Here is an 84833-nt window from a genome sequence, read left to right as displayed (position 1 = left end):
AAGCGTGGTCCTAAACTTCTGATTCCACAGGAGCAGGTCGGGATCAACATCCCGGTCACACGGCAATCCATGTATGTGCTTGGATAGAAAAGTACACTAAACTCTTTTTATGACTGTCTCAAAATAGCTGATTTATTCCGTATCAACCACAACGCAAATTACGCTTTTAATTTTGAACCAATGGGAGGATGGTTCTTGGATGGGTATTTCATTTGTCTCAGGAATCTTATTTCTTTCTGTGATAGATACTTCACGCCCAAAAATTTTGAGTTCTTCATTAATGATTTCCGAAAATCGTTTTGGCATGTGATTGTCTGTAATTGGATTGTCTGGCATGATTTACTCATTTGTTTGGACTGAATTTCAGTAAAGCTAAAAAGCCTCCGATAGGAGTCAAGATGCCGAATAATGTTATCCAGATGCTGAACTTGAAATACTGATATTTTCTGCGCGCAATCATTGAATTGGTTATTATTTGGTCTGCAAGTGCCACATCTATTTCACCCTCGCTATAGTTTTGGTAACCGGGATCAGTCTTAAGACGATCGATTAACTCGTTGGACTGAAAATTCAAGAGATGCCCAAAAAAGTAAACGTTGTCTTTTGCGTCAGTGAGTGCCTTTGAAGAAATCCATGAAATTTTTGTCTGTGGTAAGAATGATAGCAAACTGGAAACCAATGCTACGACGATACAAAAAAGCAGGAAGCCGAGATATATTTTCATAAGGAAACCCGCTTTATCCAGGTCAAAAGCGCCTTTAATAGCAAAAAATGACGCGCCGTTTAGAGTGATGACTGCGCCGTTCTTAGACTCTGCATGCTGCAACCACTTGTTGACGTTTTCCAGAATGGCTCTTAGTTCATCTCTTAGGTTTGCAACTGTTGACATTTAGCCCGTTTCTAAATTTTCAATGCACCATAAGGGCGCAATTTAATACATCGTGTGCTTCATGCGTTTCTTTAAACTCATCAGTTCCTGATTCTCTGCAATGAGTCACCAAAATTCAATGCGATTTTTATAGGCACGAATGGAGGAGATGCATCCAGATTATAAATACAATAGTAACATCAAATTCAAGAAGACTTTGGTAAGAAATCTTTACTGGAATTTGCTTTGACCTTCGAAGTTATGCTCAGTCAATCTTCAATGCCGTATGCAAATTCAATTTGCATCGTCCAAAAAGTTTCGCAGTTCTTAAAAATAGAAAGAAATTTCGGAATCATTTAACCTGTCATGTCCTTTTTCTTAAGAGATCGTGATAGTTTCTCGGTAAAGTCATCCGAAAGTAATATCATTTCGATTCGTGCGCCTTGAATATATTCCTTCAATGCTTCGTTGATAAGCGTCTGATAGCCCTGACCCCCACCGGCTTTTCCAGCCTTCTCACGAAAATAGTCAAGGATGGCCCCATCCAGTCGAATGGTTATCGGAAGCTTAACACCATCACCTTCAATGACAGCTCCACGAGTTCCCTTGGAAAAATCGTACTCTTTTCTCATATCGCTTGTTTTTTTTCGGCTGACTTTCTTCTTACTTTTCTTCATAGCTCCGCCTTTCCTTTGCTGTGGCTTTACGGGCACTGATGATTCGAATGATGTCGTCGCGATATGAGTAGACGGCAACTACGACGACTAGGTAGCGAGCGGTTCCCAGGATAACCCACCGTTCCTCGGTGTGGTCGGGGTCAGGTCTAACGATTGACCACTCATCGGAGAAGACTGGAATGACATCTTCGAAACTCAAACCGTGCTTTTCTTGATTCGCCTTGTTCTTGGAATCGTCCCAGGAAAATTGCATCGCTCCCCCGCTCTTGACATTTCAAGATTATAGTCATGTATGTACATTTGTAAATACATGGTTGATTGAAGATATTTAGTTCTAAAAAAAACAATGGGTTGTTATGATGAGGGTGGCGTTTGGCCTAAGCATTGGCAAAAGGATCAGTCCAGTAATGGCGGATTGAAGAAAGCGGGATGGGGTAAATGATTAGATTGTAGAGCGTAGAATGTTGATGAGACCATTCTGCTTAATGCTTCAGACATGCAGTGAAAAGAAGTCGTCAAAGAATGAAGACAAAGAGTTCCCAGCCCGCGAACGCGGGCTCAAAACAAGTCCATGTGACCGCGCAGCGGGCCCATGGCTATCCTGGGATTTATCTTAGCCAAAACGAAAAAACCCGCAGCCGATTTCTCGTACTGCGGGCTTTTCATGGTGGAGGTAAACGGGATCGAACCGATGACCTTCGCAATGCCATTGCGACGCTCTACCAACTGAGCTATACCCCCGATCTCTTTGCAAAAGATCGCCTCACATTGCTGTGAGGTAGACACGGTTTATGCTTGAAGGCGTTTTCCTTGTCAACGATTTTTCTCTCTGCTTGCCAGGCGGCGGCTGCTCTTTTACGATGACCCCTCTTGTAGAGCCCTCTGCGGAAGGAGAATCAGCCCCATGGAACACAGAGAAGAAAAGTTTAAGAATCTGCTGCTGCTTGGTAGCATACTGGCGGTACTAGGCATTGGTCTGTCGATCTATTCGCTCATGCATCATCTGGAGCTGAAACAAGCCGGCGCGACCAACTTCGCGTGTAACATCAATGACACGCTCAGCTGCGATGATATCGCCAACAGCAAGTACGCAGAGGATCCGTGGGCCAACCCGATGGGGGTTTATGGAATTGGCTATTTTCTCGGCCTTTTTGCTCTGCTTATGACGGCCCGCGTGAAAGCCAATCTGCGGCAGGATGCCCTGCAAGCCTACGCGGTCATGGTAGGCATTGGGGTGGTCACGTCGATTGTTCTGTTCGGCATCTCCGAATTTATCATCGGTAAAATCTGTCCGACCTGCATCGGCATATATGCGGTTACCCTGATGCAAGGCGCGGTGCTGTTCTTCAGCAGGGATGCCATTCCAAAACCCTGGAACATCAAAAGCATCAGCAACGGCGGCTGGTACGGAATTATTGCATTGGTGGCCACCATTGCCGTGTACCAGGTGGTGAAGCCTGCCTCGACCCGCAACTTCAAACCGGACAATCCTATGACCGATGCTGAAGTGAAAAAGCATATGGAAAAACTGGGTGCGAACCGCGAAGCCCCGATCCTGGCCTCCCTCGATCCAACACCTTCGCCCGCGATCAAGATTGATTTCACGGCTTACAGCGGACTGGGTGAAGACTATCGGAAAGGGTCCGATGACGCCAAAGTCAAAATCGTGGAATTCGCGGACTATCAGTGTCCCGCCTGTGCGACCGCTTCCAAGGCTATGAAAGCCCTCGCGGCCGACCTCGGTGACAAGGTGCTGATCGTGTTTAAGAACTTCCCACTCGATAGCACCTGCAATCCATCCGTTCAAACCAAGATGCATGCCTTTGCCTGTGAGGCGGCAATCATGACCCGTTGCGCGGGCCAGATCGGAAAATTCTGGGAGATGAACGAGAAGGTTTATGACAACTATCGGGATATCGATTCCACACGTTTGATAGCCTGGGCCAAGGATGTGGGTCTGAACGACGATCAAATCAAACAGTGCAAGGCTTCGCCTGATATCGTGAAAAAAATACAGGATGATGTGAAGCAGGCTAATGAAGCCGGGCTGAGCGGGACACCTACAATCTTTATCAACGGCCGGAAATACAACGGTGCGGTTGAGCCCGAGACGATGAAGCAGGTGGTTCAAGCTCTGCAGAACATCTGATTGGCAAGAAAGAAGACCAGTGATGAATATTACCTTTGAACATGACTACCAACAGAAAATTCTCAACATGCGTTTCGCCGAGCCGACGACGATCGGGAGCGACGCCGATGTGATGAACTGGCGGCAGACCTGGCTCAATGCTTTGAAGTCCTGGCATTCGCCTTACAAGGCTGTGATTGATGGGTCCCAGTTGCGGCTGGGACTCGATGCCAACGAGCCGGCAATCAAGGCTGCGTTGGGACGGATGGAAAAGGTTTTGTCCGGTTTCTTTCTGAAGAAGGCCGTGATCTGGGGCATCGAAAAGGATTTTGCCGACCTCATGCCCTTTGCTTATGCGGAAACAGAAGATGCCGCCTGGGAAGCCATCGGTCAACGCAAGACCCGTGGTCCTGCCGAACCCGTGGATTTTCGCAGCAGCATTCAGCTCCAGAATCATTTCCGTCAGCATGTGGTGGAACTGTCATTCTCGGCGGATGCTGTGCTCGATTCCAAGGAGAAACTGCAGGCCCTGCGCAGTAAACTCACCAACAATCTGATGCAGTGGCATTCGGCATGGAGCATGCTGATCGACTGTACACATCTGGAAATTTCTGCGGAACTGCATGCGGATTGGGAACTTATGGTGAAGTTTTTCCGCGGCTTTTTCCTCAAAGAAGTGCTGGGATACACACCCAAGCGCAAGGATTTGGCCTATCCCTTCCAGGTGTATCGAGCCCGACATAATGCCGCTGGCCGGTTGGAGGGCGAAGGCCTGTTTTCCGGGGAAGACGCGGATTGCAAGAGCCGGAAGAGTTAACTGTTCAACTTGACCAAGTTTTCACTAGCGGGGTATAAACAGGCTCCATGGAGCCCAAGGGGCCTACCCGCTGACACTTATTCAGGAGTCATGTCGTGCAACCCGTAGAACTTTATCCCATACAAAATTCACTCATCCTTCGCGCGCGCGGTGTGGAACTGTTGGTTCTCTCGAACCACGTCACCGAACTTAAAACTCGCAAGGACACCAAGGAATTTGCGGATTATTTTTTAAAGCGCGCGATGGTCAACCGCTCGGCGCGTAAACTGTTCGAAGCCTGGTTGCGGAAGGATACCACTCTGTGGCGCCGGATCTACCACTCGGTGATGCACGACTTTGAAGAGAACAAAGAAGAAAACGTGGAAGCCACAGCTGAGGCTGTAAAAGTTTGATCCCCCTGCGGGGGATGACGTGGTTCGTGGAAGCCACAGCCGAGGCTGAAAAAGCCTGATCCCTCGGGGTCACTCGATAAGTCCCCTCTTCAGGACCGGCAAAAACTGCCGATATACCTCTGAGGGGGTGACGGATGATCCGCAAGTTCCTGATCTGTGGTAAAAAGCAGATTTATATACAAAGTAAGAATATCGAGACCTATAACGAAATCGGCAAAGTCATTGAATTGGTTATGCCGGTTCGCGATTTTTGGGATCTGGAAAGTCTTATTAAAGATGTTAACTACCTTCTGGCCGCCGGGGAAGCCCAGGCCGAGGTTGCCACCTCCTATCGCAAGGTCCTTCGTCGATCGGCACGATACGCGGTGAGGGAAATGGATCGGACCTGGCTTTATGGAAATAAAAAAGAAACCTAGCCAACCAGCAGCTTTTCTGGACCGTGATGGGGTCCTGGTTCGCGATACAGGCTATGTCTACCGACTCGAAGATCTGGAAATTCTACCCGGTGTGACCGAAGGCCTGAAACTTCTCCACGACCATGGTTTCCTTCTCATCGTTATATCGAACCAGGCCGGCGTCGCGCGTGGTTATTACACCATCGATGATGTCGATCGCTTTCATGCCGCCATGCAGAAACGTTTGGAAGATGAGCTGGGTTTTCGCCTGGATGGCATCTATTACTGCCCGCACCATCCCATGGGTTCGGTGCTGCAATATGCAATGGAATGCAGCTGCCGCAAACCAGGAACCGCCTTGATTGAACAGGCCGGACGAGATTTCGCGATCGACTGGGATCGCAGCATTATGGTCGGTGATCGTGCCAGCGACGTCGAATGTGGTTTAAAAGCTGGTGTGATGGGAATACAGCTCGCCAGCGACCAGTATGAGGGGCATGCGAGCCCGCACGTGCAGGTGCGGGATCTTCTGGAAGCAGCACAGTGGACTCTGCAGAACATGCCGGCTTAATTGCCTGGTGGGCACTTAACCGCCCGTTTTATGATCTTTGTATTTCTTCAAGAGAATCTTAATACGTGGGCCGCAACGTTCGCCCTTGCAGCCACCTGAACCCGAGCCGACTTTATTATTAACGTCGGCCACCGTTTCACAGCCTGGCAGTCCGTCCAGGACCTTTCCCAGAGGAATTCCTTTGCAGATACAAACCACGCGTGTCATTTGCTTGATGCGTTCACGAGCCAATTCTTCAGGCGTCAGAGGACGCTCCGTTTCTTCGTTCAAAATAGGATCCTTGTCATCGGGCATTCCATCACTCCATCGGTCCCGTTCTTCCACATTAGCATAAAAGCCATAGGGTAAAGAACAGGCCACATAGGCAGCACCCGCGCGGTCAAGGCTCAAACTTTCAGATACAAGGCCTGAAGCCAGCTTAACCATCGTTCATCGAGTGCTGCGAAAATCCAGCCGCTCGCATTGCAGGCGGCATGCAGGGCCATGGCTGCTGTCAGCCGACCCGAGGCCACATACAGCCATTCGCAGCATAATCCTAATATCAAAGGGCCAATTGGTGTCGAGAGCTCATTCCAAACGCCAGATCCATGCGCCAGGGCAAAGACCAGGGCGGACGCATAAGCCCCCCAATAATCCCCGAGCTTGTGCCGAGCCAGTCCACCGATGCCCAAGCGAAAGACCAGCTCCTCGACGATCGGGATCCAAACCACAAAGGCCAGGAGTCGACCGTCCCAGGATCCGTCCATCGGGGGAGCGCCTGCGATCAGCCCGCGTGATAGCAGACTGGCCCCAACGCTGCCCACAAGAATCACAGCAGCCGGCAGAAAAGCCAGCATTCCCCAGCGTGGCGTCAGGCGAAGGCCAGCTCCAAAACGCCATATAAGCAGGGCCAACCCGCTATGAACCAGCGCTATCGTCAGCCAGCCGGGCGGCAGCTGCCGACTCAACCACGCATAGAAAATCGATAGCGCCCATCCAAGCAGCATCAGGAGGGTAAAATAAATCGCACGCATGGATAACGATAAGCTCATGCCGTTATTTTGCTGAGCAGGAAGTGCCTTTTCAAGGTTTCAATGATGGTCAGCACATCATTTTTCACCAGGTAGCCATTGGCGCCGGCTTTTTCACCCAGCTCCTTGGATCCGCTGTCACCGAGCGACGTATGGAGGAAGATGGGTATCCCGTCGAAATCGCGCTTTTTACGGACACGCGTGATAAAGGTAATCCCATCCATTTGCGGCATTTCCACATCCGTGATGATCGCATGCACGGGCCCGTTGGGACTGCCAGAGCTCATGGATTGCTCCAGCTTCTGCAGGGCCTCCTGGCCGTTTTTGGCCATGATCACCCGGTAGCCTTCATGGTGCAAGGCTCGCGAAACGTTCGTGAGGATGAGATTCGAATCATCCACCAGCAAAACGCCGGGAGCATTGCGATTCATATTGAGCAATTGATGCTGCTGGGCTTCGTGATCATAACCATGAGGCAGGCCCGGCAGGGCTTCCATGGAATGATGCCCATGCGCTTTGGATTCCAAACCGGCAATGATTTTTTCCAGGTCGAGAATAAACAGAAACTCAGAGTTCTCAATGAGCATCATGCCCGTGATCGAGGAATTGCTATCCGCCGATGGTGGCAGCACCTTATCCCAGGTCACGCGGCGAATACGATTGGTCGAATGCACGATAAAGCCAGCCCGCTTTTGGCTGAATTCCGTGACAATGATCTGCTGATCGCTCGAGATGGGGCTGCTGTAATCGCCCAGCACCATGCAAAGGTTCACAGCAGGAATGGGTATGCCTCGCAGTTCGAAAATACCGGCAATCCCAGGAACCGAGGACGACAGCGGATTGATCCTTGGCATATGCACGACTTCGCGGACTTTCACCACGTTCACGCCGTAGTTGCCTTTGATGACCCGGCCACCAGGCAGATTGCGCTGCAGTGAGAACTCGATCAGTTCAAAATAATTGCCGCCCACCTCGAAGTTATTATCGAGGTCTGAGAGATTGGCGGCTTTCATGCGGTTCAGCATCGTCGTCCCTTTGCGCTGCCCAAGCGATCGGCTGTTTTTACAATTCCTTGATATGGGAAACAAAAAACCCAGCCGTTGGGCTGGGTTATAAGTTAACTTAGGCTGATTTTCAGCGACCTAAAACTCAATCGAAAGCTGCGTTTTAAAGTATATTTCCAACTGCTTGCGCTGGACATCACTGAGCTTGCCAAACTGCAAACCCACTTCACCTTTGGAGTTGATCCAGGCAACCTTGGCCTTGATCTTGGATTCCGCCGCAGGCAGGGTCTTTTTCTTGCGCGCGGCAGCTTTGTCGTCCTCACCCTGGGCTGGCAATTCAATGGACATGGTCAGCTCCTGGGACTTTTTCACTTTCAGAGGGCCCTGGATTTTTACACAGGCGCCGCCCAAACTAATATTAAGAACCTTGCCATCCACCTTGGGAGCGCGTTTGCCACGACCGGCAGCTTTGCCGACCAATTGAGTTATGAAGCTCGCATTAAAACGGCGTTCCAGTCGATGTTTGCTGATCAGAAAGCGTTCTATTTTTTCCGAGAGTTCATCGAAGTTGATGGGCTTGGAAATCCAGGCGGAGGCGTCCTGATAAGCGAAGAGGTTGTCAACAACAGCCTGCTTTACGATGTCGCTGGGATAGGCGGTCATCAGGATCGGACCATCGTAAACCTTTCTCATGGCTTCCACCAAAGCAGGACCATCCACGTCCGGCAGATCGAAGTCCACCACGCAAAGATCAGGGCGCCGTGCGGTGAGGTAATCCAACGCCTCTTTACCTGTTGCCGCGACATCGACAACGGTTCCCATGATCTTGTCCTTGAAGACCTCAGATGTCATGACCAGGCTGGGCTTGCATGAATCAGCGATCAAAACGGTCGTCATGGAATAATCCCTTTCTGCGGTATGAATCTCGATGCAGTCTTCAGAGGCTCAGTGACTTCCGATTTCGAAGGGATGGACCATGCCTCTAGTTCCATTATAGCGAAGGTCACTGGGAAAATACTGCCCCTGCACATCTGTTAGAATCAAAGTGATCCCTAGATGCATTTCCTCTATCGGGAACGCTGGGATCCGAGGTCGAGACGGACTGGAAAACCCAAAAGGAACCGATCCTTACCTTTTGTTAATATGCGGCTGGGAGTTTTCATGCAAAGACTGGTCAAAGCCTGTTTGATACCCCTCCTGGGAGCGGTTTCACTGCCCCTGTTGGCGATCACTGACTTTCAACCTGTGACTTTGCCATTTACGCAAGATCTTAACACGTTTCGTGCAAGTCTTACGCTGCCGGTCACAGATCATGTACAAAAAATCACGATTCCGTCCAAGAAACTCAAAACGCGGGCCTACAATCCCAAGAAGGATCAGACGATCGAACCGATCAGTCTCACCGTTCCACGGTCCGAGACGGGTTTGAGTGAAATGGCCCGACGCCTGGCTAACAGTGATAAGAGTGAAGAGCTCCAGGATTTGCTGCTGGATCGCATTAAAAAGCAGGGTCCCACGACCAAGCCTACGGTGAAAGTTGAATTGGCGGCCGATGATTTCAAGCTCATCAACTTTCAAGCCCTGGGTCAGGAACTGTCGAAGGAGCATCATCAGGTCACGATCAAAGCCAAGGAACTCAGTGCCGAGAAAGACACCTGGAATGAGTTCCGCAATCAGCTGAGTTACCTCCTGCCGCGCGAGCAGCTGGCCCGCATTGGCAAGAAAATAAAGGCCGGGACTGATCTGCAGCTCGACGATGACCTCTTGCCCAGCTTTGCGAAAAAGATGACCGGAAAATTCATCATCTATCGCGGCCCCAACTGCTTTCACGCAGCCCTGGCTTTCTTTGATCAGCATCTGACCCGCGCACCCTCAGTGAACGTCAAGGAAGAGGAAGGCTATCATAAAGCCATGATCAACTATGACGAGCTCTGGCGTGTGATCAGCAGTGAATTCTATGAGGTGGATCCGCGTAACACCCCGCTTAAATACGGGGATCTTATGGTATTTTTCGGAGTGCCTCCGGAAACTCCCAAACATATCAACTTCAAGTGGATTCGCCACACCGCCATTTATCTGTTTGGGCCTTACACCTTTTCCAAGGGGTCCAAATCGCCCAATACGCCTTACTCTGTGAAAACATTGGAAGAAGAGTGGTCAACGTGGCGTTCCCTGACCCAGAATCTTGGCGTCAAGATCTACCGTCGACAGCTGAACGTGTCATCAGGACGATTGCCGGTCAAGCGCGACGACTGGATCTACTGAACCCGCCTTGCTTTTGAATGAAAAGTGTTTTCCTGCCTCGTCAGGAGTGGTAATAAAAGCCCCCTGCGCCCTTCCCTCGGCGTTGCGGATATCACTCCTCAATTAAAGATAAGCCATGACTGTAGCAAAAACTCATCGCTCGACAGCCAAGATTTTTCGCAGTGAACGCTGGAAGAACGACCATAGTAAACAATTTTTGACCAAACGCCCGGCTGCACCCGCTCAGGACGACTCCTGCTGCGGTACGCATAGCCCGGTTGATGGCAACTACGAAAACAGCCTCAACCTTAAATACCAGGCCGCTCTCCAGAAGTTCCGTGAACATGGGCTTTTGGAAGGTGCGAGCGTTATCAATCCTGTGGCCTCGCCTCGTTCCACAGGTTACCGCGCACACGCGAAACTCGCTGTACGCCATGCACGGGAAGCTGTGGTTAAACCCGCAGCCGAGGAACGCTTTGCCATCGGTTTGTTCGCTGCCAACTCCCATCAGGTGATTCACCTGAAGGATTGCCCGATGCACCGGGCGTCGATCAACCGTCTTTTGCCGGATCTGCAGGCTGAACTCGAAGCCTCGAACCTGCAGCCTTACTGTGAAGAAACGCACAGCGGGGATCTCCGTTATCTGGCCATTCGCGCCACGCATCTCACCGAAGAGCTGATGCTTACCTTTGTCACTCGTGAAGAGAAGGACAAGGTTGAGCTGAAAGCCATGGTTCTGCGTTTGCGGCAGAAGGGTCACTTGATCGTGGCCTCCTTTCAGAACATCAACCCCAGCCGCACCAATTCGATCTTCGGTTCCTTGACCAAGAAACTGGCCGGTGCTGACGGTTTGCGTGAATCCCTCTGCGGTTTAACCTTTGAAATTGGCCCGACCAGTTTCTTTCAGGTCAATCCATGGACGGCATCGCTGATCTATCGTCGCGTGGAACAGATTGCCGGCCATCGGCAGGGTGATGCCGTGGCTTGGGATCTTTACTGCGGCACGGGGCAGATTTCGCTGCTGCTGGCCCAGTCCGGCTACCGTACGCTTGGAATCGAGGAGAACCCTCAGGCCATTCGTGATGCGGAAGCCAACTGCGTGCGCAACGCGATTCCTGCCGATAAGCGTCCCGCGTATATCGCAGGTCGCGTGGAAGACCTCGACGGTCGTTTCCCAACCTGGGCCGATAAGCCCGAGCTGATCGTTGCCAATCCGTCGCGTCGTGGCCTGGCCCCGGCGGCCCGTGAGCTTGTCCTCAATGGATTGCACCAGCGTCCTGGCAGTCGTCTGGTTTATGTCTCCTGTGAAGCCGAAACATTGATCCGCGATCTGGTCGAGCTGACCAAAGCCGGCCATAAGCTGCTGCAGCTTGAGTGTTTTGACATGTTCCCGTACACCGAAAAACTGGAATGGCTCGCCGTTATCCAGTAAGCCCGCAAAATACCGGGGGAGCTGCCTCGACATGGGCTCCCGCCTGGGATATACAAGTGTTCAGCACCAACAAGATGGGCGAACACGCGATGACCTACGATAACTTCGTTCAACCAAATCCCGAGACATTGACCTACGGTCGCTACCTTCATGTTCATGAGCTTTTGGGGCTCCAGCAGGAGTTGTCGCAGCCGAAGGAACATGATGAATTGCTCTTTATCGTGATTCATCAGGTCTATGAGCTGTGGTTCAAGCAGATTCTGCATGAGCTGCAGCATTGCCAGGAAACTTTGGCCAGCAATAATATACTGCCGATGACCAAGGCGTTGCATCGGGTCACGACGATTCAAAAGGTCCTCCTCCAGCAGGTCGATATTCTCGAAACCATGACGCCAACCGAATTCAACCGGTTTCGCAAGAACCTGAATCCCGCCAGCGGTTTTCAATCCTATCAATTTCGGGAATTTGAATTCCGATTGGGCATGAAGAATCCGGCTCATCTGCGTTTCTTCGCTCATGATGCCGTGGCCTCGGTGCGGTTGGAAAAGGCCATGAACGAGCCCACGCTCTATGATCATTTCCTGCGTTACCTGCAAAGGCAGGGTTTTGCCGTGCCGAAGGATGTGATCGAACGCGATGTGACGCAAATTCACAACAGTCATCCTGAAATCGTCAAACTCTTCACCAGCATCTACCAGGATCCTGCCCAAAACTATCAACTGTACATGGTTCTGGAAGCGCTCGTCGATTTGGATGAACTTTTGGTACTATGGAGATACCGTCATGTGCAGATGGTGCGAAGGATGATCGGTGATCTCGGAGGAACCGGCGGTTCTCTCGGTGCCCGCTACCTGCAATCCACGCTTAATAAAAACGCCTTCCCGGACATCTGGGAGGTTCGCAATCACCTGGGGCAAAGCACGACGCCCTATGGTGGCCGTTGAAGCATCGTTCAAGGAGAATGCATGAGTCTGAATGAAGTCACGCTCAATTTGCCTAATTACCCCATGGAAGAGCTGTCGAAAATTCGTCAGCGTTTGATCAGTCAGAACAAAAAGGTTTACGATTTTGGAACCGGTGATCCCAAGATTCCAACCTGGGCACCGATCCGCGAGGCTGTGACGCAGAGCGTGACTCCGATCAGTCAGTATCCTGCCACCCGCGGTGGACCGGATTTGGTGGATTCCATCTGGGGCTACTGCAACCGTAACTTCGGTCTCAAGGCGGGCCAGGGCTTCGATATCATGGCGACCAATGGCAGCAAGGAAGCGATCTTCCACATCGCGCTGTGCCTCGTGGGACGCGCCGGTGGGAAAAGAATCATTGCCTATCCGGATCCTGGGTACCCGGTTTATCGCAGCTCGGCGCTTTATGCGGGCGGCATCCCTTATCCCATGCATTTGAAAGCCGAGAATGATTTTCAAATGGAACCATGGACTCTGCCCGAGGATGTCCAAAGCCAGATCGCAGCGCTCTGGATCAACTATCCGCATAATCCAACCGGCGCGATTTTGAAAAAAGGTCATCTGGAACGCATCATCGAGTGGTGTGAAAAGCGCGATGTCGTTCTTCTGGCCGATGACTGTTACATCGATATCTATGACCCCGCCTGGGACGCCAAGGGCCAGAAGCCTTTGACGCCGATCACGTATACCTCGAAAAATGTTTATTCGTTTATGAGCCTCTCCAAGCGTTCCGGTATGACGGGCTATCGCAGCGGTTTTCTCATCGGTGATGCGCGCTATATGCCTCTGATTGGAACAGCGCGGGCTAACTTTGGAGTAGGGACGCCCACCATGCTGCAGAAAGCAGCGGCCGTCGCATGGGCCGATGATAAGCACGTGGCCGAGCGCCGACAAATTTTTGCCAAGCGGATTGAGCTGGCTTTCCCTTATTTGAAAAAGCTTGGCATGATCGATCACAAACCGGAAGCGACCTTTTACCTTTGGTGCCGTGTTCCGGGTGGCCTTGATGATGTGGCCTTCTGTTTGAAACTGGCCGAGCAGGGGGTCATCACCAGTCCCTCGCAATGGTTGAGTGAAGGCATCAAAGGCTCCATGCGTTTTGCATTGGTGCCCGATGATCCGGATACGGTCGAAGCCATGGAGCTCGTCTCGCGTTTGGTCAAAAGCCTATAATCGGCATTTTCCCTTGAATCAGCCGCAGCCTCGCGGCTGGTTCGATACCTTCCTCCCGTGACCACCCTTACCTTTTTCATGATAAGCACCGATAGCGAATCAGGAATTTTTCCGCTCCTCGGCTGTGTTCATGAGGCAATATGTCGCGAATCGGAAAATTTGGGCTGGAAATCGTAGATGTCCTGGAAGTCCCAGGTCGTCCCTATCGCCTTGCGCGTGTGGTTCGTCCCGAAGATGGTCAAATCTTTCTGGTGAAAATCATTCCCGCTCGCCATGAAAGCGCGGCTCGTCTTCGCAGTGAATTCGCGCTGCTGCGTTCCCTCGCTCTGCCGCTCTTTCCCGAAGCTCATAGCTGGGAGCAGGACGCGGATGAGTGCTGGGCGATTTACGCCGGTCCAGCTGTTACGCCTCTGCCGCAGGTCCTGGCCCAATCCGAAAGCACAGTCGCGGCCCGTTTGGATTTAATTGTAAACCTGACAGAAGCACTCGTTGAACTCCACAAACGTGGCTATATCCTTTTGAATCTGAGTCCGTGGACCTGTCTCGTCCGCGATGATGATCGGAGTCTCATGTTCCTGGACGCCTGCCACATGCGCAGTCGATCACGGCGTGATCCTACACCACCGCTTCTGTTTGACCCTGATCCAGGGCATTGGCCTTACATGGCTCCTGAGCAGACCGGGACCAGCAATCAACCTGTTGATCAACGCAGTGATCTCTACGCCCTGGGACTGACCCTCTATCAGTTGTTCGGCGGTGAATTGACCATTGCTAATAAAAACCATGATGAATGCAGCCACTGGCATATGACGGTGATTCCGGATCAGCTGGCTGATCGCATCATGAATTTTTCGCCTTATATTTCGGCGATCGTCGCCAAACTTTGCAAAAAGCAACCCACGGAACGTTATCAAACATCCTGGGGTGTCCTGCAGGATTTAAGGGAAGCGCTGTCGTCGTCTCAAGCCAATCTCCCCGACCAGATGCTGTCGATCGGCACCCGTGACGTTCCTGACGAACTGCGCTTTCCTGATAAAATCTATGGTCGCGATGTGGAAACGGCCGAACTCGATGCCGTCTACCAGCGATTCGTTTCCGGTGAATCTGTTTCGCTGCTGATTGAAGGCCGCTCCGGTATTGGCAAGACCCGATTGCTCGGCCACCTGAGTGAGCTCAGTAAAGTCAGCGGCTGTCTTCTGGCCCGCGGTTCTTCCGGCCCGGACACCACAACCCGGCCCTTTGCCCCCATCATGGAAGCCGTCGACGAGTTGGTGCATCACCTTTTGCAAAAACCCCAGAGTGAAATGCTGGTCTGGCGGAAAAAAATATTTGATAGCGTCGGCGAAAACGTGGCGCTGATGATTCATCTCTGTCCGGATCTGGCCCTGGTGCTGGGACCGGCTGAGGACATTCCTGTTCTGCCGCCCAAAGAGGAAAAAATTCGCTTTGAAATGACGTTGCGAAATTTTGTGCGGGCATTCTGTCAACGTGAGCATCCCTTGATCCTGATCTTTGAACAGGGACAATGGCTCGACCCGGGCACGGTTGATATGCTCGATGCGATCCTGCGTGGGGACAAGGTTGAGCATCTCTTCCTGATCGTCACCTACGCGACCGATACCAAAAATATTCGCTGCCGTGTGGAACGCATTACGGAACTCCTGCAGCAGGCTTTCGTCCATCACGTGGTCATGCACCTGCATCCGCTATCCACCAATAGTATTTCGCGTCTTCTCGCCGAACTCTTTATGATGGACCAGGACCGCGTCGAAGACCTGGCCGCCATCATCTTCCAGAAGACCGGAGGGGTTCCTCTTTTCGTCCGCAACATGATTCAAGGTCTGGCGGAACAAGGAGCTCTTTCCTTCGATTATCGCCGTTTCTGTTACTTTTGGAATCTTTCCGTCGCCCAACAATGGAAAATCAACGACAGCATGGTCAACCACGTTCTTCTGCAGCTGCAAAAATTGCAGCCAGGAGACGTTGACCTGTTAGGCATGGCTGCATGCATTGGTCGTGAATTCCGTGTCAACGACCTTCAAGCAGTGGCTGGCCTTGATATTGAAGCCGTGCGCGCTTCACTCGGGCGGGCTTGTGAACGAGGACTTGTCTTTGTTGTGGATGATGAGAGCCGTGACAAAGGAGAAGACAAATCCGATCGGCTGATTATGGAAGGAACCCTGCGTTTTGCCCACGAAGCCATTCGCGAAGTCGCTTCCGGTGAACTCGCACCCGACGCCAAGCGCTCCGTCCACCGGGCCGTGGCGGAGCAGTTTATGCTGCACGTCGCCGAAGGTGGCCAGCAGGATCGACTCTTTGCCATTGTCGATCACTATAATCAAAGTATTGATCAAACTCAGCCCTGCGAGGATATTCGTCTCGCCGAGATGAACCTGGGTGCCGCACGCAAAGCGCGTGTTTCCGCCTCGTTCGCCCAGGCCCTATCCTATCTCCACGTTGCCGTCATTTATCTAGGCGACAAGCCCTGGACCAAGTACTATCGGCAGTGTCTTGCCATACACGAAGAGATGGCGATCGGCGCGTTTTTGAATCAGGACAAGGATCTGCTCCAGAGCATCGTGGACTCCGCGCTGCAGCATACTCATGATCCGATCGATACCATCGTCTTTCACGAAATGAAGATTGCCGAGATCATGAGTCGGGATCTGGAAGCCGCTTTGGATTATGCCGTGCCTGTTCTCAATATCCTCGGCTTGAAATTTCCCAAACGGCCTGGCATGGTCCGGGTCACCCTGATGCTGGTCCGAACTCTCTTCATGATGAAAACGACCAATTATCTGCGCCGTCTGGAAAATGTGGGTCATTCTCATGATACTCTGAGTTCAGCTGCCATTCGCATTGCCACGCGGGTCGGTTCCGCAGCTTATCTCGTGCGTCCGAATCTGATGCCGGTTCTGGCGACGAAGGGTTTTTCGCTTGGACTTAAACATGGTCATGTTCCGTCGATGCCGTTTGCTTATGCGGGCCTCGCGACCATCCTTCTGGCCGTCTTTGGCCAGTATCGCGAAGCTTTCCGTCTGGCGCGCTACGCCGAGGCTTTGGTAAGGCAGTTTGAAGACAAGCAGCAGCAGTGCCGCGTCGATCATATGCTGCATGCCCTAATCTATCCCTGGTCAGAATCCATGCGGCATTGCCTCACGGGATTACTCAAGGCCTTTCGCAATGGTGTGGAATATGGTGAATATGAATTCGCTATTCATGCCATCAACCTTTACTGCCACTATAGCTTCTATGCAGGTAGCTCGCTTCCAAAATTGGAAGAGGAAGTCATAGAATATCGCCGCATGGTGGGTGATCTGCATCATAACTATCTGAATGCCCATACAGATATGGCCCGTCAGACTATCATGAACCTGTGTCTGGATACGGGTGATACCACGGCCATGCTAGGACCGGTTTTTGATCATCGGAAGCATGTTGAGCTTCTGGCCCGTGCGCCCGACTTTGCCTTTTATTATGCGACCAACAGCGTAGTGCTCTGCACGCTCTATCACGATCTGCAGGAAGGCTTCCGTTTTGAAACCATGGCTCGTGATCATAAGGCTTTTGCCCTGGGTTCTTACGGGGTTTCCATCTATCGGTTCTACGGTGGTATCCTCCTGGCGCGCGCTGCTGCGACGGGCTTGAAATCACGCTGGAGCAGCCTCCTCAAGTTGAAGCAAACCGTCCGCGTTTTCAAACGATGGATGAAATATGTTCCGCAAAACCAGGGTCACCGGTATCACCTTCTGCAGGCCGAGCTTGAGCGCTTGCAGGGACGTCCTCTGGCTGCGCTCGCCTCCTATGCTCACTCCATTCGCGCGGCGGAAGAAGCCGGAGTGCAACAGGATTTAGGTCTGGCTTGTGAGCAGCTCGCAGGTCTTTTCCATAGCCTGGGTCTGCACACTCTCGCGCATGATTATCTGCGCAAGGCCCTGGAAGCCTATCAAAGATGGGGCGCCACGAAACTCGTGAGCCGCTTGAAGGAACATTATCGCAGCTGGCAACTGACGGAATCGCCGACCCATGGTTCCAAAGTTGCTGAGAATTCCTATGACCTCCAGTATCTGCAGCGGGTCCTTTCGGAAATGACCCGTGAGACAACCGACGTGCGATTGATTGCTAAAATCCTGGCCAGTTCCGTGCACCTGGCCGGGGCGGATTGCGGCCATTTCATTCTCAAGAGTTTTGATGACAATACCTATCGCGTGAAGCAGTCCTTCAGCGATGGTGCGATTACTCAGATTGATAAGGGTTTCATGGCTCTGGATACCATTTGCAAGAGCCTCGTCAACTATGTGATCCGTACCCGCAGGTCGGTGGTCGTGTCCGATGCTCAGGTTCCGCAAAAAGCCATACCAGGCCTGGAACGCGACCCGTATGTCATGGAAAAAATGGTCCGTTCGCTGGCCTGTATTCCTATTGAGATTGGCAGCGGTGCCGAGCGGGAATTGATCGCTATCATTTATCTGGAAAATAGTGTGTCGTCCCATGTCTTCACCCAGGAGCGACTGCGGCTGCTCGAGCTCGTGGGCCAGGCCACTGCCGGGCGCCTTGAGCTTTCTGAAAAGGCCCATACCCTCGAGGAATCGATGAAGGAAGCCCAGCTGGTACAGCAGGCTCTCTTCCCGACGATCAAACGCCTGGGTTCCTTTGCGGTTGCTGATTTCTTCAAAGCTGCTGATCACACAGGTGGTGATTGGTATGGTTACTATGAAGAGGATCGCCGAGATCGGGCTTACTTCTTTATCGGCGATGTGACTGGACACGGTCTATCTTCGGCTTTGATCACAGGCACAGCCGCAGGTTCCGTTTACGGATCGATTGCGACGCTGCAGGCCGTGCAAAAGGAAATGAGTCTGACGGAAACGACGGAAATTTTGGCGAACTGTGTGAATCGCGCCGTCTACGATACAGCTGCCAAAGTCGACAAGTTCATGACCATGGTTTTTGTATCCTTCGATTCGCGTACGGGGGAAGTGGCCTTTATCAACGCCGGGCATCCGAATGGCTTTATTATTTCGGACTATAAAGTGAAGCCCCTGCTTGGTAATGGCAGCCCGCTCGGCTTTCATCGCGATCCAACTTTTAAAGTCCAGCGATTTCAAATGCAGCCCGGCGATATCCTCTTTTTCTATACGGATGGCTTGATTGAAAACGAAGGTCCGGACGGAGAAAAGCTGCATCCTCGGGATCTGGCCCGTATTCTCGAATTTTCACGGGAACCTGACCTGATCAAAAAGCAGCTTTTGAAACAGACGGACAGCATCTGGCAGAATCAAAGGGCGGCCGATGACTATGCCTTCGTCATCATTCGATGGGATGGCTGGCGTCAGGGCAAGACGGCCAAAGCCGGTTGAAGGTCAGCTGCTGCCTTCCACTTTGAAACTTCGCATCAAATGGGCCGCCACTGGATTTTGAATTTTGCGTTCTCCCGCGACCAGCCAAAGATCTTCATAAACACCATCGAGTTCGCCGATCACGAAGAGTTCCTTGCTTTGCAATAAATCTTCAGCCGCCGGTTTAGCCAAAGGCAAAAGTCCCGTGCCGTGGGTTCCCAGCAATTTTTGCAGGCTGGTGTCCTGCACTTCAGCCACAGTATCCACACGAATGTTTTGCATCTTGAAATAGTGATTGATATCAGCGCGCAGCCGGTTGGTCCCCATCGGCATGATGAAAGGATGATTGGCGAGCGATGCGGGGAAGCCTTTTTTTAACGGCAAATAGGTTTTGGTGCCACAGACTACGACCGGCATACGGGCCACACGGCGGGCAAAGAGACCCTGCCCTTCCATCACCGGTGGCGCTTCATTGGCCAGGAGGAGATCGATACGATGAGCCTTGAGCTCACGAAGCAGAAGGTCGGCCCGGCCTTCCTGAATGGAAACGATACAGTTCTGCACCGTCTGGGCCTGCTGAATCAGGAGCAGGGCCAGATGCTTCGGCACACTGTCGAGAATTCCAAACTGCACTTCAATGCGATCTTCGCGCAGCCGATCATTCAAGGCATCGAGCATCTCATCGCCGAGTTTGAAAATTTCCTGGGCATAGTCGAGGGCAATTCGCCCGGCTTCCGTTAAGTAAAGGCGCTTTTTGCGCCTTTCAAACAGGACCTGTCCCAGGTTATCTTCAAATTGTTTCAGCTGCGTTGAGAGTGTCGGCTGACCGAGGCGTAATTTTTTCGCCGCCTTGGCTATGCCACCCTCCGTTGCTATGGTCTTGAAATAGTACAGATGATGGTAATTGATCCAATTGTCCATGGTCCACCTTCACAACAGTCTCGTGCAGCCTTCGGAAAAAGACCTCCAGTTCCTCCTCTTTCAGCGTCTCCTTGGTCAGCAGCAGCTGAGCGCTGTCTTCCAGGATAGGACGACCTTTGCGGAGCAGTTCCAGGGCACGCGAGAAACAGCGGTCGAGAATTTTTCGGACTGCGACATCAATCTTTTCCGAAGTTTCTTCACCATACCGCTTAGCAGCATAGCTTGCACCGAGAAAGTTCGGCTGATCCTGCTCGAAAGTCACGTGGCCCAAGGATTCCTCCATCCCGTAGCGGGTGACCATGCTCCAGGCTATGTCAGTCGCCTTGGTCAGGTCATCAGCAGCGCCCGTGGACAGATGATCGAACACCAATTTTTCGGCGGCGCGACCGGCCAGCAAAACCGAAATACGGTTTTCAAGCTCCTCGCGCGTCATGAGAAAACGATCTTCAGTCGGTCTTTGAATGGTGTAGCCCAAGGCGCCGATACCACGAGGAATGACCGAGACCTTGTGAACTTTATCCGTGGTGGATAGCGCCGCGGCGGTCAGGGCATGGCCCATTTCATGATAGGCGACGATCCGTCTTTCGGTTTCGTTCAGAATGCGATTTTTTTTCTCCAGACCAGCCACGATGCGTTCCACCGCTTCGGTGAAATCGCTCAGATCGATATGCTCCGCACCGCGTCTTGTGGCAATCAGCGCCGCTTCATTGCAGAGGTTAGCCAAATCCGCGCCGGTAAAACCAGGGGTCAAAGCCGCAACCTTTTCCACTTCAAAGTCCGGACTGAGCGCCTTGAATTTACGCATATGAACTTTTAAAACCGCGACGCGACCTTTTTTATCCGGCCGATCCACCAGAACCTGCCGATCGAAGCGACCCGCACGCAAAAGCGCAGGATCCAGAATTTCCGGACGGTTGGTAGCGGCTAAAAGGATCAAGCCCGACGTGGAATCAAAGCCATCCAGTTCCACAAGAAGCTGGTTCAAGGTCTGTTCTTTCTCGTCATGGCCTCCGCCGAAAGCTCCTGCGGACCGCGATTTGCCGAGCGCATCCAATTCATCGATGAACACGATGGCCGGTGCTTTGGTGCGGGCCTGCTCAAAGAGATCCCGCACACGCGCGGCCCCCACGCCGACAAACATCTCCACAAATTCGGAACCACTGATGGAAAAGAAAGGAACGCCCGCTTCACCCGCGACAGCTTTGGCCAGCAGCGTTTTACCGGTACCAGGAGGGCCGACCAGCAGAATGCCCTTCGGCATGCGTCCGCCCAGTTTGGAGTAATCGGCAGGATTTTTCAGATACGCGACGATTTCCTGCAATTCATGTTCGGCTTCATCGATACCGGCCACATCCTGAAAAGTCACTTTGGTATCACTTTCCACATAGACCTTGGCTTTGCTTTTGCCAATCGACATGAATTCGCCACCCAGTCCGCCTTTACCACCCAGCCGTTTCATCATGAAAAACCAGATCCCAAAGAACGCCACGGCCGGCACAATCCACGCCAGGAGGTCATAAAGAATATTGCTTTCAAAAAGGCCGTAGACCTTGGTGTCGGTGCCCTCAAAATCCTTGCTCAGATTGGGGTCAATACGGGTGGTCACAAACTGCTCGGGGCCCTTGCCCTCGGCTTCTTTCAGTTTGCCGCGAATATGGGTGGGCGTCACGGTGACTTCAGCGATCTTATTGGTGCGAACCATTTCCAGATACTCGCTGTAGGGAATGGTGCGCACCTGAGTGGCTTGAAACCACTGATCGCGGATCAGCATGGCAGCCAGGATAGCTAGAAAAATGTAGCTGATATGGAATTTGGTTTTTTTTGGCATGCATCGATCTCCTGGAGAGCGGTTGCGTAGAACCGCTTAAACTCGAATATCCGCTTCAGTTTAAGGCAGGCAAGCTGAAAAAGGCCTGAGAGGTGAAGGATTATTGTTGTGGGGGCCGGGATGACCAGGGGAAAACAAGCAGAATGAGCGTGGATGAAAAGGCAGAGAGGGGGGCGGGCCAACAAGCAGAAGGTCAATCCTCAGTCCCGTTGCTCATCATGCGCCGGCGGAGTTCATTTTTAAAATAGATATTATGGGTGAATTTGATTGTTTTTCTAAATGTTATGAAGCCTGATTGTCTTTACGTAGGGCAGCACTTCCAGGAAGGGAAAGCGGCAGGGTGAGGATAAACGTGGTGGATTCCGCATGCTCATCCAGTTCCAGGTTGCCGTGAAACCGTTTGGCAAGGCGTCGGGACACGGGAAGACCGAGACCACTGCCTCGTCCGCCCTTCGTGGAAAAGCCGCGTTCAAAAATTTGCCTGGCGAGAAGCGGATCAATTTTAGGTCCCGCGTTGCTGACGCCGATTTTGAGCATTTTCGTTTCGTAGTCCATGTTGCCAAAGATTTCGATCCAACGATCATCAGGAACATGGGCTTCAATCACATCCATCGCATTCTGCAAGAGATTCAGAAGGATCTGCTGCAAAGTCGCAAGGCCGATCGCCACCTTGATATGGGGTACTTCCGTAAAGACTCGGATCCGCATCTTATCCAGGCGCCGCTGTAAGAGGAGAAGTGTTCCCGCCACGGCCTCGTCGCCATAGATTTCCATTTGCAGAAGCGGGCTTTGATGAAAGGCCAGAATGGTTCGCATCAGCCGCTGGGCTTCCACGGTCACCCGCAGAAGTTCCTGGAAGGAAAATATCAGATCCAAAGTGTGCGTAAAGGTCGTGAGATCAGCCGGTGCCCAATTTTGCAGCCGCTTCCATTGATCCTGCAGCTCCACGATCGGAACATTGGTTCGCGCCAGGAGAAAGCGCAACTGCCGCAAGGTGTCAGGTGTGGGATGCTCCTGAATAGGCAAGGCAAGGGCCTGAGCCCGCTTTTCGAAATCATGGCCGGATGAACGATGAACCAGACTGTCGAGAAGGCTTTCACGGAAGGTCGTATCCAAAGGACTCTGCCGCATGACCGCGCGCAGTTCCTGATCCGTTAAATGTTCTGTCGCCCGCGAGCTGGTCAAAATACTTTTGATTTCGTGACTCAAATCGGTGAAGATTTCACCGAGCTGCACCATGCGATCACGCTGCTCCTGATCATTTTGATAACGATGCAACTGAATGCGGCCGACAAGGTTTCTTACCCGCAGCGTCAATTCCAGAGGATTGATGGGCTTGGCCAAATAATCATCGGCGCCCCATTCGAGACCAATCAAACGATCATCTTCCGTCGCCCGCGCCGTGACCAGAATCACAGGGGTATCACAAAGATCCTCACGGCCTTGAACGAAGCGCAGCACGTCTTCACCCGAGATATCCGGCATCATCAAATCCAGGAGGATCAGATCCGGATGCAGATGAATGATGGACTCCATGCCGGCTTTACCGCCTAAAGCCACAGAGGTTCGATAGCCTTCCGATTTAAGGATTTCTGCCAGAATCTCACAGTTGGATTCATGGTCATCGATCACCAGAATATGAAAGCTGCCGGCATCAGCCAACAGGGGTGAGGACAGGCGAGCGTGGGTTGCCGTGGGGGCCTTGGCCTTGGGCATGCGTTCAAGCCGGGACATTTCCATCAAAGGTTTGTCGTGGTCGGCAACAATAAGAAGCTGTTCGGCTCGTTCGGGTAACCAGACCCGAAAACGTGAGCCCTTGTCGGGTGTCGAGTCGAGTTCAATACGACCCTGCATCAGGTCGATGAGCTGCTTGACGAGGGCGAGACCGAGGCCGGTGCCTTCAAATTTTCGCCTCGCATCCGATTCCACCTGGGCAAATTCTTCGAAAATCCTTTGTCTTTGATCCGAGGCGATGCCGATGCCGGTATCCGATACGGACAGGATCAATTCACCGGCGATGCGCTCCAGGCGCAATGTTACCTGGTTGCTGCGGCCCGGCTTGGCAAATTTGAAAGCATTGCCTATCAGGTTACGGGCAATGGTATAAATCTTCTCTCGGTCCTGGATAAAGTGGGCTTCGCCGCCCTTGAGATCCAGGCGCGAATCATAATGCGAATGCGGATAGCGCAGCAGCAAACCTTCCGCCAGATCATCTATGTCATGCCGCAGACGATGGAGATCAATACGCGACGCGGTCAGACTCAATTCTCCCCGTTTGGACTTCGCCAGATCCAGGATCATGTTCACCTGGTTTTTCAGGGATTCAGCCAGCCGCTTCGCTTTATCGAGCTGACCCTGGATTGTTTCATTGACCGTTCCATAGTGGCCCGAACGGATCAGATCAATAAACCCGATGATGCCGGTTAAGGGTGTCCGCAGTTCATGTGAGGTATTGTGAAAAAAGGCTGTGCGGGCCTGTTCCTGTTCGATCAAACTTTGCATCCTTAGGGCCTGATTGCGAGCATCACGCGTTTTTAAAATAGCCCAGGTGGCGGCGGCGAGCAGAATGAGCAGACCGGCCAGGCTGATCGAAACCGTTCGGTGCATTCTTTGCGATTGCTGAAGTTCCAGGGTTTGAATACGATTCTGTTCCTGCAGCAGCACATTCTGATGTTCCTGGCGCTGCAGCTCCAGATTGGTCGCCATACGTGCAATGGTTACCGCGGTCTTTTCCCGCCAGTATTTTTCACTCAGCTCACCCCATTCCCGCCGGATCAGTAGTTCATCATCGCGGCGACCCATGGCCTGTAACACATCGGCCTTGATTTTTTGAAAGGTCACCCGCATATGCAGGGCACCCTTGGGCCCAAAATACTCCTCCAGTTCCTGACAGACGGCCCATGCGGCCGGAGTCTGCCCATCCAAAAGATAGGCGCGTGCCATGGCCAGGAGGGTCGGACCGATTTGATAATCGAAGTTGAGTTTGCGAAACACGGGGAGAGCTTTTTTAAGGAAGATGAGCGCTTCCTGCGGCTTTTGATCCTCGATCAGATTACGGCCAAGTCTCAAATCAGAGTGGGCCACAAGATGCAGGTATCCGATGGATTGGGCCACAGCCTGAGCTTTTTTCTGAACCGCCGATGCTTCTGCTAAACGTTTTTGCTCGTAGTGATGATAGGCGATGGCATCAAGGATATAGTAGGTTGCAAAGCGTTTATGGTTGCGCGTGAACCAGTTTAACGATTCCTCAAGCATGGCACGCCCGGTTTCCATCTTGTCACCTTGCAGTGACGTATACAGCGATCCCATGTTCGCGATGAAATCATAATAGCGTTCATCCTTGGGGAGATTCTGAAAGCCGTTCAGAGCGTTCTGATAGGATTCAAAGGCAAAGCGCTCCTCGCCATTGCGATCGAAGAAATTCCCGGTGACGCTGTAATAATAGGCTAGAAGACTGGGGTCATTGGCCTTACGCGCTTCCTCAAGAGTCTTGAGGAATCCTGCTTTGGCTTCCTCGTAATGATCAGCGTATTCCTCGGCCCCGGCGATGACACTGTAAAGAACGGTGATGACCTGATGATTCTCAGCAGCCAAAGCTAACGGCAGGGCCTCGCGGGCCATCGCCTCGGCCTGTTCAGGCTGCTCGGAAAGCCAGGCGCCCTCGGCGGCCAACGCAGCCGCTTCAAGCCAGGCTTTGGTCTCGCGTTTTGGATCGAGAGACTGCATGAGTTTCCTGGCGCGTTCGCTGGCATGACGGGGATCATCAAAGAGCTGGGAGCGAATGTCCTGCAGATCATTTTTTTCAGGGGTCTTGTTGCCAAGACCATAAGCCTGGGAAAAAAATACCCAGGCCCACACGAAAATTATGATTCGAACTTTGCTCAACCCGTGCTCCGATGATTTTTACAATCATCATAACACGTATCAGTTAGGCAGTTTTCGCAGCTGACCTTCGCCGATCAGGACGGCCTGGCCACCGACATGAACGCTTTGCAGGGCGCCATGTTCACAGTTGACTGTGATCTCCAGAAGACTGGGACGACCCATGGCCACACCCTGTTCCACCATCCATCGGGAACTGGCGCCCGGATGTTTTTCGCGCGCCAGGAGGAAGCCGGCAAAAGCTGCCGCTGCCGAGCCGGTGGCGGGATCCTCCACGATGCCTTTTTCCGGCCCAAACATGCGCCCATAAACATGATGGTTCTTGTTCAGAGGATCAAACGCGAAGACAAAGACGGATGCGGCCCAGCTGTGTTGCAGATATTTTTCCCAGGCTCCGGTATTGATACGAGACTGATCCACGACGGTGCGTGACGCAAGCGGAACAAAGAAAAATGGGACCCCGCACGAATACGCCGCGGGATGACTGTGATCATTCCAAATCAAATGTTCCGGTTCAATCGACAGAGTTTCCGCCAGTTGCTCTCGCGAAATTTCCATCGATCCACGCTCTGGCAACTGGGCTGTTTGCAACGTGGCTCGTCCCAAATCCTCGCCTTCAAGTTGCATGGTCACGGGTACCAGACCAATTTTTTCTTCCAGAATCAGATGACCATCACGCGGCAGCTCCACGAGCTTGCGTTTGGACAGAAAACCCAGGGCGACAGCGGCACCGACCGTCGGGTGACCGGCAAAAGGGAGTTCCTGCGTCGGCGTGAAAATGCGCAGTGCGGCGGTATTCCCTGGCTTTTGTGGAGGGAAGATAAAAACTGTTTCGGAAAGATTGAATTCCGTGGCAATGGACTGCATCTGCTCGGTGCTGAGAGGCATAGTGGGAAAGGGAACGACCGCCAGGGGATTCCCTGTATACGGCTGGTCCGTAAAAACATCGAGCAGAAGATAGGATAATGTTCCCATGGAATTCCCCTCACAAAAAATGGGCACAAAAAATTCAGGGGCCAATATAAGGCCCCCAAGGGGAAGTCGCAAGTCAGCCTATTTACGCGGAGTGCCTGGCCTCAAACGCTCCAGATGGTCACGGATTTGCTTTTCAGCCCCATTCTCAGAAGGCTCGTAAAAGCGCATTTTACCAAGACTGGGAGGCAGGTTGGATTGCTGGGCCGCCTTTTGCGGATTGTCATGGGCATAGGTATAATTCTGGCCGTAACCCATCTCTTTCATAAAACGTGTCGGTGCATTGCGTAAATGCAAAGGCACAGGTAAATCACCGGTTTTCTCGACCGTAGCCAGCGCCTGGTTAATCCCGAGGTAACTGCGATTGGATTTGGGACTCGAGGCCAGATAAGTCGTCGCCTGCCCCAGAATAATGCGAGCCTCGGGCATACCAATTTCTTTGACGGAATGAAGACAAGCCTGCGCGACCACCAGGGCTGTGGGATGAGCGTTGCCAATATCCTCGCTGGCTGCAATCACAAGACGGCGGGCGAGGAAGACCGGGTCCTCGCCGCCATGCAGCATGCGCGCAAGGTAATACAAGGCGGCATCAGGATCGCTGGCCCGGATGCTTTTGATAAAGGCGGAAATCAGATCATAATGAAAATCTCCCGCGCGATCGTAGTGCCGGGCGATGAGATGAAGGATCGGCTGCATATCCTCAGCCGTGATCTCTTCCTTGTCCTTGGTCACACCCAGAACAGCTTCCAAAAGATTTAGCCCCGCCCGCGCATCACCATCCGCGGCACGCGCCAGGATCTGTGCGAGATCAGGATTCAAAAGACGTTCTTCGCGACGGGCCACGTGGACAAACAATTGGGCCAGCGCCTCGTCACTGATTTTTTGCATGGCGATGGTCAAGGATCGTGACAGCAGAGCGTTGTTGACGGAAAACGATGGATTTTCGCTCGTGGCACCAATCAATTTAATGGTGCCCGCTTCCACCGCCGGCAAAAGACTGTCCTGTTGATTTTTGCTGAGGCGGTGAATTTCATCCAAGAAGAGAATCTCGGCCTTGTCGCCCAGCTCGATGCTTTCCCGTGACCTTTGAATGACTTCCCGAATATCTTTCACGCCGGCTTCGACTGCGGAGAGTTCGATGACGGGGCGCTTGACAATGCGACCGATCAAACGAGCCAGACTGGTCTTGCCTGTGCCGGGCGGGCCCCAAAAAAGCAGGGCATGAAACTGATCGGCATGGACCAGTTTCCAAAGTGCTGTGCCGGGCGCCCAGACCTTTTCCTGTCCGATCAACTCGTCGGCCTGTTCCGGGCGATACCGGGCGGCCAGAGGGGACTGCTTATTCTGTGACATGGATGAATTCCGAAAAAGATTAAAGCACCGTCTTTCTTTTTAACCGGAAAACAGGAGGGGGCCAATCAGTCAGAAAGTTATGGCCAGCTAAAAAACCACCCGCAGGATCTGCGAGTGGTCTGGGGAACAGGCTTCCCTTGGTAGTTCAGCCTGATAAGCTTCATTTCAATCAGTCCCAAGGATCACAGTTCGCCGTAAATTTCGTCGACTTCCTGATCAATGCGTTCCGCTTCGTCCAGATTGTTTTTCGCGTATTTCATATAGTCGATGGCAGCGACCTGCCTCATATGGCCTCGTTCCATGTGCAAACAAAGCTTCTGCTCCAGCAAGTCCGTGTACGCATAAGCGCTTTTATGCTGGGGCCAGAGATTGGTATTATCGTTGCTGCCGCCCATGCAAAGTGGGATGTAATGATCGATTTTAAAATCATTTCGCGGCATACTGGCAATCGTATACTGGAAAGTGCTGTCGTAAGTTTTGATGATTTTGTTTTTCAGAGAGGTCGAGACGGAGCGATTACAGTAGGGGATGCGTTCGGGGTATCGGTACTCACTTGCGTTCTTACACGTTGTACCGGGGGTCAGGGACGTCTGCGGTGACAAGGGATACCTGTCCTGAAGCGACGTTCGACCACTGAGATGAGATCCTGGATCGACTGAGGGGCCACAGGCTGTGACAAGAATCGCAGCCAATACGAAAGCTGAACGCATGCAGAGATCCTCATAGTCAAGCATTTACGGTGCCTGGTAGAAACGCTGGACCGATTTCCAGCTTATACGAAGTTCACGGGACTGATAGCACAACTTAACATAAAGAGAAATACCGGTCTGGTGAAGATTCAAACAATTTTGCTTCGCAAGTCAAAATGACTTTATGGGCCGCAGAAGCGGCCTCTCGCAAGACCTCCAGGATAAGCCGAAAGCCTAGAGACGACGGGAGATTAGCCTTGACAAAGCTAGGGTGCGAGACTAGCCATACTACGCTTCCAAAAGCATGAGGCAAGAGGGTGGCATGATACGCCTGGATGAATCTCAATATGAAAAGATGGTCCATGATACAGATGCGCTTCGCGAGAAGTGGGCGGATCTGTCGACGGATGATCGTCTGCATTCATTCCTCAAGCTGGAACGTGCTGCCGCGGAAGACTTTTTTCTGACCCTCAAGACTGATGAACAGGCCGAACTCCTCGTGAGCCTGCCGGTCTTTGAACGTCGCTTCTGGCTTCGCATCCTGCCCCCCGATGACCTGGCTGACTTGATCCAGGAATTCGAACCCGAGCTTCGTTACGCCATGCTCGCTGAACTGGATCCGCGCCTCGGCAAGGAAGTGGCCGCTCTCCTTGCGTATGCCGAAGACCAGGCGGGCGGTTTGATGAACCCACGTTTTGCTCGTATCCGCCCGGATATGCAGGTGGGTGAAGCGCTTCGGTATCTGCGCAAGCAAGCCCATGAAAATTTAGAGAACCTGCGTTTCATCTATGTCCTCGATCGCGATCAAAAACTCCTCGGTGCCGTTTCCCTTCGCGAAATATTTCTGGCCCCTGATCAAAAGCTGGTGCAGGACATCATGCGCACCAACCTGGTGGAAGCCAATGAGAATATGGATCAGGAAGCCCTGAAGCAGCTCTTTGCCAGTCATGGTTTGATGGCCATCCCGATTGTTGATGGGACGGGGCGCATGAAGGGTATCGTGACCGCCGATGACATCGTCGATGTGGTGGAAGAAGAAGCCACCGAAGATATCCAGCGTATGGCTGGTGTGGAAGTTCTGGAAGCACCGTATTTAAAAATTAATCTTTTGAGCATGATCAAAAAACGCGCCGGCTGGTTGATCATTCTTTTTGTCGGCGAAATGTTCACCGCCACCGCCATGGGTTACTTCGAGCATGAAATCAAACGAGCCGTGGTGCTGGCGCTGTTTATCCCTTTGATTATCAGCAGCGGCGGCAACTCGGGATCGCAGGCCTCGACTCTGGTGGTGCGAGCGATGGCGCTGGGCGAAGTTCGTTTGCGTGACTGGTGGAAAGTGTTAGGCCGGGAAATCTTCGTCGGCCTTGCCATTGGCGCTATCCTGGGCAGCATGGGCCTTTTGCGCATTCTGATCTGGCCATCACGGGAAACCCTCTATGGCGAACATTTTTTTCTGATTGGTGTGACGGTGGCAACCAGTCTGGTCGGGGTGGTGTTGTGGGGCAGCGTGAGCGGATCCATGCTGCCCTTTGCTCTTCGAAAATGTCGTCTGGACCCGGCCACGGCTTCCGCGCCTTTTGTGGCAACGCTCGTGGACGTGTCCGGACTGATCATCTATTTTACAATGGCGAGTTTTATTCTGCGTGGGGCTTTGCTCTAAGGCTTATGTCAAAGGCCAAAAAACCTTGGACTCCAACTTTTATTTCAAAGGCCAAAAAGCCTTGGGCTCCAACTTTTATTTCAAAGGCCAATCCCAACAGTTTTTCCGAGTGCATGGCGAGGTGTGATCAATCCGCGCTCGGGTCGAATCATCCAGCGATTTACCCCCCATTTCATAGGCCACAGCCACCGCGCGCAACGCATTGATGCGTCCATAGCCGTACAGCATACTAAAACCGCGATTATCATAGCGCGCATCCTTGGGGGCGATACGATCAGCGGTTTGCTGCAAAATGCTTTGCACTTCACCGGCAGTCAGGTTCGGGTTGGCCTGCATAACCAGAGCGACTACACCGGAAACAAGGGGCGCTGCCGACGACGTGTGGGAGAAGCGATTGGAATAACGGCCTTCCCAGTTGTCACCACCTGCCATGTTTGAAAAAGGGGTCCAGCCCGCCTGATCACTGCAGGCTGGAGTCGGCGCACCACCAGGCAGTAAACAATCCGGTGCCACATAATTATCAGTTGTCCAAATAGGATCAATATATTGAGTCGGAGTTCCCTTGCCACCGCTGGTGGGGGCGAGGAGGTCCAGGTTGGGTCCAAAATTGCTAAATGAATGCCGCATGCCCAGGCTGTTGCTGGCACCTACGGTCAGCGCTCCCGGGTAGCTCGCAAAATGATTCCAGGTGAAATCCTGCCCCGTGTTCCCAGACGCAAACACAACGACCGTGCCTTTGCCTTTGCGGCCTTCCCGTGCCAGGCGATCGACCAGATGCTTGGCAAAGCCAGGGCTCATGGAAGGATCCGGGCCCCAACTGCAGTTGATGACATCCGCATTCTGGGCCAGGACCCAGTCGAAAATCTTTTCGTAGTAGTCTTCAATCGAACCTGTGGGCTTATCACCGCCCATGCGCGCGGCCACGATGCGGCAACCCGGGCAGGCGCCGATGATTCCCTTGCCATTGTCTCCGGAGGCGGCTGCCAGACCAGAGACCAGGGTTCCATGGAAATTATTGGGAGCTATGCTGAAGAGATTATTGAACTTGACCGGTCCACCGAAGTTTTTGGTCGCGACAAATTTGTCCTTAAGGTCTTCGTGCTGCAAATCAAAACCATCATCGATCACGGCCAGACGGATAGTCTTGCCGATGTCGCGGACATTCTTCACAACACCCAGGTCGCGCAAAAGGCCCCACGCTTCGCCGATATGCGCGTGATCGTTGCCTTGAACCCTGGCCTTGCCCATAGGGGTCAGTCCAGGACCCTCATTGTGCAGGTTCCACTGGGAAGTGAAATAGGTGTCGTTCGGCACAAGAGGCAGAATGTGCGTTTTAGCTGATCCCGCGGCCCAAGCCCAGGAACTGACAACACCTAAGGATAGCAAAGCAAAGATTTTGCTGTACATGTCACGACCTGTTGGTTTGTGTGTGGTTGATATCTACCACACTAATCAGGAGGTGTAGGAAAGTCCATACGCTATTAACAAAATGGCTTTCCCACGCGGGTTTGAAATTGGCTGGGGGGCCAATCGCTTAGCGCTGAACGCGCGGAATGATCCGAGGCCTTTGTTCGGGCAAAGAATTATCCAGCGAGACTGGACTTTTTGGACGGCGTTCAATCACGGGAGCTTTCTTTGCGTGAGCTGGACCTTCGTCTTTCAAATAGAGTCGCGCAATACGGCGCCACTGTCCCTGATCCTCGGGAACCAGAAGGCAAATCGCTTCACCCTCAGCCCCGGCCCGTGCGGTCCGGCCTATGCGGTGCACGTAGTCCTCGGGTTGTTGAGGAAGATCATAGTTAATAACATGGGCAATATGAGGAATATCCAAACCCCGGGCGGCGATATCTGTCGCCACCAGAATGCGGAATGTACCAACGCGAAAACCTTTGATGGCGGCATCGCGTTGACTTTGCGTGCGATCGCCATGCAAGCGACACACGGTATAACCAAATTTGGATAAAAATTTAGCCACACGATCGGTGCGATGCTTGGTGCGGGTAAAGATCAGGACCGAGCCTTCCCGTGTGTTCAACTCATCGAGGAGCACATCGTTCTTGGCTTCCGGTGTGGTCTGCACCACGGAATGATGGATCTTTTGTACCGGTTGGTCCACTGAACCCGCGTTGATCCGTACAGGATTCTTCAAATAGCGATTGGCAAGGCCCAGGATATTGTCCGGCAGTGTTGCGGAAAACAGCATGGTCTGACGCGTGGTGGGCAAATACCGCAGAATTTCATTGAGCTGCGGCGCGAAACCCATATCCAGCATGCGGTCGGCTTCATCCAGGACCAGAATGCCGGTATTTTGGAGTGAGATGGCGCGTCTTTGCAGGTGATCCACCAAACGCCCTGGAGTTGCCACAATAATGCGAGGGCGGCGCTGCAAAGCCCGAAGCTGCGTGGACATCGACATGCCACCGATCAGCAGCGCATGATTCAATTCAGGCGCATATTGTGTCAGTTTAATCAAAAATTCCACGATCTGAACGGCCAGCTCCCGGGTAGGGGCCAGAATCAAGGCTGTTTCCTGAGGCTGTTGCAGAAGACGAACGACCATGGGCACACCAAAGGCACCGGTTTTGCCGGTTCCGGTCTGCGCGCAACCAATGACATCATGGTGCGCCATCGCCACGGGAATCGCCTGGACCTGAATTGGCGTTGGCGAGACAAAATTCATCGCTTCGAGCGCCCTTTGCAACTGTCGGGGCAGGTTCATCTCTTGAAATGTATGCACGTTGGATCTTCTATCTGGTGAAACCATGTCGTCTGGAAAGACGACTCCACTCTGACGATACTCGGCAGTATTAAAATCCTAACCTAAACTGCAGCACTTATCCATGCCTTGTTTGCGCTGTGGCAGCGTGTCAGATTTGAATGTACTGGGAGGGATCAGTATGGGGGGTGCGTTTGGCCCCGTGCTGGGAGCGTCGATCGAAAGATCGTCTCCAGCACGGGTCTCAACCCTACGGAAATCCGTAGAGGTGCTATGGACTGATTGGGTCCTGATTAATAACGGTTGCGACCGCCGCCGCCGAAGCCGCCGCGTCCGCCGCGATCACCGCGACCGCCGCCGAATCCACCGCCGCGTCCTTCACGAGGAGCCTGTGGGCGTGCTTCGTTTACAGTGATTTTACGACCATCGTAATCTGCACCGTTGAATTTCTCAATCGCATCAGCAGCTTCAGCGTCTGTCGACATTTCGACAAAGCCAAAACCTTTGGAGCGACCGGTTTCACGGTCCATGATCACCTTGGCGGAGACCACTGTACCACTCTGAGAAAACGTGTCAAAAAGCACGTCATCAGTAGCGGAGAACGGAAGATTGCCGACGTAAAGTTTCTTGCCCATATCACCTCCTTAAGGCTGGGAACCGCAAAAGAGGTAGGGGCCCAACTGCCCGTAGACTCTGACGCGCGACAGATCATATACCTGCGTGCGAAGAGGCGATCAAGAAAAAACTTCCAGTTGAGACTCAACTTACGAACCGTACCTCTAGCTTCGCAAGAGATTAACTGCATCTTCTTTTCGGTGCAAGAAAGAACAAACAGGTTTCGCAAGAATGTCTTGTTAGTCGCAATGGACATATCTTTGGCCCTTTCAGGCCAATTGAAATTCATACCTCAAGGTCGATTTTTTGCTCATCCACAGCACAGGTCACAGGCCTTCAACTTGGTCCGTCAGGTGGGGTTCGGGCAGCCGTACGCATTTTGTGGGAGTCTTTGAGGAGCGTTTTGAAATGTTTCCGAAAATGAAAGAGTTGGGTCAAAATGGTTCCCTGATCCTGCATTTACCCATTTCGCCTTGAGCCAATCCTGACCCGGGCTTAAATGGCCGTAAAAATCCCCTATTCTTCGCGGGTTTAGGCCGGATCCCATCTCTGATTATTTTGTAATATCCATTCCTTATCGAAATTCCTCGAATTTCCGGCTGCTCGGACCGAAAAGGCTCCAAGTAGGCAAACTTATCGAGAGTGCTCGCTGTGGGTAGCAATAAATCAAAAAGAAGCCGCTCGTCGTCAGGCAAAGGGTCCTCATCCGGATCCTTTAAACCCGGTGACCTGTTCGGTGGCGGCGGTGGCGGTCTGGTTCCGGTGTTCGCCATCGTCTGTGGCGTGTTGATCGGTATGGGCGGAGCCTATGTCGTGAAACGGGTCATCTTCGGCGGCAATAAAAAACGCGCTGACGTCGCCATGATTGAAGAGAGTGAACGCGTCCCAGGGCGTAGTAAACTCAAACGTGAGGCTCGCATTCGGCCGGTGGAAACAGCGGAAGTGCATGAGCCCATCCAATATGTTGAACAGCCTCCTCTGATCGTGGCCGAGCCAACGCCGCCACCACCTCCGGCCCCTGAGCCGCGCCGTGCGGATCCTTTGCCGCCGGAACCGGCACCGAGGCCGAGCAAGAGGGTTGTGGCACCCAGCAAGGCGCCTATTCGTGTTTCACCCCCGCCCAAGCTGGCGATGGTCGAGCCCACACCGCCGCCTCCCGAGCCGGTGATGGAAGAACCCAAGCAGGTCGTTCCAAAATTCATGACCCTTAGGAATTTGACTTACAGTCGGCCCTTGTTCAACCGCTGTCCTGAAGATTGTCTCCTGCTGTTCCGCGCGGCTGATGGTGGGGCTGTGAAAGCCAAGTTGAAGAAGTCCTCCTTCACCCGTGTTCTGTCCAGCAATCTCGCTTACGCGGATATTGATGGCTATGAAAGCACTGTGGATGGCGAACGGGTCATCGTCGTGAAATCGATACGAGGCATGCCGGTGGCACCTCCGCCACCGCCGCCAGTCGCGAAACCGGTCGAAAAAGTGGCGGAAACTCCCAAGGTCGAAAAAGTCGAAAAGAAAAAAGACAAGATCGTGGCCGAACCATCGAATCGAAGAAAGAACAGCGGCGAAGACGCCGGCGAGGAAGGTGGCGACTCTGTATCGCTGCGCAATCGCCTGGAAGGCGTCTCCAAAGCGAAAAAGAAAGAAGATAATGAAGAAGAACAGTCAGGCGACGGTGAGGAAGAAGAATCAGGTTCAAGCTTCCAGAATCGTCTCAAGAGATCACTCGACTGAGGGAGGCTTCTCGTGGCTTCGTTGTTAAAACAACTGATGTTGTGGACCATCCTGGCGATGGCTGGCGCGACATCGGCGTCTGCTCAGGAAGAAGAGGAAGCGGCTGCTCCGCCCACTGAAAAAGCGGCGGAAGATCCCGCCAAAGCCAAGAAAAAGAAGAAGAATAAAGGACCGCCCCTTTATTATGCATCGCTTGGTTTAGGGAAAACATTGCCCGAAGGCTTTTATCGAATTCGAAGCGCCAACCGCTTTGCAACCGGTGATTCGGGTTATGATGCCAACGGCAAGAAAGAAAACTTCGGCTATGACCTGACGGCCAACGTCAACGCGATCGCGTTGGAATACGGGATGAGCGATCGTTTCTCGTTCCTTCTGCTGATGCCTTATGTGTCCAAGAACAATGTGGCTTTTAACAAGAAAAAGTTCCGTGAGTCGGCTCGCTACACCGCAGCCGTTGATTTGTATACAGCCGCGTTTAAAGCCAAGCTCGCGGCCGGACTCCAGGCCCAAGGTCTTTGCAGCGGTGCTGCCTGCAGCACCCAGGTTGAAGCGTTGATTACCAATAACGCGACCTTGCCTTCATCGACACTTACTCTGCCAACGGGCGAGACAACGACGATTCCTGCAGCCCCGGCCCAGAACACTTTGGCTCTTTTACCGGAACTCGTTTCCAATGCGGCAACGCCTTCGGATGGTGCGATTGGTCTGAGCGACGTGGACTTCGGTATCACCTATTCACTTGTCTCAACCCGAACCAACGTCTTTGCCTTGGGTGTCGGTGTGAGGATGCCCTTCGGTAAGTTTGAGGATGTGCCTGCCGCGCAGCGCCCAACGGGTGAAGGCATGATCCAGCTTGGTATTCGTGTGAACTATGATTACCATCCCTGGGCACCGCTCTGGCTCTCCTTCCAAAACCAGTCTGAGATTATGCTGGTGGAAGGCAAGCGAAAAAAGTCGAGTCTTCTGAATCCGAATCAGTTGAATAAGGGTGATCCGACCTCGGATGCCGCGATCGCAGCCGGATCAGATGGCGATCCCAACTCGCAGACGGTGTCCCGTAAAGGTGTCGGCAACGTGGGGACGTTTCGAGCGGACCTTGGCTTAGCCAAACTCACTTCGGTTTTGCAGCCGATGTCGGTCGAAACTTCGTTGAACTATGAATTAGCGGCTCCTGAATACTATGGCGAGACCCAAACCAACTCGGGCGAACAACGATTTTCCTATGCCATGGGCTTTAAGTTCGACGGCCTTGGCCTCGATCGTCCTTATCCCGCATATATCCGGGTCTTGCGTGAGAAATTTATCACAGGTAAGAATGTGCCGCTGGCGACCGATAGCTTTACGATCGAATTTGCGGTCTACGAGAGCTTTTAAGGCCCTTGTCGGCCCTTGAGAAAACCCGAGTCGGTGCAATGAAGGCCCGACTCGGGTTTGCTTTTTGGGCGCCTCGGTAGCGTAATTTGGCCACCAGTTCGATGTGCTCCGTTTGCGGGAACATATCAAAGGGCGTGATGGATTCCACTTCAAATCCCTGCCTCGTCAGAACCTGGAGGTCCCTCTGTAAGGTCTCCATATTACAGGACACATAGTGAAGACGTTGCAGGCGCTGCCAGCCGCTTTGGGAAAGTGCGGTCAATACCTGTGGCGACAGGCCACCGCGAGGCGGATTCACGATCATATGCGTGACCTGCTGGGCTGCTGAACCTTTCAGCAGCTTTTTCAAAACGTCTTCAACCGATGCGGCACTGCATTGAACCTGAGTCAATCCTGCTTCGCGAGCGACCTTGGACGCAGCTTCGGTGGCGTGAGGGTTGGCTTCGACCAGATGAATCTTTTGGAACGACGAAGCGGCGGCCATGGTATAGGTGCCGAAGCCCCCATAAAGATCAAGCAGCTGATCACCCGCGAGACCCTCGACGATATGTTGAATGAAGGTCGTCACAAGGCTCGAATTGGCTTGAAAAAAGGCCATCGGATCGAGCGGGTAGCGGCGGCCATCCAAAACATAGGTGAAGACAGGATCACCGGCCAGATACTTCACATCGCGGGAGATGACCAGATCCTCGTCCTCGCGACTCAGAAGGGATTCATAAAGACTCAGATGGGGCATGCGTAGTTTCTGAGCCCACGCTTCCAGATCCGCACGGGGCACGCCGGTATGCGATAAAATAAGGCCGAAACTCTCGCCTTCCGGGCTATAGCGGACGGTCAGGAATTTCAAACGACCTGGCTGAAAACCTTTGCGACTGTGCTGATAGAAAGGTGCTGGAATCGGTTGACCGGGCCCAAACAAACGCTGCACGAGCTTATTGATGGCAGTATGATGAATCGGACACCCCGGAATATCGACGACTTTCTTGGTTCCGCGAGCATAGAGTCCCATGGAGCGGCGGCCCAGTTCATCTTCACTCAAACAGAGTTTACTGGATGTGCGATAACCAAATTCCGCAGGGCTCGGCACCACCGGATGTATCACCTCGTCAGGATTTTTTCCTGCGGGCACAAAACGTCCCAACTGCTGCCGCACCAAACGCGTTTTATCAAACAGCTGCTTCACATAGGGAAACTGCTGAAGGCTGCAACCGGAACATTTGCCAAAGAATCGGCAGGCTGCCTTCATAAGAGATTCTCCTGGATAGGGCCCGACAGGATCGAAACGAATCCAGCTGTTTACCCCGCCTTGGAGGCTCTGTCAAGCCTCAGACCCGAGTCGCCTTTTTGATCAGGCGTGCGTTGGCGAACTCGGCCTGAACGTGCTCGCGGCCATGGTTTTTTTCCAGGTGTAAAAGGCCGAAATGATAGCGCGCGGCCTGGCCGAAGTAATCGCAAAACAAAGCATTGATGGTGGCTCCTCCAACGGCACCGACGATGGGAACCGACTCGGCCAGCACCTTCTCGGTCAAGGCCAGTTCAAAAGACCTTGCGATCCTGGCAATGACCTTCATCAAAGCCGGAGCAGCCCCGGTATCAATGGCCCGGAGAATCTCCTTCGCAGATTTTTTTGCCATGTAGGTCGAAGCGGAGCGAATGATCTGTTCAAACGCGATCCGGGACCCGAGATAGGCGGAGTCGTTCTCATCGTCACTGGGGCTTTGCGTGGAGCCCAGCGTAAAAACATAAAGGCATTGGAGCTGCACATTGGGATCATCAAGATCCATGCCCCAGTGCCCCGCTACATCAGAAATCCCGCGGAGCATCATGGTCGTCGACAAAGGGAGTTCGACAGGCAAGGCCAGAAGTCCGAAGAGTCCGCCGACAGCACCGGTCACCGCAACTGTCGCCGTATGAATGCGCCCTGATTTTTTGCTGCTTTCCACAGCATCCCGCCAATTTGTAGGCTTTTCGCTTTTGGCAGGGACCGTTTTGATTGCGGCGACAAGCGCTGTCTGCAGCGCTTTTTGTACCAGCCCACCAATTTTATCCTGCACCGATGCCGGCAACTTTTTTTGGAGAGCGTCGATCGGTTGACCCAGAAGGTTCATCGCCCGCATGGCAAAACCTGGGTTGTCCAAAAACCTGGCAGCTTCATGTACAAACTTAATTTCGTCTTGGTTCAAAGCAGGCAGTGACATGGCAGTCCCTATTTTTGGATAGACGTTGCAGCTGGCATCATTTTGCAGCACATTCATTTCCCAGCGTGTCCACCATTGTTGTTCAGAGCATGCCAGGGTAGACGCGATAAATCAATTTCGAGTGTGGGACGATCATGAATTCTGGCAAGATTGACGAACAAGGTCTTATTCAACAGCTCCTGCCTTCGACCCGAATTGTGGTGTTAACAGGTGCCGGAATTTCAGCTGAAAGCGGCATTCCTACGTTTCGCGATGCCCAGGATGGACTCTGGTCCCAATTTCGTCCCGAGGACCTGGCGTCACCTGAAGGTTTTCGTAAAAATCCAAAACTGGTTTTTGATTGGTATGCCTGGCGCCGAAACAAGGTTTTGGAAGCTCGCCCCAACTCCGGTCATCAAATTCTGGCGGCATGGGAGCAGCAGTTTCCTCATCTGACCTTGATCACGCAAAACGTCGATGGCTTACATCAGGCGGCAGGCAGTCAGCAGGTGATTGAAATGCATGGCAGCATTCACCGCCTCGTCTGCATGCGGCAACGTCATCCCTCACCTTGGGTTGAAGCCGCCGATACCGTTCCTTTGTGCGCGCTTTGCGCATCGCAGCTCAGGCCGGATGTGGTCTGGTTCGGGGAAATGCTGGATCGCGGGATTCTGCAACGCATAGGGCGGGCTTTGGCTCAATGTGATGTTTTTATTGCCGTGGGAACGTCGGGTCTGGTGTATCCAGCCGCCGGATTTTTGGATGAGGCGCGGCATGCCGGAGCCTTGACGGTTGTGATCAACAAAGAAAAAGTGGGTGAGGACCGCGTCGATCTTCTCCTGCAGGGGTCTGCTTCGGAAATTTTGCAGCGCCTTCAGAGCAGCTGGAACCAGCGTTCCCAGGGAATGGACTCGCCCGGTTGATAGCTGATCGTTCGCATGCGTGCCCGACCTACAACACGCCCAGCGGATATCACGTCCGCCGCACGCGAGTCAGCCGGCTTATCCCAACGCTTCAGCTGAAGGGGTTGATCGGATGGCTCGACGTGAACCATCACAAGATCATCAGGCTGCGGCTCAAAGAGTTCGTAGAGCAACTGATCCACTAAAACGTAATCACCGCGCACAAGGACGGGTTCCATCGTTGCATCGGTAACATGATACAGTCTGATGCCGCAGTTCATCAGGGAGAGCAGCAGAGACAAGCCAAGCACCCAGGATGGGACGAGCCAGGACTCCTTGGATGATCCAGGTTTCCGTTCATCACGCAGGTGATTGATGCGATGCTGGAGATACCAAAAACCAAACAGGGCGAGGGGCAAAGGTCGAGTACCAAGGCCCAATCTCTCCTCGAGATGGCGGCGGAAAACCAGCATAAGACTCATGAAAAGCAGCGTCGTTCCCAAGTGGGCCATAACCAGCGATGCGTCCAACGGCAGATCATTCCGGGAAAAGCGCAGGACCCACAGCATGATATTGAGCATCATCAAAATATTCAGGAAGGCGATGGAAAAGATCGGACGGCCTTCTTTCTGAGAAAGTTCCGCATGCAGCCCATAGCTACGCACAACGCTATAGAGGCCGAGTGTGATCAGGTCCAACACGATGAGGCGAACCAGTGAGAGCCTTAAACGTTCCGCGTGGGTGCGCTCATTTTGAATGTTATCGTGATCCGCCGGCATGCGTGGAACCCTTTGCGTAGAAGTCCTTCGAGTCTTTGACTCGAACTAGACGCTCATTGACGCAAAAGATTGCGCAAAATTTTCTAAAACTTCAGGAAATTTTGGTTAGGAATTCTTAAACAATAAATCAGAAGGGTTGCAAGATCAGAGTACAGCGAGAAAGCTTATATTTCAGGCGGAATCCAGCCTACGATCAGGATGATCAGCATAGGCCTTTTTGTCGATTGTAGAACTTACGGATGCTCAGCATGTTAACTTTTGGCTAAAAATATGTTCACGATGATTAGCAGAGTTGACCTGGGACCTGGGCGCACAATGGCGTTGGTGCCAGACTCGATCAGCAGCGACTCCTGTTCCTTGATCTCATAATTTTGCTGACCCACGGCGACTTTGGCCTCGCCGGACCATGACCAAATAAATTGCTGATCGGCGGTTTGGGTTGGAAACTCCGTATTTTCCGTGCCTCGGTACACTTCGATCGAAGCACGCCCCAGATGATCGCGAATCATGACATTGAAATCTTCCACGGGCTGGCCCGTTAAAATCCCCGTCGTTGTCAAGGCTCCATGAAAATCATAAGGCTGAAATGCTTGCAGAAGGTGCTCGCCATGATCCTGATGCACGAGCTGCATGGGATCGCCTCGCAGCAGCATGATCGTGCGTTGGTAATCGGGAAAGCAGGAAAAAGGCCCTGAGGCAGGCACCTGGGCAAGACTGATTCGCCAATCAAAACCTGCTTGCACCGACGACCCACGAGGAGAAATCAAGAGCTCTGTCGTCGAGCCAGCCCCATTTTTCCAGGGCATGATTCGATAGGCTGATGGAGTGAAATGAGTAATGTGTGCGTTCATGCGCAAGGGTTTCCTATATTGTTCTGGTGTCAGGAGCCAGGTGCTGTAAAATACCAGAAGTCCCCCTGAAATTTCCAGCCCTGATCCGCATGAGCCTCACAAGGAGAATAGGTTTTGAGACGCATTCTTTACTGTTCATTGTATGTTTTTTTGGGTATCGCCTGTAAAACTACCAGCAAGAATCAAAGCCGCTTGAAAGTTCTCCAAAACACACCCGAGAGTGGCATCGCGGGAGTCCTCGATAAAGCCCCACTTCTGATCGAACCTGGCAAGCCCGCGGTGGTGAGCCTGAATCGTCTCGCTGGGACACCGCCCGCGGACAGTTCCCTTCGTCTGGCACGCATCGAGCTGTCGATCAAGCCAGCCGACGGTTATACCGCCTGCAAGCCGGTCCTGACGAAAGCCATGTTTACCGAAATGATTGAAAAGGATATTCAGGCTCCCGAAGACTTTCAAACACGAGCCAGTTATCGTTCTCAGGACATTAGTATGGCCATCACCGGCGATGCTGAGAAAGGCTGGACGCTGGTGACCGACAGCGGCCATGATATCGGTGATCTCTATTTGAGCTTCGATGCAACAGCAGCCATGACCTGTCACGTTTCGGCTGTTGGTCATGGCTTTTACGCTGTGAACAGCACGGCATCCTGGGGCGAAGGCAGTGGTGATGTGGAGCGGGATCGTATGGTACGCGCCTGGGGTTCGGATCGCGGTCATCGGCTCTGGCACTATCTGTGGCATGGGATGCGATCCGAATGGCAATGGATGGAACAGACCGATCGTGATGCTTTGATGACCCACTTTGGTCCGACTGTGGCCCCTCCTGCAAGGAATCCCCAGCGCAGCCCTGATGGCGAGGATTTCCTTTACATGCATCATAATATGCTGAAAGCCATCAGCCAGCATCTGGCCAGCAAGGGCAAGACCATGGTTCCGCCCTGGAAAGTTCTGCCCCGTTTTGATGATAAGACTCATCCTTCCACCGATCAGTCGGACACACAGGCTGCCTTCGATACCTGGGAAAAGGATTATCTCGATATTGAAAAAGTGAAGACCATGACTCTGGGTGAATACGGCGAGCGCATCGAACGCACGATTCACAACAACATGCACATGCGTTTCATGAATCCTGCTGATATGGAAATTCCTGGTGACCCACTTGATCCTGAATGGGAGAGAAAATTCTCCAAATTGTTCGACGACCCTGCCTATGATTACCTGGGCGGCACCTATTCATCGCACGTGAATCCTATCTTTTTCAAAGTGCATGGCTGGGTCGATGATCGCATTCAAACATGGCTTGATGCACACGGGTATAAAACGGTCGGCACCACCGCAGATTGCTACGGAAAAACCGACTGCTATGTATGGCTTTCGGATCCCTTGTATGCGGCGGGAATCGACCGTAAACCTTGGGAAGGCGTGGCGCCGGGTGAAGCCCGCAACGGTGCAGGTTTACACTCGCACAGTATTCCTACCGGTCCGGTGCCGAAACTCAGTGTGAAGGCACGTGCACGCCTGTATAAAACGCGCAGAATGGGTGGATTTTGAGTCCAGCGCAGTGATACAAAGCAGAACGGGTCCGACCGGACCTGATCTGCTCACTTGCCATGGAAAGTTATCATCTTATGAGCGTGACCACACTCTTCCAGCCCTTCCAGTTGAAATCCTTAACACTCAAAAATCGTTTTGTGATGGCGCCGATGACACGGTCCTTCTCTCCCGGCGGTGTGCCGACACCTGATGTCGCGGTCTATTACCAGCGGCGTGCCCAGGGCGAGGTTGGATTGATTCTTTCGGAAGGCACGGTGATTGATCGCGTGGCTTCATCGAATGACCCCAATATTCCCCGATTTCATGGAGCGGAAGCTCTGCAGGGCTGGAAAAAAGTAATCGAAGCCGTGTGCGAGGTCGGAGGACGGATGGCGCCTCAGATCTGGCATATGGGAGTCAACGATCCACACGCTTCGGGTTGGCTGCCTACTGAGCCGTTTGAAGGACCTTCAGGACGTTTGCGTGGCCAAGGGTCTCCAGGCCAAGCCATGAGTGAAGCGGACATTGCGGCCACCATTCAGGCTTATGCCCAAAGCGCAGCCGCGGCCAAAGACCTTGGTTTTCATGCGGTCGAGCTGCACGGTGCCCATGGCTATCTGATCGATCAATTTTTCTGGGACGTCACGAACCAGAGAACCGACATTTATGGCGGCCAAACCCTGCCGGAACGCAGTCGATTTGCCATTGATGTGGTCAAAGCTGTGCGCCAGGCTGTAGGACCTGACTTCCCCGTTTTGCTCCGCCTCTCGCAGTGGAAGCCAGGTGCTTTTGATTTCAAACTCGCAAAAACGCCTCAAGAAATGGAAGCCTGGCTCGTGCCCCTGGCTGATGCGGGCGTCGATGTCTTCCACTGTTCCCAGCGTCGTTTCTGGGAGGCGGAGTTTCCTGAATCGGACCTTAACTTCGCCGGCTGGGCCAAGAAATTAACCGGTAAAATCACGATCACCGTCGGTTCCGTTGGCCTTTCCGGTGAATTCATCAAGGCCTTCCGCGGTGAGAGTTCTTCACCCGAGCCCATCGATGAATTGGTCCGACGTTTTGATCGCGGTGACTTTGATCTCGTGGCCGTGGGTCGAGCTTTGCTGTCCGATCCTCATTGGGTCCGCAAGATCAAAGAAGGACGGCTGGAAGAACTCGCAGGATTCCAGAGTGCCGATCTGCGCCAGCTGCAATAAAACACCAGGCCCTTTGTCTGCAAAGGTTGGGTTCGAATGTTTCGTCCCAACTTTTTCCAAGCAGTTGAAACCCCATAGGAAACTGAATATGGTGCCAACGGCAGACAAATCGGCTCTATTCTCCCAGTTGATCAAAACCTGGGTCGCCGAAAAGCGCGGCCGCAACCTCTATGTTCTGTCCCGAAGCAGCGGTCTGTCTTACACCAACCTGCGGGCCATCGAGGCCGGCAAATCGGAAGTCAGCATCGACACTGCCCTCCGCCTTCTGCGCTATATTCAACCGGATGAAGCGACGACTCATACCATTCTCAATCTCTTTCCCGACATTGCGCCGACGCTCGGACACCTTCTCCAGCAAAAGGCCCGCAGTGGTACCTATCGACTTCTCAGTCATAAGGCTTGCCGTGCCGCGGTGGAAATCTATGGACGGCGCAAGGTTTCGCACGATGACCTGCATAGGATCCTGGGCACCGGAGCTGATGCCGTGATTCAGGAGCTGATCGAAGCGGATCTGATTCGTGAAATTGACGCTCACTACCATCCGGGCCATCCTTCCTTTCACCTCAACAGTCCCGATGTTTTAATTCCTTTACTGCGACTTTTCCTCGACAACGTGAACCACAACATTCCATGGAATATGATTGATGCCAGCTTCTCAGGCTTGAAGCCGGAGGCTGCTGCCGAAATTCAATCCATTCTGGAGGACGCTCGGCTGCGCGTGATGCGCGTGAAACAAAATCCTGATAATGCCGGTGAACTGAATGTGGCCTGGGGTCTGGTCATGACCCTTTTCTAAGCCTCAGCCGGTTGTTTGATGCCTCGATTCGTCCTGATCAGGCAGCCACTGCCACCACGCTTAAGTCATCCGAAATTTCTTCAATCGCATGCCCGGCGCTTCGCAATGAGATGTCGCCTGGCAAGGTTGCGATCACCGTCGCGTGCATCAGGTGATCGCCGGTCTCGGGAGCCGATAAAGGCGCCACCAGAACCGATGCAATCGAAGCACCTCGACCCACGAGAACACTGTGCAGAAGTTGACCCAGGTCAGGATTCTCAAACCCAATAATTTCAAAGCGTGCCTGTAGAGTATCCATAACGGAATCCTCCATGGAGATTCTCCAGCTGATCCTGATCCTGTTGATGCCGAATCACGAGTGACCAATTTTCATCAGAAATCTGCCCCAACCGATGACGGGCCGGAGCAGGCCAGCCTTCAGCCCAGCATTGGGATGGAAACATCGCAGCAAGTCCATTATGCTGTTCCCTGCGGAATAAGACGAGTTCAGTGACAGGGGGCCAGCCTAGTGGAACCAGGAAACGTGGCAAGCATACGGAAATCCATTGAAAAGATTTATCGCAGCGACGGACGACGTGTGTTTGCGAGTTTGGTGCGCATTCTGGGCGATTTCGATTTTGCTGAAGAAGTTCTGCAGGATGCGTTCGCTGCGGCTTTGGAGCAGTGGTCACGCGACGGAATCCCGGCCAATCCCAGTGCCTGGCTGATTTCGGCAGGCAAATTCAAGGCCATTGATGCGATACGGCGACGCACCCGCTTTCAAAAGGCCGTACCGGAACTGTTGGCGGGCTTGGAAAACGATGTGACTATGCCTGTGGAATGGGATGAGCAAACCTTTAAAGATGACCAGCTGCGGCTCGTCTTTACCTGCTGTCACCCGGCGCTAGCGCCCAATACCCAGGTGGCTTTGACGCTTCGTGAGATCTGTGGCTTGACCACGGAAGAGATTGCTTCAGCCTTTTTATCAACCAACGCCACCATTGCTCAACGCATCGTGCGGGGTAAAGCGAAAATTCGTGACGCTAAAATTCCTTATCAGGTTCCAGCCCGGGCTGACCTGGTGGAACGTTTGGATTCTGTCCTGTCGGTGATTTATCTCGTCTTCAATGAAGGATATTCTGCTTCGTCCGGACAATCCCTGACCCGTTCAGATCTTTCGAATGAGGCCATTCGTTTGGGGCGTCTGGTGCTGGAACTTTTGCCAGATCCTGAAGTCATGGGACTTTTAGCCCTGATGCTGTTGCATGAATCCCGGCGTGAAGCCCGAACTTCGGCAGATGGTGATTTGATTCTGCTGGAGGATCAGAACCGTGACCAATGGCAACAGCCCTTGATTCAAGAGGGTATGCGTCTGGTCGAGCAGGCGCTTGCCTCGCACGCATTTGGCAGCTATACGCTGCAGGCAGCAATTTCCGCTGTTCATGCTCAGGCCCCCACGGCCGCGGCCACCGATTGGTCACAGATTGTGGCCCTTTATGATGTTTTGATGCAGGCCACAGCGTCACCCGTTGTGGAATTGAACCGCGCCGTAGCTCTTGCCATGCGAGATGGACCTATGGCGGGAATCGTCGTAGTGGATGACCTTATCGCACGGGGCGAACTCGTGAACTATCATCTTATCCATGCGGCGCGTGCCGATTTTTGCCGACGCATGGGACGCAACGATGAGGCCCGTAAATCTTACGAGGTTGCACTTTCCCTGGCCAAACAGGAACCCGAACGACGCTTTCTGGATAAGCGGCTGAAAGAATTAGGCTAAAAATTTTTTTCACCCGCTGTCGATTTCCCCAAACCCCGAACGTCTAGAGGGTGCGGAACGGGGGAAAACGATGAAGTTCATCTGCTTGAAATATTTGGACCGGAATACCTGGAACTCTTTTTCCGAAGGTCAAAGGCGGACTTTCCTGCAGGAGTGTCTGAGTTACGATAATAAACTTCGGGAATCAGGGCATTTTTTTGCCACCGAAGCCGTGCAGGCCGCAGGGGATCCTGTGGGTTTACACCGATCGTGTGGGCAGCTGGTGGTGGAAGATGATCTGCACACCCGGACCCACGAACTGCTGGGCGGACTGATGTTTTTGGAAGCACGCGACCTCAATCATGCCATCATTTTAGTTTCTGACCATCCCGGTGTGCGGGCCGGTTGGTTTAAAATACATCCAGCTGAAGACACAGGAGTCATCCCATGAAGTACATGCTGCTGATCTATTCCAGAGAAGATGCCTGGACGGAAACTGAAATGGCCGCTTGCATGGCGGAATCGCGACAGCTCTGTCACGACCTCGCCGCCAAAGGTCAGTATTTGGCCGCCTCGCCTTTGCATTCCGTCACGACAGCAACCAGTGTGCAGCTGCGTCAAGGCAAGCGTTTGATCACGGATGGTCCATTTGCTGAGACCAACGAACAACTCGGTGGCTACTATATCGTGGATGTGGCGGATCTCGACGCAGCTATTGAAATCGCCAGCCGTATTCCGGGAAGCAAGCGCGGAACAGTTGAAATTCGGCCTGTCTATCAGTTGGACGGCATGCCCTGAAATGAAGGCACAAATCTTATCCATATAAGGAGGAACGTCATATGAAATTTATGGTGATAGTGAAAGCCACTCAGGACTCCGAAGCCGGTATCACGCCCAGTGAAGAACTGATGCGCGACATGGGCAACTTCAATGAGGCTCTGGTCAAGGCAGGCATCATGTTAAGTGGTGATGGGCTCTATCCCAGTTCCCAGGGCGCCCGGGTCCGCTTCTCCGGCAAAAATCGCACGGTGGTGAACGGGCCTTTTGCTGAAACCAAAGAACTGGTGGCTGGATTCTGGGTCTGGCAGGTCAAGTCCCTGGAGGAGGCCATTGAATGGGTGAAGCGATGCCCGAACCCCATGCCGGGAGATTCCGAGATCGAAATTCGCCGGATATATGGTCCCGAGGATTTTGCTGCAGTCGATCCTACCGGTGAATTTCGCGCTCAGGAGCAGCGTATGATCGAGGAAACCGAACGCTATCGGCTGGATGGACCCCGATTTGAAACAGGACGGGAGATGATCATTGCCGGCTTGAGTCGTAATTATACGGGAGAAACCCGCGAAAAAATTCCTCAACTCTGGCAGAAGTTTATGCCTTTCCTGGGCGAAATTCCAGGCCAGATCGGTAAGAAAACCTACGGGGTATGCTACGGTTACGATGCAGACGGATCGTTTGATTACATGGCCGGCGTGGAAGCCAAAGATACCGCGCGACTGCCTTCTGGTTTTACCCATCTGCGCCTTGTCGCGCAGCGTTATGCCGTCTTCACACATACGAAACATGTGTCGAAACTCTGTGATACCTTCGATGCCATTTATACCAAGTGGCTGCCCAATTCCGGCCTGGAAGCGATTCACGCTCCATCGTTTGAAAAATATAGCGAAGCTTTCAACCCTGAGACAGGCATGGGTGGAATTGAAGTCTGGGTTCCCATCAAAGCATAAGGAGTCAACATTATGGCGACGAAAATTTTTGTGAACATTCCGGTTAAAGATTTGAACAAATCGATCACGTTCTGGAAGGCCTTGGGTTATAGCTTCAACCAGCAGTTCACCGATGAAACGGCAGCTTGTCTCGTGTTCAGCGAAGACATCTATGCGATGCTCCTGACGCATGCAAAATTCAAGGAATTCTCGCCGAATCCGATCTGTGATACGAGCAAAAATAATGAGGTCCTGCTGTGCCTATCCTGTGAAAGCAAAGCGGATCTGGCGCAAAAAATGAAACGTGCGGTCGATGCCGGAGCACGACGCTATGCTGAACCCAAGGATCACGGTTTTATGATCCAGGATGGATTTTTGGATCTGGATGGACATGTTTGGGAGTTGGTGTATATGGACCCCGAGTTTGTTCAAAAATAATCCTTTCCCCTTACAATCAGGGGTCCGCTCAAGGGGCGGGCTCTTATCTTGCGTTCGTGCATCGCTTTTCCTATGATAGGCCGAAGTAGCCTTTTGCAGGAGAAACCGATCATGTCCAAAACTCCAAAAGAAATCTGGGAAATCCAACATAAGCTTGTGCTGAACTTTGATGTGGACCAGCATGCTGAACTTTTTGCTGAAGATGGCGTGTGGGAATTCCCCCTGGCCAGGCCCGGGACCAAAGCCAAGCTGGAAGGTCGTGATGCCATCCGTGATTGGGTGATGGAACATACGAAAAATGCCCAGGATGCAGGGCATCAGGCCCTCAACTACGATGATTTGGTCATTCATGAGACCGCTGACCCTGAGGTTATTGTGGTGGAATTTGATCTGCACGGGGAAGTGAGTCACACCGGAGAGAAGTATCGCCGCTCCTATGTTCAGGTTCTGCGCGTACGCGACGGTAAAATCGTTTCCTTACGAGATTACTTCAACTGAAGAAGCAAACGCACATTCAAGCAATGGGCTGAACTCACTGAAATAATTGAGTAAAAATTTTTAGGTAAACCTGTCGAGTGAAAGGGTCCCCATTCGACTAGGGTAGGAAAGAATAAAGTGACAAACACCATTGGGAGGCCATTCGATGCAAAAAATTACCCCTTTTCTTTGGTTTGACAACAATGCCGAAGAAGCCATCAAATTTTACACATCGATATTCAAGAATTCAAGAATTCTCGAAACCTCACGTTACGGTGAAGGATCTCCTTTTCCCGTGGGAACACTTTTAACGGCGAGCTTCCAGCTTGAAGGCCAGCGGTTTATGGCGCTCAACGGCGGTCCCATGTACAAGTTCTCGGAAGCCGTTTCCCTCTTTGTGAATGTGGAAACTCAAGAGGAATTGGATGACCTTTGGAATAAACTTCTGGCCGGAGGCACCCAACAGCGGTGTGGATGGCTGAAGGATAAATATGGCCTTTCGTGGCAAATTATTCCTTCAGCTCTTGGCAAGTATATGGGTGACAAGGATCCTGTGAAAGCCGGCCGGGTTATGCAAGCCATGCTGAAAATGGACAAGATTATTATCAAGGATTTGGAAAAGGCCTATCACGGCTAATGAAAGAAGCCCCGTTGATTTCCAGGAGAGATCAACGGGGTCCTTTGGTTTCAACCAAACAATCCATATTCACTCGACCGACCTCGGGATCCTGTTTGCGGATAGCGGGAATTGTCCGCCAGCTCATGTTCGACAAGATGTTGATCAAACCAGGCGATGGTATGATCGACAGCCCGCTCCAAAGCGCCCTCTTCTTCAAAGAGGTGACTGGCCTGTGGCACGACATCAATCCGGACCAGTCCGGGACGCATACGGGCCCGAGCGCAAACATTCAAATCCAGAATCGAAATATCCTGCCCGCCTATGAGTAGGAGGGTCGGCGACGTAACCTTGGCCAGTGCTTCACCGGCGAGCTCGGGTCGCCCGCTCAGGGAAACAATCGCTTTAATGTGATGACCGAACGCTGCAGCGGTTTTTAGGGCAGCGGCCGTTCCTGTGCTGGAGCTGAAAAACCCCAAGGGCTGATCTTCGGTCGCCAGCTCATGCATGACCCAATCCGTTACTTCAGTGAGGCGTCGGGTTAAGAGCGGAACGTCGAAGCGCAAGTGCCGGCTTTTTATTTCCGAGGTTTCCTCGTCCTCGGTGAGTAAATCAAACCGTAGGGTGCTAAAGCCGGCTTCGTAAAGCTTATGGGCTATCAGGTCATGTTCCGGCCCCTGGCGTGGATTTCCGCAGCCGTGGATGAGCATAACGATACCCTTGGTGTGTTCTTCGTGATGCAAAAGCTTGCCTTCCAGCTCAACCGATCCAGCAGGAATCGAGACATGATGAAATCCTGGGGGTTCCTGATCCGCCGGAAAGGTCGATTTCTTGTCCAATGGCTCTTTCCTCCAGCCTTCGGCTTGAGATAAAAGCCTGATGACCTCGTCATCCTGCGTTTGGGAAAAATCCTGATACCAGAGCCCAACACCGTAAAAGGGCTCAGGAGTGAGCAAACACACCATGTCGTCCCCAAGCTTCTGCATGCTTTCGAAGGTGGAAGGGGGTGCCACCGGTACGGCAAGCACAATTTTTTCAGGTTTCTGCTGCTGGATGGCTCGGATGGCAGCGGTCATGGTTGAGCCCGTTGCCAGGCCATCGTCCACCAGGAGCACAGTCTTCCCTTTGATCTTCAACGGTGGCTTGTTTTGCCGATAAACGGCTTCACGGCGATTCATTTCCTGCCGTTCGCGGTGGGTCACACGATCGATCACAGGCTCCGTCAACTGCAGGACATCAATGATTTCCTGGTTGAGTACCCGATCACCGCTGCTCGAAATCGCGCCCATGGCAAGCTCTTCATGGCCAGGAACACCGAGCTTGCGAACAAGAAACACGTCGAGTGGTGCTTGCAGGGATAGAGCTATTTCAAAAGCCACTGGCACACCGCCTCGGGGCAGGGCCAGGACTAGAACGTTTGGATTGTCAGCGTATTGCTGGAGTTTAGCGGCTAATAATTTTCCGGCTTCTGACCTGTTTTTAAGCTGCTTCATAATCATTCTCGTTGAAGTGGTGTCGCATAAACTCTCCGAGTGCCTGTCTCTGGGTATTGTCTCGCGGATATGACAGTTCGAATGGTTTTCGATACAGAATCCGCATACAGGTCAACAATTTAAACAGGCTCTGACGTGAGAAAAATTCGTTTTGGGGCAGCAGGCAAGAGTGTGCCTTTCGACTCTTACTCTGGCTCGTCCTCATCCCTGTTCTGAGACGCAGAAGCTTCACCATGGCGTTCACCACCGCGTTGTGGAGCGGCGTCGTTATCCAGGCGAGCGTAACGCGAACCCCCGTGCCTCTCTCCGCCACCATGGATCTTGTTCACGGTCGCCCAAGCCCGGCGCTCAGCCTCCTCCTCGGAGTAGCCTCGTGCTTCATAGGTCTCTTCAATATGTTCCGCCTGCCGTATCTGCTTCTTTGTATATTTGGATTTATCTCCAGCTGGCATCTTCTATCTCCTTTATGACGTACTGCGTGAGCAGGAGCCAAGCCTAATTTTGCAAGGATTGCTCCATCTTAAAAATTCGAAATATTCCGGCTAAAAAGGTGGACTTGGATGCCTACAGTAAGGGGAAACCCGAAAAATTGAGGACGCCCTATCTTGTAGTTATGTCATGAATGATAGGGCGGGGGATTATGCTGACTTTGCTGTCTTGTCCCAACGCGCCAGCGCCTGGGCGGCCCGCTCGAAATCGGGCTTGACCCTAAGCGCCTGCCGATAGCAATCCACGGCCAGCTCATGCTGATGAATCTTGCTATAGGCCAATCCCAGGTTGTAGTAGATGGCATAAATATAAGGATTGTTACGGACCGACTCCAGACACTTGGTGTACATTTTGATGGCGCCAGGCACATCATGGTTTTGGGAAAGCTTAACTCCTTCATTATTCAAGAACTGCACAAGTTCCGACTGTCCGTGAGAATCCTGCAGGACGTCGCACGCTTCGGCAATCCGTCCTTCCTTGATGGCAATACTGGCCATGACTTCGCCCGCCTGCTTATTCTGCGAATCCAGTCCATGCAGGCTGCTCATGGCCTTGTTGGCAACTTCAAAGTTCCCAACTTCGTAGTTCGAAAGACCCGCATTCAAGAGAAGCTCGATATTCAGAGGATTGAGTTTCATCTGCTGATTCAGCATTTCGGCGGCTTTCGCAAAATCCTTCTCAAGCAGATAAGTCTTGGCAATTTTATGCGCGGCCGCTGCTGATAAGGGATTGTGCTTCAGTGCCGCCACAAAGAAAGGTCGGGCCTTTTCAGGTTTGCCACTGGTCAATTCGATTTCACCCAGCAGCAGCAGAAGCTTTTCGTGATGGCCATGGGTTTTCAGCGCCTGGATAGCCATTTCGCGAGCCATATCCGCCATGCCTGAAGCGAGAGCGGAGAGGGCTGCACGATAGTCTTTTTCAAAGGGAGTCAGGTTTGATTCCTCGATGAAAAGACTGTTGAATTTCTTCTGAATCTTCTCGGCATGAAATGGCTTGGGTAATACGAACTTGATATTGAATTCCTGCAGGATGGGCAAAATCAGATCGGAGAGTTCATCGATCAGCAGGAGGTGGGCTTCGGCTCCATAATTTCCGGTCGCCCTTAGCTTCTGAATCAGGGTCAGTCCGGTCATATCGGGCAGCTCATTGTGAATCACGAAAAAGGGAAATTGTTCGCGGATACAGACCTCATAAGCGGCCTTGGCGCCCTCAAAGACCTGAAGATTGTGGAAACCAATGGAACGGAGAATTCCGGCAAAGGTATCACCTTCCGCCTTATCCTTGGCAACGATTGCGATGCGCGAACTCTTATTCATCGACATATTTCCCGCCCTGCTTGAAAGCATCATGATCGGCTCAATCAACCTGCTTGGGTATCATCGACCACTTGCCGTGGACTTTTAATCCAGCAGTCTCAACATGGTTTTTTCATGGAATTCTTTTTTCTGGAAAACGCAGGAGGGATGTGGGAGAACTGGCGAATCAGGAGGATACGAACATTCTGCCCGAGGGTAAGATTTGCAAATCCTTCGTATGGCGAGGTCAAAGCTCAAGGTCCGTACACGGCCAGACCTTGAGCTTCGGAAGTTCTTACCAGCGCAAAAGCGTGGCGCCTGCATAATCGCCCGCATGAGAAAATCCTGCGAGGCAGATCAGGTCCCCGGGTTGGAACGTTCCCGCCGCGGCATGCTCGGCCAGAGTAATGGGTATTCCGGCCCCAAACAGATTTGCATAACTCTGGAATGTATGCAGATGCTGCTCTTCGCGAAGCTGCAGAGCCTCACGCCAATTCCTAAGAAAATGCAGATTCGGTTGATTGGTGATCAACCATGTGATGTCACGGACAGACACGCCAGCTTTCTCGCAAACACGTCGAGCCATCTGCGGCACCAGCTTGTTGCCTCGGCTGATGATTTTGGCAACCTTCGCTTCCGTGAAATCAATATAGCCCGAGGTGAGACCGGGCTCCCAGTATTTACGGCCGTCGTCATAGCTGCCAAACATATCCTCGGCATAATCAGAAAAATTTTCCAGGACGGACGCCACGATTTGAGCCTGATCCTGCCTGGTCACATAAACCACGGCACAGCCATCACCGGGAATGGCAGCTTGAGCTTTCTTGCGCGTGGAAGCCTGGGCAAAGATCCGACCGCCTGCGGTCTGAGCCGTACAGAGCAGAGCCGAGTTCAGATCATGGGCTTTCATCAGTGATTCAGCCAGCTGCAGCATAAACAGAAAGGCCACACACCCGGTGTTATGCAGATCATAAATATGCGTGGCTCGCAGTCCCGTTTTCTTGCAAACCACAGCTCCACAGCCAGTAAAAAATTCATCAGGAACGGCGACATTGGTGAGGAGGATATCAACCTTATTGTCTGGCATCTGCGGCAGAATTTTCTTCACGGCATTCGCGATCAAATCGGCCCCGGTTTGATCCCGCTCCAGATGACGCCGGTATTGGGTTCCCATAAACATGGGATTATGCGTGCTCTGCACATCCTCGCCAAAATATGTGTTGTCGACGATGCGCTCGGGGAAAGCTGTGGCCAGCGATTTCAGTGTGAGTGACATGCGTTTTGCTCCCGATACTCCAGAATACGTTTCAAGTTTTCAAGTTCCACAGCGTGACCGGCATAAAAGAGGTCCCAAAAATCACCGACCCAAACCGGGCGTCCATCAGGTGCCGTTTCCGGATAAGGATTCTTGTCATAATAAGGATGTCGGCAGTTTTGCCAAAAAATAACCGAACCCGGTTTATTCAGAACGCGCTCCGCGGGCACAATGCGATTCAAATAAATCATCCAGAGATCATCACCTTGATCCCAGGCGCAGTGATAATCCACGATCAAGGCGTTGGGGTCACTGTGGGTGCGGCAGTAGATTTTTGTATGTTTGCCAATGCGGTCTTCCCCGACCAGGACACCTGGCAGATGGGAAGGTTTAAAATCCCGGACGCTGTAGCTCCATTCTTCCAGGGAATAGGGATCAGACATGTAAGCAAAAACTTTTTCCGGAGGACAGTTCACATAAGTATGGACCGGAATAAAATCGCCATAGAGTTCATCATGAGGATAAACGGCATGAGTCATGTGCGAAAGCAGGCCGCTCATCTCATCCTTGGGCGTCACTTCAATACGTTTAAGATTGGGTATTTGGGAAAGCATAAGGTCTCCTTGTTAAAAAGGGCTTAAAGGGGGGCGGTTCTTCAGGATCGGTCTGGATGGATATCACAGCCGGCCCCTCAATATTTTTGATTTGCTGAAGTGCAGCATGAAGTTCGGTTTCATTATAGACATCGAAAGCAGGCAGTCCTGGAAGCATGGCCCGCATTCCGGCTCCCAGCCGAGCCGGCTGAAAGAGATTGGCTCCCCCAGGGGTCCCTAAATAAAGGGCTTCGCGGATATGACACATCGCGTGTCCGTTGTTGTTAAAGAGGACAAAAACCACAGGCAGCTGATGTTCCCAGGCCGTGTGAATCTCAAGCCCATACATATAGAAAGAACCATCCCCGGCAATCACCAGGCTTCTTTTTTTCGTGACAGCCGTGGCCCCGATAGCGCAACCAAAGCTGTGACCCATGCCTCCCATTCCCAGGGCCACGCTAAAGCGAGAGCGGCCATACTGAGGGTAAAGATGGATGGCGGCTGCTCCTGTATTGCCCGCGTCCACAAAAATATCGGTCTCTGGAGGAAAGGCCTCGGCAAGATGATGGATGGCGCGTGCCATGGGAACGGTGTGAGGTCCGGTCTGAAAGGGAATTTCCAGGGCCTGCGGGCGGGCTGGAGGCGTTTGAAATGTCAGAGCCCAAGGTCTGGTTATGTCCCTCAGGATCAAAGGAACGTCACCGAGGATGACTCGCATGCCGTTCCCATCAAAAGTTGGCTTGGATCGACTGTGCAGAAAGATAATCTTTTTCTGCTGCAGGACATCCATGGAGGGACGACTCATAAGAGGCAAACTCGTCCCAATGATCAAAACCAGATCACAGGCCAGCAGGGCTTGCTCGACGCTGGCGTGACCCATAATACCGGCCAGTCCCACAAATTCCGGGGCCGAATGATCCCATAAACCTTTGGCATCGGGGGTCACGGCAACCCAGGCCCGATTGTGTTGCACAAATGCTTTTAAATCATCCTGCCAGCCATGAAACATAATATCTTTGCCCGCAATCACCAGGATTTGAGTGGCCTCTTCCACCTCCTTGCGGGCGGCTGAGAGAAGGTTTGCATCAGGCCTGGGAAACGAGCAGTCCGGCTTCACAATAGGAAAACAGGATACGGCCTGATCCCAGAGTTCACGAGGGACCAGCAGGACGGCAGGTCCACGCTTCTGAACGGCCGCATAGAGGAGGCTGTGCATCGCATCGGCAATCTCCGACGCTCTTTTTAATTTAATGGTCGCGACCGATACGGGTGAAAAAATGCACTCAGCATCGATACGGTTCAGGCCACCTGATGAATCCTGAAAACCACCCTTTTGCTCCTGATCACTGGCAATCTGCCCCGCGATTACCAGAATGGGAACCTGTGAAGCCAGAGCTTCGGCTAAAGGAGCCAGAGTGTGAAAGGCGCCGCCACCCGAGGTGGTGAGAACCAGACCCGGTTCACCTGTCACGCGAAAGGAGCCTTCGGCCATGGTTACGGCATTGGCTTCATGTTTGGCCAAAAGCACCTGGACTTGTGGCCTTTGGCCAAGGGCATAAAAAAGAGCTTCAATATTGGCGCCACTGACCCCAAAGGCCTGGCGAAAACCTGCGGTATCCAAAGCTTCCGCAAGGGCATAAGCCAGGTTCATATCCCATCCCACTTCATCTGCTTCAAGCTGTGAGCCAGACGCCTGAAATCGCGGCGGACAACATCATCCTTCTGGGCAAAGCACACGCGAATCCAGCCCTGTGCTTTGGTCCCAAACGCGCGTCCTGGGACGACCTTGATGCCATCCTCTGCCAGCCGACGGGTGGCGATCTCATCATCAGGCACCCGGATGAGCAGAAAAAAGGCGCCTTCAGGAGCGACAAAGGACAGCCCAGCGGCCGTGAGAATTTCGCAGGCAATGGACCTGGCTTTGTGATAGCTGCACGGCAACCAATCGGATGAACCCAAAAGTTCCAACACGATTTCCTGGCCCAGGGACGAAACGCAGCCCACACTATTTTGCAAGTAAGACATCAGATGAGTTGCATGGCCCCGCGGGGCACAGATCCAGCCGATGCGAAAACCTTGAAGACTAAAGGTCTTGGAAAAACTATTCACCACATACGTGCGCGGCGTGATCCCAGCCAACGTCTGATGCGGCTCGGTGTAAACGATTTCACTGTAGACTTCATCACTGATCAGCAGAAGGTCCGGAAAATCTTTAAGCAGAATTCCCAGTTGTTGAATTTGCTCCGGACGCAGCATGGCGCCCGTAGGATTATGCGGTGAATTGATCACCAGCACCCGCGTATCAGGGGTCAAGGCTTGCGCTATGGATTCGATATCAAACGCAAATCCATGTTCGGTATGCACCAAATTATAGGTGCGGCTCTTCACTCCAATCAATTCAGCAAGTCTTTGATATGGAGGAAAGCCGGGATCGGGCAGCAGGATTTCTTCACCTGGTTTCAGAGCTGAGCGCAGCAAAAGATCAATGCCATGGATCGCTCCATGGGTCATGAAGACCATGTAGTCTGCGGGATTCAGCTGGGGATAGAAACGATTTTGTATGTTCTGCCGTAATGCAGGAAGACCATAAGCTGGGTAGTAGTGATTGATGGCCGCCAGGTCCAACAGGGACTTGCAGATTTCCGCAGGAAAATTTTGGCGCCGGGGCTCACCCAGACTCAGGTCACAGACCAGGCCATCGGAGCGAGAATCAGCTTGGGACGAGAGTGAAAAGGGAGCCGCATTCACGAGATTGGCTGTCATGTGTTGCCTCGTGGTTCGATAATCTATTCGACTCTTAGGTTTGATATTGATTTGTGTCAAATGCATTGAACTTACAATGTAAGTAGGCGGGATTTTGCGGTTTTGTGAATCAGTCTTGAATCATCGGGCTGGCATGCTGCATTTGATGTAGAGAGGATGCGTTGAAAGATGGTTTCGTCTCACGCTTGCAATCTTCATAAAACCCACGCGTCATCTGCATGGAATTAAGCAGACGTTGGTACAGATGCTTCTGTCGATAGGCTATGCCCTGTTCCATTTCGAAAGGCAAAATGTCGTCCGGCAATTCCTGAAGCCAGGTCCGAAAGCGCTTTTGGTGGGTCATGCGATAGCTGAATTCTGAGGGTAGAGTTTGCACGATTTCCTCGGGCCGCAAACCCTGACTTCGGGCTTTATCGACGAACAGGATCAAACGGCGTGAATCATCGATGCGCCGCTGCATATCGATCATGCCCATATCCAGGCGCTTCAGCTGAGCATCAAACAGAGCGTGCGGCTTCAGATAGATTTCGAGTTGAGCCTGCTTGTCAGGTGAAAGCTCGGGCTTGATACGCGCCCTAATATACGTCTGATAAGAGTCCAGAAACCATTGCAGGAATATTGATTCATTGAGCGGCATAATGTGATCCACTTGAACAAGTGAATGCAGAATTTGAAAGAGCCCCTCACCATTCAAATGGAGAATGACGGCAGAACCTTCCGAGGTCATGCGACCCCAGCCGTGCTCATCATATTTTTTAAAGAGGCGCAGGATCTGTACGCTTTGAAATTCAAACTCCGGGCAGTGAATGGAGGCTTCGAAAATATTCTTCACCAAATCGATGGAAAAGAGCACATCCCGGGCACGGACCCGCTGCGACGTCAGACCTGCAATCAGGAGTGCCGTGCGTACGATTGGGTGAGCTGGAGCCTCGCGATTCTTTCGTGCCATCATCGTTCCCATCCTGCCAGAGTCAGACATCTGGATACACCTTTGAGACGATTTTTAACTCATATATTGACAACAATCGCTGAAAAAAATGGGTCGTTCCGGTGGGCGTGAATGACGAGAATGTCGTTTGCGAAGTCCTGTCAGCCTTTAGGTCCATCATGATAGGTCAATGATGCCTCTATCACTCACCTTAGGCGGTGAAGAGAGACAGAGCCTCTCCTGTGCGCTCAGTCTCTCTTTTTATTTTGACCTATACCTTTCGATTATTGGGTAATGGATGGAAGAGTTGGGACGAGCTCGGGACGTTCCCTTTGATGCCAGTAAGGGTAGGGTACTCGGGTGGCGCTGGCGGCATCGAGGCGAGCCACTTCATCGGCCGAAAGCGCCCAACCCAAAGCCCCGAGATTCTGTTTGAGCTGCTCCTCATTGCGCGCTCCCACGACAATATTTGCCACCGTGGGACGTCGCAGAATCCAGTTGAGTGCTACCTGCGGAATACTTTTATCCCGTTCCTGGGCGATTTCATCCAGCACATCCACGACACGATAAAGAAGCTCATCCTCGTAGCTGACAAAGGTAATCTGCCCGAGACGGCTGTCCTTGGGCGCCGGTTTATTACGCCGGATTTTTCCACTTAAGGCGCCACCAGCCAAAGGACTCCAGACCACCGTGCCGACACCTTGATCGAGACCTGCGGGGATAAGCTCCCATTCCAGCTCGCGGCCGACCAGAGAGTAGTAAACCTGATGAGCCACATACCGGCTCCATCCACGGCGGTCGGAGGCGGACAGTGATTTCAGAAGGTGCCATCCGGAAAAATTGGAGCAGGCGATATAGCGAACCTTGCCACTGGTCACCAGATCATCGAGAGCTTTAAGGGTTTCCTCCACCGGAGTAAAGGAATCGAAGCCATGCATATAATAGAGGTCGATGTAATCCGTACCGAGTCGCTTCAAGCTGGCTTCACAGGACTTGATGATATGCTGCCGGGATGAACCAAAATCATTGGGTCCGGATCCCATAGGAAAGGTGGATTTGGTGGCAATGAGCATCTTATCGCGCCGCCCATCGATCGCCTGACCGAGTATGCTTTCCGCCAGGCCTCCCGAATAAACATCTGCGGTATCAAAAAAGTTTAGACCCGCGTCCATGCATATATCAACCAAACGTTTGGCTTCCTGAGAATCCGTGCTGCCCCAGGCTTTAAAAAAATCGTTCGATCCACCAAAGGTAGCAGTGCCAAAACTAAATACTGGAACCTGCAGTCCTGATTGTCCAAGTCTTCTGTATTCCATAATCCTGTCCTTTTTCTAGACATGCCAGCCGACAGACTAGAGCAATCCCAGGGTCTTTTCAATCCAGGCCGTTTGCGCTTGAATTCAGCACGAATCCATCAATACTGGTCCAGAACTATCATGGAGGACTGATGTCATGACGGGTGCGCTCATTAATATCGACGTAAGTGATATCAAACAGGCGACGGCTTTCTATTGTGAAGTTTTTGGACTGCGTGTCGGTCGCCGTTTCGACCAGGAATTCGTCGAGCTGCTGGGCTTTGGTGTCCCCTGCTATCTGCTGCAAAAAAAGCCTGGGACTGCGAGCATTCCGGGTGGAAGCCATACGAGGGACTACGTAAGACACTGGACACCGGTCCACCTGGACGTTGTCACCGAGGATATCCAGGCAGCTTACCAGCGCGCCCTCACGGCCGGAGCCCGATCGGAATCCGAGATCAAGACGACCCCTTATGGCAAACTCGTCCTGATGTCCGATCCCTTTGGTCATGGTTTCTGTTTGATCGAATTCAACGAGAAGGGTTATGATGCGTTAATACCCAATGCTACGATCTAAACACGTCACGCCCGCGGAGCCCGGCCCTTATGCAATCCTGCGACGACACGCTTGAAATTTTCGAGGCCCAAGGCGCTCCACCCTTGCCGGTCACCAGTGATCAAGGCTACGTGGAACATGAAGGGGCCCGCATCTGGTACGCGACCTACGGGTCCGGTCATCCTGTGATTATGCTGCACGGTGGGCTCGGGCACAGTGGAAATTGGGGCTATCAGGTCCCGACCCTTATCATTTCTGGCTATAAGGTTGTTCTGATAGACAGTCGTGGCCACGGCCGCAGCACCCGTGATGCCCGGCCGTTCCAGTATGAACTCATGGCCTCGGATGTTGTCGCGGTTATGGATGAACTGCAGTTAAAAAAAGTGTCGATCGTGGGTTGGAGCGACGGCGCGTGCATCGCCATGATCCTTGCCATGAAGATTCCGAAACGTGTGGCCGGCGTCTTCTTCTTTGGTTGCAATATGGATCCGAGCGGCACCAAGGACATTGCACCCAGTCCTGTTATGGACCGCTGTTTCATTCGGCACGCTCACGACCATGCGCAGCTGTCCGTCACCCCAGACGAATTCCATGATTTCGCCGCAGCAGTGGGCGAGATGATGAAGACACAACCGAATTATTTTGCGAAGGATTTGGCCGATATCAAGGTTTCGGTGGCCATCGTCCAGAGTGAACATGATGAGTTTATCAAGCGCGAGCATGCCGAGTATCTTGCGCGCAGTATCCCTGGGGCGGAATTTATCCTGATGCCTGACGTTAGCCATTTCGCGCCTCTGCAGAGGCCCGAGACATTTAACGTCGTGATGTTGGATTTCCTGGGCAGGATGCTTTATTAAGCGGAGATCGGGAAGATGCTGAGGCTTGAAGCCTCAGCTGTCCTATCTCAGTTCTTTTCTTTCAGACTGCAGGAATAGCTGCCTTTATAAGTGTAGCCATTCACGGAATGAAACAGGGTGTGAAACGCCAAATCCGTATTCACGACATCGATCCCATCACAAACTGAAGTGTTCACTACGGTATAGCCGCCGTTGCATTGTGTGCGAAGGGCGAGTGCAACAGAGGTCAGCTCAGCTTTTTCCTTGTTTGCATCGAACTCACCGGCCTTATAGGTTTTCTTGCCCGTGGCTGAAAGCGTTACGCGCTTGCCAAATGGATCTGCATCGTTGAATACGGCGCCATCGCACAGCACCACATACTTTTTCTTATCGGAGGATACGGAAGAATCATCCGAACCTGCGTCGCCGCAAGCGACAGTCAAAACAGGAGCGATCATCATGGCGAGGGTCAAGGCTTTGTGTTTCATGGTTTTGTCCTAATGTGAATCGTGTCGGCCTTGGAAGGCTTGATAGGTAGGGTGTTAGCAGTTAGTTCGAAAAAACGTCAATCATCGGTTTGTGGGAGTGCCGCACAAAAGGTTTTCAGAAGCCGGCAGTGTGGACCACATGCACCGGCTGGCGTCACTCGATTGGTAAAATGGGAAGTCGTTTCAAAGCACTAGGCGGAAGGTCATTTCTGAAGACGGGGCGACACGCAGAAATTAATTTTTTCTGGTGTGATAAGACTTCTTAAATTGGATCAGCACGACTCATGCAAGCCCATGCAGTATTGCACGGTCTCGTCAGGCAGTCAGCTGATTTGATGGCTTGAGGAAACACAGCTGTTGAACCAACGGGAGACTGGATAGGAAAAACGGTTCCAGCCCATGCCGCAAACAGATCGCAGCTTCCTGATCCGCTCGACGCGGATCCTTCTTGAGGTGGATGTTTCGCGCTTTTTCGCTCGCGAGTCGCTCGGAATTTTCTGCTCTATGATAGATTTTAAAGCCCAAGTTTTTGCTGATCTCCAAAATATGATCGAGGGATGCAACCGGGGCTTTGGCTTCAATGACCTCATCGAAGTAATCACGGACGGCTGCCGATTCCTTGCGGTTCAAACCGGGTGGAACACACATTTCAAACATATAGACGAGGCTATTTGAAGCCGCGAGCTGAAATAGCCTTCTCAAGTAGTCCTCAAGATCGTCAACGAAACCCGCCACCAGGATGGAGAAAGATAAATCAAATGTTCCTTCAAAAACTTCCGGAATATCCTCGATGGCGAACTTAAGGACCTGAATATTGCGGCTGCGCGAAGCGACCACATTCTTGACGGAAAATTCAAACATATTCGCCGCGGGTTCAAATCCCCAGCACCGTGCTTTGGGGAAGCATTTGGCGATATCAATGAGATGCAGGCCTGTGCCGCAGCCATACTCTGCAATCTGCGATACGGCTATGTTTTTCGAATGAAGCCAGCCCAGAATTCTGGACAGTTCGGACTTCAGTGTATCCTGTGAGTAGCCAAATCGCGTCTCAGCTCCACGCCAGGACTCATTCTGCATGAAATTTTCGTAGGCTCGGCTTCGAATAAGAAATTGTGCTTGTGCTTCACCCATGGGCCTGCTCCTGCATCCAGCGTTGCATGGCCGAGCTGACAACCAAACGAAAGCGTCGCAAATGGGACAGGATAGTATTTTGGTTCATCTGCATGTCCTCACCGATCTCCTTGATGCTGCGTTTCTCCAAATAGAAAAGACAGGCGATCTGACGACGGATAGGATTCTTGTGATGCTCAATCAGATGATGCAGGGCCGCCAGGTGCTGTTCCAGCTCGAGCAGGGGGAGTGCAAACGTCTCATCGCATAGGGGCTCGTCGGCAATCTCGGGGAACGTTTCCACTGGAGCCAGGCGCTGCAGCACTAATTTTTGAGCTTTGACCTCATTCAAGCAATGATTGCGGGCAATCACTTTGAGCCATCCGGCCAGACAGGTGTGATTATCCAGTTGGCCCAGGTTTGACCAGGCCTTGATGAAAATATTCTGGACCAGGTCATCTGCGGCCGCATCGCAGAACTTGAAGCGCGTGACTATCTTACGAACCATCAACTCGTGCGACCGATAGATCAGACTGAAATCTGCTCCAGAAAAATTCTGTTGGGTCATGGCTGACATAGGAATCCTCGCATACTCGGTAGCTTTGGTCCGCCGTGAGGGGTCAGTTGGGAACGCGAATCTCCCCGGCGTGAGCCCCTCTAAGCAAGAACATTGCCGCTATGCAATGCGCTGATATCACTGAATTCGTTTCAGGAAAATGATCCAATTCTTTGTTTTCAAAGAAGCGATTCTTTAAAATAACTAAATTTGGTGCGTCTGAATGTCTTTTCTGAGTGGGTCACGCCAGGCCCCTGTGCATTCCTTGGCGCAAACTCCATTCAACTCGACGATCTCGTTCGGACAAGCCTGCAGGAGTCTTTCAAATACTTTCTCTTTCACTGGACATGAAATCGTGGAGCGGTAATTTGGGTAAACCAATACTCCGTCTTATCCAGGTCAATCAAACTTAGAGCCAGCATATTCAAGTGCTCGTCAAAGCCATAAACATCTGCGACCACATACGCGCCAGATACCTTAAATTTTTCGTCGATGGGTATTGTAACCAGACTTTCGCTACCCCCCGGGTTATCGAAGTCCACTTGAAACTCGATACTCGGATCTGCAAGGCTTCTGATCGACACAGTCCCGCTTATGAGAGGCTGCTCTTCCGTGGTCGTAATGCGGACCTGCATGGTATCGACTTTTTTGTAACTTGCGGCATCCACCTTCACCGAAAGAATCGCGGGCCCTTCCGGAAGATCCCCACCGATTGTTTTGAATTGAGGCACGGGAACATTGGTCCCAGGAATAACAAGGTCGCCGGGTTTGATTTCAATTTCGGTGACGTTCTGCCCGGCGTCGTACAAGGAGATGGACCTGAGCCGGTATGTGTCATTATCCATACCGTAGGTGGAATAAGGTTCAATTTGAAAATCGGGTCCTTTGTGCTCTGAGAAAAAGGGCAAACTGAAGCTAATAGGAATGTTATTGGCAGGATGTCGACCGACAAATTGCGCGATGACAGCCACAACAGGAATTTCTGATTCGACTGTAACTTTCACGCTCAGGTCCTGGCTAAGATCAGCCAGATCAAAAACTTCAGGAGCGACGATGTCTGTAATGACCGGCGCTTTCGCATTCAAAGGATAACCCGCGGTTATTTCAATCTCGGGAACTTTAGAACTTGTGCCAGACAGGACAGGGTCTTCTGGAGCCACGTCCGTAACCTGTTCAGAGAAATAATCATGAACCTTCAGGGACTGCAGGCGGTATATCCCTTTGTAAACCAAATTGGAGTGATCGATCGCAACCCGATACCGACCATTTCCTTTGCGGTAGACCTTGGAACCACGAATATCGAAAGATTTATCCGACCCCACAAGTTTGAAACCAAGATCAACCCTGCTCATGTCCGAATCGGTATCCACCGTCAGTTCCAGATATCGGCGTGTGGCATATTCTGTCTTCGCCGGTTCAAGTTCCAGGGAACGGACGCGAGTGGTTTTATCACTTTTAACAAAGCCATCCGTAAGGACCATGCTTGCATTCGGAACAGCCACTTCTTCGCTTAGAAAATCAGAAAGAGGCGCGTCCGGGCCATTCGCTGAAAGAAAGGCACTCTTATAAAATCGCGTAAATATAACCAAACGCTTTACAAAGACAGTACCATTGTCTCGCAGACGATCCCGCTTAAAGAGTACGGAGAGGGTCTTTTCATCCTTAGAGACCAAAACTTTTTGTTCGGAGCTTTCGACGAGTTCTGGCTTTTCCAGAAGACCAAGTTCAGCTGATATCGTGGCAGCAGGCAGAGGTTCCGCAAATGTCATATCCAGCTTGAGATAATCCTTGCCATAGGGACCAAGATGCAGGGTTATCGCAGGCACTGGTTGGGTGCCATCGCTTTGAGACATTACGAAATCTTTTGAAGTATACTGCTCCAGGCTTTGCCAGTTACTTTCGCTATCACCGCCGATCAAGCAAAGGCGTAGCGTACGATTACGTGGTTTGGAATCCATCACAGCTTGAGGAATCGTAGTTTCAATGCCGATTGCGTCCGAATACCCTTCCAGGTTTTTGCAATCGATGCTTTCCAAAAGGTCCAACTTGTACCGATATTGGGAAACGCGGTGCCCTTGCACCTGGCCTGGAAACTCAGCACTATCCTTCAGAATATGGAACCCAGTTGCTTCCAGCTGCGCCTGAGGACTTTCATACCGCGCCCGGATTGTCGCCACATCCTGCTCGCTCAGGCCCAGGTATTCATCCTTGTCATTGGCTTCAAAAACCTTGCAGTAGTTCATAATCGAATTAGGATCAAAATCACCAATCTGCGTGGCATCCTGTTCCCCCGACCGATCCGAAGTCTGCTGATAGCGGCAATCAACATCATCCTGGCGGTTCATCTCATGATGAAGCCCTATGGCGTGTCCAAACTCATGAAGGGCCACGTTCGCCTGGCAGTGACTGCCCGAATACTCATTTAAACATTCATGAGAAAGGCCCAGAATCACTCCGTTGGGGAGACCCTTCAGACGATTCCCGAAATCAACAACCCGGCTCCCCTCGCTGTCCTTCTCAAACTGCACCCGAAGATCGACCGACTCATCATCTTTACATTTTTCCCAGCCGGTATACTTGAATCCTGCTTTGGCAAATTCCGACGTGACAGCGGCAGCGACCGTGGACTTATCCAGATCAAAGCCATCCTGCTCAAAACACGTCGTGATAGTCGAAGAGGGCCAGCGATCGTCAGTGTGACTCACATAGCCATGCGGCTTGCTGTTTTGCGGCTTGGTACAGGCGCCAAGCGTCGTTACGATAATGAGGGCAAGAAAGGATAATCTCATCTTCTGCATGGCTGATCCTTATAAACCTGAACGGGGAAAAGTCGTCCCTATTTAAAGACTGATATCATCGAGGAAAATTGCAGGGTTCGGAGAAAAAAGTGGCGGACATTTCATGAGAACGAAAAAACGGACAACGTGGATCCGTAGTTCCCTGTTATTTCTGCTTTGGATAGCAGGCTATGATACGATGACATGGTGAGAGCCCAGAGTCGGCTTGCCCAGTCCATAATCACAATGGTAAGCGCAAATCTGGTCGGAAGGCTTACCTCAATAAGGTCGAACCCATGAATGTAGTCCTGCAGAAAATAATTAAAGACTAGGTTGTGACTCTAAGAAAGCCAGAGACCACCGATGCAACTTATCTCGCCGACTACTGGTTCGGTCCTCAGAGTTCACATTTGAGAGCGTCTCTCGACATATCCATGTTGGGCGATCGGGCCAGTATGTTAACCAGGATGCAAAATGTGTTCGCTGCCATGCCCGAGCAGGGCCCATGGTCGACCCTGGTGGGTGAGATTGATGGTCTACCGGCGGGCGCTGTACTCATTAACAACCTCGTCCCAGACCAGGAAGCCCTGGTTCATGTTCATATCTGGAATCCCGACCACCGTCGCATGGGGCTTGCGTCTTCCATGGCCTGGGATGCTTTCCTCTATTTTCTCGATAGCTTTTCCCTCAAGAAACTTGTCATGCAAATCCCAGTTGAAAACCTGCCGGTCATCGAACTTTTGAAATCTCTGGGTCTGGTGCCTGAGGGGACCTTCTTCGGAAAAGCGGCGCCTATTTGCAACGAAGGTCACTATGTGCGCTTTTCCATCGATCGAAGCTCGTTAGCCGGTCGTACCTGAGAGGGCTAAGAACTGATTATTCATAAAAAACCCATCTTGTTTTGCATCATTTTTCTTGCCGTATCTTGCACCCTTTTAAGCAGGAAAACCGAGACTGGTGCTGAGCACTCCGTGTGGCTTCCGCCTTCTCCTGGTCAAATTCCTTTTCAACAGGGCATTGAAGCGGTCAGCGAGAGATTTATTGGTGCTCCTTTTATCGATAACGCTCTAGGGGAAGGGCCTGGAAGTCACGACCCGGATCCGACGTTTCGCCTTGACGCCTTCGACTGCACAACATTTATCGAAACGGTTTGGGCCATGTCCCTTGCGCCGGAGCCCAAAGAACATTGGACAGACCATCTTCAAAAGATTCGCTATCTTAATGGCGAAATCGCCTTCACCCAGCGACTTCACTTTATAAGCTTGGATTGGATGCCTTACCATGAAAAGCGTGGCGCGATTGTGGATGTTACACGCGATCCAGGACTCCCACTCGCAGAATCCCTAACAACGATTGATCGCAAGGCTTGGTACAGCAAAATGCACCCGGCTAAGCTCCGCGAGTTCGAAAGTCGATTTCCGGCGGACAAACCTATTCCGGCATTCATGCATTACCTAACTTTTCAAGAGCTTCTCGATAACCCCCAAGGCTTGAACCGCCTCCGTCAGGAACTTCAGAAAGGCGTTCTTCTGGCCAATTTCATTCGACCCAATTGGGACACAATAAAATACATCGGCACCCGCATTGACGTGTCACATCAAGGTTTTTTGATCCTGAAGGGTGATCGGATTATTTTACGCCATGCTTCGGCTGTACGGGGAAGAGTCGGGGATGAAGACTTTGTAGAATATATGAAGGCTTACAAGGAGCACGCGACGTTAAAGGGTATTCAGCTCGTGCGCTTTAAATCTCTCTAAAACAGAGTCCCAACAGGCTACGTATGCAGCCCGTGGGAATCAAACCCTGAAAACGGTTCAGCGGTTATAGGTCAAACCGTACGCGATGTCATTGGTCACGTCAGTTGCTGGACCTTGCAGTGTTGCATAAGTTGCCTTACGCAGAGTTGCATCGTACAGTCCTTCCGTTGTTCTGCTCAAAGTCAGCTCGACCAGTGCGCCATCAGCAGGACGCATGTCCACCGAGCATTTCAGAGCCAGAAGCTTCTGGCCTTTCTTGGATTCCACGCAGGTCATACCGGTGCCCAGCTCTTCCGTTGTATCGGTCGAAGGGAAGCCGAAGCCTGCGGTGATCACGCGAAGGCTGGCGCTGTAAGTGCCAAACTGGTCTTTCTTCACGCTGATAGTTTCAAAGTTGCCGTCAACAGGACGACGGTCAACGCTGAACGAATAAGTCTTGGCCAAACGGCTTTTGCTTTGGTGACTGGCAACATCAGAACCTTCTGGGTTCTGACCGCAAGCAACAAGTCCGGCGACAAGAGCAAACATTGCAAAATTTTTCATGAGACTCTCCATTTTCCTGGTCTATAAGTGATGATGTCACCCGAGAAAACGTCCTTCAAAAGCGTTACCTCGGTTCGGAGCCAACCTTAACGCGATTTCATGTTCAGGTGGATCTCAATCGGTGCCAAAAGTTAATTCCTGTTCACCATCAGCGAACACTGAAATTCTGGTTACTTTCGTGCACGAGGCGAAGCTTAGGACGACAACAAAGCGAAGAAGAATAGCAGTAGTGACGCGGTGGAAAAGATGAAACCAGTGACAACTATGTATGTTAAAAATGCTGGCTAACGACCTAACCGATCATTAAGAATGACAAATTCCCTTTACTCAGTAAGATGTGCTCGCTAGTGACTAGCATTTGACTCTAAGAACGCTGTTTTATTAAGACTTTGGCTACCCGGTCAGTGCATCTTTTCGTTGCGAACGAGCCAACTATGCATTACCAAGTAAGCCGCATTGCAAGAGGCCTTATGGTAGATCCAGCTTCTGTCATCCTATCCAGCACTAGCTTAGTAGCACTGAGATCGCTCATTGCTCTGCGTCGCTCTGTTGACTCAAAATTCTCCTATAGCTACATCTCCAAGCGGATTGGAATCAAATCCAGAAGCTATCTGTCCGAAGTCTTCAACGAGAAGAAAAAGCTGAACCCCAAGCATGTCGTCCCCATCGTCGAGCTTCTGGCCTTGCCACTCACCGAGGCCGAACTCCTGAAGGGAAAGCTCATGCTCGACGTCGCCGACCTTAACGAGGCGGAGGCCGCCCGTATCCGATCCGAGGTTCGGGACTCAGAGAAAAAGCTCACGTCAGGAACGTTGGAGCTGTCCGGGGTCCGGGATATCAATCTCGTCATGCTGATTGGCGCCTGTCTGCACCTCTTCAAGGATGGCAAAGCGATCAAGAACCAGATTTTCGATCTTTTCAAGAGAGACAGACACCTTGAAGTGGAACAGGGCTTGTATGACCTCATCAAAAATGGGCTCCTGGTTAAAGAAGGCGACCAATACAGCTATTCGCCCGATTACACCAACATTCTTCACGTCTATCTAGCCACGAACAAGAAAAACGAGATTGATTATCTCAAATCGTCGATACGCGAAGCCCTCGATCATGTCAGCGACTTCCAGAACAACCCTCAGGAAACAGTCTTCTATAGCGGCATCATCACAGCTGAGAAGGCCAGGTATCTCCAGGACCTGGACTACGTAAAGCAAAACCTAAGAAGTGCTCAGTCCCGCATCGAATCGAACTCAGGCGATACCATCATACGATTCAATGTACAAATCTATCCCGTAGCCACCCATGCAAAGAGGATCTAAATATGAACCCATCACCTAACCGCGGCTTTAAACGATTGGTCTTACCAATATTCTTCGTCTCCTCCAGCTTGGGACCTTTCCAATCTGCAGAGGCTCATTCGTATTCAGACCGGCTTGCGAAAAAAGAGTTTTTCTATCTCAAGAAGACCGCTGAATGGTTCAATTACCTCGAGAATAAGAGTTATGTGGAAGTCGTGGGGACGAAGTTTATCGGCTTGCAAGCTGCCTTCGATGAGTCGAGAACCTGCTTATACGGATTCAGTCAAGCCAGCTTTGAAGGCGCCGGTACCTTCCAAGTGGATACCAGATTTGTTTGCTTTGACACCGATCGCTATAAGCTCAACCTGCAAAAGGAATGGTGCGTAGTAGGAACCGAGGGATGTGAGATCGATCCAGGCGGAATCTCCATCGGCATTGGCAACCTGGACATCGCAGAACCGGTTGGCCTCGACGACGACCTGCCCATCGTCAAGCCAGGCAGCTTTATTAATTACTACCCTAAGCGTTTGGATGTGAGTGTTATCAAGGCCCTGCGTTCGCCCTTTAAACCCGGAAGCGAACCTTCGGTAACAGATCCGAACGGATGATGCTCGTCTCTAACCAGGACTCTTAGGCCATCTCTGTGAGATGGCCTGGTTCGTCAAGACCCTGCCTATCAAAATCCAGTAACTCCTGCAGCGAGACGCTGTGACGTTCATAGTGAAAACGCTTTTTTCACGAGATCATTCGAGTCTGACGTGCACTTCTTGCATGAAATAGCCAATATCGATATAAAAATCCCGCAGTATTTGACTGTCACACAGAAAGTGTGACGATATTTCATTAAGCCAAAGGAGTGTCACTTGCAAAAGTGTTGGAGTTTCCTTCTCATATTTTGGTTCGTGGCAGGATGTGTCCATTCCAGTCGCGCAACAAAATCTGATCAAGAGCTGATGATTAACAATGACAAACAATATATCGACTGGCGAGCTAGGGCAAAAAGCGTAAATTGGGATGACCTAAAAAAGGTCAACGAAATGACGAGTCAATATCTCAGAGATTATCCTAATAGTGCGCACGCTCAGTATATTTCAGCTGTTATGGATGGAGACTACTCCGAAGTCCTGAGCCCTGACGAGGAAAAGAGAGTGAAGGCTCGTACGGAGAAAACGCTATTTTCTCTGATGGAGCGACTTGGTGATTTTTCGCGAGGAATGCAAGGTGTTCTGCGGAATGAGTACTATTATCATTCCAATCGCTTTGTAGAGCAGTATCTTTTAGGGTGCGAGCTCCTTACATCAGGTGACAAATCTGTAGGGAATTTTTCCATCGGCGTTGGGGGATCTGAATACGCTTTCAAGCTTTTAAAACACGGGCGCTTAGCAGAGGCCGAGTACTTTGCTAAAAAGGCGATAGCAGCCTGGGAAGATCACGCAGCCGCAACCCCACATAGGTCTTATCCGTACCCTTATTTCTATATTCAGGCCTTGGCGATTGGGAAAGATGGAGAGAAGGCCCGGCAGGAATTTGAAAAGATCAAGAAAAAGCCGCAGTATCTTCTCAAAAAGCCGATCTACGATAAATATGAAAGTCGTCTGAGCGAGATTCAACGCCTGCAAAAGTCTTGAGGGTATTGATGCCCGCTCAAGAATCAGCGCAGGCTCTTGGCAGAAATTCCTGGGGTTGTGTCCCTGTCCCGGACACAACCATTCACTTTTTCTCGATGGCGAACCAATCAAAATCGACCGGACCAGCGATCTCGAAACCCAATCGATAGCTAGGGCTCACTTTTTCCATCTTGAGCGGCACACTCATAAGCTGCCAGTCGCCGCTCCCTGAAGGTACCTTGACATCGAGGGATTGAGTCGTTGTCCTTAGGATCAGTCGTCCTTGCGACTTGTCACTCAGGTTTCTCACGCGGAGAGTCACCTGGGCGGGACCTTGGAATGTGCTATTGACTGCATAAGTTAACGATTCTCCGATTTCTGTCGCACCTACGTAAATTGTCCCGGTCTGGTCTTCGCTGAAGATATCAACGTTCTGCTGGAGTTTACTACTTATGGCTTGGTTTCCCTGGTTCCCAGCTGTGAAGTCCGCTCCGCTGACGAAATCTTCAGCCTCCTGTTGGCCAGGCGTTGAGCGTCGATTCACAAGATTTCTCAGGATAAAAGGATTGGTTTCGGCGTCGTTCTGTAGAGCAACCGTGGCTCGTGCGATGAATGCGGCTGGACCGGATTTTTGCAGGTCAACGATTCCACTGTAAGTTCCAGCTTCACATGCACCCTGTTCTGGCACGGAAACTCCAAAGTTGCGTGAAATATAAAATGAAATGATACCCTTTAAGGCATAACCCACATCGGTCTTCACAAAAGCACCACCACCGCTGTCACCACCGCAGATCGAAGCACCTTCTTTTGTACCCGTTCCCGACATAAGAAAGGTCTGGGCAGGATCCAGATATCGAATGAAAGGTTGAAGGCCATAGCTGAGACTGGTCGTCCCCTGGTATCCTCCCAGGAGAATTTCCTGATGGGCCATGACAGGCGTAAAATTTGAAGTCTGTTCAGGACTGATCAACTTTGAGGGTGCCTCGGAAGGTTCGCTGTCAAGTTTCACCAGGGCTAGATCGTAGCCTATGAAGCCGGAAAAGATGCGCTTGCCATGACGGGCGCGCCCCCACTCAAAAGTCTCCAGATAGGTTCTTTGAATCCCATGCAAGCGTCCGTCTTTGCTTCGAATGCGGAAACGATCGACAGGTATCAAGTCAGCCTCACTGGCTAAAATCTCGGCTTCAGCTTCCTTACGAAAGCAGTGACTCGCGGTCAGGAACAATCTGTCACCAAGATAGACACCACTGCATTGAGGAATCCAGTTGCCATTTTCAGACGACACTTCAATAGCCATGACGGACTGCAAATCATTATCGTGTCCTTGAATGCCGTTCTGGATCATCATATGCGAGCCTGTATCCACTCCCTGACCACAGGCAGCAAGCAGGAAAACGACAGGCAAAAGACAGATTCCAGGTTTTGGCGATATCAGCATAGGAAATTCCTCACTTCTTTAACTTGAGTTCGAGCGCTTCTCGGCTGAGGACATGATCAACTTGAAAGTGCACCGCTCCCTGCCAAAGCTTGCAGTCAGAAGCATTGTTAATGGGATACATAGGCAGAGCGAGTAGATAACGTTCCTCGGCCTGACTCACAAAAAGTCCCAGGGATCGTGTGAAATTGCAGTTCTCTCGAACTGGAGTTGCTGCGACAATCAGCTGCGTACCATCGGTTGGAACATCGCGGGGGTTGATGATCTTTCTTCCCAAAATTTGAGATCCTGTCCAATACAGCTCGTCAAGTGTTGCGACAGGACTAAATTGAGGATCGCCATCACTATGAGGAAGGTTGTCAACTTCTGTTCGGGTGACATCAACTGGAGCTTTGACATCAGCAACTTTGCCTTTAATGGAAAAAAACGCCATGGGCAGTCCACCCAGGAGAGCGTTGGGTCGTCCCATTTGATCCCGGATGAATTTATGGGGCAGACATTCGGCTGGTCCCATCAGGGCATAATTCGTCTTATCTATACGTGCAAAAAGTTTGTCTGAACCTTGATCAAAGCAGCTGCTGGCAGCAAGGGCTGTATCCGAGTTTATCATCAGAGCTAGGCAGCTTAGTTCGCATTTGGCATTGCGGACCTCGGCCACCTTATATCCTGTAACAGCGAAGCTGCCTTGAGGTGCCTCCATGGAGGGAAGGTCGGGACAATGTGCAGGCACCTGGTCTTCTGCCAATATTGCATATTTGCTCGGGTCGCAGGTGCTGAAAGAGGTCAGGGTTGGGGGACAACTCTCCGTGCACGGGGCTGGTCCCGTTCCATTGCTGCCTATCGGGCATCCCTGGCATGTTGGCTCGTTTTCACCGCCCTTGTTAGAGCTCTTTTTTGTGCACGAGCTGGCAAGTATTAAAGCAAAAAATATTGCCATCCATGGGCCTATTATCAATTCCAAATTCATTTTCCCTCGCATTGAAATCCTCTTCGAATCGGTTTAGACAATCCTCAATACCAGATACTGATAGAGTCTATGCCTATCACGGCATCTCAGGGACATACCCTCGTTTAACAGCGGAACTGAACAGACATTGCAGGGAATGAAGAAAATGTTTAAACGCAGTGTTGTGAACAAAATCACGTAAGTATACACAAACCTTTCTGTGCGAAGCCAATTTCCCTTTTATTCAGGACTGCACACGTCACGATGCGGTGTTTAGATTGAAACAGCAGCATTGGTACATGGACATGCTGCAGACAGAGAAGACAAATTTTCATATTTTGCGAGGATCGATTGTCAGCCCTCGAGCGCATCTTGAAATAGCGCAGGCGAAGTCAAACAACGAAGGGGGATCAAAAATGAACCCCCTTATATTTCAACTAACGAATTGAATCAGTAACCCGGCGGCAGGATGAATTCCTGACCAAAACTCTTGAACACGTACCTGTCGGTATAGTCTTTGTTCAATTCCACATCGTAATAGTAGCTCGTCAGGTAATCCCAGCTGAAGCGGCTGAAACCATCTTTAATCCAGGGACGGTCGGCACGGTCGCTACTCCAGGAGTTCTTGGCCACAAGCATTTCCAATTTGCCACCTAGAGCCGCGTTTTTGAGTTCGGGACTAAGGTCACCCTCACCCAAGCGTCCGCCTTCCTGTCCCGGTACATCGGTCACAGTATAGTCATGAAGGACAACCATGTGTCCACCCGAGCTACCGAGTTCACGCGCATCAGCCAGAGTCCGGGTATTGAAAACACCATTTTCGTTGGGCGCATTGAAGCTGACAAAGAAAGACATGACCACGGGCTGCTTGTCATTCAAAGCCTTCATGACCCTCTTGACCACGTCAGTCGATTGTTTTTCGGTTTCCAGAGAAGGAAGGCGCTTGCCTGAATTTTTACTGTAAGGACTGACCGGGCTCACGGAGGACCACCGATCAACCCAGTACTGCAGGGACTGACTACGCTGGGGATTTTTGACATCTTTCAGCATGGTGGTCTGGGCTGAGTGAACTTCGAGCCCTTCCGGTATGGAACCATCAGGATTCAGGTTCACTTTATAGTCGCCGCCGCAGCTGAAGGCTTTCTGCAGAGCAGCATGGATAGCAGTGGAATCTGTGACTCCGACCAACGAACCACCCTCTTTCAAGGCCTCCAACATATATGTTTCCGCACAAGCCTGAGAACGACTCATGGCCTCAGTATCCGCCGGTAGCCCATCGGCCGTCATGATAAACTTGCCTTCTTCCACCCAGCCGTGGTTCTTGATGATGCTGGTCGACAGGCCCCAACCGCCACCCGTGGCAAGATCTTCGTCGCCTTCTTTATACAGACGCTGCCCGCTGACCTTCCAATAGAAATCCCAATACGTCCAGTAGGTCTCGGACACATCGACGACCTTATCCAGCGTATTGAGCAGCATCGACTCCAGCCACGTGCTGTGGGCATAGAGCCAGCAGTTGCCGATCGACTGGCGTTTCACAGGAGAATGCTTCACCGATGTCACATCCAACCGACTGTCGGACTTGCTTTCGGGCTTACCGCAGCTCATCTGCAGCGCCAAAGCTGAAGCGGCTATCCAAAGGCTTTTTTGACCAATATTTTTTTTCATATGTATTTCCATATCCCTTAGCGAGGAGTTGTCGATGGAACGATATAGTTGCTCATAACTTTGAGCCTTTGCCGCGCGTGTTCCAGATAACGGCGTCCTTCTTTGACATCAGGCTGCTCGCAGACTTCGCCATCCTGAGTGGTGTTGACTTCCCAGATCCAAGTGCCTTTGTCGAAAGCGCTCATGGACAGGACCGGCACCTGACCGATATATCGGTTCCAATGCCAGAAATAGGCGGTGCGATCCAATCGCGGTAAAGCAGACAAGGCCTGACGGGTCTTCACGACGTTCAGGATTACGCGGAAGTCTTTGGTGCCTTTGAGATCGTGGATCTCTTTCACGATCTCAGCATTGTCCTTCAGGAACTGGTTGAAAGCAGCCTGACTTTTGCGACCGCAATACAAAGCGGCTGCGCTCACCTCCTCGGCTTCTGCCGTGAAGACGAAGTCGGTACCCTCGGGGGCTGTCCAGATGAATTTGGTGTTGTCAGGGACATCGCCATAAACCCAGAATTGCATCCATTTGTAGTCAGCTCCCTCGACAACCGCGATTTCCAAAGAAGCGGTGGAACCGTCTGCAGCTTTTGCTTCCACAATTAGCTTTCCAGCTTTGGTGGCGCGTACAACACCATCCTGGAATACGACTCCCGCAGCCGGCTCCTGTTCACTTGCAGCTTTCACACTCCAAGTCGCATCTGGAACCCCCTCGTTGCCAAGCTGGGATTTCCAGAAGGCAGCCAACTTAAGTTCCTCATAGACGTTAAGCTTTTGGGTCGGAGCATCGGTCATGGGTGTTAGAATTACGAGGGTTGCCTTAGGTTTCGGATTAACTTTAAAGGTCATGGGTTTGGAGCTAACGCCAGCATACGATACAACGACAGTTGCCGTGCCTTCCTGTGCGCCGACCACTTCGTAGTCACCATCGCCGATGGGTTGAACAGTAAGAATAGAAGCAGGCTCCACTTTGAAAGTCGGAGACTCGCTTGCCAAGAGGGATTTTTCCGTTCCGTCGGAATACTTTGCGGTAATCGTCAAGGTTTCCTTGCTGCTCACGAACAGTTCTGTGGCGCGGCTTGTCACGATGATCTCGCTCAAGGTCGCGGCAGGCTTCTTGACTGTGATCGTAAAGCCCAGAGCTTTGACGCCGCTCACGCTGGCTGTCACGTTAACTGTGCCTTCTCTTTGAGCCACGAGACGATACGCTCCGCTGGTGCTTTCCAGCTTCACGATTCCGTCGTTGGGGTTCAGCTCAAATTCGACGCCTTCGGTAACAGGTTTTTTGCTGTTATCAGAATATACAGCTTCCACTTTCACTTCTGTGAATTCGCCAAGCAGCAGATCTTTGGTCACGGGATTGGCAATCACCTGCTTCAGAGTCACAGCAGGCTTTTGAATGGTGATTTTCAGAACCTGGGATTTCACTTCACCCTGGTTGACAACAAGGGAGGCTTCGCCTTCCTTGAGGGCCTGGAATTGATAGGCGCCATCGCCGAGAAGGATAATACTGCCGATATCAGCTGGTGTGATGGAAAATGAAACAGCATCCTTGACGGGTACGAAGTCATTGCTGTTGGAATACTTGCCTTTGATGGACAAAGCGACTTTATCGCCGACCACGACGTTCGGGCTGGAAGCTTCAACGGACAGCTCGCTCAGTGTCACAACAGGCTTCTTGACCGTGATCGTGAAGCCCAGAGCTTTGACTCCGCCGATGCTGGCAACGATATTGACTGTGCCTTCCTTCTCAGCCAGCATACGATAGACACCGTTGGTCTTTTCCACCTTGACGGTTCCATTGTCGGGACTCAGCTCAAATTCGACACCGTCAGTGACAACTTTTGAGCTGTTGTCTGAATACAAGGCTTCCACTTTCAATTCACTGGAAATACCAGGTGTCAGAGTTGTCGTGCTTGGGGTCACGTTGAGTTGCTTCAGGATCACAGCAGGTTTCTGAACGGCGATTTTCAAACCCTGCGAGTTCACATCGCCTTGGCTTACCACGATACTGGCTTCGCCTTCCTTGAGGGCATGGAACTGATAGGCTCCATCTCCCAGAATTACGATATTGCCGATGTCTGAAGGCGTCACAGTGAAACGGACAGCATCTTTGACAAGGACAAGATCACTGCTATTCGAATATTTACCCTTGATGGCCAAGGAAATTTTGTCACCGACCTGAGCCGTCGCGCTGGAGGCTTCCACGCGCAACTCGTTCAAGGTGACGGGTACAACCGGATCCTTGATTGTCAGGTTCACCTTGCTGCTAGCGAGTCCGTCGAAGTTTGCCGTGACCACAGCCACACCAGCTTTTTTGGCTTGAAACAAGCCGGCGTTGTTCGTAGCCTCGGTCGTATTGGGGCTTTCGACCGTCCACTGAGTGTTAGCCAAGGCCTTGCGGCTATCATCACTATAGACGCAGTCAGTCGTCAGCTGGAGCGACTGGCCCACTAGAGCTCAGCGGGCTGCGCAACATTGATCAGGATCTGCACCAGCTCGGTTGGAAGTTCAGGGTCAACGACCTGGATTTTGGCTTTCAGCTGCTGCTTGCCAATAGTGGCCACCAGTTCACCGGTACCTGCCGCCTGGGGCAGCAGGAGGCCTTCAGCATTGACCGAGGCCAGAGTCGCTGGCTTCACTTCCCAGGAGTCCGCCTTCATTTCGACGGCTTCACCCTTCTCATTTTTACCTTTTACAATGATTTTGATAGGTTTGCCGACTTCCAAGGCGTCAAAGGAACCCTGGTCGGTCAGGGCAAGCTCCGAGGCCGTGATGGTACCGGTCGTTTGTTCAGGCTGGGGTCTGTCTTTTTTTCCACCTGATGAGCCGCAAGCGGACGCAAATCCGAGGGCTGCCAGCAGCATAATCGACTGAATCTTCACACATCTCTCCGTAGTTCGACTCAATAAAGCGCTAAATTGACGAACATGCTTTTCATGCAACCTGAGGAGACGTGATTGGTAGGCATTTATTACAGACAGTATTTTAATATGGAAATTAAATTGTCCTCGATTCGCTTGCCAGGTGCAGAAAGACTAAAGCTGAGCAAGATTTACCCGCTCAAGTATGCGATAATAGTCTTGTAAGCAGAAAATTCACGTATAATGCTGAAGAGTTGGAAAGCATGAGTGAGCATCTCTATATTGTCGTAATGCACCGTCGGTCACCGAAAGCACAAGTTTTTGCGAATGAATGGGGCAGTCAAGGCAAACTTCTAAGTATCCACACGAATGAAATGGTTCTCGAAGCGGCTGAGCAGGCCCAAAAAACTGGGGCCAGAGTTTTCATCTGTGAAACGAATTGCCCAAAAGCTTTGAAGACTCATATCTCGCAGGAAGTCAAAATTACGAGTGTGAACCGCGAAGAAGGAACGGTGGTTTTCGATGAGCACAAGCTTGTCTTCCTCAACCCGCCTTTTAAAGCGACGCAGGGGACGCACCGGAAGTGGTCTTCGGCTGAACCATTAAATCGGTTCTGACTCACACTGTGAGTGCCTCTTTTTAATTCTTTCTGAATATTCCTTGGCTGACGTCATCAGCGCAGCCGTTACAAATGCGATAACATGCCCACTCGCTGGATTCGGATTATTCCGGTCTGGCCATGGGCATCACGCATTCATTTGACATGACCTCACCAAATGCTGACTATGTGCCAACTCTCAGAGTCAAAAAAAATGACTTTGCAGGTTAAAATGGTGGAATGGCCAGTCCTAGAGCTAACACCTGATGCCACTACGAGATAGGCCGCACCATTCGTGGTTAAGGCTATTTTCCATCAAAATTAAGTATTTATTTTTCTGAACGAATTCATTGCGACCTTGCCGATTTTTTACGGACTCGCCGGACCATCAATAGGGACTTTACGTGAAATAAAATCATGCTAAAATCGGGCCGTTGGTGACTCAGATCGTATCCAATGGTGCATAATGAAGAGTAACCGATCCCTTCCCATCATTCTGCTTTTCACCGCGCTTCTAATGAGCGGCTGCGTGACCAGCGAGAAAGTACAAAGCTCCTATAATCAGGACTTGTTCAAAATTACCTGTCCATTCAGTGGATCAAAAAGCGCCTGCCATGATCGGGCTAAAGAGCTATGCCCGCATGGTTATGCTGTCATGCCATCCCCGGATCTGGTGCTTGAGCAAGCGAATACGATCCACGTGCACTGTCGTGCAGCACAGGGAACCAGTTCTGGCGCCTCACAGTCGCAGTGATATGGTGGCCATCTTTTGCCTAACGCCCCGATGAGTGGTTCCTTTTCCTTCCGAAGTCCCTTCGATGTCACCTCTTCAAAATAAGTCTTTCAAGCATGGATGCTATCTCATCAATTGGGTTTTTCCCTCGTGCCGTCCGTGCTTATTGAAAAGAGCGACCGAGAAAATCAAGCAACAAAACCTTGGCTTCGGCTGTGGCCTCTGGGCTGTATTCGAAGGGCAAATGATGCTCATGACCCATCTGTGTGGCCCCGGCCACTGTAAAACTATGCTTCACCCTGGGCAAAAGGTGCAATTCAAGTCGCAATTTTGCCGCGAAGGATTCATCGATCAACTGCTGCACGGCCGCTTTGGGAATGAAGGGATCATCGGCTCCCGCGACAAATAAGAGGCGCCCCTTCTGTTCCTGCAAGCGAATGGGAAACGGTGTTGCAGGATTTGCATGGAATGTTGCGACTGCAGGCAACTGAACGCCACGACGTAAAGCATCAATGAGACTGGAACCTCCAAAGCAGAAGCCCACACCCGCTATCTGCGCGATCTTAAGTTTGGCTTCCGTCTGGAGGACTTCGAGGGCCTTCTGAAAAATAGCATGCGACTGCTCAGGTTGGGCCATGCGTTCCTTAACAAACGATTCCGCTTCCTTGGGATGCTTGGTGCGCTTTGTTTTGCCGAAAAGATCTGCGACGAACACGTGGTATCCGGCTTCCTGCAACCATTTACTGAATTGCAGTGTGTGGTCGTTGATGCCGTACCATTCATGAAGAACAAGCACCCCGCGTGCCGGGGATATCGGTTTCGTGGGCTTGAGATAGAGCCCTTCCATTTTCAGAGCGCCTACCTTGTAGGGAACAGGCTTGCCTTCTTCGCCCGCCGCAACCCATGGCATCATGAAAGAGCAAAGCAGAAGAAAAATAAAGCGCTGCATAGGTGGACCTCTTAAGGAAAAAGAGAGGATGACCTTCCTCGGAGCAGGAGTGTATCTCGTCAGCTCCAGGAAGGAAATCCCCGCTTCATGTCTCGCTTTTACTGATGCTGGTTCGAGGTGAATGTCACATCGTACAGAAGCCCAGCCTGACCATTCTTAACATAGTATCCAGCCGCTGTGACTTGATTGCCTTTGATGCGAAGACCCTTCTCACTCAGGTCGATCGTCTCCAGATTGATCTCGGTGATTCCAAGAGTGATATCTTTAGAACCTAGACTTGGACCGAATTGCACGCGGGCAACGATTTTGATTTCCCTGTTGAAGTTACGGAAGCCTATCCTAGCAAAGAAAAGGGTCTAATGATGAAATCCATTCAAAAAATAATGCCGACTGTTGGCCTTATCCTCTTGCAGTCCTGCGTGACCACTCGTAAACCTATAGATCCCTGTATAGAGAGAGGGAAAAGTTACTACGTAGGGGATAAAATCATGCGCGATTGCAATGAATGCATTTGCCAGAAGAAAGGTGGTTGGCTGTGCACGGTGATGGGATGCGGCGAGAAGCCTGACATAATGCGTTAGATCGAGTTGATATCAACATGCCGCGCAGCCGTCAAAATGCTTTCAAATCTATCTACAACAATTTCCTGATCTATGTATGTTTCCATTTCTTTCTCGTATTCCTGGAGCCGACTAAGGAATTCCATGCCGACCTGCTCAGGTGCGCTTTCCAATAACGTTGATAGTTGCAGTTTCAGATTTTGAAGGTCACTATTGATTCTCATTAGGTCCTGTTGAGCAGCATGCAAGTTCCCAGCCTCATCTTGAAGCAATAGGGAGCTTGCAGAAGATCCAGCCTTCGCCTTTGCATCTCCTGCTTGCATTCTAAGGCCTTCTATCTTTTCGCTCTGCATCGCTATGTTTCTGCTTGCGATGCGACCTTCATCCAATTTCTCCAGGTATAAGCAGTAGACCTGAAACAATTCTCTTGGCTTTGTTTCCCGGTTATAGGTAGTGGTGTTTACTTGGTCAATGAGATCCTCAAGGCGTGCCCGCATTTTGCCGAGTTCAACTGACGCTGCCAACTGCTCGTCCGCGAGTTGCTGCGCAGCATCAGAAGCAACCTGGAAAATGAATTCTAATTGATGGTTGTCAGTTGGACTTAACTGTTGGAGATAACTTAAGAGCAAAAGCCCTTCTATCGTGTTTGAAAGGCCAGGATCACTGCTAAGTCTCATCACCACGCGTGAACTAAAGGGTTCGATAGAGTGATCAGAAGGTGCACCAACAAGCAGCACCGACACAGTTCTTTCACTTTTTGAGGAAACAATACCTTTGGTATAGGAGCGGCTGCTTCCTCTGCGCACAGGTATAGACAAAGAACCAACACTGGTGTTTGTGATGTGGTCACCGGCTGGCCCAAGTGTAAGAATCATGCCTCTCAAAATTGCGAGTATGATCGCAATTGAAGCCAACAACAGCAGGCTGTATTTCTTACGCACTTGGTATCACTCCACTTGGATTGCTCCTAATGAAGCAAAAAAAGACCCATTGTCACGGGATTTAAGCCTTTTCATGACGCCTGCCCGTCAGTGTAACCTAAGTCCCTAAATATATAGAAGTATTAGAGTTATCCCGATGGAAACTCGTTCCAAATCATGGTTCGATGCAATGTAGCTTACTCGAACATTCACCTTAATTGTGACTGTGGCTAATAACGACCGTAGCTCGTTGTTCATAATCCAGCGTGCTTTCGACGCGCTGGATTATCCTCCGATCCCGCTGAGAACGATAGATTCTTTGCGTAGCATAAACACATGGACTTCGTTTGTTGGGCTAACTATAGAAGGACACTTTCAATCTTGAGTTAGTCACCTCAAGTGAGGAAGCATAGTTTGCGGATATTTAACATTTTTCCCGTGTATGAATGGAGACGCTGATGGGATTACAAAGAGAGTTGATTTTTGTTCTAGTTCTCGGACTGCAAGCTTGTGGAAAAGAAAAGGAAACCAAGGTCATCGACAACCCTGACCTTAGTCTTGAGAATATCGAGTTAAAAAATAGAGTGTCGGAACTCGAGAAAGAACTTGAAGGCAAGCTGCAGTTAAGCGAGGACAACGTCAAACTGAAAGCGGAGATTGCGGCTTCTACGGATGCCAAGCAAAAGCAGGAGCAACTTCTGAGATTCGCGCAGGCTCGTAACCTTGTTAAACCAAGCGATCTACTGTCAGCCCTGGACCAGGCAATTTCGAATACTCAAGATACAGAGAAGAAGGCGAAACTGGAGGAGCTCAAGAATTTCTACAAGAGCATCTTACCCGAAGGTGGCAATATCGACTTGTACTGCTCAAAACTCATCGACCAAGCCGTCGAAAGAGGTCTTCTTACCCATGATCAAGGACGAGATTTCCGTCTTGAAGGTTCAGCCCCCGTCTTTGTAAAGCCAGGTGATATCAATTCCGAGTTGATTGGTGTGGCGCCTTGCTGGGTTGTTTATAATTCTTTGTTTGAGTGACCTTAACTTGTGAGTAGTGAAAGGCCTGGAAATATCTAGGCGATTGTCTTGATCCAGAGCAGGATCTAGCAAGCTGAGCTGTAGGATCCAACTTGCGTGAAAAAAACATCCAGAACACTCGAATTTCAGATCTCCATCGAGTGGCGATGGTGAAAAAATACCGCGCCTTGCTGTAAGAAATTATCTAATGGGGATGGCGCTGCGATATGGGTTTTTAAAATTCTTTCTGTGCTGGAGAGAGATGGCTTTAAAATCGACGCCGCGTTGCGTTTTGGCTTTTATTTCGATTCTTCTCACCTTAAGAGTACAACCAGTTATGTCATTGTGTCGGCGGTAGCATTGGGAGCAGGTTCGACGTCTGCTTTGGAAGGGTCAAAGCCCTGCCCCAGCACAGCCAGTCACACCCATTTTTTTCTCGAACTATTTTGGAGTTTGCTGGGGCAGGCTGCAGCGGAACCGGCAGGTGGGAGGATTCGGTCGTGCTTAAGAATAGTCTTGACGTAGTTGTGTCAGGTGAGGTGCTTACTCGTGATCAGCATCTGGATTGCATGCGTGATTATCATGATCAGCATAGCGACTGGTCAGAGAGGTATTTCTCGCGACCTTCAGAAAACGGGAAATCCAGCTATGCTGTTCTGAACGATTCGATTGGCATTCCAACGCACGCAGATTTTCAAATACTCGATCTTGGATGTGGCATTGGAACATTTTGCAAGTATCTTGACATCAATGCAGGTTCTAAGCTTGTTTATACCGGTGTTGACATTTCTGGACAATGTTTGAAGTCTGCTGAACAAATATTTTCAAGCTCTCAAGTATCCTTCAAACTCTCCGCAGCTGACCAGCTTCCATTTGATGATGAGTTGTTTGATGCAGTGGTTAGTCATATGGCTTTTACAATGTTTAAACCTATCCCGATTGCTGCCAAGGAAGCATTTCGTGTTTTAAAGCATGGCGGGATCTTTTCAGTCATCTTACCAGCTGTTTGGAGTCGTTGTAGCCAACCGAACACCGCCCTGGATTCAGGAATAAGAGTCATAATTAAAGATATATTTCCAAATTATGCAAAAAACTACGGTGGTTTCGGTGAGCCTGAATTTTTTTCAAAAGCAGGCATTGAAAAATTTCTCTCCATTTATCCAGAAATTTCAAACCTAGTTATAGACGAATTCGAAGTCGATTTCTCTGGGTCTATAGATGAAGTCTTGTGGGGTATCAAGACGTTTTATTGGTATCAAATTTTGAGCGATGATTTGAAAATCTCTACAGAGAAGCGGCTGATTGAGTTGTTACATAAGGTAGCCGGAAGCTATGAGAAGGTTCATCATTCCAGAAAATTAGCTCTTTTAAGATGCGAGAAGGTATGAACATTTGTGCTTTAGATGTATGGCATGTGAAGTGGACCCTATGCTTTAGACCAGCGGAGAGATTTTGATAGTTAAAGCATTATGCCACTGCTTTCAAGTATTTCTTACCAACAATTGTATCCTTAGCCTTGTATTCGCCAACGTGAACCTGTTGTGGAGTTCTGTAGT

General features: G+C 51.5%; 78 protein-coding genes, 1 tRNA gene and 1 riboswitch. Of the genes, 34 read left to right on the top strand and 45 right to left on the bottom strand.

Annotated features, from left to right (window positions below):
* Positions 1 to 132 precede the first annotated feature (132 nt).
* The 5 genes from VE954_RS16240 to VE954_RS16220 all read right to left on the bottom strand — a co-directional run bounded on the left by VE954_RS16240 (position 133) and on the right by VE954_RS16220 (position 2286).
* Positions 133 to 336, bottom strand: coding sequence for a hypothetical protein (locus VE954_RS16240; protein WP_324954584.1), 204 nt, complete (start codon positions 334 to 336; stop codon positions 133 to 135).
* A gap of 7 nt (positions 337 to 343) precedes the next feature.
* Positions 344 to 889 (bottom strand): Pycsar system effector family protein, encoded by a 546-nt coding sequence (locus tag VE954_RS16235; RefSeq protein ID WP_324954582.1) that lies wholly within the window; start codon positions 887 to 889, stop codon positions 344 to 346.
* Between the two features lie 335 nt (positions 890 to 1224).
* Positions 1225 to 1545, bottom strand: a complete 321-nt coding sequence (locus VE954_RS16230) for a BrnA antitoxin family protein (RefSeq protein ID WP_324954580.1) — start codon at positions 1543 to 1545, stop codon at positions 1225 to 1227.
* On the bottom strand, positions 1532 to 1798 hold the full coding sequence (locus VE954_RS16225; protein WP_324954578.1) for a BrnT family toxin: 267 nt from the start codon (positions 1796 to 1798) through the stop codon (positions 1532 to 1534). The genes VE954_RS16230 and VE954_RS16225 overlap by 14 nt, the downstream gene beginning before the upstream one ends.
* A 412-nt stretch (positions 1799 to 2210) precedes the next feature.
* Positions 2211 to 2286, bottom strand: a tRNA-Ala gene (locus VE954_RS16220).
* Positions 2287 to 2449: 163 nt separating this feature from the next.
* Here VE954_RS16220 and VE954_RS16215 point away from each other — a divergent pair.
* From VE954_RS16215 to VE954_RS16195, 5 genes are all read left to right on the top strand, one after another.
* Complete coding sequence (locus tag VE954_RS16215; protein WP_324954576.1) at positions 2450 to 3694, top strand: thioredoxin domain-containing protein; 1245 nt, start codon at positions 2450 to 2452, stop codon at positions 3692 to 3694.
* A gap of 22 nt (positions 3695 to 3716) precedes the next feature.
* Positions 3717 to 4490 (top strand): hypothetical protein, encoded by a 774-nt coding sequence (locus VE954_RS16210; protein WP_324954574.1) that lies wholly within the window; start codon positions 3717 to 3719, stop codon positions 4488 to 4490.
* A gap of 95 nt (positions 4491 to 4585) precedes the next feature.
* On the top strand, positions 4586 to 4882 hold the full coding sequence (locus VE954_RS16205; RefSeq protein ID WP_324954572.1) for a hypothetical protein: 297 nt from the start codon (positions 4586 to 4588) through the stop codon (positions 4880 to 4882).
* A gap of 134 nt (positions 4883 to 5016) precedes the next feature.
* Entirely contained in the window at positions 5017 to 5298 is a 282-nt protein-coding gene (locus VE954_RS16200; RefSeq protein WP_324954570.1) for a hypothetical protein, read from the top strand.
* Positions 5276 to 5848: an HAD family hydrolase gene (locus tag VE954_RS16195; protein WP_324954569.1), complete on the top strand. Its 573-nt coding sequence runs from the start codon at positions 5276 to 5278 to the stop codon at positions 5846 to 5848. Before VE954_RS16200 ends, VE954_RS16195 begins: the two co-directional genes overlap by 23 nt.
* Before the next feature lie 15 nt (positions 5849 to 5863).
* Here the strand turns inward: VE954_RS16195 and VE954_RS16190 are convergent, their stop codons facing one another.
* The 4 genes from VE954_RS16190 to VE954_RS16175 form a co-directional block, all read right to left on the bottom strand.
* Positions 5864 to 6142 carry a (2Fe-2S)-binding protein gene (locus VE954_RS16190; RefSeq protein WP_324954567.1) on the bottom strand — a complete coding sequence of 93 codons (279 nt, stop codon included), beginning with the start codon at positions 6140 to 6142 and terminating at the stop codon, positions 5864 to 5866.
* 92 nt (positions 6143 to 6234) lie between these two features.
* Positions 6235 to 6879 (bottom strand): type II CAAX endopeptidase family protein, encoded by a 645-nt coding sequence (locus tag VE954_RS16185; RefSeq protein ID WP_324954565.1) that lies wholly within the window; start codon positions 6877 to 6879, stop codon positions 6235 to 6237.
* Positions 6876 to 7883 (bottom strand): chemotaxis protein CheV, encoded by a 1008-nt coding sequence (locus tag VE954_RS16180; RefSeq protein ID WP_324954563.1) that lies wholly within the window; start codon positions 7881 to 7883, stop codon positions 6876 to 6878. The genes VE954_RS16185 and VE954_RS16180 overlap by 4 nt, the downstream gene beginning before the upstream one ends.
* Positions 7884 to 8000: 117 nt before the next feature.
* Positions 8001 to 8759, bottom strand: a complete 759-nt coding sequence (locus VE954_RS16175; RefSeq protein ID WP_324954561.1) for a response regulator — start codon at positions 8757 to 8759, stop codon at positions 8001 to 8003.
* A 264-nt stretch (positions 8760 to 9023) separates the two neighbouring features.
* Between VE954_RS16175 and VE954_RS16170 the strand changes: the two genes are divergently transcribed.
* The 5 genes from VE954_RS16170 to VE954_RS16150 all read left to right on the top strand — a co-directional run bounded on the left by VE954_RS16170 (position 9024) and on the right by VE954_RS16150 (position 19036).
* Entirely contained in the window at positions 9024 to 10127 is a 1104-nt protein-coding gene (locus VE954_RS16170) for a hypothetical protein (protein ID WP_324954559.1), read from the top strand.
* A gap of 115 nt (positions 10128 to 10242) precedes the next feature.
* Positions 10243 to 11538, top strand: a complete 1296-nt coding sequence (rlmD, locus tag VE954_RS16165) for a 23S rRNA (uracil(1939)-C(5))-methyltransferase RlmD (RefSeq protein ID WP_324954557.1) — start codon at positions 10243 to 10245, stop codon at positions 11536 to 11538.
* A 56-nt stretch (positions 11539 to 11594) separates the two neighbouring features.
* Positions 11595 to 12482, top strand: a complete 888-nt coding sequence (locus VE954_RS16160; protein ID WP_324954555.1) for a tryptophan 2,3-dioxygenase — start codon at positions 11595 to 11597, stop codon at positions 12480 to 12482.
* Positions 12483 to 12503: 21 nt separating this feature from the next.
* Complete coding sequence (locus VE954_RS16155) at positions 12504 to 13676, top strand: pyridoxal phosphate-dependent aminotransferase (protein ID WP_324954553.1); 1173 nt, start codon at positions 12504 to 12506, stop codon at positions 13674 to 13676.
* A gap of 140 nt (positions 13677 to 13816) precedes the next feature.
* Positions 13817 to 19036 (top strand): SpoIIE family protein phosphatase, encoded by a 5220-nt coding sequence (locus tag VE954_RS16150; RefSeq protein WP_324954551.1) that lies wholly within the window; start codon positions 13817 to 13819, stop codon positions 19034 to 19036.
* A gap of 3 nt (positions 19037 to 19039) precedes the next feature.
* Here VE954_RS16150 and VE954_RS16145 read toward each other — a convergent pair whose 3' ends face one another.
* The 6 genes from VE954_RS16145 to VE954_RS16120 form a co-directional block, all read right to left on the bottom strand.
* Positions 19040 to 19891, bottom strand: a complete 852-nt coding sequence (locus VE954_RS16145; RefSeq protein ID WP_349263825.1) for a LysR family transcriptional regulator — start codon at positions 19889 to 19891, stop codon at positions 19040 to 19042.
* Positions 19806 to 21764, bottom strand: coding sequence for an ATP-dependent zinc metalloprotease FtsH (ftsH, locus tag VE954_RS16140; RefSeq protein WP_324954549.1), 1959 nt, complete (start codon positions 21762 to 21764; stop codon positions 19806 to 19808). The genes VE954_RS16145 and ftsH overlap by 86 nt, the downstream gene beginning before the upstream one ends.
* 282 nt (positions 21765 to 22046) lie before the next feature.
* Positions 22047 to 25649, bottom strand: a complete 3603-nt coding sequence (locus tag VE954_RS16135; RefSeq protein WP_324954547.1) for an ATP-binding protein — start codon at positions 25647 to 25649, stop codon at positions 22047 to 22049.
* Between the two features lie 39 nt (positions 25650 to 25688).
* Positions 25689 to 26621: a PhzF family phenazine biosynthesis protein gene (locus tag VE954_RS16130; RefSeq protein ID WP_324954545.1), complete on the bottom strand. Its 933-nt coding sequence runs from the start codon at positions 26619 to 26621 to the stop codon at positions 25689 to 25691.
* Positions 26622 to 26699: 78 nt separating this feature from the next.
* A complete protein-coding gene (locus VE954_RS16125) occupies positions 26700 to 27971 on the bottom strand; it encodes a replication-associated recombination protein A (RefSeq protein WP_324954543.1) in 1272 nt (423 codons plus the stop codon).
* Positions 27972 to 28153: 182 nt separating this feature from the next.
* A complete protein-coding gene (locus tag VE954_RS16120) occupies positions 28154 to 28681 on the bottom strand; it encodes a hypothetical protein (RefSeq protein ID WP_324954541.1) in 528 nt (175 codons plus the stop codon).
* Positions 28675 to 28771: riboswitch (purine riboswitch) on the bottom strand. Its footprint overlaps the gene before it by 7 nt.
* A gap of 211 nt (positions 28772 to 28982) precedes the next feature.
* Here VE954_RS16120 and mgtE point away from each other — a divergent pair.
* On the top strand, positions 28983 to 30320 hold the full coding sequence (gene mgtE, locus VE954_RS16115; RefSeq protein ID WP_324954539.1) for a magnesium transporter: 1338 nt from the start codon (positions 28983 to 28985) through the stop codon (positions 30318 to 30320).
* Positions 30321 to 30395: 75 nt separating this feature from the next.
* On the opposite strand, the gene VE954_RS16110 is transcribed toward mgtE, so the two are convergent.
* The 3 genes from VE954_RS16110 to VE954_RS16100 form a co-directional block, all read right to left on the bottom strand.
* Positions 30396 to 31727, bottom strand: coding sequence for a S8 family serine peptidase (locus tag VE954_RS16110; protein ID WP_324954537.1), 1332 nt, complete (start codon positions 31725 to 31727; stop codon positions 30396 to 30398).
* Positions 31728 to 31854: 127 nt separating this feature from the next.
* The gene (locus VE954_RS16105) at positions 31855 to 33057 is read right to left on the bottom strand and encodes a DEAD/DEAH box helicase (protein WP_324954535.1); all 1203 of its coding nucleotides are present in this window, start codon (positions 33055 to 33057) and stop codon (positions 31855 to 31857) included.
* Positions 33058 to 33329: 272 nt separating this feature from the next.
* Positions 33330 to 33671: an RNA recognition motif domain-containing protein gene (locus VE954_RS16100; RefSeq protein WP_141731348.1), complete on the bottom strand. Its 342-nt coding sequence runs from the start codon at positions 33669 to 33671 to the stop codon at positions 33330 to 33332.
* A 631-nt stretch (positions 33672 to 34302) separates the two neighbouring features.
* Here VE954_RS16100 and VE954_RS16095 point away from each other — a divergent pair.
* The gene (locus tag VE954_RS16095; RefSeq protein ID WP_324954531.1) at positions 34303 to 35379 is read left to right on the top strand and encodes a hypothetical protein; all 1077 of its coding nucleotides are present in this window, start codon (positions 34303 to 34305) and stop codon (positions 35377 to 35379) included.
* A gap of 12 nt (positions 35380 to 35391) precedes the next feature.
* Positions 35392 to 36753 carry a hypothetical protein gene (locus VE954_RS16090; protein ID WP_324954530.1) on the top strand — a complete coding sequence of 454 codons (1362 nt, stop codon included), beginning with the start codon at positions 35392 to 35394 and terminating at the stop codon, positions 36751 to 36753.
* Here VE954_RS16090 and rlmD (VE954_RS16085) read toward each other — a convergent pair.
* Entirely contained in the window at positions 36719 to 37999 is a 1281-nt protein-coding gene (gene rlmD / locus VE954_RS16085; RefSeq protein WP_324954528.1) for a 23S rRNA (uracil(1939)-C(5))-methyltransferase RlmD, read from the bottom strand. The two genes, VE954_RS16090 and rlmD (VE954_RS16085), sit on opposite strands and share 35 nt — an antisense overlap.
* A gap of 79 nt (positions 38000 to 38078) precedes the next feature.
* A complete protein-coding gene (locus tag VE954_RS16080) occupies positions 38079 to 39002 on the bottom strand; it encodes an EcsC family protein (RefSeq protein ID WP_324954526.1) in 924 nt (307 codons plus the stop codon).
* Positions 39003 to 39085: 83 nt separating this feature from the next.
* Here VE954_RS16080 and VE954_RS16075 point away from each other — a divergent pair, with 83 nt between their 5' ends.
* Complete coding sequence (locus VE954_RS16075) at positions 39086 to 39853, top strand: NAD-dependent deacylase (RefSeq protein ID WP_324954524.1); 768 nt, start codon at positions 39086 to 39088, stop codon at positions 39851 to 39853.
* Here VE954_RS16075 and VE954_RS16070 read toward each other — a convergent pair.
* Both VE954_RS16070 and VE954_RS16065 read right to left on the bottom strand, forming a co-directional pair.
* On the bottom strand, positions 39805 to 40611 hold the full coding sequence (locus VE954_RS16070) for a S26 family signal peptidase (protein WP_324954522.1): 807 nt from the start codon (positions 40609 to 40611) through the stop codon (positions 39805 to 39807). The genes VE954_RS16075 and VE954_RS16070 overlap by 49 nt on opposite strands.
* A gap of 251 nt (positions 40612 to 40862) precedes the next feature.
* Positions 40863 to 41462: a HutD family protein gene (locus VE954_RS16065; RefSeq protein WP_324954519.1), complete on the bottom strand. Its 600-nt coding sequence runs from the start codon at positions 41460 to 41462 to the stop codon at positions 40863 to 40865.
* A gap of 114 nt (positions 41463 to 41576) precedes the next feature.
* Here VE954_RS16065 and VE954_RS16060 point away from each other — a divergent pair, with 114 nt between their 5' ends.
* The 3 genes from VE954_RS16060 to VE954_RS16050 all read left to right on the top strand — a co-directional run bounded on the left by VE954_RS16060 (position 41577) and on the right by VE954_RS16050 (position 44987).
* Complete coding sequence (locus tag VE954_RS16060; protein WP_324954517.1) at positions 41577 to 43013, top strand: hypothetical protein; 1437 nt, start codon at positions 41577 to 41579, stop codon at positions 43011 to 43013.
* 77 nt (positions 43014 to 43090) lie between these two features.
* Positions 43091 to 44191 carry an NADH:flavin oxidoreductase gene (locus tag VE954_RS16055; protein WP_324954516.1) on the top strand — a complete coding sequence of 367 codons (1101 nt, stop codon included), beginning with the start codon at positions 43091 to 43093 and terminating at the stop codon, positions 44189 to 44191.
* An 88-nt stretch (positions 44192 to 44279) separates the two neighbouring features.
* Positions 44280 to 44987, top strand: coding sequence for a helix-turn-helix transcriptional regulator (locus VE954_RS16050; protein WP_324954514.1), 708 nt, complete (start codon positions 44280 to 44282; stop codon positions 44985 to 44987).
* 37 nt (positions 44988 to 45024) lie between these two features.
* On the opposite strand, the gene VE954_RS16045 is transcribed toward VE954_RS16050, so the two are convergent.
* Positions 45025 to 45300 (bottom strand): hypothetical protein, encoded by a 276-nt coding sequence (locus tag VE954_RS16045; RefSeq protein ID WP_324954512.1) that lies wholly within the window; start codon positions 45298 to 45300, stop codon positions 45025 to 45027.
* A gap of 210 nt (positions 45301 to 45510) precedes the next feature.
* On the opposite strand from VE954_RS16045, the gene VE954_RS16040 reads away from it, so the two are divergent.
* The 7 genes from VE954_RS16040 to VE954_RS16010 all read left to right on the top strand — a co-directional run bounded on the left by VE954_RS16040 (position 45511) and on the right by VE954_RS16010 (position 49983).
* The gene (locus tag VE954_RS16040) at positions 45511 to 46746 is read left to right on the top strand and encodes an RNA polymerase sigma factor (protein ID WP_324954510.1); all 1236 of its coding nucleotides are present in this window, start codon (positions 45511 to 45513) and stop codon (positions 46744 to 46746) included.
* A 70-nt stretch (positions 46747 to 46816) separates the two neighbouring features.
* Positions 46817 to 47176 carry a YciI family protein gene (locus VE954_RS16035; RefSeq protein ID WP_324954508.1) on the top strand — a complete coding sequence of 120 codons (360 nt, stop codon included), beginning with the start codon at positions 46817 to 46819 and terminating at the stop codon, positions 47174 to 47176.
* The gene (locus VE954_RS16030) at positions 47173 to 47523 is read left to right on the top strand and encodes a YciI family protein (RefSeq protein WP_324954505.1); all 351 of its coding nucleotides are present in this window, start codon (positions 47173 to 47175) and stop codon (positions 47521 to 47523) included. Before VE954_RS16035 ends, VE954_RS16030 begins: the two co-directional genes overlap by 4 nt.
* A gap of 41 nt (positions 47524 to 47564) precedes the next feature.
* Complete coding sequence (locus tag VE954_RS16025; RefSeq protein WP_324954503.1) at positions 47565 to 48452, top strand: GyrI-like domain-containing protein; 888 nt, start codon at positions 47565 to 47567, stop codon at positions 48450 to 48452.
* Positions 48453 to 48464: 12 nt separating this feature from the next.
* Positions 48465 to 48869: a VOC family protein gene (locus VE954_RS16020; RefSeq protein ID WP_324954501.1), complete on the top strand. Its 405-nt coding sequence runs from the start codon at positions 48465 to 48467 to the stop codon at positions 48867 to 48869.
* A gap of 111 nt (positions 48870 to 48980) precedes the next feature.
* Positions 48981 to 49367, top strand: coding sequence for a nuclear transport factor 2 family protein (locus tag VE954_RS16015; RefSeq protein ID WP_324954499.1), 387 nt, complete (start codon positions 48981 to 48983; stop codon positions 49365 to 49367).
* A gap of 145 nt (positions 49368 to 49512) precedes the next feature.
* The gene (locus VE954_RS16010; protein ID WP_324954496.1) at positions 49513 to 49983 is read left to right on the top strand and encodes a VOC family protein; all 471 of its coding nucleotides are present in this window, start codon (positions 49513 to 49515) and stop codon (positions 49981 to 49983) included.
* Between the two features lie 50 nt (positions 49984 to 50033).
* Here VE954_RS16010 and VE954_RS16005 read toward each other — a convergent pair whose 3' ends face one another.
* The 9 genes from VE954_RS16005 to VE954_RS15965 all read right to left on the bottom strand — a co-directional run bounded on the left by VE954_RS16005 (position 50034) and on the right by VE954_RS15965 (position 60094).
* Positions 50034 to 51455 carry a phosphoribosyltransferase gene (locus VE954_RS16005; RefSeq protein WP_324954494.1) on the bottom strand — a complete coding sequence of 474 codons (1422 nt, stop codon included), beginning with the start codon at positions 51453 to 51455 and terminating at the stop codon, positions 50034 to 50036.
* A gap of 185 nt (positions 51456 to 51640) precedes the next feature.
* Entirely contained in the window at positions 51641 to 51907 is a 267-nt protein-coding gene (locus VE954_RS16000) for a hypothetical protein (protein ID WP_324954492.1), read from the bottom strand.
* A gap of 186 nt (positions 51908 to 52093) precedes the next feature.
* Complete coding sequence (locus VE954_RS15995; protein ID WP_324954490.1) at positions 52094 to 53260, bottom strand: tetratricopeptide repeat protein; 1167 nt, start codon at positions 53258 to 53260, stop codon at positions 52094 to 52096.
* 274 nt (positions 53261 to 53534) lie between these two features.
* Positions 53535 to 54515 (bottom strand): 3-oxoacyl-ACP synthase III family protein, encoded by a 981-nt coding sequence (locus tag VE954_RS15990; RefSeq protein WP_324954488.1) that lies wholly within the window; start codon positions 54513 to 54515, stop codon positions 53535 to 53537.
* Positions 54500 to 55108, bottom strand: a complete 609-nt coding sequence (locus VE954_RS15985) for a hypothetical protein (RefSeq protein ID WP_324954486.1) — start codon at positions 55106 to 55108, stop codon at positions 54500 to 54502. The genes VE954_RS15990 and VE954_RS15985 overlap by 16 nt, the downstream gene beginning before the upstream one ends.
* Complete coding sequence (locus VE954_RS15980) at positions 55083 to 56738, bottom strand: thiamine pyrophosphate-binding protein (RefSeq protein ID WP_324954484.1); 1656 nt, start codon at positions 56736 to 56738, stop codon at positions 55083 to 55085. Before VE954_RS15980 ends, VE954_RS15985 begins: the two co-directional genes overlap by 26 nt.
* The gene (locus VE954_RS15975; RefSeq protein WP_324954482.1) at positions 56735 to 57850 is read right to left on the bottom strand and encodes a pyridoxal phosphate-dependent aminotransferase; all 1116 of its coding nucleotides are present in this window, start codon (positions 57848 to 57850) and stop codon (positions 56735 to 56737) included. Before VE954_RS15975 ends, VE954_RS15980 begins: the two co-directional genes overlap by 4 nt.
* A 109-nt stretch (positions 57851 to 57959) precedes the next feature.
* A complete protein-coding gene (locus VE954_RS15970; RefSeq protein ID WP_324954480.1) occupies positions 57960 to 58802 on the bottom strand; it encodes a hypothetical protein in 843 nt (280 codons plus the stop codon).
* A gap of 260 nt (positions 58803 to 59062) precedes the next feature.
* Positions 59063 to 60094, bottom strand: coding sequence for an aldo/keto reductase (locus VE954_RS15965; protein ID WP_324954478.1), 1032 nt, complete (start codon positions 60092 to 60094; stop codon positions 59063 to 59065).
* 136 nt (positions 60095 to 60230) lie between these two features.
* On the opposite strand from VE954_RS15965, the gene VE954_RS15960 reads away from it, so the two are divergent.
* A complete protein-coding gene (locus VE954_RS15960) occupies positions 60231 to 60650 on the top strand; it encodes a VOC family protein (protein WP_324954477.1) in 420 nt (139 codons plus the stop codon).
* Between the two features lie 29 nt (positions 60651 to 60679).
* Positions 60680 to 61486 (top strand): alpha/beta hydrolase, encoded by an 807-nt coding sequence (locus VE954_RS15955; protein ID WP_324954475.1) that lies wholly within the window; start codon positions 60680 to 60682, stop codon positions 61484 to 61486.
* Between the two features lie 47 nt (positions 61487 to 61533).
* On the opposite strand, the gene VE954_RS15950 is transcribed toward VE954_RS15955, so the two are convergent.
* The 4 genes from VE954_RS15950 to VE954_RS15935 all read right to left on the bottom strand — a co-directional run bounded on the left by VE954_RS15950 (position 61534) and on the right by VE954_RS15935 (position 66417).
* Complete coding sequence (locus VE954_RS15950; RefSeq protein WP_324954473.1) at positions 61534 to 61953, bottom strand: hypothetical protein; 420 nt, start codon at positions 61951 to 61953, stop codon at positions 61534 to 61536.
* 315 nt (positions 61954 to 62268) lie between these two features.
* Positions 62269 to 63084: a class I SAM-dependent methyltransferase gene (locus tag VE954_RS15945; protein WP_324954471.1), complete on the bottom strand. Its 816-nt coding sequence runs from the start codon at positions 63082 to 63084 to the stop codon at positions 62269 to 62271.
* Positions 63077 to 63640, bottom strand: a complete 564-nt coding sequence (locus VE954_RS15940) for a sigma-70 family RNA polymerase sigma factor (RefSeq protein WP_324954469.1) — start codon at positions 63638 to 63640, stop codon at positions 63077 to 63079. Before VE954_RS15940 ends, VE954_RS15945 begins: the two co-directional genes overlap by 8 nt.
* 317 nt (positions 63641 to 63957) lie before the next feature.
* Positions 63958 to 66417, bottom strand: a complete 2460-nt coding sequence (locus VE954_RS15935; protein WP_324954467.1) for a hypothetical protein — start codon at positions 66415 to 66417, stop codon at positions 63958 to 63960.
* A 314-nt stretch (positions 66418 to 66731) separates the two neighbouring features.
* Here VE954_RS15935 and VE954_RS15930 point away from each other — a divergent pair, with 314 nt between their 5' ends.
* Both VE954_RS15930 and VE954_RS15925 read left to right on the top strand, forming a co-directional pair.
* Positions 66732 to 67256, top strand: a complete 525-nt coding sequence (locus VE954_RS15930) for a GNAT family N-acetyltransferase (protein ID WP_324954465.1) — start codon at positions 66732 to 66734, stop codon at positions 67254 to 67256.
* A gap of 111 nt (positions 67257 to 67367) precedes the next feature.
* A complete protein-coding gene (locus VE954_RS15925) occupies positions 67368 to 68153 on the top strand; it encodes an N-acetylmuramoyl-L-alanine amidase-like domain-containing protein (RefSeq protein ID WP_324954463.1) in 786 nt (261 codons plus the stop codon).
* Positions 68154 to 68210: 57 nt separating this feature from the next.
* Here the strand turns inward: VE954_RS15925 and VE954_RS15920 are convergent, their stop codons facing one another.
* Positions 68211 to 68696 (bottom strand): hypothetical protein, encoded by a 486-nt coding sequence (locus VE954_RS15920; protein WP_324954461.1) that lies wholly within the window; start codon positions 68694 to 68696, stop codon positions 68211 to 68213.
* 470 nt (positions 68697 to 69166) lie between these two features.
* On the opposite strand from VE954_RS15920, the gene VE954_RS15915 reads away from it, so the two are divergent.
* The 3 genes from VE954_RS15915 (at position 69167) to VE954_RS15905 (ending at position 71619) form a co-directional block, all read left to right on the top strand.
* On the top strand, positions 69167 to 70012 hold the full coding sequence (locus VE954_RS15915) for a hypothetical protein (RefSeq protein ID WP_324954459.1): 846 nt from the start codon (positions 69167 to 69169) through the stop codon (positions 70010 to 70012).
* A 2-nt stretch (positions 70013 to 70014) separates the two neighbouring features.
* A complete protein-coding gene (locus VE954_RS15910) occupies positions 70015 to 70599 on the top strand; it encodes a hypothetical protein (protein WP_324954457.1) in 585 nt (194 codons plus the stop codon).
* A 255-nt stretch (positions 70600 to 70854) separates the two neighbouring features.
* Complete coding sequence (locus VE954_RS15905; protein WP_324954455.1) at positions 70855 to 71619, top strand: hypothetical protein; 765 nt, start codon at positions 70855 to 70857, stop codon at positions 71617 to 71619.
* Positions 71620 to 71701: 82 nt separating this feature from the next.
* Here VE954_RS15905 and VE954_RS15900 read toward each other — a convergent pair whose 3' ends face one another.
* The 5 genes from VE954_RS15900 to VE954_RS15880 form a co-directional block, all read right to left on the bottom strand.
* Positions 71702 to 73036, bottom strand: a complete 1335-nt coding sequence (locus VE954_RS15900) for a trypsin-like serine protease (protein ID WP_324954453.1) — start codon at positions 73034 to 73036, stop codon at positions 71702 to 71704.
* A 10-nt stretch (positions 73037 to 73046) separates the two neighbouring features.
* Positions 73047 to 73466, bottom strand: a complete 420-nt coding sequence (locus VE954_RS15895) for a hypothetical protein (protein ID WP_324954451.1) — start codon at positions 73464 to 73466, stop codon at positions 73047 to 73049.
* Between the two features lie 963 nt (positions 73467 to 74429).
* Entirely contained in the window at positions 74430 to 75647 is a 1218-nt protein-coding gene (locus tag VE954_RS15890) for a hypothetical protein (RefSeq protein ID WP_324954449.1), read from the bottom strand.
* A gap of 17 nt (positions 75648 to 75664) precedes the next feature.
* Positions 75665 to 78094 carry a hypothetical protein gene (locus VE954_RS15885; RefSeq protein WP_324954448.1) on the bottom strand — a complete coding sequence of 810 codons (2430 nt, stop codon included), beginning with the start codon at positions 78092 to 78094 and terminating at the stop codon, positions 75665 to 75667.
* The gene (locus tag VE954_RS15880) at positions 78094 to 78525 is read right to left on the bottom strand and encodes a hypothetical protein (RefSeq protein WP_324954446.1); all 432 of its coding nucleotides are present in this window, start codon (positions 78523 to 78525) and stop codon (positions 78094 to 78096) included. The genes VE954_RS15885 and VE954_RS15880 overlap by 1 nt, the downstream gene beginning before the upstream one ends.
* 242 nt (positions 78526 to 78767) lie before the next feature.
* On the opposite strand from VE954_RS15880, the gene VE954_RS15875 reads away from it, so the two are divergent.
* Positions 78768 to 79121, top strand: a complete 354-nt coding sequence (locus VE954_RS15875; RefSeq protein ID WP_324954444.1) for a hypothetical protein — start codon at positions 78768 to 78770, stop codon at positions 79119 to 79121.
* An 877-nt stretch (positions 79122 to 79998) separates the two neighbouring features.
* On the opposite strand, the gene VE954_RS15870 is transcribed toward VE954_RS15875, so the two are convergent.
* The 3 genes from VE954_RS15870 to VE954_RS15860 all read right to left on the bottom strand — a co-directional run bounded on the left by VE954_RS15870 (position 79999) and on the right by VE954_RS15860 (position 82285).
* Positions 79999 to 80784: a dienelactone hydrolase family protein gene (locus VE954_RS15870; protein WP_324954442.1), complete on the bottom strand. Its 786-nt coding sequence runs from the start codon at positions 80782 to 80784 to the stop codon at positions 79999 to 80001.
* 98 nt (positions 80785 to 80882) lie between these two features.
* Positions 80883 to 81077, bottom strand: a complete 195-nt coding sequence (locus tag VE954_RS15865; protein WP_324954440.1) for a hypothetical protein — start codon at positions 81075 to 81077, stop codon at positions 80883 to 80885.
* A 284-nt stretch (positions 81078 to 81361) separates the two neighbouring features.
* On the bottom strand, positions 81362 to 82285 hold the full coding sequence (locus VE954_RS15860; protein ID WP_324954438.1) for a hypothetical protein: 924 nt from the start codon (positions 82283 to 82285) through the stop codon (positions 81362 to 81364).
* A gap of 437 nt (positions 82286 to 82722) precedes the next feature.
* Here VE954_RS15860 and VE954_RS15855 point away from each other — a divergent pair, with 437 nt between their 5' ends.
* Entirely contained in the window at positions 82723 to 83298 is a 576-nt protein-coding gene (locus VE954_RS15855) for a hypothetical protein (protein WP_324954436.1), read from the top strand.
* Between the two features lie 479 nt (positions 83299 to 83777).
* The gene (locus VE954_RS15850; protein ID WP_324954434.1) at positions 83778 to 84665 is read left to right on the top strand and encodes a class I SAM-dependent methyltransferase; all 888 of its coding nucleotides are present in this window, start codon (positions 83778 to 83780) and stop codon (positions 84663 to 84665) included.
* Positions 84666 to 84833: the final 168 nt, after the last annotated feature.

The sequence above is a fragment of the Oligoflexus sp. genome (assembly GCF_035638955.1).
Classification (GTDB): domain Bacteria; phylum Bdellovibrionota_B; class Oligoflexia; order Oligoflexales; family Oligoflexaceae; genus Oligoflexus.
Note: the sequence above shows the minus strand (reverse complement) of the source record. Positions and strands in the feature narration are given on the sequence as shown.

What these genes read in the sequence shown, in the direction of transcription:
- VE954_RS16065 (WP_324954519.1), bottom strand. Translation starts at nt 41,462, where the DNA reads ATGAACGCACACATTACTCATTTCACTCCATCAGCCTATCGAATCATG.
- VE954_RS15940 (WP_324954469.1), bottom strand. Translation starts at nt 63,640, where the DNA reads ATGTCAGCCATGACCCAACAGAATTTTTCTGGAGCAGATTTCAGTCTG.
- VE954_RS15995 (WP_324954490.1), bottom strand. Translation starts at nt 53,260, where the DNA reads ATGAATAAGAGTTCGCGCATCGCAATCGTTGCCAAGGATAAGGCGGAA.
- VE954_RS15990 (WP_324954488.1), bottom strand. Translation starts at nt 54,515, where the DNA reads ATGTCACTCACACTGAAATCGCTGGCCACAGCTTTCCCCGAGCGCATC.
- VE954_RS16180 (WP_324954563.1), bottom strand. Translation starts at nt 7,883, where the DNA reads ATGCTGAACCGCATGAAAGCCGCCAATCTCTCAGACCTCGATAATAAC.
- VE954_RS16155 (WP_324954553.1), top strand. Translation starts at nt 12,504, where the DNA reads ATGAGTCTGAATGAAGTCACGCTCAATTTGCCTAATTACCCCATGGAA.
- VE954_RS15965 (WP_324954478.1), bottom strand. Translation starts at nt 60,094, where the DNA reads ATGGAATACAGAAGACTTGGACAATCAGGACTGCAGGTTCCAGTATTT.
- VE954_RS15910 (WP_324954457.1), top strand. Translation starts at nt 70,015, where the DNA reads ATGAACCCATCACCTAACCGCGGCTTTAAACGATTGGTCTTACCAATA.
- VE954_RS15950 (WP_324954473.1), bottom strand. Translation starts at nt 61,953, where the DNA reads ATGAAACACAAAGCCTTGACCCTCGCCATGATGATCGCTCCTGTTTTG.
- VE954_RS15855 (WP_324954436.1), top strand. Translation starts at nt 82,723, where the DNA reads ATGGGATTACAAAGAGAGTTGATTTTTGTTCTAGTTCTCGGACTGCAA.
- VE954_RS15955 (WP_324954475.1), top strand. Translation starts at nt 60,680, where the DNA reads ATGCAATCCTGCGACGACACGCTTGAAATTTTCGAGGCCCAAGGCGCT.
- VE954_RS15980 (WP_324954484.1), bottom strand. Translation starts at nt 56,738, where the DNA reads ATGAACCTGGCTTATGCCCTTGCGGAAGCTTTGGATACCGCAGGTTTT.
- VE954_RS15960 (WP_324954477.1), top strand. Translation starts at nt 60,231, where the DNA reads ATGACGGGTGCGCTCATTAATATCGACGTAAGTGATATCAAACAGGCG.
- VE954_RS16045 (WP_324954512.1), bottom strand. Translation starts at nt 45,300, where the DNA reads ATGGAGGATTCCGTTATGGATACTCTACAGGCACGCTTTGAAATTATT.
- VE954_RS16210 (WP_324954574.1), top strand. Translation starts at nt 3,717, where the DNA reads ATGAATATTACCTTTGAACATGACTACCAACAGAAAATTCTCAACATG.
- VE954_RS16235 (WP_324954582.1), bottom strand. Translation starts at nt 889, where the DNA reads ATGTCAACAGTTGCAAACCTAAGAGATGAACTAAGAGCCATTCTGGAA.
- VE954_RS16150 (WP_324954551.1), top strand. Translation starts at nt 13,817, where the DNA reads ATGTCGCGAATCGGAAAATTTGGGCTGGAAATCGTAGATGTCCTGGAA.
- VE954_RS15945 (WP_324954471.1), bottom strand. Translation starts at nt 63,084, where the DNA reads ATGGGTGAAGCACAAGCACAATTTCTTATTCGAAGCCGAGCCTACGAA.
- VE954_RS15975 (WP_324954482.1), bottom strand. Translation starts at nt 57,850, where the DNA reads ATGACAGCCAATCTCGTGAATGCGGCTCCCTTTTCACTCTCGTCCCAA.
- VE954_RS15900 (WP_324954453.1), bottom strand. Translation starts at nt 73,036, where the DNA reads ATGCTGATATCGCCAAAACCTGGAATCTGTCTTTTGCCTGTCGTTTTC.
- VE954_RS16120 (WP_324954541.1), bottom strand. Translation starts at nt 28,681, where the DNA reads ATGCGTTCAGCTTTCGTATTGGCTGCGATTCTTGTCACAGCCTGTGGC.
- VE954_RS15915 (WP_324954459.1), top strand. Translation starts at nt 69,167, where the DNA reads ATGGTAGATCCAGCTTCTGTCATCCTATCCAGCACTAGCTTAGTAGCA.
- VE954_RS16025 (WP_324954503.1), top strand. Translation starts at nt 47,565, where the DNA reads ATGAAATTTATGGTGATAGTGAAAGCCACTCAGGACTCCGAAGCCGGT.
- VE954_RS16035 (WP_324954508.1), top strand. Translation starts at nt 46,817, where the DNA reads ATGAAGTTCATCTGCTTGAAATATTTGGACCGGAATACCTGGAACTCT.
- VE954_RS15875 (WP_324954444.1), top strand. Translation starts at nt 78,768, where the DNA reads ATGAGTGAGCATCTCTATATTGTCGTAATGCACCGTCGGTCACCGAAA.
- VE954_RS15890 (WP_324954449.1), bottom strand. Translation starts at nt 75,647, where the DNA reads ATGAAAAAAAATATTGGTCAAAAAAGCCTTTGGATAGCCGCTTCAGCT.
- VE954_RS16050 (WP_324954514.1), top strand. Translation starts at nt 44,280, where the DNA reads ATGGTGCCAACGGCAGACAAATCGGCTCTATTCTCCCAGTTGATCAAA.
- VE954_RS16195 (WP_324954569.1), top strand. Translation starts at nt 5,276, where the DNA reads ATGGAAATAAAAAAGAAACCTAGCCAACCAGCAGCTTTTCTGGACCGT.
- VE954_RS15970 (WP_324954480.1), bottom strand. Translation starts at nt 58,802, where the DNA reads ATGATGGCACGAAAGAATCGCGAGGCTCCAGCTCACCCAATCGTACGC.
- VE954_RS16070 (WP_324954522.1), bottom strand. Translation starts at nt 40,611, where the DNA reads ATGCCGGCGGATCACGATAACATTCAAAATGAGCGCACCCACGCGGAA.
- mgtE (WP_324954539.1), top strand. Translation starts at nt 28,983, where the DNA reads ATGATACGCCTGGATGAATCTCAATATGAAAAGATGGTCCATGATACA.
- VE954_RS16215 (WP_324954576.1), top strand. Translation starts at nt 2,450, where the DNA reads ATGGAACACAGAGAAGAAAAGTTTAAGAATCTGCTGCTGCTTGGTAGC.
- VE954_RS16005 (WP_324954494.1), bottom strand. Translation starts at nt 51,455, where the DNA reads ATGAAGCAGCTTAAAAACAGGTCAGAAGCCGGAAAATTATTAGCCGCT.
- VE954_RS16225 (WP_324954578.1), bottom strand. Translation starts at nt 1,798, where the DNA reads ATGCAATTTTCCTGGGACGATTCCAAGAACAAGGCGAATCAAGAAAAG.
- ftsH (WP_324954549.1), bottom strand. Translation starts at nt 21,764, where the DNA reads ATGCCAAAAAAAACCAAATTCCATATCAGCTACATTTTTCTAGCTATC.
- VE954_RS15870 (WP_324954442.1), bottom strand. Translation starts at nt 80,784, where the DNA reads ATGCAGCGCTTTATTTTTCTTCTGCTTTGCTCTTTCATGATGCCATGG.
- VE954_RS16075 (WP_324954524.1), top strand. Translation starts at nt 39,086, where the DNA reads ATGAATTCTGGCAAGATTGACGAACAAGGTCTTATTCAACAGCTCCTG.
- VE954_RS15985 (WP_324954486.1), bottom strand. Translation starts at nt 55,108, where the DNA reads ATGCTTTCCCAAATACCCAATCTTAAACGTATTGAAGTGACGCCCAAG.
- VE954_RS16030 (WP_324954505.1), top strand. Translation starts at nt 47,173, where the DNA reads ATGAAGTACATGCTGCTGATCTATTCCAGAGAAGATGCCTGGACGGAA.
- VE954_RS15935 (WP_324954467.1), bottom strand. Translation starts at nt 66,417, where the DNA reads ATGCAGAAGATGAGATTATCCTTTCTTGCCCTCATTATCGTAACGACG.
- VE954_RS16130 (WP_324954545.1), bottom strand. Translation starts at nt 26,621, where the DNA reads ATGGGAACATTATCCTATCTTCTGCTCGATGTTTTTACGGACCAGCCG.
- VE954_RS16010 (WP_324954496.1), top strand. Translation starts at nt 49,513, where the DNA reads ATGCAAAAAATTACCCCTTTTCTTTGGTTTGACAACAATGCCGAAGAA.
- VE954_RS16055 (WP_324954516.1), top strand. Translation starts at nt 43,091, where the DNA reads ATGAGCGTGACCACACTCTTCCAGCCCTTCCAGTTGAAATCCTTAACA.
- VE954_RS16190 (WP_324954567.1), bottom strand. Translation starts at nt 6,142, where the DNA reads ATGCCCGATGACAAGGATCCTATTTTGAACGAAGAAACGGAGCGTCCT.
- VE954_RS16170 (WP_324954559.1), top strand. Translation starts at nt 9,024, where the DNA reads ATGCAAAGACTGGTCAAAGCCTGTTTGATACCCCTCCTGGGAGCGGTT.
- VE954_RS16015 (WP_324954499.1), top strand. Translation starts at nt 48,981, where the DNA reads ATGTCCAAAACTCCAAAAGAAATCTGGGAAATCCAACATAAGCTTGTG.
- VE954_RS16175 (WP_324954561.1), bottom strand. Translation starts at nt 8,759, where the DNA reads ATGACGACCGTTTTGATCGCTGATTCATGCAAGCCCAGCCTGGTCATG.
- rlmD (WP_324954528.1), bottom strand. Translation starts at nt 37,999, where the DNA reads ATGAAGGCAGCCTGCCGATTCTTTGGCAAATGTTCCGGTTGCAGCCTT.
- VE954_RS15920 (WP_324954461.1), bottom strand. Translation starts at nt 68,696, where the DNA reads ATGAAAAATTTTGCAATGTTTGCTCTTGTCGCCGGACTTGTTGCTTGC.
- VE954_RS16020 (WP_324954501.1), top strand. Translation starts at nt 48,465, where the DNA reads ATGGCGACGAAAATTTTTGTGAACATTCCGGTTAAAGATTTGAACAAA.
- VE954_RS16110 (WP_324954537.1), bottom strand. Translation starts at nt 31,727, where the DNA reads ATGTACAGCAAAATCTTTGCTTTGCTATCCTTAGGTGTTGTCAGTTCC.
- VE954_RS16200 (WP_324954570.1), top strand. Translation starts at nt 5,017, where the DNA reads ATGATCCGCAAGTTCCTGATCTGTGGTAAAAAGCAGATTTATATACAA.
- VE954_RS16185 (WP_324954565.1), bottom strand. Translation starts at nt 6,879, where the DNA reads ATGAGCTTATCGTTATCCATGCGTGCGATTTATTTTACCCTCCTGATG.
- VE954_RS16230 (WP_324954580.1), bottom strand. Translation starts at nt 1,545, where the DNA reads ATGAAGAAAAGTAAGAAGAAAGTCAGCCGAAAAAAAACAAGCGATATG.
- VE954_RS16125 (WP_324954543.1), bottom strand. Translation starts at nt 27,971, where the DNA reads ATGTCACAGAATAAGCAGTCCCCTCTGGCCGCCCGGTATCGCCCGGAA.
- rlmD (WP_324954557.1), top strand. Translation starts at nt 10,243, where the DNA reads ATGACTGTAGCAAAAACTCATCGCTCGACAGCCAAGATTTTTCGCAGT.
- VE954_RS16100 (WP_141731348.1), bottom strand. Translation starts at nt 33,671, where the DNA reads ATGGGCAAGAAACTTTACGTCGGCAATCTTCCGTTCTCCGCTACTGAT.
- VE954_RS15895 (WP_324954451.1), bottom strand. Translation starts at nt 73,466, where the DNA reads ATGGCGTTTTTTTCCATTAAAGGCAAAGTTGCTGATGTCAAAGCTCCA.
- VE954_RS16000 (WP_324954492.1), bottom strand. Translation starts at nt 51,907, where the DNA reads ATGCCAGCTGGAGATAAATCCAAATATACAAAGAAGCAGATACGGCAG.
- VE954_RS16240 (WP_324954584.1), bottom strand. Translation starts at nt 336, where the DNA reads ATGCCAGACAATCCAATTACAGACAATCACATGCCAAAACGATTTTCG.